The 115,343-nt window shown below is 45.1% G+C and carries 94 protein-coding genes and 4 pseudogenes (2 of these 98 cut by a window edge); 39 read left to right on the top strand and 59 right to left on the bottom strand.

Annotation, left to right across the window (positions count from 1 at the left end):
- Nucleotides 1-977, top strand: the 3' portion of a protein-coding gene (locus tag ACYX4M_RS08835; protein WP_476082709.1) for a DUF418 domain-containing protein. 202 nt of this gene lie to the left of the window's left edge; only the last 977 of its 1,179 coding nucleotides appear in the window; its start codon lies beyond the left edge, outside the window; it ends in the stop codon at nt 975-977.
- Nucleotides 978-1,115: 138 nt separating this feature from the next.
- A complete protein-coding gene (locus tag ACYX4M_RS08830) occupies nt 1,116-1,916 on the top strand; it encodes a hypothetical protein (protein ID WP_476082708.1) in 801 nt (266 codons plus the stop codon).
- Between the two features lie 252 nt (nt 1,917-2,168).
- Here the strand turns inward: ACYX4M_RS08830 and ACYX4M_RS08825 are convergent, their stop codons facing one another.
- Nucleotides 2,169-2,984 carry a putative porin gene (locus tag ACYX4M_RS08825; RefSeq protein WP_476082707.1) on the bottom strand — a complete coding sequence of 272 codons (816 nt, stop codon included), beginning with the start codon at nt 2,982-2,984 and terminating at the stop codon, nt 2,169-2,171.
- A gap of 242 nt (nt 2,985-3,226) precedes the next feature.
- Here ACYX4M_RS08825 and ACYX4M_RS08820 point away from each other — a divergent pair, with 242 nt between their 5' ends.
- From ACYX4M_RS08820 to efpL, 4 genes are all read left to right on the top strand, one after another.
- Nucleotides 3,227-4,243 (top strand): ligase-associated DNA damage response exonuclease, encoded by a 1,017-nt coding sequence (locus ACYX4M_RS08820; protein WP_474872361.1) that lies wholly within the window; start codon nt 3,227-3,229, stop codon nt 4,241-4,243.
- Nucleotides 4,243-5,739 (top strand): cisplatin damage response ATP-dependent DNA ligase, encoded by a 1,497-nt coding sequence (locus ACYX4M_RS08815; RefSeq protein WP_476082706.1) that lies wholly within the window; start codon nt 4,243-4,245, stop codon nt 5,737-5,739. The genes ACYX4M_RS08820 and ACYX4M_RS08815 overlap by 1 nt, the downstream gene beginning before the upstream one ends.
- Nucleotides 5,624-5,974 carry an ATP dependent DNA ligase gene (locus tag ACYX4M_RS08810; protein ID WP_476082705.1) on the top strand — a complete coding sequence of 117 codons (351 nt, stop codon included), beginning with the start codon at nt 5,624-5,626 and terminating at the stop codon, nt 5,972-5,974. The genes ACYX4M_RS08815 and ACYX4M_RS08810 overlap by 116 nt, the downstream gene beginning before the upstream one ends.
- A 101-nt stretch (nt 5,975-6,075) precedes the next feature.
- Nucleotides 6,076-6,651, top strand: coding sequence for an elongation factor P-like protein EfpL (efpL, locus tag ACYX4M_RS08805; RefSeq protein ID WP_025257482.1), 576 nt, complete (start codon nt 6,076-6,078; stop codon nt 6,649-6,651).
- A gap of 116 nt (nt 6,652-6,767) precedes the next feature.
- Here the strand turns inward: efpL and ACYX4M_RS08800 are convergent, their stop codons facing one another.
- Entirely contained in the window at nt 6,768-7,736 is a 969-nt protein-coding gene (locus ACYX4M_RS08800; protein WP_476082704.1) for a carbohydrate kinase family protein, read from the bottom strand.
- A 277-nt stretch (nt 7,737-8,013) separates the two neighbouring features.
- Between ACYX4M_RS08800 and ACYX4M_RS08795 the strand changes: the two genes are divergently transcribed.
- Nucleotides 8,014-9,186 (top strand): ROK family transcriptional regulator, encoded by a 1,173-nt coding sequence (locus tag ACYX4M_RS08795; protein ID WP_476082703.1) that lies wholly within the window; start codon nt 8,014-8,016, stop codon nt 9,184-9,186.
- 27 nt (nt 9,187-9,213) lie between these two features.
- Nucleotides 9,214-10,119 carry a homocysteine S-methyltransferase family protein gene (locus ACYX4M_RS08790; RefSeq protein WP_476082702.1) on the top strand — a complete coding sequence of 302 codons (906 nt, stop codon included), beginning with the start codon at nt 9,214-9,216 and terminating at the stop codon, nt 10,117-10,119.
- Nucleotides 10,120-10,151: 32 nt separating this feature from the next.
- Here ACYX4M_RS08790 and ACYX4M_RS08785 read toward each other — a convergent pair whose 3' ends face one another.
- Nucleotides 10,152-10,913, bottom strand: coding sequence for a hypothetical protein (locus tag ACYX4M_RS08785; RefSeq protein ID WP_476082701.1), 762 nt, complete (start codon nt 10,911-10,913; stop codon nt 10,152-10,154).
- 119 nt (nt 10,914-11,032) lie between these two features.
- Here ACYX4M_RS08785 and ACYX4M_RS08780 point away from each other — a divergent pair, with 119 nt between their 5' ends.
- On the top strand, nt 11,033-11,932 hold the full coding sequence (locus tag ACYX4M_RS08780) for a LysR family transcriptional regulator (protein ID WP_474834582.1): 900 nt from the start codon (nt 11,033-11,035) through the stop codon (nt 11,930-11,932).
- On the opposite strand, the gene ACYX4M_RS08775 is transcribed toward ACYX4M_RS08780, so the two are convergent.
- From ACYX4M_RS08775 to ubiG, 5 genes are all read right to left on the bottom strand, one after another.
- Nucleotides 11,925-12,584 (bottom strand): glutathione S-transferase family protein, encoded by a 660-nt coding sequence (locus ACYX4M_RS08775; protein WP_476082700.1) that lies wholly within the window; start codon nt 12,582-12,584, stop codon nt 11,925-11,927. The genes ACYX4M_RS08780 and ACYX4M_RS08775 overlap by 8 nt on opposite strands.
- Entirely contained in the window at nt 12,584-13,192 is a 609-nt protein-coding gene (locus ACYX4M_RS08770) for a glutathione S-transferase family protein (RefSeq protein ID WP_476082699.1), read from the bottom strand. The genes ACYX4M_RS08775 and ACYX4M_RS08770 overlap by 1 nt, the downstream gene beginning before the upstream one ends.
- Nucleotides 13,193-13,383: 191 nt before the next feature.
- Complete coding sequence (locus ACYX4M_RS08765) at nt 13,384-14,379, bottom strand: lipase secretion chaperone (protein WP_476082698.1); 996 nt, start codon at nt 14,377-14,379, stop codon at nt 13,384-13,386.
- Nucleotides 14,379-15,353 carry a lipase family alpha/beta hydrolase gene (locus ACYX4M_RS08760; protein WP_476082697.1) on the bottom strand — a complete coding sequence of 325 codons (975 nt, stop codon included), beginning with the start codon at nt 15,351-15,353 and terminating at the stop codon, nt 14,379-14,381. Before ACYX4M_RS08760 ends, ACYX4M_RS08765 begins: the two co-directional genes overlap by 1 nt.
- A 252-nt stretch (nt 15,354-15,605) precedes the next feature.
- Complete coding sequence (ubiG, locus tag ACYX4M_RS08755; RefSeq protein ID WP_476082696.1) at nt 15,606-16,355, bottom strand: bifunctional 2-polyprenyl-6-hydroxyphenol methylase/3-demethylubiquinol 3-O-methyltransferase UbiG; 750 nt, start codon at nt 16,353-16,355, stop codon at nt 15,606-15,608.
- A gap of 176 nt (nt 16,356-16,531) precedes the next feature.
- Here ubiG and ACYX4M_RS08750 point away from each other — a divergent pair, with 176 nt between their 5' ends.
- Nucleotides 16,532-16,897, top strand: a complete 366-nt coding sequence (locus tag ACYX4M_RS08750) for a DUF2237 family protein (RefSeq protein ID WP_476082695.1) — start codon at nt 16,532-16,534, stop codon at nt 16,895-16,897.
- A gap of 141 nt (nt 16,898-17,038) precedes the next feature.
- On the opposite strand, the gene ACYX4M_RS08745 is transcribed toward ACYX4M_RS08750, so the two are convergent.
- From ACYX4M_RS08745 to ACYX4M_RS08675, 15 genes and pseudogenes are all read right to left on the bottom strand, one after another.
- On the bottom strand, nt 17,039-18,469 hold the full coding sequence (locus ACYX4M_RS08745; protein ID WP_476082694.1) for an aldehyde dehydrogenase family protein: 1,431 nt from the start codon (nt 18,467-18,469) through the stop codon (nt 17,039-17,041).
- 32 nt (nt 18,470-18,501) lie between these two features.
- Nucleotides 18,502-20,143: pseudogene (locus ACYX4M_RS08740) on the bottom strand (acetolactate synthase large subunit).
- Between the two features lie 151 nt (nt 20,144-20,294).
- On the bottom strand, nt 20,295-21,179 hold the full coding sequence (locus tag ACYX4M_RS08735; RefSeq protein ID WP_476082693.1) for a dioxygenase family protein: 885 nt from the start codon (nt 21,177-21,179) through the stop codon (nt 20,295-20,297).
- Between the two features lie 142 nt (nt 21,180-21,321).
- Nucleotides 21,322-21,723 carry a DUF4112 domain-containing protein gene (locus ACYX4M_RS08730; RefSeq protein ID WP_476082692.1) on the bottom strand — a complete coding sequence of 134 codons (402 nt, stop codon included), beginning with the start codon at nt 21,721-21,723 and terminating at the stop codon, nt 21,322-21,324.
- A gap of 93 nt (nt 21,724-21,816) precedes the next feature.
- Complete coding sequence (gene hemH / locus ACYX4M_RS08725; protein ID WP_476082691.1) at nt 21,817-22,896, bottom strand: ferrochelatase; 1,080 nt, start codon at nt 22,894-22,896, stop codon at nt 21,817-21,819.
- 212 nt (nt 22,897-23,108) lie between these two features.
- Nucleotides 23,109-24,710, bottom strand: a complete 1,602-nt coding sequence (locus ACYX4M_RS08720; RefSeq protein WP_476082690.1) for an AbgT family transporter — start codon at nt 24,708-24,710, stop codon at nt 23,109-23,111.
- A 293-nt stretch (nt 24,711-25,003) separates the two neighbouring features.
- Nucleotides 25,004-25,885 carry a protease modulator HflC gene (gene hflC, locus ACYX4M_RS08715; protein WP_476082689.1) on the bottom strand — a complete coding sequence of 294 codons (882 nt, stop codon included), beginning with the start codon at nt 25,883-25,885 and terminating at the stop codon, nt 25,004-25,006.
- Between the two features lie 5 nt (nt 25,886-25,890).
- Nucleotides 25,891-27,042 carry an FtsH protease activity modulator HflK gene (gene hflK, locus ACYX4M_RS08710; RefSeq protein ID WP_474834562.1) on the bottom strand — a complete coding sequence of 384 codons (1,152 nt, stop codon included), beginning with the start codon at nt 27,040-27,042 and terminating at the stop codon, nt 25,891-25,893.
- A 67-nt stretch (nt 27,043-27,109) separates the two neighbouring features.
- Nucleotides 27,110-28,399: a ribosome rescue GTPase HflX gene (gene hflX / locus ACYX4M_RS08705; RefSeq protein WP_474829398.1), complete on the bottom strand. Its 1,290-nt coding sequence runs from the start codon at nt 28,397-28,399 to the stop codon at nt 27,110-27,112.
- 17 nt (nt 28,400-28,416) lie between these two features.
- Nucleotides 28,417-28,665, bottom strand: a complete 249-nt coding sequence (gene hfq, locus ACYX4M_RS08700; protein ID WP_014951092.1) for an RNA chaperone Hfq — start codon at nt 28,663-28,665, stop codon at nt 28,417-28,419.
- Nucleotides 28,666-28,743: 78 nt separating this feature from the next.
- Entirely contained in the window at nt 28,744-29,697 is a 954-nt protein-coding gene (gene miaA, locus ACYX4M_RS08695) for a tRNA (adenosine(37)-N6)-dimethylallyltransferase MiaA (protein ID WP_476082688.1), read from the bottom strand.
- Nucleotides 29,681-31,540, bottom strand: coding sequence for a DNA mismatch repair endonuclease MutL (gene mutL, locus ACYX4M_RS08690; protein ID WP_476082687.1), 1,860 nt, complete (start codon nt 31,538-31,540; stop codon nt 29,681-29,683). The genes miaA and mutL overlap by 17 nt, the downstream gene beginning before the upstream one ends.
- A gap of 110 nt (nt 31,541-31,650) precedes the next feature.
- Nucleotides 31,651-33,000, bottom strand: coding sequence for an N-acetylmuramoyl-L-alanine amidase (locus ACYX4M_RS08685; protein ID WP_476082686.1), 1,350 nt, complete (start codon nt 32,998-33,000; stop codon nt 31,651-31,653).
- 85 nt (nt 33,001-33,085) lie between these two features.
- Complete coding sequence (gene tsaE, locus ACYX4M_RS08680) at nt 33,086-33,568, bottom strand: tRNA (adenosine(37)-N6)-threonylcarbamoyltransferase complex ATPase subunit type 1 TsaE (RefSeq protein ID WP_476082685.1); 483 nt, start codon at nt 33,566-33,568, stop codon at nt 33,086-33,088.
- A gap of 69 nt (nt 33,569-33,637) precedes the next feature.
- Nucleotides 33,638-35,137, bottom strand: coding sequence for an NAD(P)H-hydrate dehydratase (locus tag ACYX4M_RS08675; RefSeq protein WP_476082684.1), 1,500 nt, complete (start codon nt 35,135-35,137; stop codon nt 33,638-33,640).
- Between the two features lie 6 nt (nt 35,138-35,143).
- Here ACYX4M_RS08675 and queG point away from each other — a divergent pair, with 6 nt between their 5' ends.
- Nucleotides 35,144-36,286, top strand: a complete 1,143-nt coding sequence (gene queG, locus ACYX4M_RS08670) for a tRNA epoxyqueuosine(34) reductase QueG (RefSeq protein WP_476082683.1) — start codon at nt 35,144-35,146, stop codon at nt 36,284-36,286.
- 40 nt (nt 36,287-36,326) lie between these two features.
- On the opposite strand, the gene ACYX4M_RS08665 is transcribed toward queG, so the two are convergent.
- The 3 genes from ACYX4M_RS08665 to nudC all read right to left on the bottom strand — a co-directional run bounded on the left by ACYX4M_RS08665 (nt 36,327) and on the right by nudC (nt 39,198).
- Nucleotides 36,327-36,983 carry a hypothetical protein gene (locus ACYX4M_RS08665; protein WP_476082682.1) on the bottom strand — a complete coding sequence of 219 codons (657 nt, stop codon included), beginning with the start codon at nt 36,981-36,983 and terminating at the stop codon, nt 36,327-36,329.
- Nucleotides 36,984-37,006: 23 nt separating this feature from the next.
- A complete protein-coding gene (gene hemE / locus ACYX4M_RS08660) occupies nt 37,007-38,098 on the bottom strand; it encodes a uroporphyrinogen decarboxylase (protein WP_476082681.1) in 1,092 nt (363 codons plus the stop codon).
- A gap of 266 nt (nt 38,099-38,364) precedes the next feature.
- Nucleotides 38,365-39,198: an NAD(+) diphosphatase gene (gene nudC / locus ACYX4M_RS08655; protein WP_476082680.1), complete on the bottom strand. Its 834-nt coding sequence runs from the start codon at nt 39,196-39,198 to the stop codon at nt 38,365-38,367.
- A 222-nt stretch (nt 39,199-39,420) separates the two neighbouring features.
- On the opposite strand from nudC, the gene rsd reads away from it, so the two are divergent.
- From rsd to ACYX4M_RS08630, 5 genes are all read left to right on the top strand, one after another.
- Nucleotides 39,421-39,885 (top strand): sigma D regulator, encoded by a 465-nt coding sequence (gene rsd, locus ACYX4M_RS08650; RefSeq protein WP_476082679.1) that lies wholly within the window; start codon nt 39,421-39,423, stop codon nt 39,883-39,885.
- Nucleotides 39,886-39,920: 35 nt separating this feature from the next.
- Nucleotides 39,921-40,394, top strand: a complete 474-nt coding sequence (locus ACYX4M_RS08645) for a transcriptional repressor (RefSeq protein ID WP_334059597.1) — start codon at nt 39,921-39,923, stop codon at nt 40,392-40,394.
- The gene (locus ACYX4M_RS08640; protein ID WP_334059596.1) at nt 40,384-40,848 is read left to right on the top strand and encodes a chemotaxis protein CheX; all 465 of its coding nucleotides are present in this window, start codon (nt 40,384-40,386) and stop codon (nt 40,846-40,848) included. Before ACYX4M_RS08645 ends, ACYX4M_RS08640 begins: the two co-directional genes overlap by 11 nt.
- Nucleotides 40,838-41,275 carry a secondary thiamine-phosphate synthase enzyme YjbQ gene (locus ACYX4M_RS08635; RefSeq protein WP_476082678.1) on the top strand — a complete coding sequence of 146 codons (438 nt, stop codon included), beginning with the start codon at nt 40,838-40,840 and terminating at the stop codon, nt 41,273-41,275. Before ACYX4M_RS08640 ends, ACYX4M_RS08635 begins: the two co-directional genes overlap by 11 nt.
- Nucleotides 41,276-41,376: 101 nt before the next feature.
- Nucleotides 41,377-42,579 carry an OmpA family protein gene (locus tag ACYX4M_RS08630; RefSeq protein WP_476082677.1) on the top strand — a complete coding sequence of 401 codons (1,203 nt, stop codon included), beginning with the start codon at nt 41,377-41,379 and terminating at the stop codon, nt 42,577-42,579.
- A gap of 153 nt (nt 42,580-42,732) precedes the next feature.
- Here ACYX4M_RS08630 and dnaB read toward each other — a convergent pair whose 3' ends face one another.
- The 5 genes and pseudogenes from dnaB to ACYX4M_RS08605 form a co-directional block, all read right to left on the bottom strand.
- Nucleotides 42,733-44,118, bottom strand: coding sequence for a replicative DNA helicase (gene dnaB / locus ACYX4M_RS08625; RefSeq protein WP_179984856.1), 1,386 nt, complete (start codon nt 44,116-44,118; stop codon nt 42,733-42,735).
- Nucleotides 44,119-44,233: 115 nt separating this feature from the next.
- Complete coding sequence (locus ACYX4M_RS08620; protein WP_476082676.1) at nt 44,234-44,704, bottom strand: hypothetical protein; 471 nt, start codon at nt 44,702-44,704, stop codon at nt 44,234-44,236.
- A gap of 266 nt (nt 44,705-44,970) precedes the next feature.
- Nucleotides 44,971-45,984, bottom strand: coding sequence for a DUF4097 family beta strand repeat-containing protein (locus ACYX4M_RS08615; RefSeq protein WP_476082675.1), 1,014 nt, complete (start codon nt 45,982-45,984; stop codon nt 44,971-44,973).
- 13 nt (nt 45,985-45,997) lie between these two features.
- Nucleotides 45,998-46,511, bottom strand: a pseudogene (locus ACYX4M_RS08610) (hypothetical protein).
- On the bottom strand, nt 46,504-47,079 hold the full coding sequence (locus tag ACYX4M_RS08605) for an RNA polymerase sigma factor (protein ID WP_476082674.1): 576 nt from the start codon (nt 47,077-47,079) through the stop codon (nt 46,504-46,506). Before ACYX4M_RS08605 ends, ACYX4M_RS08610 begins: the two are co-directional and overlap by 8 nt.
- A 110-nt stretch (nt 47,080-47,189) precedes the next feature.
- Here ACYX4M_RS08605 and ACYX4M_RS08600 point away from each other — a divergent pair, with 110 nt between their 5' ends.
- On the top strand, nt 47,190-47,840 hold the full coding sequence (locus ACYX4M_RS08600; protein ID WP_476082673.1) for an MOSC domain-containing protein: 651 nt from the start codon (nt 47,190-47,192) through the stop codon (nt 47,838-47,840).
- Nucleotides 47,841-48,357: 517 nt separating this feature from the next.
- On the opposite strand, the gene ACYX4M_RS08595 is transcribed toward ACYX4M_RS08600, so the two are convergent.
- Nucleotides 48,358-49,482 (bottom strand): MBL fold metallo-hydrolase, encoded by a 1,125-nt coding sequence (locus ACYX4M_RS08595; protein ID WP_476082672.1) that lies wholly within the window; start codon nt 49,480-49,482, stop codon nt 48,358-48,360.
- 271 nt (nt 49,483-49,753) lie between these two features.
- Here ACYX4M_RS08595 and ACYX4M_RS08590 point away from each other — a divergent pair, with 271 nt between their 5' ends.
- Entirely contained in the window at nt 49,754-50,443 is a 690-nt protein-coding gene (locus tag ACYX4M_RS08590; protein WP_476082671.1) for a response regulator transcription factor, read from the top strand.
- Nucleotides 50,440-51,879, top strand: coding sequence for a sensor histidine kinase (locus tag ACYX4M_RS08585; RefSeq protein ID WP_476082670.1), 1,440 nt, complete (start codon nt 50,440-50,442; stop codon nt 51,877-51,879). The genes ACYX4M_RS08590 and ACYX4M_RS08585 overlap by 4 nt, the downstream gene beginning before the upstream one ends.
- Here ACYX4M_RS08585 and ACYX4M_RS08580 read toward each other — a convergent pair.
- The 7 genes from ACYX4M_RS08580 to rpsF form a co-directional block, all read right to left on the bottom strand.
- Nucleotides 51,854-52,984, bottom strand: a complete 1,131-nt coding sequence (locus ACYX4M_RS08580; RefSeq protein ID WP_476082669.1) for a PepSY-associated TM helix domain-containing protein — start codon at nt 52,982-52,984, stop codon at nt 51,854-51,856. The two genes, ACYX4M_RS08585 and ACYX4M_RS08580, sit on opposite strands and share 26 nt — an antisense overlap.
- A 13-nt stretch (nt 52,985-52,997) precedes the next feature.
- Nucleotides 52,998-55,043, bottom strand: a complete 2,046-nt coding sequence (locus tag ACYX4M_RS08575; protein ID WP_476082668.1) for a TonB-dependent receptor — start codon at nt 55,041-55,043, stop codon at nt 52,998-53,000.
- 95 nt (nt 55,044-55,138) lie between these two features.
- A complete protein-coding gene (locus tag ACYX4M_RS08570) occupies nt 55,139-56,227 on the bottom strand; it encodes an efflux RND transporter periplasmic adaptor subunit (RefSeq protein WP_476082667.1) in 1,089 nt (362 codons plus the stop codon).
- Complete coding sequence (locus ACYX4M_RS08565; RefSeq protein ID WP_476082666.1) at nt 56,224-59,424, bottom strand: efflux RND transporter permease subunit; 3,201 nt, start codon at nt 59,422-59,424, stop codon at nt 56,224-56,226. Before ACYX4M_RS08565 ends, ACYX4M_RS08570 begins: the two co-directional genes overlap by 4 nt.
- Before the next feature lie 459 nt (nt 59,425-59,883).
- Nucleotides 59,884-60,336, bottom strand: a complete 453-nt coding sequence (rplI, locus tag ACYX4M_RS08560; protein ID WP_202262762.1) for a 50S ribosomal protein L9 — start codon at nt 60,334-60,336, stop codon at nt 59,884-59,886.
- Nucleotides 60,337-60,362: 26 nt separating this feature from the next.
- Complete coding sequence (gene rpsR, locus ACYX4M_RS08555) at nt 60,363-60,590, bottom strand: 30S ribosomal protein S18 (RefSeq protein ID WP_012519954.1); 228 nt, start codon at nt 60,588-60,590, stop codon at nt 60,363-60,365.
- Nucleotides 60,591-60,601: 11 nt separating this feature from the next.
- The gene (gene rpsF, locus ACYX4M_RS08550) at nt 60,602-61,003 is read right to left on the bottom strand and encodes a 30S ribosomal protein S6 (RefSeq protein WP_014951120.1); all 402 of its coding nucleotides are present in this window, start codon (nt 61,001-61,003) and stop codon (nt 60,602-60,604) included.
- Nucleotides 61,004-61,249: 246 nt separating this feature from the next.
- Between rpsF and ACYX4M_RS08545 the strand changes: the two genes are divergently transcribed.
- The 3 genes and pseudogenes from ACYX4M_RS08545 (at nt 61,250) to ACYX4M_RS08535 (ending at nt 63,889) form a co-directional block, all read left to right on the top strand.
- Complete coding sequence (locus ACYX4M_RS08545; RefSeq protein ID WP_014951121.1) at nt 61,250-61,537, top strand: YebG family protein; 288 nt, start codon at nt 61,250-61,252, stop codon at nt 61,535-61,537.
- Between the two features lie 222 nt (nt 61,538-61,759).
- Nucleotides 61,760-62,543, top strand: a pseudogene (locus ACYX4M_RS08540) (ABC transporter ATP-binding protein).
- Complete coding sequence (locus ACYX4M_RS08535; protein ID WP_476082665.1) at nt 62,543-63,889, top strand: ABC transporter permease; 1,347 nt, start codon at nt 62,543-62,545, stop codon at nt 63,887-63,889. Before ACYX4M_RS08540 ends, ACYX4M_RS08535 begins: the two are co-directional and overlap by 1 nt.
- A gap of 24 nt (nt 63,890-63,913) precedes the next feature.
- Here ACYX4M_RS08535 and ACYX4M_RS08530 read toward each other — a convergent pair whose 3' ends face one another.
- The 9 genes from ACYX4M_RS08530 to ACYX4M_RS08490 form a co-directional block, all read right to left on the bottom strand.
- Entirely contained in the window at nt 63,914-65,497 is a 1,584-nt protein-coding gene (locus ACYX4M_RS08530) for a methyl-accepting chemotaxis protein (protein WP_476082866.1), read from the bottom strand.
- 154 nt (nt 65,498-65,651) lie between these two features.
- Complete coding sequence (locus ACYX4M_RS08525; RefSeq protein WP_476082664.1) at nt 65,652-67,157, bottom strand: sensor histidine kinase; 1,506 nt, start codon at nt 67,155-67,157, stop codon at nt 65,652-65,654.
- Nucleotides 67,158-67,230: 73 nt separating this feature from the next.
- The gene (locus ACYX4M_RS08520; protein WP_476082663.1) at nt 67,231-68,313 is read right to left on the bottom strand and encodes a methyl-accepting chemotaxis protein; all 1,083 of its coding nucleotides are present in this window, start codon (nt 68,311-68,313) and stop codon (nt 67,231-67,233) included.
- 150 nt (nt 68,314-68,463) lie between these two features.
- Nucleotides 68,464-68,862 carry a hypothetical protein gene (locus tag ACYX4M_RS08515; RefSeq protein WP_476082662.1) on the bottom strand — a complete coding sequence of 133 codons (399 nt, stop codon included), beginning with the start codon at nt 68,860-68,862 and terminating at the stop codon, nt 68,464-68,466.
- A gap of 51 nt (nt 68,863-68,913) precedes the next feature.
- A complete protein-coding gene (locus ACYX4M_RS08510) occupies nt 68,914-70,239 on the bottom strand; it encodes a sulfite oxidase (RefSeq protein WP_476082865.1) in 1,326 nt (441 codons plus the stop codon).
- Between the two features lie 40 nt (nt 70,240-70,279).
- Entirely contained in the window at nt 70,280-71,284 is a 1,005-nt protein-coding gene (locus ACYX4M_RS08505) for a YeiH family protein (RefSeq protein ID WP_476082661.1), read from the bottom strand.
- Between the two features lie 4 nt (nt 71,285-71,288).
- Entirely contained in the window at nt 71,289-72,296 is a 1,008-nt protein-coding gene (locus ACYX4M_RS08500) for a TauD/TfdA family dioxygenase (protein ID WP_476082660.1), read from the bottom strand.
- 9 nt (nt 72,297-72,305) lie between these two features.
- Complete coding sequence (locus ACYX4M_RS08495) at nt 72,306-73,259, bottom strand: aldo/keto reductase (protein ID WP_476082659.1); 954 nt, start codon at nt 73,257-73,259, stop codon at nt 72,306-72,308.
- 427 nt (nt 73,260-73,686) lie between these two features.
- Nucleotides 73,687-74,436 carry a GntR family transcriptional regulator gene (locus tag ACYX4M_RS08490; protein WP_476082658.1) on the bottom strand — a complete coding sequence of 250 codons (750 nt, stop codon included), beginning with the start codon at nt 74,434-74,436 and terminating at the stop codon, nt 73,687-73,689.
- A 98-nt stretch (nt 74,437-74,534) separates the two neighbouring features.
- On the opposite strand from ACYX4M_RS08490, the gene ACYX4M_RS08485 reads away from it, so the two are divergent.
- The 4 genes from ACYX4M_RS08485 (at nt 74,535) to ACYX4M_RS08470 (ending at nt 81,966) form a co-directional block, all read left to right on the top strand.
- Nucleotides 74,535-75,287 carry a TSUP family transporter gene (locus ACYX4M_RS08485; RefSeq protein ID WP_476082657.1) on the top strand — a complete coding sequence of 251 codons (753 nt, stop codon included), beginning with the start codon at nt 74,535-74,537 and terminating at the stop codon, nt 75,285-75,287.
- Between the two features lie 187 nt (nt 75,288-75,474).
- Nucleotides 75,475-77,541 carry a glycoside hydrolase family 31 protein gene (locus ACYX4M_RS08480; RefSeq protein WP_476082656.1) on the top strand — a complete coding sequence of 689 codons (2,067 nt, stop codon included), beginning with the start codon at nt 75,475-75,477 and terminating at the stop codon, nt 77,539-77,541.
- 16 nt (nt 77,542-77,557) lie between these two features.
- Nucleotides 77,558-79,285, top strand: coding sequence for a solute:sodium symporter family transporter (locus tag ACYX4M_RS08475; protein WP_476082655.1), 1,728 nt, complete (start codon nt 77,558-77,560; stop codon nt 79,283-79,285).
- A gap of 272 nt (nt 79,286-79,557) precedes the next feature.
- Nucleotides 79,558-81,966, top strand: a complete 2,409-nt coding sequence (locus ACYX4M_RS08470; RefSeq protein WP_476082654.1) for a TonB-dependent receptor — start codon at nt 79,558-79,560, stop codon at nt 81,964-81,966.
- A gap of 108 nt (nt 81,967-82,074) precedes the next feature.
- Here ACYX4M_RS08470 and ACYX4M_RS08465 read toward each other — a convergent pair whose 3' ends face one another.
- Complete coding sequence (locus ACYX4M_RS08465; protein ID WP_476082653.1) at nt 82,075-83,016, bottom strand: cation diffusion facilitator family transporter; 942 nt, start codon at nt 83,014-83,016, stop codon at nt 82,075-82,077.
- A gap of 394 nt (nt 83,017-83,410) precedes the next feature.
- Between ACYX4M_RS08465 and ACYX4M_RS08460 the strand changes: the two genes are divergently transcribed.
- From ACYX4M_RS08460 to ACYX4M_RS08450, 3 genes are all read left to right on the top strand, one after another.
- Complete coding sequence (locus tag ACYX4M_RS08460) at nt 83,411-86,095, top strand: family 16 glycosylhydrolase (RefSeq protein ID WP_476082652.1); 2,685 nt, start codon at nt 83,411-83,413, stop codon at nt 86,093-86,095.
- 67 nt (nt 86,096-86,162) lie between these two features.
- Nucleotides 86,163-89,114, top strand: coding sequence for a TonB-dependent receptor (locus ACYX4M_RS08455; protein WP_476082651.1), 2,952 nt, complete (start codon nt 86,163-86,165; stop codon nt 89,112-89,114).
- A gap of 138 nt (nt 89,115-89,252) precedes the next feature.
- A complete protein-coding gene (locus ACYX4M_RS08450) occupies nt 89,253-91,136 on the top strand; it encodes a GGDEF domain-containing protein (RefSeq protein ID WP_476082650.1) in 1,884 nt (627 codons plus the stop codon).
- Between the two features lie 121 nt (nt 91,137-91,257).
- Here the strand turns inward: ACYX4M_RS08450 and nhaC are convergent, their stop codons facing one another.
- The 3 genes from nhaC to ACYX4M_RS08435 all read right to left on the bottom strand — a co-directional run bounded on the left by nhaC (nt 91,258) and on the right by ACYX4M_RS08435 (nt 96,805).
- A complete protein-coding gene (nhaC, locus tag ACYX4M_RS08445; RefSeq protein WP_476082649.1) occupies nt 91,258-92,745 on the bottom strand; it encodes a Na+/H+ antiporter NhaC in 1,488 nt (495 codons plus the stop codon).
- Nucleotides 92,746-92,977: 232 nt separating this feature from the next.
- On the bottom strand, nt 92,978-95,530 hold the full coding sequence (locus ACYX4M_RS08440; RefSeq protein WP_476082648.1) for a glycoside hydrolase family 3 protein: 2,553 nt from the start codon (nt 95,528-95,530) through the stop codon (nt 92,978-92,980).
- Between the two features lie 12 nt (nt 95,531-95,542).
- On the bottom strand, nt 95,543-96,805 hold the full coding sequence (locus tag ACYX4M_RS08435) for a sugar MFS transporter (protein WP_476082647.1): 1,263 nt from the start codon (nt 96,803-96,805) through the stop codon (nt 95,543-95,545).
- Nucleotides 96,806-97,010: 205 nt separating this feature from the next.
- Between ACYX4M_RS08435 and ACYX4M_RS08430 the strand changes: the two genes are divergently transcribed.
- From ACYX4M_RS08430 to ACYX4M_RS08420, 3 genes are read left to right on the top strand one after another with little or no spacing between them, the layout of a single operon-like run.
- Complete coding sequence (locus ACYX4M_RS08430; RefSeq protein ID WP_476082646.1) at nt 97,011-98,369, top strand: GH1 family beta-glucosidase; 1,359 nt, start codon at nt 97,011-97,013, stop codon at nt 98,367-98,369.
- A 20-nt stretch (nt 98,370-98,389) separates the two neighbouring features.
- Nucleotides 98,390-99,391, top strand: coding sequence for a LacI family DNA-binding transcriptional regulator (locus ACYX4M_RS08425; RefSeq protein WP_476082645.1), 1,002 nt, complete (start codon nt 98,390-98,392; stop codon nt 99,389-99,391).
- 1 nt (nt 99,392) lies between these two features.
- A complete protein-coding gene (locus ACYX4M_RS08420; protein ID WP_476082644.1) occupies nt 99,393-100,967 on the top strand; it encodes a sugar porter family MFS transporter in 1,575 nt (524 codons plus the stop codon).
- Here ACYX4M_RS08420 and ACYX4M_RS08415 read toward each other — a convergent pair.
- The 6 genes and pseudogenes from ACYX4M_RS08415 to ACYX4M_RS08390 all read right to left on the bottom strand — a co-directional run bounded on the left by ACYX4M_RS08415 (nt 100,957) and on the right by ACYX4M_RS08390 (nt 108,393).
- Entirely contained in the window at nt 100,957-102,609 is a 1,653-nt protein-coding gene (locus tag ACYX4M_RS08415) for an ATP-binding cassette domain-containing protein (protein WP_476082643.1), read from the bottom strand. The two genes, ACYX4M_RS08420 and ACYX4M_RS08415, sit on opposite strands and share 11 nt — an antisense overlap.
- The gene (locus ACYX4M_RS08410; RefSeq protein ID WP_476082642.1) at nt 102,602-104,359 is read right to left on the bottom strand and encodes an ABC transporter transmembrane domain-containing protein; all 1,758 of its coding nucleotides are present in this window, start codon (nt 104,357-104,359) and stop codon (nt 102,602-102,604) included. The genes ACYX4M_RS08415 and ACYX4M_RS08410 overlap by 8 nt, the downstream gene beginning before the upstream one ends.
- 224 nt (nt 104,360-104,583) lie before the next feature.
- On the bottom strand, nt 104,584-104,697 hold the full coding sequence (gene cydX, locus ACYX4M_RS08405) for a cytochrome bd-I oxidase subunit CydX (RefSeq protein WP_012519975.1): 114 nt from the start codon (nt 104,695-104,697) through the stop codon (nt 104,584-104,586).
- 10 nt (nt 104,698-104,707) lie between these two features.
- Nucleotides 104,708-105,846: pseudogene (cydB, locus tag ACYX4M_RS08400) on the bottom strand (cytochrome d ubiquinol oxidase subunit II).
- Entirely contained in the window at nt 105,843-107,423 is a 1,581-nt protein-coding gene (locus ACYX4M_RS08395) for a cytochrome ubiquinol oxidase subunit I (protein ID WP_014980598.1), read from the bottom strand. Before ACYX4M_RS08395 ends, cydB begins: the two are co-directional and overlap by 4 nt.
- Before the next feature lie 367 nt (nt 107,424-107,790).
- A complete protein-coding gene (locus ACYX4M_RS08390; RefSeq protein ID WP_476082641.1) occupies nt 107,791-108,393 on the bottom strand; it encodes a Tll0287-like domain-containing protein in 603 nt (200 codons plus the stop codon).
- Nucleotides 108,394-108,544: 151 nt separating this feature from the next.
- Here ACYX4M_RS08390 and ACYX4M_RS08385 point away from each other — a divergent pair, with 151 nt between their 5' ends.
- From ACYX4M_RS08385 to ACYX4M_RS08375, 3 genes are all read left to right on the top strand, one after another.
- Entirely contained in the window at nt 108,545-109,867 is a 1,323-nt protein-coding gene (locus tag ACYX4M_RS08385) for a sigma-54 interaction domain-containing protein (protein ID WP_476082640.1), read from the top strand.
- A 62-nt stretch (nt 109,868-109,929) separates the two neighbouring features.
- Nucleotides 109,930-110,340, top strand: coding sequence for a hypothetical protein (locus tag ACYX4M_RS08380; protein ID WP_476082639.1), 411 nt, complete (start codon nt 109,930-109,932; stop codon nt 110,338-110,340).
- A gap of 69 nt (nt 110,341-110,409) precedes the next feature.
- The gene (locus ACYX4M_RS08375) at nt 110,410-112,524 is read left to right on the top strand and encodes a TonB-dependent receptor plug domain-containing protein (protein ID WP_476082638.1); all 2,115 of its coding nucleotides are present in this window, start codon (nt 110,410-110,412) and stop codon (nt 112,522-112,524) included.
- A gap of 82 nt (nt 112,525-112,606) precedes the next feature.
- Here the strand turns inward: ACYX4M_RS08375 and ACYX4M_RS08370 are convergent, their stop codons facing one another.
- The gene (locus ACYX4M_RS08370; protein ID WP_476082637.1) at nt 112,607-113,377 is read right to left on the bottom strand and encodes a sulfite exporter TauE/SafE family protein; all 771 of its coding nucleotides are present in this window, start codon (nt 113,375-113,377) and stop codon (nt 112,607-112,609) included.
- Between the two features lie 115 nt (nt 113,378-113,492).
- Here ACYX4M_RS08370 and ACYX4M_RS08365 point away from each other — a divergent pair, with 115 nt between their 5' ends.
- The 4 genes from ACYX4M_RS08365 to ACYX4M_RS08350 all read left to right on the top strand — a co-directional run.
- Entirely contained in the window at nt 113,493-113,669 is a 177-nt protein-coding gene (locus tag ACYX4M_RS08365; protein ID WP_201282662.1) for a hypothetical protein, read from the top strand.
- Nucleotides 113,670-113,989: 320 nt separating this feature from the next.
- Entirely contained in the window at nt 113,990-114,412 is a 423-nt protein-coding gene (locus ACYX4M_RS08360) for a YybH family protein (RefSeq protein WP_476082636.1), read from the top strand.
- A 143-nt stretch (nt 114,413-114,555) separates the two neighbouring features.
- Entirely contained in the window at nt 114,556-115,266 is a 711-nt protein-coding gene (locus ACYX4M_RS08355; protein ID WP_476082635.1) for a hydrolase, read from the top strand.
- A 64-nt stretch (nt 115,267-115,330) separates the two neighbouring features.
- Nucleotides 115,331-115,343, top strand: the start of a protein-coding gene (locus ACYX4M_RS08350; protein ID WP_476082634.1) for a c-type cytochrome. The gene runs 356 nt beyond the window's last position; 13 of the gene's 369 nt are visible here — the first part of the coding sequence; it begins with the start codon at nt 115,331-115,333; its stop codon lies off the right edge, out of view.

Below are 115,343 nucleotides of genomic sequence, written 5' to 3'. Positions count from 1 at the left end.
GTTTAGCGATTCAATTTGATATTTGCCAAAAGCGTGGGCACAACTTTCTAGACTTTTCTAAATCTCGGCTTAAATGGCTATTTTTATTTGGGTTAATACATGGCGTGTTCGTATTTGGCGGAGACATACTGCTTTATTACAGCCTTTGCGCCTACTTTGTACTAAAACACCTAACGCTAGACCAAGAAGCGCTTCGTGCAAAAAGCGTTAAATATCTTATTGTGGGCAGCATTATTATGCTTGTTTTTGGCATAGTACTTACGCTTGGATACGACTACGGTGGCGCACCGCCCCTTAGGCCTAGTGAGGCCTACGCCGAAGAGGTTACAAAATGGCAAAGTAGTTATTTGTTCCAAATTGGCGTTCAAGCTGCTTTTGTTCTTGCTACCGTTATTGCAGCCCCTTTTTCCATGCTGTGGCAGTCGATGGGGCTTATGATGTTTGGCGCCTACCTTTATAGAAGTGGTTTCTTCAGCGTTGGGTTTTCATCTACTGTATTTACAAAAGTGGCTTCAATTGCCATAGCAACCTCTGTTGTTACTGTTATTCCTCAATTAATGTTTGAACAGGTAACCTCAGATGTTATTCCCATGTTTACCAGTATCCCCGCTATTTTCTGTGCTTTTGCCTACGCCCATCTGTTAATCAAAGTGAAAAATACAACCACCTGGTGGTATCAGTCACTTATTAACTGCGGCAAGGTGGCGTTTACCCTCTATCTAACACAATCCATTGTTCTGGCTGTGCTGTTTCGTGTGATTATGCCCGCTTACTACCCCGAATTTGCCTATACCGTGACGCTGCTCGATTTGATGTTAATTACCCTTGCGCTTACAGCAATTCAAATTTTGCTGGCGAATTTTATTACTAAGCATTTTGATCAGGGACCATTTGAAGCACTATGGCGAGGACTGTATTTGCGCAGTTTTCACATAAAGCAAAAATTGAAACCAGATGAGATAGAACAGCTCACCTAACACTATGTCACTTGCATCTCGGAAATAGTGTCTATACTGAATGGTAAACGTAACCTAAATAACGAGGCCTGCTTATCTTTTCTGTACTAAAGGTTAGCGGGCCCAATGGCTTTTTCTGAGCCATTGAGGTAAATAGGCATGATAAAAAATCGAGGTCGACTAGGGCTATTTTCAATAGTAGCGGTGATGATTATTTGGCACCTTTTCTGCCAACGTGCTTTTGGAAGTGTGGTGGACGGTGCGCAAACATCACAGGGCCCCCCTAGCAGTTACAAAGTTAAGATAGTTGAAAGTAGTGAGCTCGACTATGCCTCTCATGCTTATTACTCTGCATTACTTAAATTAGCGCTCAGCAAAACAGAAGACCCTAATAAATCGACATATCTTGTAGAGAGTAGCGGCAATTTGGTTCAAGAACGCGTTCTGCGCGAGCTAAACCAAGAAGGAGGAATTGACGTGTTTTGGACAGTGACGTCTAAACTACGTGAACAGCAAGCCATTCCGGTGCGGGTCCCTCTATTAAACGGAATCATGGGCTATCGCGTCTCTTTGATTCGCCAAAGCACGCTACGTGAGTTCAACAATGTTCGCAGCGCGCGTGACCTAAAGCGATTTGTTGCAGGTCAAGGTCACGACTGGCCCGATTTTCAAATTCTAGAACATAACGGTTTTACTGTGTTAGGAACCAGTAATTACGACATTATCATTGAACTTTTAAAGGCTGGTAGAGTCGATTATTTTCCTCGTGCAGTCCATGAGGCGGTGGTAGAGGCTCAATCGCTAAGCGATCCAGACATTATCATAGACCCTTCAGTTTTATTGTATTACCCGTCTTACATGTTTTTTTTCGTTTCAAAATCGAAACCTGAATTAGCGCAGCGCATAGAACGAGGGTTAACCATTGCTCGACAAGACGGAAAGCTTCTCAGCGTTATTTGAGGAGTACATTAAATTTAAGAATATTGAGAAAGCGTTAAAGCTTTCAGAGAGAACCGTACTCAAACTTGGTAATCCAAACCTCCCCGAAGCGACACTCGACGTAATGCCGAAAAATTCACTATCGATACTCCTCCAATAGAAAACCAGCACCATTCAAGCCTTCAAGTTATTACTTTAAGCTGTCTCACCTGTATAAATGAATATAAAAAAGGGCCTATAAAAAATAAGGCCCTCGTTCACTTAAATGGCGTATTAGAATCTAAATGTTCCTAACAACGTAGCCGAACCCAACTGATTCTCGTCAGTATCATAGCCTAACCCAAATTCGATAGATGAATACGGGTTAAACCAGTAGTGAGTACCTAATTCAATAACATTGTCAGAGCCTATTACTTCATTGCTTTCGTGAATGTAGGTTACGCCCACGCTCCAATCAGGGCGGAAGTAATAATCTGCATCTAGCTCGACGGAGAACTCGCCATCAAACTGCGTAGCTTTTAACTTGGTATCCCAGCCTGGAAGAAACTTGCCAGCGCGTTGTCCAAAGCTCGTATATCTTGCAAATGCACTGTAGCTAAATTCAGAATCTGAACGCTCTTCACTGCTGCCAGAGTCATCTAAACTGAAAAGCTCTTCATTTAGATGAAAGTACTCTATGCCAATGCCATATTCCCAATTTTGGTTCGCAAAAGTAGACACCTCTACCGCATAGCGATTTAATGTTTCGTCAAAAAATCTATTGTCGTTGGTTACACGTCCGTAACGACCTCGAATTACCAGTGCATTCGAGTAAAACCATTCTCCTCGAACATTTACGCTGTCGATGTTATCTATGCCAAAATAATCCACAGAAACATTGTTCGTTCTTTGAAGATAGGGGCTAATCGACCAAGGTTGCTGGTCTATATTGACTGATTCAAAATAGTAGCGGTAACTTGCACCAATAAAGTTGTCATCGGCATCACGGACATCAGAGAAACCTAATGCGATTTCATGCTGAATATCAGTTGATTGGGCAAAGACGGGAAGAGTTAAAGAAGCAAGCATGACTGTGCTTAAACGTAACACGTGACAATATCCTTATTCAAAATGAGCATCCCTGCGACGCTCTCACTAACTAGACGCCAAATCTAGAGAAAAAGTTCATTTCTTTCAATACCTCAATACATAATGACATATCTTGTGACAGTTTACCGAAGCTAGCTTGTCCACACTGAGTTGAGTTATTTACCTTGTACATATCAAGTGGTCGATTACCGGGGTTGATTACGTAGTAACAAGCATTCTCTGATTTGGCAGGACTATAAGTAGTGCACCCATCAACCTGGTTAAAAACTGACGATACTGGCCTTTATTGCGAGCCGGGTGAGTTTTACATCGACCCAATGAACGAAGTCGCCACCGCGCTTGTCACACACGGTCACGCTGACCATGCACGGGCAGGTCATTACAGCGTGTTCGCAAGCCCAGAAACACTGGCTATTATGCAAACCCGCTACGGTGAAGATATGGCTACTCATCAACACGCTGTAGCTATGGGTGAAAGTATTAATTTTAACGATGTAAAAGCCACTTTTTATCCTGCAGGGCACATTTTAGGATCTAGCCAAGTTCTCATTGAATATGCAGGCTACCGCGTTGTGGTTTCCGGCGATTATAAACGCCGTCACGATCCTACCTGCCCGCCTTTTAAAGTTGTACCTTGCGATGTATTGATTACCGAAGCTACCTTTGGGCTTCCTGTCTTTAAGCACCCACCCATTGAGCATGAAATTGAAAAACTCCTTCATTCGTTGCGGGTGTTCCCCGAAAGATGTCATTTAGTAGGCGCATATGCATTAGGTAAGTGCCAGCGGGTTATTTTAGCGCTGCGCGAGGCGGGCTACACCAAGCCAATTTACTTACACGGTGCGCAGCTAAAGCTGTGTGACCTCTATAAGCACTTAGGAATAGACTTAGGCGAGTTAATTCCGGTGTCTGAGGTCGCGGATAAAAAAACGTTAGCCGGTGAGATAGTCATTGCGCCGCCTTCTGCACTTGCCGATAGGTGGTCACGAAGCTTGCCTAACGTGCGCCCTGTGGTGGCCTCTGGGTGGATGCAAATCCGCGCTCGCGCTAAGCAAAAAAATGCCGAGCTACCGCTTATTATCTCTGATCATTGCGACTGGCCAGAATTACTTCAAACCATTGAAGAAGTTAACCCGAAAGAAGTGTGGGTAACCCATGGCAGAGAAGATGCGCTGATGTATCAGGCAGAAAAAATGGGGTTTAAAGCCAGAGCGCTATCACTAGTCGGTTATGATGAAGCAGAACAAGGAGGCGATTAGTGGAAGCATTCAGTCACTTACTTGAACAGCTGTATTTCACGACTGGAAACAAAGCCAAAGCGCAGCTTATCGCCGACTACATTGCTAGTACACCAGACCCTGACCGAGGCTGGGCAATTGCTGCTATGGCAGGGACATTGCGGTTCGACTTTTTTAAACGAAACACGGTAAAAAAGCTTATTACCGAACATACCGACCCCGAGCTTTTTGCCATGAGCTATGACTATGTCGGTGAGGTTAGTGAAACCGTAGCCCACTTATGGCCTTACAGCGAGCCATCAGAGTCACTACCCACGCTTACCGAAGTGGTAGAAACGTTCGCTTCAGTCAGTAAGCAGAAAGTTTCTGAGACGCTAGCCCATTACCTAACAATAATGACACCTGCCCAACGCTGGGCATTACTAAAATTAGGCACGCGGGGATTACGTATAGGTGTGTCGGCTCGCTCTATAAAACAGATATTGGCCGACTACGGCAATAAGGACATCAAAGAAATTGAGACGCTGTGGCATGCGGTTACCCCACCTTATGTAGAGATGCTGAGTTGGCTAGAAGGAAAAGCCGACAAGCCAGACGTTGAAAACGCCGTCACTTTTCACCCGGTCATGCTGTCTCACCCCATTGAAGATAGCGACATCGACGCTTTCACCAAAGACACTTGGCAAATTGAAAACAAATACGACGGAATTCGAGTGCAGCTTGTTGTTAAGTCGAATAAAACTGTTGATGATAAGACTCAGAAAGATAGTCAGGCCGATGATGATAAGCCTGAAAAAGCCCTTTTTTCCCGTACTGGCGATGATATTAGCCACTCATTCCCTGATCTGCTTGAGTCTGTAAGCGGCAATATGGTGCTAGATGGAGAACTGCTGGTTATCCACAATGCAGAACATGGCTTACATCAATCTGAAGAATCGATTGCCCAAAGTGCGGCTAGTCAACGCACGAGTTGTGATAAAAGCGGTAAACAGGCTTCATCCGCCACACAGCCAGACGTGGATACCTTTAATGCCCTTCAGCAGCGTCTTAATAAAAAGAAACCGAGTAAAGCACTACAGTCTTCCGCCCCCGTGGGACTTATAGTTTACGATGCTTTGGTCCTTAATGGAGAAGATCTAACAGATAAAACACTAAAAGCGCGACGCCACGCCCTTGAAGAATGGTTTAGCAAAACGGATAACAGACGTTTGTTTCTTTCTGAAACACTCAATGCAACTTCACCTGAAACTTTGCGCCAGCTTCACACCCAAGTATGCCAAAATCGTGCGGTAGAAGGGCTGATGATAAAGCGTTTAGATAGTAAGTATGTACCTGGCAGACCCAAAGGCCAATGGTTTAAGTGGAAGCGCGATCCGCTAGTTGTGGATGCGGTAATGATGTATGCACAGCGCGGGCACGGCAAGCGCTCCAGCTTTTATTCTGACTACACGTTCGGCGCTTGGGAGGACAGTCAGACTTCTGCCTATCGGAAAAGCCTATTCGGGCTTCACCGATGAAGAACTCAAAAAACTGGATAATTGGGTAAGACGCAACGCCGTAGGTCGATTTGGCCCGGTGAGAGAAGTGAAAAAAGCGCTGGTACTTGAAGTGGCTTTTGACGCTGTACACCCTTCGTCAAGGCACAAATCAGGGGTCGCGCTGCGCTTTCCCCGTATTCATAGAATTCGTTGGGACAAGCCCGCGAGTGAAGCTGATACCTTAGCGAATGTAAAGGCGCTAATCGAAGGGTAAGCCCAATAAAAACACTTTCTTAGTATTGTAAAATCGCAGAGAATAAGGCGAGATAGAAACAAGGCTTGCACCTTAAGAAAATAAAACAATAGGAAATCGCCATGCCTAAGGCTAGTGAAATTAAAAAGAATAACACTGTGGTATTTGACGGAAAAACTTGCATAGTGCGAGACATTGAACGCTCTGTCCCTCAAGGTCGTGCTGGTGGCAGCATCTATCGCATGCGTATGTACGATGTAGTAACCGGCGCCAAATACGATGAAACCTTTAAAGACTCAGATACCCTAGATATGGCTGACTTAATTCGTCGTCCTGCTATGTTTTCGTATATTGATGGCGAAGAATATGTGTTCATGGATAAAGAAGATTACACCCCTTACCATTTGAATAAAGAAAGTATTGAAAACGAAGCTCTGTTTATTAACGAAGAAACCGATGGCATTCAAGTTGTTATTGTTAGCGAAGTACCCGTTGCCTTGGACTTGCCAATGAGCGTGGAGCTTGAAGTAGTTGAGACCGACCCGTCCATTAAAGGTGCGTCTGCTACTTCTCGCACTAAACCGGCTACGCTTTCGACCGGCTTAGTCGTACAAGTGCCAGAATATATTAGCACCGGTGAATGGATTAAGGTTAATACCGAAGAACGTAAGTTCCAAAGCAGAGCCGATAAGCACTAGGCCGACTTGACGTATTAGCTTACGCTGCTCGTATAGCTTTAAATGACAAAAAAGGGTTCTATCGAACCCTTTTTTATTGCCTGCTGCACAGCTTTGAAAGCGTTTTTTTAACGCTTCTACTTAGCGATATTTTCCTGTGTAGGCAGTGCACTAAATGCACCATACTGGGTTACCGTGTAAGCCCCACAGCGAATAGCAAACTCAGTGGCTTCGCTTACATTTTCAAAATTTTCGGCCCATGCATCGAACTCATCGGCATTCTTAACCTTGGTAGAAAGGAAATACAGGAACCCACCGATAAATGAATCACCGGCTGCAGTAGTGTCTTTCACATCCATTTTTGGCGATGCCAAGGTGCCGCTGAACGATTTAGTAATATAGTGAATTGGCTCACCGCCGTCTGTTACCAATACGACCTTAACGCCGCTATCAAGCCACTGCTGTACTTTTGCATCGGCATTTTCTTCGCCGTAAAGCTCTGCAAGTTCCTCACGGCTTGCCTTTAACACAGAAACTTTTTTAGCAGCCTCATCAATACGTGCTGGGGCATTGGCTGTTTCATCCCAAAATGCTGGGCGATAGTTGATGTCTAAACACACCATCATGCCGTTTTCCTTTGCCTTGTTTAAAATAAACTCGGTGCCGGGAATAAGTTCAGGGCCAGAAATTGAACCCGAGCAAAAATGAAGTACCGTATTCTTGTCGCAATCGATCGTAGATAAGTCTTGTTCTGAAATGTGCTTGTGCGCGGCATTATCAACGTAGAAGTCGAACGAACGTTCGCCGTCTTCATCTAAGTTTACAAACGCCAGTGCCGTGTTCCCTTCTTCGGTCGTCCACACAAAGTCGGTATTTACTTTGTAGTGCTCGAGCATTTCTTTAAGAAACGTTCCAAAAGTATCGTCACCGACTTTAGAGACCATTGCACTCTGACCTCCTAGTTGAGCTACAGCAACCGCCACGTTAGCAGGCGCGCCACCAGCATAGGGCTGGAAGGGCTTCATGGCTGGTATGTTGCCATCTTTGGGCGCTGCACCTTGGCTTAACATATCAATAAGCACTTCACCTAAACACAAAATCTTCATACCAGCCTCGCTCAAAAAATGCCTAAAAGAGACGTTTACCTTTTGCGCACAATACGTAAGGTTAACGAATCGTTAATTAATTGGGGCATAGTATTGACGAAGAAACCCATTAAATCAACCTGCTTGATTTATTTTTTTCAAAGAATTATAGGATAGGTAGGTATTGCATTAAAAACTGTAGGCTTTTTTTAAAAAAAATTAGGCATTGTCGCTTTAATTTGAAGCTAAGCTTTGTTATTAAACTCTCTTCACTTTTAAGGGGTAGATAGTAATTACTTTGAATATTGAATCAGCGTTTCACTTGCCTTCACAGAATGCACCCGTGTTAGTCGATAATCGCTCAGCGAACGAGCGTGCTATCTTAACTTTAATTCGGCAACGCATTGCATTACCTAAAGCTGAGATTGCGCAGCTGACCGGGCTGTCGGCGCAGTCTGCGACGGTTATTATCAAGAAATTAGAAACCGATGGATTAGTTAAACGCTTAACACCTATTAAAGGTGGCGTCGGCCAGCCTAAAGTGCCGTTCGGTTTGAATGCTAACGGGGCATTCAGCATTGGCCTTAAAGTAGGTCGCCGCAGTTTTGATATGACTTTACTCGACTTAAAAGGCAATGTTAAAGCAACCCTCCATGAAAAATTCGCGTACCCGTCAGTGAGCAATCTACTTAATTTCGCCAAACGTGCATTCAGTGTTTTAATCAAAAACCTAGATGCAGCGCAGCAAAATAGAGTTAGAGGGTTGGGCGTAGCCATGCCTTTTGAAATTTGGAGCTGGGCAGAAGAAGCAGGCGCGCCGAGAAAAGAGCTAGAAGAGTGGAAAGAGTTTGACCCACAAACCGAACTTGAAAGCTTATTAAGCCTACCTGTTTTCATTAAAAATGATGCAGGAGCAGCATGTAGTGCGGAAATGTCTTTCGGCAATCCGAAACAATACGATAGCTTTTTATATATTTTTGTTGGTACGTTTTTAGGGGGCGGCCTAGTACTTAACAATCAGCTTATCAATGGCAAAGCGGGTAATGCGGGCGCTATTGGCTCACTACCTTTTTTTAACCAGAATGAGCAGCGCCAGTTAATAACACAGTCTTCACTCTATTTATTGGAAAGAGAACTGGAAAAAGCGGGGGAAGAAGCCAAGCACATTTATGAGTCACCCTCTTACTGGCAGTGCAATGAAGTAATTGTAAAAAATTGGGTGGGTGAGACGGCCAAAGGGCTGGCGTTCGCTTCACAGTGTGCTATGAGCATTTTGGACTTAGACGGCGTAATTATTGACGGCGCCATACCCAGCAACATAAAAGAATTATTAGTTGAAGCAACTCAAAGTGCGCTGAAAGACTTAGATATGCGAGGTATTAAACCTGCGCAAGTTAGTCCCGGTCACGTGGGCGTAAAAGCCCAATCGATTGGGAGCGCAAACTTGGCGCTTCAGGCTAACTATTTTTAACTAGTAAGATGTGCAGTTAAGGTTTTCATGACAGTAAGTAGTAAAGTGATTCATATTCTAGATGGTGGAATGGGCCGTGAACTTGAAAAGATCGGCGCACCTTTTAGGCAGCCGGAATGGTCCGCACTGGCATTAATGCAAACCCCTGAACTAGTGCGTGAGGTTCATACCCACTTTCTAAATGCTGGTGCCACTGTCATTACTACAAATGCCTATGCCCTCGTTCCATTTCATATTGGCGAAACCGCGTTTAACGAGCAAGCATTTTCGCTGGCCGAGTCAGCGGCTAAGCTAGCGAGAGAAGCCGTTACTTTTCAGCAGTATAAAAGTGATAAGTTGTCAGTCGCGGGCTGTGTCCCACCAGCCTTTGGCTCGTACCGCCCAGACTTATTCGATGCGGAACGCGTTGCAGAGATTCTAACCCCCCTTATTAAAGCGCAAGCGCCTTTTGTGGATGTTTGGCTTATTGAAACTGCTTGCTCTATTGAAGAAGCTGATGCCGTAGTTTCACTAATAAAAACATTGTCTTCCCATCCCATTTGGCTGTCGTTTTCTTTGAAAAATAGAGCGTCGTCAGACGAGCCTGTGACCCTTCGCTCAGGCGAGCCGCTAGAAAAAATTAAACCTTTGCTGGAGCGTGTTGAAAGCGTACTTTTTAATTGTTCACAGCCAGAAGAAATGGAAAGTGCACTGACAATTACGCGAAAAATAAATGAGAACATCGTTACCGGTGCGTACGCCAATAGCTTTTCAGAAAGGAAGCGTCAGCATGAAGCTAACGCGCTTTTGTCAGAGTTACGTAACGATATAACGCCACAGCGCTATGCGGATTATGCTCAGTCATGGTTAGCAGCGGATGCCAGTATTATCGGTGGCTGCTGCGGCATAGGCCCTGAGCATATCAAAGCTATAAGTGATAGCGTAAAACCTTAGAATTGAAATCATGCTAGCGCAAATCAGCGGCGTTAGAGCGCAAAATCCTGTGTTTCAAAGTACACTAGCATAGGCGAGCCGCAGTGAGAAAAAACCTCTTTAATTTGAGCCTTGCTCGGCACACTTTCGCCCAGCTTGTTTTCTAAGGTTACTTGACAATCGTCAACGATAATTACTGCATCAAAGGATGGGCGTTCGCCAATAAGGTGAATGTATAAATACTTGTCGCCGAGCCTGATGCGTGTCCACTTTTCATTTAGCGCATCTTTAGCACTATCTTCGTCAGAATGCGGCGGTTTGTATTGTTTTACCAAGCGACGTTTAAACATCAGCTTTTCAAATGTCAGTTCCGATTTACCCAACCACTTAGTGCCGCCTCGCTCTAAATGACCTTTATAAAACTGTGCTGAGATAGAAAACCTTTCACCATCAACAAGTTTATTTAAATCAAAATTTTCTGGTAACAGGGTCACCATGTTGCTGTGAGAGGTTGAGCCTGCTTGTAGGTACGCAATTAGCACAGCTTTATGCGGACTTCCTACAGCATAAATAAGTTGGTAATCATGTGGCGAATAATAAAGGGGTAAGTGACTCGCATAGAGTTCAGCGCCATCTGTAAATAGCACCATACCGTGAGAACCAACTCTTTTGTGGTTTTTATGACCGGCGTGTATAGAAGAACTCGCATTGGATGCTTTACTAATGCCATCTGCACTTAGTTCTTTTGTGGTTGTCGCCGTTGCTCCCGTGCACACCATATATGAACACAAGACAGTCAAATAAAGACGCTTCATAAACCTTTTACGCTTAATAACAATTTTATTATGGCGATACTGGCACAGGAACCACCTACAATTAAGCTACAATAAATATATGTATAATTCCCAACCGGAAACGATGAGGCGGCAAACCCGTGGATATTGAAGACTTAAGAAAATTTATTGTTGTTGCCCAACATGAGAACTTGAATAAAGCGTCTGTGCACTTATCGGTTACCACAGGCGCATTGTCTAAAGTGGTGAAACGCATAGAACAACAGTTAGAAAGCCAACTGTTTGACCGCGTAGGTAAACATATTCGACTCAACCAACGGGGAAACAAATTCCTTATTTATGCCACTCATCTTGTGCACGAAGCCGATCAGGCACTCAGTGAGTTTAGGGGTAATACTGCTTTATACAACATTACCGTTTCTGGCCCATCACTCTTGCTTCAATATTACTTGCCAACTTTGCTTGCTAAACCTTCCTCTTCACAAGATCGCTTTCACGTCAATATCCACGCTTGCTGGGAAGGGAAAGCGCTGGATAGCGTTTCTAAAGGGGGTAGCGACGTGGCTATCGCCACCTCTTTTGCAATGGAAGAACGAGAGAAAGACCCGTCTCTGCATAGCATATTATTAGGGTCGTCTACCTATGTGGTTGCGGCCGCAAAAAATCACCCTGCGGTAGCTGAAGCAAAGAACGGTATATTAACAAGCCAAAGTTTGTTCGCTTTCGCTTTTGCATGCCCTGACGTTTCACCTTTTTGTGGAATAAAACGGGGCATAGGCTCTGATGGGTGGAGAGACGACAAAGTCCCCCGCTCTATACACTATCGATGTAATGATTTTGGCACACTGCTGTCTATTGTTCGACAAGGACTGGCTTTGGCCTACGTACCTGACTTCATAGCGAAAAGTCATGATCTTACTTGCGTGTCCGTATCAGATTATGACTTTTGCCATGAAGAGCATTTTGAGTTGATTTACAAACCGAGTATGGCATCAGGCTGGCTCAATCGGTTTGTCGATTCAGTTAAAAGCGTTATTTAGTAACCACATTTTTGGCGCCTTTAAGAAGCGCCTCTTTATCAATTTTATTGGGCACTTCTACGCCGCGCCTTGCTGCTGGTCTCGCTTCAATACTGTTCTTCCAGCGTATTAGGTTGTCCAAGCCTTCAATGCTAACACCAGACCATTCGTAAGTGCGCACCCAGCACCAGTTAGCCATGTCAGCAATACTATAGTCGTCTACCAGATATTCACGATTTTCTAGCCTATTATCCAGTACGGTGAATAAACGTCGCACTTCGTTTTGGTAACGCGCTATTGCTACGGGGATTTTTTCTTCTAGATAACGATGGAACACGTTGGCTTGCCCCATCATAGGGCCTATTCCACCCATCTGAAACATTAACCACTGGATAACTTGGCTCTTTCCCTTAGCATCGTTCGGCAAGAACATTCCGGTCTTTTCAGCGAGATAAATCATAATGGCGCCGGATTCGAAAACAACGTGGCCATCGGCTTCTCTATCTACGATAACCGGTATACGTCCGTTCGGGTTCATGGCTAAAAACTCAGGGGTTTTCTGCTCGCCTTTCATTAAGTTTACAGCATGAGCTGTATATTCAAGTCCCATTTCTTCAAGCGCTACTGACGCTTTCCAACCATTAGGGGTGGCTGCGGTATATAAATCTATCATTAGGCTTTTGCACTCGCTCGGTTGCTTACGGCCTCATACCAGCGCGCTAAATTAACGTGGTCGTCAGTCATACGAATTTTTACCACTCGGGCGAAATCCATAGCGCATAACGCGGTTATGTCGGCGATAGAAAAGGTATCGCCAGCGATGTATTCTTTTACACCAAGTCGACGCTCTAGAATGTTAAGATATTTAGACGCATTGATACCCGCTTCTTTGCCATATTCAGGCACCGGAGTCATACGATCTTTAAAGTAACCTGTGGTATGTTGAAAGCACATGCCAATTTGCATCATGAAGGCTAACTCTACTTGGCGCTGCCACATGGAGATTGTGGCTTTTTCAACGGGCGTTGTTCCCATTAAAGGGGGCTCTGGTTGCAATGCTTCAAAGTAAGTACAGATCGCATCGGTTTCTGCAATACAGGTACCGTCATCTAACTCTAGGATGGGTATTTTCCCTAATGGGTTTTTAGCGCGCATTTCTGCACTTAGGTTTTCACCTTTTTGAATATCGACTTGCACGTAATCAACATCAATGCCTTTTTCGGCTAAAAACATGCGTACTCGACGCGGGTTAGGTGCCGTTTTCGTTTCGTAGATTTTCATAATGATTGCCACAGACCTTATGACAGAATGTTAAATATAGGGTTGGTTCTAGATTAGTAATTGCACATACCGCTTTCAAATCACTCTGTCTATGCACAGAACTATTCAGTTCTTTTATGGTTATACCTCTTGGGTATTTTTAAATACTGAAAAACAATGAAAAGCCAGTATTGGGGTCCGATCATTAGTTATTAGCCCGTAATCACCTTAAGACGTTTTATTTCATTATCAGTAAAGCGTGCAGACAGGTATTCGCGCTGGGCATCCTCTGCCTCGCTCGGCGAAAGTGCCTGCTGCGATAGGCTTTCGCGAAACGCCTGATAATCTGCAATTTTGCTTTCCCATTGTGCCTGCTTTTCCCAGGTTTTCGCGAAGCGGTCTGCCACTGCACTACCAAACTCGGCCGCCACAGCGTTATAGCGGTCGCTAATATCGCTATAGCCGCGTTTTATCTCGTTGATGCGATGCATATTAAGCGTTGGCTGAAAGGCTTCCCGTTCGGCTTCATTCCCTGCTTTGATAGAAGCAACGATTAACGCTTTTCTTTCCTTTCTGGGTAGCGCATTTTCTTGGGCGATACGCAAGCGCTCCAGTGCTGCTTCGTCAGCTTGCGCTTCTTGGCTAAATAAATAGCCGTATTCGGTGTCGTTGAAGTAAGTGCGTCTTATCTTTTCGCGCTCATCAAGCTTATAAGACACGTCCTGCAAACTATGAGTAGCCAAGTCGACTTCTGTTTCGATGGAAGAAAGCGCCACTTTATAATCCACATAACGGGTAAATAAGTCAGACGCCACCGCCTGGGTAGTTGGTGTAAATACAGTCCTAACGTAGTTGGTATAAGCAAACTTAACGATTTGCGGGTCGTCTGTTGTACGCGTAAATATAAAGCGATCGAAAGCGTCTTTGGTTGAATAGTTAAGCTCAAAGGAAATAAGGCTTTTATTTGCCCTTGCTGCTTCGTTTTGAATATTGGCGCTTTCATCTGCCTCTTTGTGCGTCGTTCCGTTCTCGCCAAGCATTTCACTGGTTTCTTTTTGCTTGCTAACTTCCAGCCGTTCGGAGTAAGACACTGCACTAAATTCTTTGGTGTCAGATGTAAATTGAAAATAAAAAATAATACCCAATACCAACAGAGCAAATAGCCCTGTGAGTATTGGGTACCCATGGTGTACTTTACCTTTCGCCACTACAAGCCCAGTCTCTTAAGACGATTAGCCTGACGGACAAACACATCTACCGGGTCGGTTTCAAACCAATGAGTTATACCAAAACTTTGGTTCACCTCATCTAGGTGGTTCATTTTATAATTGTCTTTAAGCACTTTACCTAAGTGGGAACTACAAGTTGATACTAGACCGTCGTTTGGCTCTTTAAACGCAGTGCCAGTAATAGCTAGGAAAGGGTCAACAACGTCTAGAGCATTGGTATAGGTTCTTCCGCCGCTCCATGAGAAATAGTACACGCCATTTTCAGCCAACATTTTACCGTCGTTGCGACAGTAAGCGGTTGGCATGCCTTCAGGATATTTTTTGTTAAAAGCCACCGAGCCTTCTGTTGAGAGTGAGTTCAACGCTGCAACTGAATCAGTTGGCTTATCTCTAGGGTCAGAACCAGACGCTATTTCAATAAGGTTAGCGAACGCATTTACCACCGTACCCGTTGCCTTTTCTCCCAGTGAGTCCTCAGCTAGAGCATCCCGCAGTTCATCTGCGACTTTGCTGCCCCAATTAACACCCGCAACAGAACTAACCGAAGCGACTTTTTCTGGTGCCACACTTGCGGCGTAACGTGCCGTTGGGCCGCCATGACTATGCCCAATAAGATTCACTTTGTCTGCGCCTGATAGGGCGAGTACTTCGTCAATATACTCAAGCAACTGCTCGCCGCGCACTTCCGTGGAATTTGCTGGTGAGACTTCAGCAATGTATACCACAGCGCCGTTACGGCTAAGTTTATGTGGAACCTTGTAGAAGTAATCAACAAAGAGTATGTCTTCAAAACCGAACAGACCGTGGACTAATACTATGGGGTGCTCAGTTTTTGCGTATGTTCCTGCGAAGGCTTGTCCTGCCCCTCCAACTAATGAACTGACAGCGCCTGTTATGGCAAGCAGAGTAACAATGAGAGCATTCCTTGCTCTATTATTTTTGGATTTTCTCATCGTGTGTGTGCCTCATAATTATGATATTCTGGTCTGTGGTCAGACCTTTGTTATAATTATGTAAACACACTGTAAAGATCAACCTTTGTGTTGAAAATTTAACAAGGAATATCAGCACAAATATATAACTTTCGTCGTCAGCTGATCGCCAATAACCATTAAATTCAGCTAGATAGCGCTCACAAAAAAGTATGCTCGCCCATACCATTTTCACTCGACATACAAACCATAAACACAACTAATAAATCTCTATCAACTTCTGCAATAGGCCTGAATATAGTTTACAGCAAGGCTTGAAGTGGTTAGCCACTTTCCTTTGACTGGGTTGAGTTTCATACCTACCTGATGCTTCAGCGTAAAGTCTTCACCAACCCATTTTTCTAATTCACCAGGTTTTACAAACTTTCGCCAATCATGAGTTCCCACGGGTAAATAGCGCATGACATATTCGGCGCCTACAATAGCAATCACGTAGCTCTTAATAGTTCGGTTTAAAGTAGCAAGAATAAGCAACCCGCCAGGTTTGACTAAGCTAGCGCATTCATCAATTAACTGCTGCTGATCAGGCACATGCTCTACCACTTCAGCGTTTATAACAATGTCATATTGTTGTGCTTCTTTAACTAGTTCACTGGACAACATGTGCTTATAGGTTACCGATACACCACTTTTTTCAGCATGGCGTTTTGCCACTTCCACACTTACTGCACTTGCATCAATGCCCGTTACCTTCGCGCCAAGCTTGGCCAAGGGCTCGCTAATAAGCCCGCCGCCGCTACCTATATCCACAATAGACAAAGATGAATAATCCGGTGGGAGGTTACCTTTGCCGAAATGATTTTCTATTTGCGCTTTAATGACATTCAGGCGCGCTCGATTAAACTCAAGGGCTGTTTTATATTTGCCGTTGGGGTCCCACCATGACTCTGCCAGTGAGTCAAAGCGCGAAATTTCTTCTTCAGAAAAGTTTGTGTCCCCGGTTTTTTTACTTTTATCGAGCACGATTTTTTACCTTTAAACGTAAGTACACTAGTGCTTTTCTATTGACCCCTATCATTCAGGGTCATAAGGTGAATACATTAGGGTGAGCATTTAAAACGTACACCTTTATATTTCTAAATAGGCACCTAGATAAAAACACATTATAAGAATATACGTTGTGAAAGAGGGTTCTGATTTTGGCAAACGCAAAAAATGTATATGGTCGACCGCTGCAGCTGTGCTGTGGAAATACGGGGTTTACCCGTGAAGGTTTTTGCTATGTACCCGATGCTGATGTGGGCAATCACAGTGTATGCGCTGTGGTTAGCGATGAATTTCTACAGTTTTCCTTGCGACAGGGTAACGATTTGATAACACCATGGGCTAGTATGTCTTTCCCCGGTCTACTCGACGGTGATAGGTGGTGCCTGTGCGCTGCTCGTTGGTTAGAGGCTTACGAAGCCGGTGTGGCGCCCAAGGTGCGACTGGAAGCTACCCATGAAAAAGCCCTAGATATTATTCCGCTTTCTTTATTGGAAGAATATGCAGCTGACAAAAACTAAGGGGTTGAACAAAATACCTTCCATTGACGTGCTTCAACGAGAGCATTTCAAACCAAATATTGGTTGATGAAACTAATCATAAAAAAGAGCATGTTTGCCTAAACATGCTCTTTTTATTTATTAATAAAAAGCTTTCTTAGCTTACTGGGGCGTTCGAATAACCATAAGTCGGGTCTCAGACATATCCTCTATCGCGTAGCGAATACCCTCACGACCTAGCCCTGAATCTTTAACACCACCGTAAGGCATGTTATCCACACGCCAGCTAGGCACATCGCCAATAACAACGCCGCCCACTTCCAGCTTATCCCAAGCTTTATGTGCTTTATAAATATCGCGAGTAAATACACCAGCTTGAAGTCCGTAACGACTGTTATTTACTTCTTTAAGCGCGTCGTCGTAGTTGTCGAAAGGCTCTAGGATAGATAGCGGGCCAAACGCCTCTTCGGCACTGGCATCACAGTCTTTGGGCACGTTTTCCATAATCGTAGCTTCAAGCATTGCCCCTTCGCGAGTACCGCCACACAGGATAGTTGCGCCCTTTTCTTTGGCCTCTGTAATCCAACCGTGTAAGCGTTCAGCTTCGCCTTCAGAAATCATGGGGCCTATGAAAGTATCTTCGTTTGAAGGGTCACCAGACACCAATGCTTTTACTTTTTCTACATAGCGTGATTTAAATTCATCATATATTTTACTATGCACTAAGAGGCGCTGAACACTGATACAGCTTTGACCAGACTGATAGTAAGCCCCAACAATCACGCGGTCGATAGCGTCTTCAATGTCTGCATCTTCATCAATTACGCAGGCTGCATTACCGCCAAGCTCCAATACCACAGGCTTCTTTCCTGCTTTTGCTTTCAGCGCCCAGCCCACATCAGGTGAACCTGTGAAGCTAAGCAGCTTTAGTCTTTCGTCTGTGGTAAACAAATCAGCACCATCACGGCTACACGGCAGAATTGAAAACGCCCCTTTGGGCAGATCGGTTTCTGCCAATACTTCGCCGATAATGAGCGCACCAATAGGAGTTCGCGAGGCAGGCTTAAGTACAAAGGTACAGCCTGCTGCGATTGCAGGCGCCACCTTGTGCGCAGCCAAATTCAGAGGAAAGTTAAACGGCGATATAAATGAACATGGACCTATAGGGACTTTCTTGGTCATGCCCTGATAACCTTTGGCGCGCGCCGAGATTTCTAAATTCACCACCTCGCCGTTAATACGCACTGATTCTTCTGCCGCTATTTTGAAGGTATCGATAAGGCGGCTGACTTCGCCCTTAGCGTCTTTAATTGGCTTACCAGCCTCTATACAAAGCGCTTGTGCCAACTCATTGGCTCTTTCGGTAAAGCGCTTCACACAGTGCTCTAGCACCGCTTGTCTTTCGAAAGGAGCCATGGCGGCCATCGCAGGCTGCGCTTCTTCTGCTGCAGCAATGGCCTTATCGATGGTATCCGCATCGGCCATCGCCACCTTGGTTGCTACCTCTCCGGTGTATTTATTGGTTACGTCCAAGTCGGTATTGGCATAATGTGGTTCACTCGCTAAATAATAGGGATAGCTTTCCTTCAACATTTTTTACTCCTTACCTTTCTGTTACGTTTGGCTTAAAGCTTGGCGCTAAGCTCTTTAATCGTATGATTTAGTGTTTTGTCATTCATACTGTAATCAACTGGACAATCGATAATATGTACGCCTTTTGTGTTCAAACACTTATCAACTAAGTGAATAAGTACATCCGCGTCGTCAACTCTCCAGCCCTGTGCACCGTAACTTTGTGCGTACTTAACAAAGTTGGGGTTGCCATAATCTAAACCAAACTCATCGAACTGCATGTTTGCTTGTTTCCACTTAATCATTCCGTACGCGTCATCACGCAAGATGATCACCACAAGGTCTAGCTTAAGCCTGACGGCGGTCTCAATTTCTTGGCTATTCATCATAAAGCCGCCGTCACCACATACACTTAACACGGGCGCATCTGGGTTAACGAGTTTTGCAGCGATCGCTGAGGGCAAACCGGCTCCCATTGAAGCCAGTGCGTTATCTAAAAGCAGGGTATTCGGATGATATGCGGGGTAATTTCGGGCAAACCATATTTTATATACGCCGTTGTCTAACGTAACAATGCCGTTATCAGGCATAACTTTACGAATATCGCGTACAAGACGTTCTGGTAAGATAGGGAATCGATTATCGTCTTCTGCTTCAGCACGGTGGTCTACATAGGCTTGATGCACATCTTTGTAGAAGTCGAGTTTCCAACTGTCTTGGGGAGTAATGCCTTCCTTTATTTGCCAGATGCTGTTAGCAATATCTCCAACTACTTCGAGTTGCGGGAAGTAAACAGGGTCTACGGCAGCCGAATCAAAGTTGACATGAATCACTTTTTTATCGTTGTGGTGCATGAAGAACGGTGGCTTTTCTACCACATCGTGGCCTACGTTGATAATAAGGTCAGCCCGTTCTATCGCACGATGCACAAAGTCACCATCAGATAATGCCGTATTCCCAGCAAAGCGGGGATCGCTTTCATTAAGCACGCCCTTACCCATTTGTGTAGTAACAAAGGGTATACAGGTTTTATCAACAAACTCCCTTAGCATTTTTGCTGTAAGCTTGCGATTTGCCCCTGCGCCTATAAGCAAGAGCGGAAACTGCGCTTCTTCTATCATCGTGACTGCAGAAGCAATCGCTTTATATTCAGCTATCGGTCTTCGCGTACTGCTTGGCGTTAATATCTGTGCGTTGGTTTGCTCTGCTGCTATATCTTCGGGTAACTCGATATGTACCGCTCCAGGTCGCTCTTCAGAAGCAAGACGGAAAAGCTTCTCGAACCGTTGAAGGAATTCTATCTCCACTAACAACTTGATTGGTAAATTTGGTGATGGGTCGCATCATGTCGACGATGTCGATAACTTGAAAGCGACCTTGTTTGCTGGTTTTGATCGGCTTTTGCCCAGTAATCATCAACATTGGCATAGCGCCAAGTTGAGCATAAGCCGCGGGAGTAACTAGATTAGTGGCCCCAGGCCCTAAGGTCGAAAGGCACACTCCCACTTTTCCGGTGAGCCTGCCGTAAGTAGCAGCCATAAAGCCAGCGCCTTGCTCATGACGAGTCAGCACCAGTTTAATAGAGGACTCGCGCAACGACTCAAGTAAGTCGAGGTTTTCTTCACCTGGGATACCAAAGACGTATTCCACGCCTTCTGCTTCTAACGCTTTAACAAATAAATCGGACGCTTTCATGTGCTGCACGCTCCTTGTAATTTGAGCAGAAAATAAAGTTCTTATTAGTTGTGCTACGAAACAATGCTGCGAATGGGTTTACTGTGCGTAATAAAATGCCCGTTGCTAACGGGCATGTTAAAAAATAAAGTATAGGAGAGAAAAAGGAAGTCTAATCACTGATTATTATGCGCTTGTATGCGAGCAAAGACCCATCTTCGTTTTGTGACACACTAAATGTATATTCATTATAGTCACTGCCAAACACTGTATCTTGCCCCAGCAACGTGTCTGGCTCACCCCGGTGACTGTAGTCGGGATGATTGGTACAAATGTCTTGGCAAAAGCTATCGGAAAAGCCAAATTGAGAAACCAATTGATCAGTATTGTTGCGACGTATACGAAAATGGATGTGGATAGCTCGGCTGCTGTACCAGCCGGGAAAACAGCTTTTTAGGTTTATTCTTCCGCTAGCATCTGTCACCGCAATACCTCTGAACCACTTCGCACTTAATGCATCCACTTCATTTCCCGTGCAAAATGCCGAATTAAATCCGCTGGCATCGGCACTATCACTGGTATCTCCTGAATAAATGCCATCTACATCGCAATGCCATACTTCAATTTCATAACCCGATAGGGGATTACACGCTTCATCAATTAACTGAAGACACAACATCATCGGCAAACCTGTTTGCTCATATGATATGTCGTCAAGATAGTCGCTTTGAAAATAGCACGGGCCTTCCGTTTGAGAACCTGTGAGAGCCACACTGCATACAGAAGCAGTGTCAAATAAACTATCGTCTGGAAAATCTGATGTCATAGTTGACGTGCCACCGCTTGCCCAACCGTCAAAATCTTCTTCTGATTCTGTATTTGAATCGGTGTTGTTATTGGAAGATGAGGAGTTAGATGTTGTGGAACTGTCAGAGGCGGAATTGGAACCTCCACACCCCCACAATCCGATAGCAATAGGAGCCAATGTAAGTCCCACCGCTGTTTTCATAAAGCTGCGTCGCTTTAGCGGCTCTTCCGTTAATTTGTTTGATGTCATCGTACGTTGCCCTTGGTTGTCTTTGCAAAAAAGACATTTAGCTAAAGGACAAGGTTCTCTTATTTACTCAAGCTTTACGTAGCTTTACACAGTAAATAAGCAAAGTGAAAAAAGCGCAGGTATTTGGGTAATTAAACCTAGGTTATTCAGCACTCCATTCGGATAGCGCCTTCTGTGTTACTTTATCTACCTCATGTTTATTTTCGCTTACCCACCAGCGCTCCATAATACGAACATTTTTTTGGTTGGCTTTATAGAATATATCCACGATGTCGCCAACAAATGGAATAAAACCTAAGCCAAAGTCGATTGCTGAATTTTTTACCATTTGAGCTATTAACGCTTTGGGCATACCCAATGATTTTCCCAGCCAAACTATTCGAAGTGAAACGAAGAGCATCAGCGCGTCACCGGCTCCTGGGATAAGGCCCACGATTGAATCCAAGCCTATTCTTATTGGGATAAAAGGGAGTTTTACAGCAGTATCCAGCAAGTTCGCCAGTTTTTGCGCTTTAAGTAATGCCTTTGGTGCTTTTCCTTCCACGAACTTATCTCCCTTTTAATCTAATAAATGCGCCACCAAGGGTGATTTCCCTATTGGTTTTCCTCGAAACGTTTACTGTCAGCTTTTCAAACGCTACTTTTCAGCGCCTAACGCTCTTGCTAATCCTGCGCGCAAACCATTGTCAGATTCTACGGCCCAGCCATGAAGGTTTTCTTGCACTATGTCAAACAACACATCAATGTGTTCTTCATCACTGTTTAATGCAGCTATGTATTCATAACGCTCGCCCCCTGCTTCCATGAAGTATTCGCGATTCTCTTCGCCAATTTCTTCAATAGTTTCTAAGCAGTCGGCTGAAAAACCGGGGCACATAACCTGAATCGATTTAACCCCTTTTTCAGGTAATGATTTCAATGTTTCATCTGTATACGGTGTTAACCACTCTTCACGACCAAAACGAGACTGAAAAGTTGTCATATACTCGTCGTGTGAAAGCCCCAGCTTTTCGGCAAGCAAGCGTGATGTTTTATGGCATTCACAGTGATAAGGGTCGCCGTTCATTAAGTAGCGCTTTGGAATACCGTGATAAGACAAAATAAGTCTGTCTGCGCGGCCATGTACTTCCCAATGTGCTTTTACTTTATTGGCTAGTGCGGTAATAAAATTGTCGCGGTCGTGGTAGTGATTAACAAAACGAAACTCGGGAAGCCATCGGCGAGACATAAAGTCTTTTGCAATAGCATCAAAGGTAGAGCCAGTTGTTGATGCGCTGTATTGGGGATAGAGCGGAAGCACTACAAGCTTGCGTACGCCTTTTGCCAACATAGCATCGACGGTGTTGCTTATAGCAGGTTTACCGTAGCGCATTGCAAAGTCAACAATCACATCATCGCCGTATTGCGCTTTACAACGTTCTGCAATCGCTGATGCTTGTGCTTTCGTAATAGCCATTAGCGGCGAACCTTCTTCGGTCCACACAGTAGAGTAAGCCTCTGCCGAACGCTTAGGGCGAATATTCAAAATGATGCCATTTAATACAAACCACCAGATCGCTTTAGGCACTTCCACCACGCGAGGGTCTGACAAAAACTCTTTTAAATAGGGACGTAGTGCCTGTTTAGTTGGCGCTTCTGGTGTTCCCAGATTCGTAACTAGTACACCAATTTTATCTGATTGCCCGTGGGTAAAGCCTTTGTTTGATTTGTATTTCATGTATTCATAGTCCGAGAAGTACTGCGCTATATCCGTATTATACTGAATTACCTTAGATTATGATCTGCGATAACGCCAAAAAAGTGCGATTGTACTAATAGATTTTAGGCATTAAAAAAGCGGCACATGTTCGAAAATACTTTTCAAAAACACATGCCGCTTGTTTAGTTTACTGCCGCATTAAGCGCGTGGCAGCGCGTAAAGCTATCTATTTAAGGCTGATAGTAAGTCGCTGCGCCCGGGCCTACCGGCATACCGAGTAGGAACACCCAAATGTAGAACAAAATTGTCCAACCTACGATAAACACCATTGAGTAAGGCAGCATCATGGCAATGAGCGTGCCCATTCCCAAGTCTTTCTTGTACCTTGCAGCCATGGCCAAGATTAGTCCGAAATAACTCATCATAGGTGCGATAACGTTTGTGACTGAATCACCAATACGGTATGCAGCTTGAATCACTTCAGGCGCGTAGCCTATGAGCATAAGCATTGGCACAAAAATAGGTGCTGTTACCGCCCATTGTGCTGATGCACTTCCTAGCGACAGGTTCACTACACCACACATCAAAATGAACAGAATAAACACCGCTGGGCCATCTAACCCTGCCGCTTGTAACAACGCAGCACCTTTAACGGCTAATACTGTGCCTAGGTTTGTCCATTTGAAAAACGCAACAAATTGTGCAGCAAAGAATACTAACGTAATATAAAGACCCATTGCCCCCATGCTTTTAGACATGGCATCAATAACATCTTTGTCGTTTTTCATCGACTTGGTCACTTTACCGTAAACAAAGCCTGGAATAGCAAAGGTAATGAAGATGAAAGCAACAATCCCCTTAAGGAACGGAGAGCCCGCTACTTCACCTGTCTCTGGGTGACGTAAAATACCATTTTCAGGTACTACCGTTAACGCAAGGATTGCACAAACTAGGGCAAAAGATATTCCCGCCCAACGCAAGCCCTTCTTTTCCAAATCTGTGGGCGCATCCATAGATTGCTTGCCTAGTTCTATTGACGCCTCAGATGGATCAAACTTGCCCAGTCTTGGCTCTACCACTTTTTCAGTAACTAGTGCCCCCATAGTGGCAACTACAAAAGTACTGATAAACATAAAGTACCAGTTAACTTCTGGGCCAACCGCGTAGTCAGGGTCTATCATGTGAGCAGCGGCTTCTGTGATACCCGACAACAGTGGGTCAACCGTACCTAACAATAGATTTGCACTATAACCTGCAGAGACACCAGCAAAAGCCGCAGCAAGGCCGGCTAGCGGGTGACGTCCTAGAGAGTGGAAAATCATTGCTGCGAGCGGAATAAGTACCACGTAACCAAGTTCAGAGGCCGTATTTGATATAATGCCCGCAAAGACAATAGCAAAGGTTACAGCGCGTTTTGAGGCGTTCATAACTAACGCGCGCATTGCTGCCGACAAAAGGCCCGAATGTTCTGCTACCGATACACCAAGAAGGGCAACGAGCACGGTGCCTAGTGGTGCGAACCCGGTAAAGTTAGTGACCAACCCCGTAACTATCCGCTGCAAACCTTCTGCGCTCATCAAGGATATTACTTCAATCATGCCGTCTTCTTCACGGCCCTTCGCACCAACAGGGCGAGGATCGGCAACAGCAAGGTCGAAATAACCTAATATGCCGCTTAATACCACGATGAAAAGTGAAAGCAGCGCAAATAACGTTACCGGGTGCGGAAGTAGGTTTCCTAACCATTCAACCGTAGCGAGAAATCGCGAGAATAACCCACTCTGTCCGCCGTTATTATCGGCAGACGCTGTATTTTTGTTTTCCGTTGTCAAAATTTTCCCTCTGTCGTTTATTTACGCCTACTACATCAAAGTTAACGCTGGGAAGGCGATAACTTTGTACTTAATGGTGACGTGTTTTAATAATATTCGGGCGGTATTTTACCCGATATAGTGAAAATTTGGCAGTGGATAGGGAAAATGAGGGGTTAACTTACTGTACACTTTACTAACTTGGCCTTGTGCAATCACAAATAACCACTTTGTATCAGTAAGTTACTTTTTGAGAGGGTGTAAAAAAGCCAGTCTAAAAGACTGGCCTTCATATTCATAAAAACATTTGGTTTTTAGTTGCCGCTAGACTGATTCATATACTTAAAGAAGTCACTGTCCGGCGCTATTACCATAACGTCTTGTTTGCTGTTAAAGCTTTCTTTATATGCATCCATACTACGCAAGAAGCTGTAGAAATCTGCATTTTTTGAGTAAGCGTCAGCGTAAATTTGTGCCGCAATCGCATCACCCTCACCACGCAACTGGCGGGCATTACGCTCGGCATCTGCCAGCATTACTGTCACTTTCGCGTCAATGTTAGCTTTGATTACCTCAGCTTGTTCCTGACCTTCTGAGCGGTGCTCACGAGCAACAGCAGCACGCTCTGCGCGCATACGTTGGAAGATAGAGTTGCTCACTTCAGTAGGTAGGTTAATTTGCTTAACGCGTACGTCAACAATTTCAATACCTAGCTCGTCTGATGACGTAGACGCCTGTTCCATTGCCTGGTTCATTAATGCAGAACGCTCGCCAGAAACAATCTGCGCAATGGTACGTGTACCAAACTCTGAACGTAGACCGTTGTTCACTTTTTGCTTAAGTAGTGCTTCGGCTTGAAGCTTGTTACCGCCTGTTGACAGGTAGTAACGCGCAAAATCGTCAATACGCCACTTAACGTAAGAGTCAACGATAAGATCTTTCTTCTCGCTTGTTACGAAGCGATCTGGTGAGCCATCTAGCGTTTGAATACGCGCATCAAGTACACGTACTGAATCGATAAACGGTAGTTTAAAGTGAAGACCCGGTTCGAACACTTTCGTGTCGCCAGTGGCGTCGTCTCTTTGCACTTTACCAAACTGAATAACGATGGCGCGTTCGCCTTCTTTAACTGCAAACAGTGAGCCTGATGCAAGCATTACAAGAAGAACAAATACTGCAATTAACAAATTCTTCATTGTGCTTATCTCCCCTCTCTGTAGCTGTCGCCGCGCAAGCCTGAACTTGGCGAACTGTTGCGGCTGCGGCCATTAGCGTCGGTTACTGGTGCTTGTAAGCCTTCCAGCGTATTACGCGTATTTTTGTTATTCGTAGATTGCTGACGTTCCATGATTTTATCTAGCGGGAGATACATCATGTTGTTGCCACCTTTGCTATCAACCATGATTTTGCTAGTACTGCTAAGTACCTCTTCCATAGTTTCAAGGTAAATACGCTCTCGAGTAACTTGAGGTGCACGCTCGTATTGCGGGAGTAGCTCTTCAAATCGAGCCACTTCACCTTGTGCCTCTAACGTCACGCGCTCTTTATAGGCTTGTGCTTCTTCGTTCATGCGGTTTACTTGACCACGTGCACGAGGCTCAATTTCTCTTGCATAAGCTTCTGCTTCACGAATGAAGCGCTGTTCGTCTTCCTGCGCAGCGATGGCATCATCAAATGCATCTTTAACTTGCTCAGGAGGGCGAGCATCACGGAAGTTCATATCAATGATAGATACCCCCATGTTGTATGGTTCGATAATCGATTGAAGTTCTTCCCACACCCGTTGACGGGTTACTTCACGTCCGTCGGTTAATACGTCATCCATTGTAGAATGTCCAACTACATAACGGATAGCGCTATCAAGAGACTGACTTAAGCTTTGCTCAGGGCTTTCAACGGCAAACGTCCAACGGTATGGGTCAACAACGCGGAACTGCATTTCCATTTGAACGCTCACTACGTTCTCATCTTCAGTAAGCATAGAGCCTGATGAAGATTGATCGCGTATTGACTGAACATCGACAGGTATAACAGAGTCGATGAACGTAGGAGCCCAGCGAAGACCTGGTTCTACCTGCTGATGATACTCGCCGAAACGAAGTACTACACCGCGTTCAGCCTCACGAATGGTATAAAAACCACTAATAAACCAGATCACGACAAGTAAACCTACTAGAATACCAGCACCGATGCCGCCTAGGCTTTTGCCCGAGCCACCACCGTTGCCACCTGACTTTCCAAACTTACCAAATAAGTTTTTAAAAACATCGTCCAAATCTGGGGGACCTTGCTCTTTCCCACCGCGATTCTTCCACGGGTCGTTATTATTGCCACCCGGCTCATTCCAAGCCATGCTGATACTCCATAGATTACTGTTATATTTTTGAATTTTGCATGCTCAATGCAGTATTTAACACTGCTTAATGTCGCACAACATACTCTGATATTCCGTTTTCCAGACGTTTTTCAAGCCTGTTCCAGTCGGCAGAGGGCATTCTTACATCAACTACCCAGTCTCCCTGACTGTCGTATTCTTCACTTGCAATACAGTTTAGCTCGTACAACACGCCGCGCAATTGACTTTGTGCAGGTGGAATCTTCAACGTATAGTTCACCATGCTTTTTGCTAAACATTCAGTTAAAGCTTGGCTCAACAATTCCGTCCCTTCGCCCGTTTGTGCAGACAACCACACTCTAACGGGTACGCCTTCGTCATTTCTTTCTATACGCGGCTGAACGTCGTCTAGTTTATCAATCTTATTACAGATTAGTAATTGTTGAATGTCACCCGCTTCAATTTCTTCAAGTACGTCGTTCACTTCGTCCATGGTTTCACGATATTTAGCATCGGCAATGTCGACAACATGAAGCAGTAAGTCTGCCTCTTGTGTCTCTTGAAGCGTTGCTTTAAATGCGGCAACTAGGTCGTGGGGAAGGTGACGAATAAAACCAACCGTATCGGCCAATATTGCGGGGCCAACATCTTTTAACTCGATTTTACGTAACGTAGGATCTAGCGTTGCGAACAACTGGTCGGCAGCGTAAACGTGAGAGTCGGTAATGGTGTTAAATAGCGTCGATTTTCCCGCATTCGTATAGCCAACTAAGGATACCGTTGGTATTTCAGCGCGTTTGCGAGAGCGACGACCCTGCTCACGCTGCTTTTGCACTTTTTCCAAACGACGAAGAATGGCTTTAATACGACCACGAAGTAATCGACGGTCAGTTTCTAGCTGTGTCTCACCTGGACCGCGAAGACCAATACCACCTTTTTGACGCTCAAGGTGAGTCCATCCTCTGATAAGACGCGTTGAGATATGTCTCAACTGGGCTAGTTCAACCTGTAACTTACCTTCGTGAGTTCGCGCGCGCTGCGCGAAAATATCGAGAATAAGCCCAGTTCTATCTAACACCCGGCATTTACACACCGCTTCTAAATTACGCTCCTGAGAAGGAGAAAGCGCGTGGTTGAAAATAACAACGTTAGCATCGTGTGCTTTTACTGCTGCTGCTATTTCCTCTGCCTTACCTGAACCAACAAAAAACTTAGCATGAGGCGCACTGCGTGACGTCGTGATGACCTCGACCGCATTTACCCCTGCTGAAGACACAAGTAATTCAAGCTCACTTAAGTCTTCTTTACTGTTCTCGTCGGAAAAATTAACATGAACAAGTACAGCCTGTTCACCGGCTTCATAACGGTCAAACAAGCGCGTTACCTTTTAAATTATTCACCTTTAGTATTTTCAGAATCTCCGGCGCTAGGCATAGTGATAGCGCGTGCTGGAACAACAGTAGAAATCGCGTGCTTATACACCATTTGGCTTACTGTGTTCTTCAGTAAAATAACGAACTGGTCGAATGATTCAACCTGCCCCTGAAGTTTAATACCGTTTACCAGATAAATTGATACTGGAATACGTTCCTTACGCAAAGCGTTCAAGAATGGGTCTTGTAAAGATTGCCCTTTAGCCATTTGATATCCTTAGTTTTTATTATTCATGATAGAAATTGAACTATCACTGCACGTCTAATATATACCACACTAAAATACTTAAAGTGTGAATTTCGCTGTAATTTTAATCAAATTATCGTTAGCAAATGTGTCAAGCCATGTAACCTGCTCCCACCCCCGTAACCACGTGAGCTGGCGCTTGGCAAGCTGCCTTGTAGCGATAATACCTCTTTCACGCATTTCTGCGTAACTCAACTCGCCGTCTAGGTACTGCCACATTTGTCTGTACCCTACTGAACGTATAGAAGGTAATTCTTCATGTAGATCACTACGCTCATAGAGTTTCAATACCTCTTTTTCGAACCCTTGCTCTAACATCGTGTCGAATCTGGTCGCGATTCGTTCGTGCAACACTGCCCTGTCTGTGGGCGCTATGGCAAATTGTGCAATGTTATAAGGGCACTTTTCACCCTTTTGTTGTTGCCAATATGTCAACGTCTTGCCGGTACTTCTGTACACTTCCAGAGCACGAGTAATACGCTGTGGGTCGTTGGGGTGGATTCTCTCACCACTGATTGGGTCTACACCACGTAATTCATCGTGTAATTTAGACCAACCCAAGCGTTGTGCCTGTTGTGTTATATCATCTCGTATCTTTTCATTTGACTTAGGTAGTGGCGAAATTCCATTTATCAAGGCATTAAAGTACATCATTGTACCTCCAGCCAAAATTGGCACCTTGCCTCTCGCTAAAATATCGCCAATAAGCCCGTTCGTATCGTTTACAAACTGCGACACCGAATAGCTATCTGCTGGGTCGATAATATCAATTAAGTGGTGCACTACTCCCGCTTGCTCTTCCTGCGTCGGTTTTGCTGTGCCTATATCCATGCCTTTGTATACAAGGGCTGAATCCACACTAATGATTTCACTATCTATCTGAGCTGCTATGTCTAGCGCCAAACCCGTCTTACCTGACGCTGTGGGGCCCATAATTGCTATTACGGGCAATGCAGAATTTATGCCATTGGACACGTTATTCTCCCCACACATCTAGCACCAAATCTAAGGGGCGCACTTTAGCAAATTGCTCAATAATTTCCCATTGTTTCGCTTCTTTTTGCTGATCCAACCAGTACCAAAGGGTATTAAGTACATCCTCGTCTAATACTTGTTCACTTAAAACGAGCAATTTCATAGCTTCTTCAAGAGAACCGGCTTCACCGGCACCCTTTATGGATAAGAAAAATTCAAACCACTTTAGCCAAGGTAAGTGCCTTGTTCCAGCAGGCACCTGCTGCAGGCGGTATTTGCTGGCGACTTTGTTGATCTCAAAATGTGATGCGTTTAATAACTCAACTAACTTTTCATCAACGTTGTCTAATGAAACAGCGACTGGCATCAAAAGGGGTTGCCCATGCTCTGCCTTTAAAAATAGTTCGCTTAACCAGATACTTGCAACTTTAGTTGCAGAAAGAAGGTAAATTTTTTCTAATTTTGGATAAATTCTACATGAAGGAGAAAGGTTAACATGCTCATTAATACGCTTCTCGTCTTCACCACCATCAGCAATGTCACCATTTGGCGTCATCAGGGCGTTATAACTAGATTGATACGCGGCGCTTGGCCCTCGACTTTGTCCTCTTCCTTGCAAAGACGTCGCGCCACCTCTCCGCCCTCCGCTAAAGCCAGCCGCTGAAGACGCTTTTGTATTATTAGGAAGTTGGCTGTAATCCTGCGCTGTTTCTTGAGAATGCGCCCCTGAAGGGTAATGTGTGGCTTCATTAAAAGCGCGTGCGTTGTTAGGCATTTGTTCTTGCAGGGGGCGAATGTAGTCGTGCTCTACTTTGGAAGACATGAAGTCAGAACCCGTGTCTATTCCAGTCAGAGGCTGTTCTTCGGTCATGGCATGCAGCGCATCACTTACCGTTTTACAGATAAAGTCATGTACCAATCTGCCTTGTTGAAACCTAACTTCATGCTTGGCAGGGTGCACATTCACATCAACATCTCTAGGGTTAACATCTAAATACACCACAAAGCTTGGCTGCTCGATAACTCCCCAGACACTCTCATAGGCTTGCCGAATAGCATGCATAATAAGCTTGTCACGCATGCCCCTACCGTTCACAAAGCTAAACTGGCAATCGTTGCTGCTACGCAACATAGCTTCGTTGCCTAGCCACGCGTCTATGTGAAGACCTTCATACTCGGTATTTATATGCACCGCATTTTGAACAAACTTCTGCCCAACTACGGCGCCGATCCGCGTTGATAAGCTACCTTCTTTATCGGCGATAAAGCGTCTTACTACTTTGTCATTGTGCTTTAAAACGAAAGAAACCCTTGGATAACTCAACGCAATACGCTTAATAACGTCTTCGATATGTTGAAATTCGGTTTTTTCGGTGCGTAAAAACTTACGCCTTGCTGGCGTATTATAAAAGAGGTCTGCCACATCAATTGTGGTCCCAACAGGGTGGGCAGCTGGCTGAACATTTACTGCCATTTCCCTACCCTCGCAATACGCCTGCCACGCTTCGGTTTGACACTCTGTACGTGATGTCAAAGTCAACCGGCTCACGGAACTAATACTAGCGAGTGCTTCCCCGCGAAACCCAAGGGATAGAATTTGTTCCAAATCATTGAGTGTAGAAATTTTACTTGTCGCGTGGCGACTCAAGGCCAACTGCAGTTCACTTTTCACAATGCCTGAACCATTGTCTTTTATACGAATGCGCTTGTGGCCACCTTTTTCAATATCAATCTCTATTTTGGTGGCGCCGGCATCAAGACTATTTTCTAGCAGTTCTTTAACGACAGATGCTGGACGTTCAACCACTTCACCTGCGGCAATTTGGTTAGCGAGTTGGGGAGATAAAAGCTGTATAGGCAAAGGGCTACCCTATGGTATTCAATGTATAGTATTCACTATATGAATTCGTAATGAGGTTTTATGTAAGCGCATGGAAGCACTGGTAATGTCCGGTAAAACTGAACCTTGGTTTATGTTCTCGGAATATTTAATACCTGTCCTACGCGAACAACATCACTCGAAAGATCGTTAGCAGCTTTAATACTGCTCACTTTCACATTGTAGCGCTGTGCCAATAGTGAAAGCGATTCACCGCTTCTGACTCTGTGCGTCCTGCTGTTCGCTTTTTCTTGAGCCCACAGTGTACCATCAGGCGGTATTTGCTTGAAGTAGCGCTTGGTTGCCTTGAACATAGCATTCGCCAAGCGCTCGCGATATTTCGACCAGTTTAGGTTTTTCTCTTCTTGCGGGTTCGATATAAAACCAACTTCAACTAATATTGACGGGATATCTGGCGCAGTCAACACAGCAAAGCTAGCAGCTTGTGGCTTTCTTTTATGAAGGCTGGTCACTTGCTTCAACTCTTCTACCACTTTATTACCTAAATCATGGCTGGTCGCCATGCTGTGATCCATAGATAAGCCCAGTATGGTTTCAGTAAGGTATCGTTCGCTGGACTTATCATTAATCACTTCAGCGGCACCGCCTAACAGCTCAGAATGGCGCTCTGATTTTTCTAACCAGCGACCTAGTTCAGTGTCGGCCCTGCGTGTTGAGAGCACCCATACCGAGCCACCTCGCGGCTGTGGTTGACTAAACGCATCGGCGTGAATAGAGATAAGTAAGTCAGCTTTTTTCTCTCTGGCAATCTCAGGACGACGATTGGGAGAAATATAATAGTCACCGCCGCGTGTCATTATGGCACGCATACCGGGTTCTCGATTGATTTTGTTTTCAAGCTTTTTGGCTATGCTCAGCGTGATGTGCTTTTCATACGTCCCTGCAGGTCCAACTGAGCCTGGGTCGTGTCCACCGTGTCCGGCATCAATGGCAACGATAATATCTCTATCACGGGCGCTACTTTTATCGTCAATTACCACTGAGCCTATTGATGTCGATGCCGACAATGTAGTGGACTTTTTAGGCGAACTGTCAGGTAGGTCAACCACAAGCCTGTGACCAAGAGAGCCGCTAGGCGTCACAGCAAACAATGAGGGCTTTGTACTTCTGTTAAGTTCAACAACTATCCTAGCCGATGACTTATTTTTAGGGGTCGAGTATCGCAGTTTTTTAATTAAGTTACCGCTATTTTCAACGCCTGAAAGGTTTGCAGAATCACTAGTATTTTTAAGATCGATAACCAAGCGAACTGGGTTTTTCAAAGTAAAGTAAGTGAAATCTGGCGCAGACTTCATATCGAAAACGACACGTGTATTGTCCGGCGACGGCCATATTCTTACTCCGTCGATGTTATTTTGTGCGCCGTATGCAAACTGCACCACGAAACACAAGAATAATACCGAAACTATACTGCGCACCATAATTAGCCTTTATGTTATTGTCATGCCACTCTCGTAAACATCGGAGCCGCTAATTGTTCAATGTTTCTTTCAACTCAAATGTTCGCTACACGCGTTTACATTGTTGAAGCAACTTAGCACCATGGGCACTTTTTGCTTCCAAATTAAACTGTCTACCCGATGGCGTAATATTTATACTAATCACTAAGTCTGGGGATGCCAAGTATTCGCCGCCTTTTTCCGACCATTCAATAAGCGCTATTGCGCCCGAGCCGAAGTAATCGCGAATTCCCATGAACTCTAGTTCTTCTGGGTCGGCCAAGCGATACAGGTCGAAGTGATAAATATTGACGCTATTTAACTCATAAGGTTCAACCAGTGTATAAGTTGGACTTTTAACGCTACCTGAATGGCCTAAAGACTGAATAAAATAACGGCTAAATGTCGTTTTTCCTGCCCCTAAATCACCGTTGAGGTAAATAACAGCATCGGTAGGGAGTTGACTAGAAACAGCTTGCGCTAAGTCTTTGGCAAGCTGCGCGGTATCATCTACTTCATTAGCAAAAAAAGAGGTATGCGGGTAAGACATCAACAATATTCCACAGTAATAGAAGATAACACAGTAGATGCCTGCCCGTTTAAGACAAAACCAACCTATTTAGTGGTTGATAAGCGCACGCACTGCGTCGAACAAATCACTCGCTATCATACCACGTTGACCGTACAGTTGGGCAATATCATCACCTGCCTTCGCATGAAGCACCACGCCATACTTTGCTGCAATATCCGTTTCTACACCTTGTGCAAGCAATGCGCCTAGAATTCCGCTTAGCACATCACCGCTTCCTGCCGTGGCCATACCGGGGTTACCGTGGCGGCAAACCCAGGTTTTCTTTTCGTTATCGATAAGCGTGCCCGCCCCTTTGAGTACACAGACGGAGTGGTATCGCTGTGAACATTGTCTTGCATAGTTAAAGCGGTCACTTTCTACATCGTCAATAGAAACACCCAGTAGGCGCGCTGCTTCACCCGCGTGAGGGGTTAAAATACTGTCCGACAAGGTGTACGCGGTGGATTGCTGACACAAAAGGTTAAGCGCGTCAGCGTCGATAACCACAGGCTTGTTTTGACTTTGACAATGCTTCATTGTGACTTCAAATGTTTCTTCAGCCCAGTCATCTTGCCCAAGACCTGGTCCAATAACCACGCAGGTCGCCCAAGCAAGTGCGTCTTCCAAATTAAAGTCGGTTACCATAAGTTCAGGCCTGCCGGCACTTACCTGAACTACTGAAGATTCATGGGTATACACACGCACCATACCCGCACCGCTTCGAAGTGCCGCTTCGCTGGCGAGTCGGATAGCTCCTGCAGTTCCTCGGTTTCCGCCAATACATAGCAACCGTCCGTAAGTGCCTTTGTGACTGTTGATCTCCCTAGGACCCATCCCTCTAAAGTGGTCGATATTCAGCATAGTGGCGCTGGCTTTGGCTAATGCTTGAAAAGCTTTACCTATACCCAAATCAGCGTAGACCAGTTTGCCGCATGATTGCTTGCCTGCACCAGTGACTAGCCCAGGCTTTATACCCACAAATGTCACTGTAATATCGGCTTGAACACAGCGGCCCAAGCTCTGTCCTGTATTTGCATCAAGTCCAGATGGCACATCTACACTTACAACAGGTGTTGTTGAAGCATTTACAGCGTCGATAACATCGGCAAACTCGTTGCGAATGTAACTATTTATACCTGTACCTAGAAGGGCGTCAATAACAACATCAGATTTTTCTAATAACCCTGCATCGAAGCCGTTTATGCTACCACCTGCATCAAGCCAGCGCTGCTGTGCTTTACCCGCGTCCCCTTCGAGGGTACGTTCGGGCTCAACCGCACAGAGGTGAACTTGTTTACCTGCGAGTTTTGCGTTGATAGCAGCAATATAGCCGTCGCCTGCATTGTTACCTTGGCCTACTAACACCAAATAAATATCTGAATTAGGCATTAGCTCTAAGCATTGCTTAAATACCACATCGCCGGCTCTTTGCATTAAGGTGAACATGTCACAGCCAGAGTCGGCAGCAGCTTGCCCTTCATTTTCTCTAACCTGATCGGCCCGAAATAGTTTGTATGATAAACTTGACGTTAATTGAGTATCTAGCATAAGCACATGTCCGAAATTAGTTCTATCGACCTTGTTGAATTGACCAACAATATCAAGGCTTGGGGTACAGCGCTAGGCTTTCAACAGGTTGGCATCAGCGATATTGATCTACATCAGCACGAGTCACATCTACAGGAATGGTTAGACAAGGGCTACCACGGTGATATGGCCTTTATGGAAAGCCATGGGATGAAGCGTGCTCGGCCAGATGAACTGGTCCCGGGCACATTGCGTGTAATCAGTGTTCGCATGAATTACTTACCTCCTGATGCCTCGTTCGCTAAGCATTTAAAAGAGCCAGAAATAGGCTATATAAGCCGCTATGCGTTGGGCCGTGACTACCACAAAGTGTTACGTAAGCGCTTAAAACAGCTTGGTGAAAAAATTACCGCATCCCTTGCGCATACCCAATACCGCCCGTTTGTAGATTCAGCCCCCGTTCTGGAACATGCCATTGCAGAGAAAGCAGGGGTCGGTTGGACAGGAAAGCACAGCTTGACGCTTAATAGAGAAGCGGGCTCTTGGTTTTTCTTAGGGGAGCTTTTTATTAATTTACCGCTGCCGGTGGATACACCTATCGAAGAAGGCTGTGGAAGCTGCACGGCGTGCTTAACCATCTGCCCGACGAACGCGATTGTAGCGCCGTATAAAGTAGACGCTCGCCGCTGTATTTCCTACCTCACCATTGAGTCGGATAAAGACATACCCGAAGAACTACGACCCAAGATGGGCAATCGCATTTACGGCTGTGATGATTGTCAGCTTGTCTGTCCTTGGAATCGTTTCGCCGATATCACTAGTGAAGAAGACTTTCATCCTAGGCGGGTATTGCATGGTCAAAGTCTTAATGATTTGTTTAGTTGGTCTGAAGAAACCTTTTTACGCAATACCGAAGGCTCGCCTATCAGGCGTATCGGATTTGAAAAGTGGCAGAGAAATATCGCCGTTGCGCTAGGCAATGCTCCTTATAATGAAAAAAGCATTAAGCTTTTAGAAGAAAGGCGGGGGTGTGTAAGCGACTTAGTAGACAGGCACATTGATTGGGCTATTGCGCAACAGCAAGACAAACAACAAACTGCAAGTGGTGACAGCAGGCAACAAGCTCGGCTGATACGGGTTGTTGAAAAAGGCTTACCCAGAGACGCTTAAGATTTACTCGTAACAGCAGCATTAAACGTGAATTATAACGTTATCCTGCTGATGCTATGTGGTCCGCTCCAATTTGATTATTCGAGTCGGGCTGAGCACCATTTGTATTTTGTACTCGGGCACTTGTACCGTTTTGTACTTTAGCGCTTGGCAAATATGAGGCAACAAAAGACACATTTAATCTCAAACCGCGCTGAATTTCCTTTGTAGTAATGGTTGGTGAACCAAACTGCCACCATGGCTCTTTTTCTAAAGCTGCAATCACCAAAGATAACTCAGTTTCAGAACCATCGTACTCACCTGTTATTTCACAGAGCCCATTTCCACACGTTACCGACTCCAACATGAAGCGTTCTTTATTGGGAGATAAGGCAAAAAAGTTATTAAGTGAACCTACTGTTTTCTTATAAAACGAGTCGGGTAGTATTGAATGAGTGCTTTGTGCAAATTGCGCGCTGGCCAATTCAGTATCGTCGACGTCAACAAGGCGCGGTGCTTTGCTTTCGCTTTTTGCTAGCTTAGCGGCAGGCTTAATGACTTTAAGTTCGCTGGCTTCCGTGGCGCGAGAGCGCTCTAACACCGTTGTTAGTCGCTCTTTCTCTGCATTAGATTCACTTAGCTGATGTTGATAACCAGAGAATTTATATCCCGCTATCAACGTAAACGCTATTAGTAGCACCACAAGCCACGCTTTCATTCCAGTCCTTTTTGTCGAAACGCTTACTTGTGGTACTGCTTACTAAGTTCATGCACTGCGTTTACAAACACGCCAGCGTTCTCTGGTGGCACGTCTAAATGAATTCCGTGCCCTAAATTAAATACGTGACCGCTTCCTTCACCATAGCCTTCTAGAATAGACGCCACTTCCTGTTCGATTCGTTGCGGCTGAGCGTAAAGCATAGAAGGATCCATATTGCCTTGAAGCGCAACTTTATCGCCAATACGTGCACGCGCTTCTTTAATATCGATAGTCCAATCTAAACCGACCGCGTCACAACCCGTTGCTGCAATTGATTCTAACCACATACCACCGTTTTTCGTGAACAAAGTAACAGGCACTTTACGGCCTTCATTTTCACGAGTTAAACCACTTACAATACGCTCCATGTACTGAAGCGAGAACTGTTTGTAATCACGAGGAGACAACACACCGCCCCATGTATCAAATACCATGACAGATTGGGCGCCCGCTGCAATCTGCGCATTAAGGTATTCAGTTACCGAGTCGGCTAGTTTGGCTAACAATGCGTGTAGCGTGGCTGGCTCAGCAAACGCCATTTTTTTGATTTTGGTAAAGGCCTTACTCGACCCACCTTCGATCATATAGGTGGCTAGTGTCCAAGGACTTCCAGAAAAGCCAATTAATGGTACTTCACCTTTCAACTCTCGGCGAATGGTGCGAACCGCATTCATTACATACTGCAGCTCGCCTTCTGGATCCGGCAGACCGATTTTATCCACATCCGCTTTGCACGTAATTGGATTCTTAAAACGTGGACCCTCGCCTGTTTCAAAGTAAAGACCAAGCCCCATTGCATCTGGGATAGTCAAAATATCAGAGAAAAGAATAGCGGCATCAAGAGGAAAACGGCGTAAAGGCTGCAACGTTACTTCACAGGCAAGCTCAGCATTTTTGCATAACGACATAAAGTCGCCTGCTACTGCACGTGTCGCTTTATATTCTGGCAGGTAACGTCCCGCTTGTCGCATCATCCATACAGGTGTCACATCAACCGGCTGTTTAAGTAACGCACGTAAATAACGATCGTTCTTCAACGCGGGCTTATCAACACTGGGGAAATTTTGCGACATATAACTCACCTAAATAACTGTACATAATCGAGCCGCGAAGTATACCAGCATTCTGAACAAGGTGTGCTAAAACCTGTGTTAAAAAATCGACGTTTTTACGATAAATCGACATAGTGTCGATAAATGACGACGAACATTGCTTGCACGGTGATTAAAAAGTAACTTGCACTAAGAGTAAGTGTTTGCTATTACTATAACCGTTAAAGAAAAGAAGCCCTCCACGGGACCGTGCTAAACTTATTGAAACCCTGCCTCGGCAGGGTTTTTTATTTGTTGCTAATTAGAGACATTGTTTTAGCGATGAGTTGTCCCGCGATAGAGACCTTCGGTGGAGTAGTCGGCAATGCATCTATGTCAAACCACTGTGCGTCATCTATCTCGTTTTCCTGGCAACGAATTTCCCCACCGTCATACTCAGCAATAAATCCGACCATGAGAGAGTGAGGAAACGGCCAAGGTTGACTATTGTAGTAACGAAGGTTTTTAACTTTTACGCCAACCTCTTCAAATACTTCTCGATGAACAGCTTGTTCCAGACTTTCACCACTTTCTACAAAGCCGGCAAGGGTTGAGTACATATTGGATTCTTTGTGGCGAACCCCTTTTGCTAATAGTATTTTTTCATTGTTGTGAATAGAGACGATTATACAAGGTGAAACCCTTGGATAAGTTCGATGCTGACAGCGGTGACACTGCATTGCCATTTCCCAATCAACGCGCTCCGTTTTAGCACCACACTGACCACAAAACTGATGGGTACGCAAAAAATGAATATATTGCCATGCTCTGCCTATTACAGAAAAAGCAATGTCATACTCAGCAAAAAGAAGCTGCCTAAGTGAAACTGTTTCCCAGCCGGGTTCGTCTACATATTCAGCTCCTAAATCCACAACAAAAACAGGCAAGTCTCTGTGCGCAGTGTCATTTAGGGGGGGAAGTTGATGTATTTCATCAACATATGACGCCAAAAACGGAATTTCACTTAAGTAAGCGACGGGGATAGACTCAGATGATTCATGTATTAGAATTTTACTGCGGCTAAATACCACCCACATTGCCTGCTGGGTAATCAATTTTCCCTCATCTAATTTCATCATCATCTTGTGTTACTCCTGTGCTCCTGAATTCATCATACACTAGGGACAAATAAAGGTTACCGTTCATTCAGACCAAAAGTTGTAAATTCAAGGTCAGCGAAACGCTAATTGCTTTTCAGTCTATCTTAGTACCATGTTTTTACTGTAATCTTTTTCGTGCAAAATTTGTGTCGCTAGTGCACGGTGTTATACTGAAACTTATTGTCGCTAAACGGGTAGCATACAATGTTGCAACAGTTGGAAAGCGTTAAATCTAAATGGGGTGGTAAAAGCCAGGTCATAGACCGCTGGCTTTTAGACAGACAAGCTTTACTAGTCTCGTACTGTGAACTTGCCGGCGTTAACAGTCAGAGCGAGTGTTTACCCGATGCCGATGAAATCGCAAACTTTTGTGGTGCTTTACTCGATTATCTCTCTGCTGGTCACTTCGAAGTTTTCGATATTTTAGTTGAGGGTGACAGTGAGGGTTCGGCACTGCGGGACAAGCTTTACCCTGAATTGACAAAAACTACTGACGCTGCACTGGAATTCAACGATACGTTTGCACAAGCCGTGACCCCAGAGCAAGCGTCGCGCTTCGATTGCGCCCTAGCCCAGTTAGGAGAAACACTAGAAGAGCGTTTTGCCTTGGAGGATGAGTTAATTGCTCACGTCCACACAAACAAACGTGATCCAGAAGTGACGCTTTAATATAACAATGACAGTCGAGTTTACGGTTATCATCAATGAACAAAACCACACTTATTCATAAAGCGCGCGCTTATTGCGAACAGCGCGGCGCCAGATTTACACCGCTTAGAGAAAAGGTGTACGAGATTCTTGTATCGAAGCACGGCCCCATGGGTGCTTATGAACTACTCGACTCATTAAAAGAAACAGAATCCAGCGCAAAGCCTGCAACTGTGTATCGCGCCTTGGATTTTCTTCTCGACTTTGGCTTTATTCATCGCTTAGAGTCTACCAATGCGTTCGTTGCCTGTTACCATTTTGGATGTAACCACCCCGTTCAGTTTTTAATTTGTGACAGCTGCGGTGATGTTGCCGAGATTCAGTCTGAAGGCCTTCAAGATACTCTCGATAATCAGGCAAAACAACACGGCTTTAAAGTGTCGAAACAAACCATCGAGGCCCATGGATTATGTGCCGACTGTCAACAAACCGAAGCGCCCACTGCCCAGGAGAGTGCACATGAATGCTGATTTTGTGAACCCTTTTATTGCCGGCCTGCTAAACGTGCTAGAAACGATGGCACAGACCAAGTTGACGCCGGGCAAGCCTAAACGCAAGCAAAGCGATATCGCTAAAGGTGATGTTTCTGGCTTGATAGGCATGGTGGGTCCAGATGTTCGCGGTTCTATGTCTATCACGTTCGATGAAACACTTGCCCTTACTATTATGGAGCGAATGGTGGGAGAGCGTCCTGAAAAACTTGATGCTGAAGTGGGTGATATGGTCGGTGAGGTCACTAATATGATTTGCGGGAATGCAAAGCGAGATCTAGCAGAACGCGGATTCGAGTTCGGAATGGCAACACCTATCGTTGTATCGGGAAAGCAACACACTATTAGCCATCAGGTTGACGGTGCTAAAATTATTCTCCCTTTCATGTGCGATGAAGGATTAGCGCATTTGGAAATCTGTTTTGACAAATAATTTCTGGCACTCTGAAAAAATTACACTCAATAGCTACCCCAGAGGATTTCACCTGATCACCGAACAGGTGGAGTCTTCACTCCCAAGTATTCGGCATGTTGAAATCGGGCTTCTACATCTGTGGCTTCAGCACACCAGTGCAAGTTTAACAATAAACGAAAATGCCGACCCCACAGTGAGGCATGATATGGAGGCTTTTTTCAACAATAGTGTAAAAGAAGAGCTTCCTTTTTTCAGGCATACTTATGAAGGTAAAGATGATATGCCTGCTCACTTAAAATCGAGTATACTAGGCTGTCAACTTACCATTCCTGTCCAACAAGGCAAACTTGCACTTGGTACGTGGCAGGGTATCATGCTCGGTGAACACCGAGATCATGGTGGAAGACGAACAATTATTGCCACATTACAAGGGATTGCAGCCTAACCCATATTATAAATGGCACAATTTGTGCTTGCTTATGACGACAAGCACAACACAAAATTATCTAAAATCGATAATCACTCAACGTTAAACAGGATGTGACTATGAAACAACACTTTAAAATGGCAGCGCTATCTCTTGCTGTACTTTCATCTACCAATGCATTTGCTCAAGACTCTTCTGAACCAGCGTATAAAAGTTGGTTTGGTGGCTCCGCGATGTACTACAACACTGATGAGTCTAGACCTTTCAATGAGGGCGTTGCGGACGATAACGGTATCGGCCTAACTGTTGAGTACGGTTTCCGTTTCACTCAAAGCTGGGCTGCAAGAGTTGAATTTACTGCATTAGAGCTAGAATATACTGATAATGCGGGGAATTCGGCTGAAGACGACGGTGAAATGACCGGCGTTGATGTAATGTACTTCATGCCAAATGACCAGTGGTTCCTATTCGGTGGTGTAAAGCGCCAAGCTGTTCTTGACTCTACAACTCTTGGTAACATCGGTATTGGTAAGCACTGGGATGTTCATGAGAATATTAAATTAATTACTGAAGTTGCCGCTTACCATGACTTCGGCGAAGATTATAACGATTACAGCATCAAGCTAGGTTTAGCCGTACCGTTTGGTAAAGCGACACCTTCAGCACCTAAAGACAGCGACAACGACGGCGTTGTAGATGGCAAAGACCAGTGCCCAATGACTCCAGCAGGCGTTCGCGTCGATGCGACTGGCTGTAGCGTTGATAACGACAACGACGGCGTTCTAAACAGTGTTGACCAGTGTCCTAACACTCCAGCGGGCACTAAAGTAGATGCTACTGGCTGTGCGCTTAAAGATGCTGACAACGATGGCGTTGTAGACAGCAAAGACATGTGTCCAGATACACCGGCTGGCGTAAAAGTTGATGCTAAAGGTTGTACAGTATTTGACGAAGAGACAGTAGAAATCACGCTACGCGTTCTATTCGACAACGAAAGCGCTGTTGTTAAAATGCCTAAGGATCCAGAGATCTCTGAATTCGCTGAGTTCATGAAGCAATACCCTTCAACAACTGCTGTAGTAGAAGGTCACACTTCTGCACCAGGTACTGAAGCTTACAACATGGACCTTTCAAAGCGTCGTGCTGCTAACTTTAAAGAAGTAATGGTAGACATGTACGGTATCGACGGTTCTCGTCTAGAGACTATCGGTTACGGCGAATCTCAGCTTCTAGATACTGATAACGATTCTGAAGCACACCGTGTTAACCGTCGCATTTCAGTGACAGTTAAAGACACAGTGAAAGTAGCTGAAGAAAAATAATTCATACTATATGAATTGAAGAAGGCGCCGAAAGGCGCCTTTTTTGTATCTGTTGATCCGTCCTAAATAGCGTTTTACAAAAACGAGTGTCTCACGCTATTCAATTACAGCTTGCTAGTTTGATAGACAATTAACTCAAACCAATAAAGTGCCTTAGTACTCATCTGCGATGGCAGGGCCTGCATAGTTATCAAAGCGAGAAAACTGGCCTTGGAAGGTAAGACGGCAGGTACCGATTGGGCCGTTACGCTGTTTACCAATAATAATCTCTGCAATGCCTTTATATTCGCTGTTTTCGTGATAAACCTCATCGCGATAGATAAACATAATAAGGTCGGCATCCTGCTCGATTGAACCAGATTCACGAAGGTCAGAGTTAACTGGGCGTTTATCGGCACGTTGTTCTAGCGTACGGTTAAGCTGCGACAACGCAACTACGGGTACTTCAAGTTCTTTAGCAAGCGCCTTCAATGACCGTGATATTTCGGCAATTTCCAACGTACGGTTATCGCTTAGCGACGGTACACGCATAAGCTGAAGGTAATCCACCATGATGAGGCTGATTCCACCGCGCTCTCGCGCGAGTTTACGGGCTCGACTTCGCACATCCATAGGTGTTAGACCCGAAGAATCATCAACGAACAAGCTGTCTTTATCTTTAAGCATAGCCATAGTATTGGATATACGCGCCCAGTCTTCATCGTCTAGCTGAGCGGTACGAATCTTCGTTTGATCAACACGGCTTAATGACGCCAACATACGCATCATGATTTGTTCAGAAGGCATCTCAAGACTGAAAACAAGCACCGGCTTTTCTTCCGCCATCATGGCGTTTTCAATCAAGTTCATTGCAAAGGTGGTTTTACCCATTGATGGACGCGCCGCCACAATGATAAGGTCAGAAGGCTGCATACCACTGGTCATTTTGTCTAAGTCAGTAAAGCCAGTTGTAACCCCCGTCACTTCTTTGTTGGTTTTTACCAGCTCTTCAAGACGGTCGATGGTCTTGCCTAGAATAGATTCGACATCACGAGGCCCCTCGTTCTCACCGGTTCTTCGTTCTGCTATTTCAAAAACTTTACTTTCCGCAAGATCAAGAATGTCTGCGCTGTCTCGGCCCTCAGGGTTGTAACCTACTTCAGCTATTTCATGGGCTACACCGATAAGCTCACGGGTAATAGCACGCTCGCTGATAATTTGTGCATAAGAGACTACGTTTGCAGAACTTGGAGTATTTTTCGCTAGCTCGCCGAGATACGCAAAACCACCCGCATCTTCCAGTTCATCGTGCTTTTCGAGCTCTTCTGAAACCGTTATAAGATCGATAGGCTGACTGCTATTAAGCAATCGCGTAATAGCACGAAAGATTATTTGATGTGAACGATTGTAAAAGTCGTTATCGGTAACGAGTTCCGCGACTTTATCCCAGCTTTCAGGGTCGATAAGCATGCTGCCTAAAACAGACTGCTCAGCCTCAATGCTATGAGGGGGAACCTTCAATTTATCAACATTTTTATCGTTGTTAGACGCAGACGCCACAAGTAAAGCCTATTCCAATGCACAAAAACCAGTTGGATATTATGCGCTTTTAACGCACATGTCTCAACAAAGGAAGCAGGTCTTTTATCACGAGAGCCTAAAAAGGCAGCTTGAGCTATAGCGTTTTTTCTAGCTTCAGAAAAGTGCCATCTACTAAGGTATAAGTGTTGATGTTCTCTTGAAAAATCAGTGTCGACCCCATGATTGCCTCGTTATCTGAACAAGCCAAACTTACTTGGGTGATTGTGTCATCACTGAAATCTAGTGACGACGGTGATGCGCCAAAAGTAGCGTGAAAGTCGCTTCCACTCATCTCTTCGGAGGTATAAACAGGTGACTCGCAAACGGCTTGGTCAAGTTTCGCGGTCTCTTTTTCGTAGGTTACAGAGCGCCCGAGAAACTGCTCTGATTCAGCTGTTGAGTGAGCGGTAATGCCAACGTTATAAGCTTTAGTAACAACCCAAGTTCCTTCATAATAAGCGGGCTCTTGAACAGCACAACCTAAGGTTAGCGCACATATCCCAAACGCACCGATAATTAGGCTATGAAATCGCCAAAACCTTTTGACGTGTCCAATAATACTCAATTTACTCTCCATATATAAAATTCATTAAAATCAGATGGTTTAACGTACAAGCCAACTAAAAAGTTTACTTGTAATGGCATGATTATAGAGTTTTAAACTTTCCCTATAGTTCTAACTAAACGCTCAAATATCAACATTTAGCGACCAAACAAAAAAAGCTGCGTACAAACGCAGCTTTTTTAACGTCACCACATACACTAATTAATAAATGTGGTCTAAATTGCTTTTTTCAAGCTAGAGTCTCAATCAAGCTTACTATAGCTTATTCACTTTTGGTCTATTTCAACCCGACCGTGTACCGTAGAGATATCTACATTTGCAGCGCCACCGTTGTGGATAAAGCGTAGCCAGCTTCCAGGCCCATACTTTGGCTTTTGTGCTTTTTCACCACTAATATTATTCACAATATTTCCACCTGCATGTGTCTCTATATCAAACTGGGCTGACACATCATCTTGAAAAATAAACTCCATTGCACCACCAACCGAATTAGCTTTAATACTGCCATTCGCATTTAGCCCCAATTTTGCAAAAGTACGACCGTTTACGGTATTTATTTGCAGGCTATCAATATTTTGCAACGATAGATCAATACGTCCATTCACCGTCTCTACTGATAAGTCAGGGCTGCTCGATGCGATATCAAGCTTTCCATTGACCGCTGTAAAACTTACAGGCGTATTGCCGTCGTGAGTAGCTTCTATATCGCCGTTAACCGTGCCTGCTTCTAAACGGCCTCTGACGTTCTTTAATAAGATATCGCCATTCACAGATTCAACCTCAACGCGCTCTCCAATATTTTCCAGTGTGACATTGCCGTTGACGACTTCTACATCTACCGCTTTTGTTATTCCTTCAGCTTTCACATCTGCGTTGACTGCGGTGTAATGAAGATCGCTTGCCGATGGCACGTAAATTATCAAGTCATCACCATCTCGACTCTTCTGATACCAGCTCTTTGAGCGGTGCTCCACCTCTACGTGAATAACAACAACATCTCCGCGCTTTTCAAAAATAAATTCTTCGGTTTGATCACCAAGCTCCCCTGTTACCCGTACCTGAGCTTTATCCCATACTCGGATGTCAGCCTTTCCATCGATATGTTCAATATCAACTTTAGGAGAGGATGAGGTATCAATGGTTTTATCAACTTTTTCACCCGCAAAGGCGGCAGTAGCAATGCTTAATAATGCCGTAGTTAGCACAGCTTTAGCCCTGTTAGATGTGCTGAACATGTGCGTTAACTTATCCGATATTGTGTTTTTCATATTTTTAGTCATTTTAAAGCCCTTATTAAATTTGCTGCCACTTGGGCGCGTGCACTCGCTCAATTAAGGCAATTTGCTGTTGATATACATGATGCAGCATCTTTATTAATGCTGAGTTGTCTGGATCGTCTTTTAACGCCGCTTTAATAACATCCGCGGCATCATCTAATTCTTTCAGCTGCTCCTGCCAGTCTTGTGTTAGTGCAGGTGTACTTTCATAACTTGCTAGCAGGCTGTTAACTTGCTGCTGCTGTTGGCTGCTCATTGCGTCAATTAACGCGTATCCACTGCTTCGACTTTCATCGCTTTTGAACGCAAAGGGAGCAGCAAACCACAAGACAGTGACCAAACAAACACTGGCAGCTATAGCCATCCATTGTCTTGAAGTTACCGTAGAACGTGAGCTCTCTTCATTTGAAGCATCGCTCCGTTGAGACGCTATGCCTAGCTCAATTCCACGCCATAGGTCCCTTTCTGGCTGCCTTCTCTTTCGATAACCCAGACACATGCTGAGCAAGCTTGTCATCAAAATCACTCATCATCGACTCCCATAAAATCTTTCAATAATTGCTTAGCACGGAAAAATTGCGCTTTGCTTGAGCCCACTGCCATATTCAACATGTTGGCAATGTCTTCGTGGCGGTATCCTTCAAGTGCGTGGAGTACAAAAACCATTCTGGCACGCTCTGGTAGGCGAATAATCAATGCTTCCAAATCCACATCGGTGCTGTTTTCTTGCGCTGGCATTTCGTTAATGCCGCTATTCTCTAAGTTAAACATGCGCTGCACCCAGCCTTTCTGCTTACGCATATAAGAGATGGTAATGTTTGCCGTAACGCTGTGTAACCACGTGGAAAATTGGCTTTGCCCATCGAAATTACCCAATTTTTTCCACAGCTGAATAAAAACTTCCTGAGACGCATCTTCTGCCATTCCTTTTTCACCAGTAAGCCGATAACACAGTGCGTAAACTCGGCCAATATGTTCGTCGTAGAGAGATCTAAACGCCTGTTTGTCGCCCTCTTTCGCTTTAGATATAAGCTCGTGTTCGCCTTTGTTACCAAACACCACATTGGCGTGTACAACACGTTGTTGTGTGTGTTTCATTCTTTTCTCTTTGTTATTTGTGATGCTGATTAGCATTATTAGTGTTATAAGGTTAGTCGTACCCTATAGTAGAAAGGTTTAAATACACAAAAAAATTTTTTGGAGTTGCCATGTCTGCCACCTTTACTGTTGACGCTTTGTTTGCTGGAAAACCTCAACCACTTGGCCCTCGTGGGGCACCAAGTAGCATTGTTAAAGCCTCCGTCGATGCGTTAACCGTGCACATGGACAGAACCGATGAGGACGAACAAGCCAACAAACGTCTTCACGGTGGGCCTGAAAAAGTGCTACATCAGTTCAACCCGACCAACTATCTGACGTTAAGAAAACACTTTCCAGAAGGTGACTTTTCGCTAGGCAGTATTGGCGAAAACATCAGTGTTGAAGGCATGGACGATGCCACCGTTTATATCGGAGACATTTGGAAGTTCGGAGAGGTAGAGTTGCAAGTAAGTGCTCCGCGCGCGCCTTGCAATAAAATATCTCACCGCTTTGGCATCCCCAACTTAGATAGATTTGTTGGAGAGCGAGGTATTACTGGCTGGTACTACCGAGTTATTAAAACCGGCACCATTAACGTTGGCGACGAAGTGACACTACTGCACCGTGAAGACGATACAGTCAATGTTCACACCCTAATGCAGTGCGCACACACGAAAGCCGACAAAGCATTGGCTGAAAAGCTAGCTAAGCTGGAACCGCTTGATGATGAGTGGCGCGGAAAATGCCAAAAGATTGCTGGTAAGATTGCGAATAAATAGAATGATTTGAGTAGATAGTCTTGTCATTTCCGTCTTGAAAAAGAGGTGATCCATTGTAAAAAAACGGAGAAACTTCATTTTCTAGGCGGCGAAGTATGGGAGGCAATTTTGATGGCGTATTTACATAAACCCAAAGTGCACACCGTTTTGAATTACAGGAAATGTAATAACCCACCTCTTCTTTAGCGTACGGCTTGAAAATCAGATTGAGGGCGTTATACATTAAAGCGTACTGATAATTCTCGGAATCAGAAAGCAGGTACTCCACATTAACCCTGCAGTTGTCTATGCAGCTTTTATAAGGCGCTGAGAGTTGAACTGGCCGTTCATTTATCAAATATGCCCAAATACCGATATAGCCGCAAAGAACAATAGATAAAGCAATAAAAGCACTATTTCTTAATTTAGACACCTTCAATCCTTGAAAATAACACTAGTTCCTATTTGATTAAAGAGTAACCATAATGGTGAGTTTGGGCAAGTTTATTAGTGATAAGACCTGAATGATAGACAACTGTTAAAATGACACTTTTTCACCTTCATTTAAAATTACCCAAGGCATAGCGGGTTCTAGTTGCTTTTTCATTTTCATCAGTCGAAATAGCGCAGAATGTGAGGTTTTGTCACCCATCATCCAGCTCGCATTTCCATAGCCCCAGGGCACTACGGCTTTACAGCCTAGGTCTTGGGCCGCAACGATGGCATCTTCTGGCGTTGTATGTACCTTGCGATACCATTTAGGTGAGGTTTCGCTGAAATAAGACGCGATAGGTAATAGGCAGACATCTATATCACCAAAGCGGGCTTTAATATCTTTGAAGTGGGGTGAATATCCCGTATCTCCCGCAAAGAACAAGGTGTTGCCTTCATGCTCAAAGACCCAACCACCCCACAATGTTGCATTGTCGTCCTCGTATAAATACGGCACCCAAATTCGGTTACTGAAATGATGGGCAGGCACGAAGTGAATAGCGGTGTTGCCTACGTTTTTGCTGGTATACCACGCCATCTCGCTAATGCTATAGCCTCTGTTAGGGAAGTGCTCTGCGAAACCTAACGGAACAAGATATTCGGGATTTGTGCCTAATTCGGAAATATCGGCTTTATTAAAATGATCATAGTGAATATGGGAATAAACCACAGCATCGGTTTGTGTGAGTTTGTCTTCACCTACCTCAGCGGGTTCGTTGCGGCTGAACCCCTCCGCCAATCGAAACGCCCAATTAACGGGCCAATCAAACTGCCCAAACACGGGGTCGATAAGTATTTGCTCGCCACCTGCGGTATTGAGCAAAAAACTTGCGTGCCCTAACCAGGTAACGGTAAAGCCGGTGTTTAAGTTCACCGTCGGGTTGTCGCCAACGAACTGACAATTTTGCATGTCACTTTCACATTCAATATCGGCAGACGCTGGGTAGCAATCATTAGTACAAGTGACGGGGTATGCTTTAAAACCGTTGTAAATATTGCTAAATCTGTCCTCGAAGCCAGGTTCATTGGAGTACTTAATTACCGCATCGTCAATATCAACTTGGGTAACCTTATTAGGTGTAGCACACCCTGACACAATTATTGAAAACGTAGCTACGATAGGCGTTAAAAACGTCCACTGCTTTGGTTGCTTCTTTGTACAACTTGTCATTTTTATTATCCCGTCCTTGTAATTCCAGTCTTGCAGTTAAAGCTTAATTTTGTGCCTATGTACGTATGCTATTAACACGCTTTTATTAAAGGTGTGTTTGAAACAACTCACGATAGTACACAGCAAGACGATGACCATCATTGTAAGGTGAGAAAGTATTCGCTTAACAGTAAATTTGTAACAAAATGAACGTGAGCAAAGAACAAGAACGACATTTGCAAATGATAATGATTATTAATAATATAAACTAAAATTTATTTCTTAAGCCGTTATGTGTAAAACCCGAATACTCATTGTTGAAGACGACGCAACGTTAAGTGAACAAATTACGCAGCTGCTGCAGGCTCGGGGGTTTGTTACTCGCCACGAGAGCAACGGTCATGCGGGTTTACATGCTTCGCTTGAAGAAGACTTTGACCTAATATTGCTCGACATACGCATCCCTTCGCTAAATGGTCTTTCATTACTACATCAACTAAGACAAATAAAGCAAACACCTGTGATGATGATTACGGCTTCGGGTGCTGAGCAAGAGCGGATTGAAGGCTATCGCAAGGGCGCTGATGACTATTTGCCTAAGCCCTTCAATTTTACTGAAATGATGCTTCGCATCGACGCAATACTACGGCGTAGCAAAGCGATGAATAGTTCGGGTACGCAAAAATCGGAAATATTGGTTGATGTGCTTTATCTAAACCGCATTCAACAGGTGACGAAATACCACGCTAAGTTACTCGAATTTACACCTATACAATTTAAACTTCTTTGGATGCTGGTAGAAAACAAAGGCGAAACCTTGAGCAAAGCATTTCTCTACCACAGTGTGCTCAACAAACCCTTTTCTCGATATGACAGAAGCCTAGATATGCATCTTTCTAGAGTGCGTAAAAAGTTGGTTGAAACAGGTATGCCTCCTGAGCGGCTTGCCACAGTTCACGGTCAAGGGTACCGCTTTTCGTGAAGAATAAACTGCTTTGGCGTCTATGCACATTTATTGCTGTTGGTACTGTCTTACTATTCTGGGCTATCGCGTGGCTCACTAATCACACTGAAACCAGTATGAGCTTTTTAGATAAGGCTCATCAAGAAACCCTGTACGCCTATGGTGAGAAAGCAGAAACAATTTATCTGGAAAAGGGAGAAAAAGCATTAGCCGCTTTTTTAAAAGAGATAAGGACGAAGGAGAACACCTGGCTTGCTGTAGTCAATTCAGAAATGACCACATTCGCTGACACCGAGATGTTAGATGAATTTGTTGACAGGTTTCAGATGGGGCGCAGCCCAGAATGGAAAATACATTTGTATTTCTCTGAAAACCCTGTGATGGAAGTGCCTTTTGTAGACGATAACACGCACTTTTTGATTCAGCTTCCACAGCGAATGCGCCCAGGATCCCTATTACTCGCTACCCGTCTAGCATTACAAATTGCACTACCCTTAGTCATACTAAGTCTATTGAGTTTTATGCTCTATCGACATGTTATGACACCACTAAAGCAATTAGAAAATGCCACAAAAGACTTCGCAAACGGCAATTTAGAAGCCCGTGCAATGGCTGCAATGCCCAAGCGAAATGACGAGCTTACTAGGCTTGCCCATACATTTGACAAGATGGCCCTAAGAACGAGCAGTCTCATTTATAACCAAAGAAGTTTGCTTGCAGATCTTTCTCATGAGCTTCGCACACCTCTTGCTCGCATTGATATGGCGATAGACTTTGTAGAACAAGATATTAATCGTGAACAAGCTCTTTCCCGTTTGCGCTATGAAGCCAGTACAATGAGAGAGCTTGTAGAAGATACACTCACTTTTGCGTGGCTAAATACAGAGTCACCTCAATTAAACAGCGATGATTTTGACTTAGTTGAGCTTATAAATGTTATTTGTGAAGATGCGCGCTTTGAATACTCTGATAGAACCTTATGTGTAAGCACGCCGGAATGTGCGAGTATAGAAAAAAGTAGTCAGCTTGCCTTGGGGCAGGCATTAGAGAATATTATACGCAATGCTTTACGCCATACCCCGCAGTCAAGCGGGGTAAGCGTGACCTTGGTCAGCGATATCCAAAACTACATTATTACTGTAGCTGACGAAGGTGTGGGCGTACCCGATTCAATGTTAGACGCCATATTTGAACCTTTTTTTAGGGTTGATAAAGCGCGTGCAAACAAAGCCTACCTACATTCTTCAAAACGTTCTGGCTTTGGTCTTGGCCTTGCGCTGGCGAAGCGTCAGGTCGCAGCCGTCGGAGGCGAAATTTCAGCGACAAACCGCGTTGACAGCAACAATACTGCGACTAGAGTTCATGCAAAAGGTATTAGTGAAAAGAAACACACTGGACTAATAGTTACCATAACACTACCTACGCTTTCTAATGCTTCTTTCGCAAGTTCATAAGCCTTCGAACACTTAGCAAAGTGCCAGTATAAACCAAAATACAGCAAAGCAAGCTGACTAATCCTGCGATTGTCTGACCTACAAAGCCATAGAATTCTCCGGTATGTAAGAATCGAGAAGTGCCCCAAGCCTGACTTCCTCTAGGCCAATCTGTTTTATGCAAGACTCTAGCGATCTCACCAGTGCCCATGTCGAAATACAGTGAATACGCTAACTCTTGTCGGTGACCTATGCTTTTATCAATGTAAAATCGCGCTACACTTTCCATCTTTCCAATTTCTAACCACATCGAATACCAGTCCTGATACCCATTATCGTCGGCATGTTGCTGGGCACGGGCGAATAGCGTATCGTAGCTGACAACGTCTGCGTCTAGCGTCTGTGGCATCTCTTTTTTCTCGCGCGCCGGTACTTCCTCACCATATAGCCCATACAGTGCTTTATTAGCCCATTGAAAATAAAAAAGCGTTGCCGTCATTGAAATAACGAGTAAAAAGGGCAGTGACCATGCACCAAAAACAAAGTGCCAATGACGATGGCGATGCTGTTTATTGGTGTATTGCTGCCGCAATAGTGTTTGCTGTTTTAAAGACTTAATCGATATGTGTTTTGGCAACCAAATAACAACGCCAGATACAAGTAAAAAGACAAAGATAAGATTACTGTAAGCGGTTATGGTTTTACCTATTAATTTATAGTCTCCTTCCAACAATAAATAGCGATGCAGGTCAGTAATGACATGGAAAGCCTCTTCAACGATCCCTTCACCTTCTCTTAGTATGTCTCCGGTATAGGGGTGAATAAGATAACTATGCTCGCCAGCCCATGCTGGAATTGCAGCCCCCTCACGGTTAACCCATCGAACGAAAATATGCGCTTCATTCGGATGCTTTTCGCGAAGTATTGAAACCACTTCATCCGTTGAGATTACAGATTTCCCAGTATCAATGGTTTGTGTATAAGCCATTTCACTTAGCTCTTTAAACTGGCGCTCGTAAGTTAGCAATACTCCAGTAAAAGCCATAATAAAAACAACTACGCTCGCCAGTAAGCCAGCAAAGAGGTGGGCCCAAAAGACCCACCTTTTAAATGGAAGAATTTTCATTAGCGTTGGCTACTTAGAAATCGTAGGTCACTGACAAGCGAATATCGCGCCCTGCTTCTTGAGGGCCAACAACGCTAGGGAACACTTCGCTGTAGTCACCCACACTTGAATGGTCGATATAAGCCTCGTCAAACAGGTTTGTTACCGCTACATTTACGCGCAGGTCATTGGTAACTTCCCACTCGCCGTAAATATCCACTAGGGTATAGTCTGCTTTGTTAAGTGAATAAAGCGAGTCGGTCCAACCGTTTTCCAAGGCCTGATGTAGTGTATCTATGTTGATGTCGTCAACCATAGTGATGTTAAAGCCAACGCTAATGTCTGCAGTAACGGTGTAATCTGCACCAAGTACCCAGGTATCGCCGCGGCTATTACCTAGGCCAACAAACTCGTACCCGTTAATATCGATGCTGTTATACGGTACGCTGTACAGATCTTCGCGAGGCATCAACTCAACGTCTACGCTAGAGAAACCGAAGTACAGGTCAACAGAATCCCAGCGATACGCAAGGTTAAACTCTACGCCAGATGATTCTAAGTCGCCGATATTATTAAATACCGAGTTACCTTGATAACCGCTAAATAGCACATCATCAATAGTAGATTCATAGGCGCTAAGGCGCGCATTAAGGTTATTCGCGCTGTATTCGATTGACGCTTCAATATTGGTGACAGTTTCAGGCACCACGTCACTGGCTACAACGGGAACGTCCTCACCATCATATAAGTATTCGTCAAGCGTGAAACCATCACCAATTTGCTTACCGCGCGCCGCTTCTGCGTAACCAAGGCCAAGGGTCCAAGCTTCGGTAAGCTGATATTCAAGACCGACGTTAAAGCTAAGTTCATTGTCGTCTAGTCCAGATGGCTCATCGGTAACGGGGGTGCCGTAATAATCATCGATCAAGATTTGTTGCTGAAAATCAAAGTCGTCGTAACGAACACCGTAGCTTAACAACAACTCTGGTGTGATATTGCTATGAGCTTGCGCGTAAATACCCATTACGCTGCCTTCTTCTGCGTTCTGCACAGGACCTACGCCAGGACCACTTTCTACCTCATCTTTACGATAATCGATACCGTAGGTGAATACGTGGTTTGAAATGTCGGTGATGTTTCTAATATCAAAACCATAGGTATCGATATCAGACAAGAAATCGAAACGGCCCCCGCGGAACGATGATGAAGTTTGGTATGCAGTGGCTTCTAAGAAAACCAATGCGCTGTGGTCAAAGCGGTAGTTCGCTACGTAGGTATCACGCTCTGCTTCACTAGGATAAAGTGGAGCACCTTCTAGTACTACCCAGTTAGGTCTTGCCGAAAACTCCCCCTCTTCATCGCGCTGCTCTGCACTTATTGAAAGGTATTGATTATCCGCAATGTAACCACTGGCTTTAAGGAACAGGAGATCTTGATCTGCGGCAGTACCCAGCACTTCGTTGCCGTCGCCGTCTTCAAAGTTATCTCTGTCAACCGTGCTGTAATAACCTAGCAAGCCCCATGAATCACTTAGCTTTCCATAAAGGCTGCCGCTATATCGGGTGCCTTCGTTTGAGAAATAACTCGCTTTTACTCGACCGCCAAATTGTTCGTCGCCTCTCAATAAATCTTGCGCGTCTTTGGTCTTAAAGCGAATTGAACCGCCTATAGCACCTGGGCCACTGGTTGCTTCACCTGCACCAGCCTGCACATCGATTTGCTTCAAAAGATCGGGATCTAGCGTCACGCGGCCTATGTGGTGAAATAGGGTTGAGGTTTGTTGCGCGCCATCTACGGTTACATTCAGGTATGCATCTTCTAGTCCACGGATAAAGATTTTCTGTGCTACACCTACCGAACCGCCAACGCTGACCGACGGCGACTCTCTAAAAACGTCAGCTAGGTCGTTTGCCTGAAACTGCTCAATATCTTCAGCAGTAATGCTTAAATTAGTTGCTGCGCCTACCACAGCAACTCGCTCTATAGACTCTGTTTTTTCATTCTGGTTTTCTAAAGATTGCGCGAATACTACTGGACTGGATAGCGTGCACACTGCACTGGCTAAAACTAACTTTTTCAAGGATGTCTCCATTTGATAATCAACAATTACAAATAAGAAACATTCTCATTAACTTTAGTCTAAATGGATAGCACTTTTACATTTGTTACACTTCCTCAATTTTTCGCAGTCAAAGACTTCCGCTCATCGTCGTAGCGCACTTTCTGGCCCGCACGTAAACGTTCTGCACCTCTTACCACAACCGAGCGCTTCGGGTTCACATCGCCAAACACTTCAATTCTATCGCCCATGCCCACTCCGGTTGTCACCTTAACCTGCTCCGCTTCATTATTTTCATTGAGCTGATAAATAAAAGTGCCCGACTTTCTTAGTACCAGTGCATCGCGGGGTATGGTGACACCATCATGAGTATCGCTGCTAGGCAGCGCCACGCGCACTGCACTGCCTATAGGAAAGTCACCGGGGTTGATGGCAATTCGTAGCTCCATCATGCGCGATGCACTGTTGCCTACCGGTACAATGGCACGAATAGATTCTTCTACATAGTTCACGTTATTGTGAACGCTAACGCTCATGCCGTTAGCAATATAGGGTAATACGTTGAGCGGTGCGCGCACCTGAACTTCAACGCTATCAGGGTTTACCACGCGAAGTAGGGTTTGCCCTACTCCTGTGTATTCACCCGGCGACTGCAGCCTTTCAACCACCAAAGCCGTAAAGGGAGCACGAATACTGCTTTGTGCTATCTGATATTCGGTGAATTCTAAATCTAATTTGGCTTGCGCTAACTCCTGCTTAGCATTCTCTAAGTCTGCTTCCACTTCCTCTAACTCGCCTCTGGACGTGTTTTGACTGGCCTGAAGGTTTTTGTACCTCGCCAGACGTTTGGTAAACAGTTCAACCTGCGACTGCCATCTGGCAATATTTGAGGCATTTTGATTGCGGGTAATGCTTAAGCGAGTATCGTCGACTTTAACTAAAGGCTCCCCCGCATTTACCACATCACCTACATCTGCCATCCAAGTGATGCGACCGTCTACCTCAGAAGCAAGGTTTGCATCGATAACGCTTAGTACCGTTCCAGGAACCCAGGTTAGTTGTGAAATCACTTGCTCTCTGGCTTCATCTATTTGTACCAGCACCGGCGGTGGTTGATTGCTATCCTGTGCTTGTGCGCTCAACGATACACTGCTTGCAAATAAGGTAAACAAACTAAGGGCGAGAGTAGAAGTCATAGCTTTCATGGTTGTCTTTTCCTTAAACATGATCGTTGTATTTGTTTTGTTTTACGGTGGATGAGGTAGTCGGCGAAGCGCCAGTGTTCTATGCGCTCGGCCAGGGGTTTGAGTATATTTACAGATGACGTCGAAGCCGTCATACGCAGCAAGGTAGGCAGTAATAGCAAGGTAAATATGGTACTCACCGTCATTCCTCCCACAATAACAGCCGCAAGACCTCGATAAATAACGCTGCCTGCACCAGGTAGTAACAGCAGGGGCAGCATGCCAAAGATTGAAGTCAGCGTGCTCATAAAGATAGGCCGTAAACGTAGTTTGATGGCTTGTTCTACCGCGTCATCACGGGTCAGCCCTTCTTGCTGTCCTAGGCGAGTCTGATGCACGAGTAAAATGGCATTGTTCACCACAAGCCCTAGCAAAATAATGAAGCCAATCATGGTTAACAGGTCCATTGGCTGGAAGGTAAAGATGTTCATGATACGAATAGCAATCACCCCGCCCACCGTGGCTAGCGGAATAGAAAGTACTACCAGCACGCTGTCTTTTAACGATTTAAACAACCCCGCCATTAACAGCAGTAGCAACACCATGGCAAAAAGAAAGTTATCAGCCATCGAGGCAATAGCGCCTTTTAAGCTATCCGCGCTACCACCATAATTAATAGCGCCATCGGTAGGCATCATGGCCATAATGGCGGGCTCAACCTCAGAGGTAATCACTTTCATGGCTTCTTCTAAACTCATACCCTCTGGCGGATTTACGTTTAGCGTAAGGGTTCTTCGACCATCAATGCGCTGAATACGACTGGGACCTACGGCTCTTTCAATACCTACCAGTTCGCCTAATTGCACCACCTCGCCTGATGGCGTCATGACTGGCGTACTGTTCAAGTCTTCGGGTGTAAACCAGGGAGCTGAGCGGAAGATAATATTCATGCGTTTGGTGCCATCGAAGTACTCCCCCACATACATACCATCACCCATGGCACGTACCAGGTTCCCCATACTGCCCCGATTTAACCCGACTTCCATCATTCGGCTGTCATTAGGGTAAAAGCGAAGCTCTGGTTCGGCTTGCTCTAGGGGAGGATTAGAACGCGCATTAGCGTTAGGGAAAACTTCTCTCAATTTGTCTAAACCTGCTTGCGCAGCAATGCCGAGCATGGCCTGATCGGTGCCTTGAAGATGAATGTCGATTGACCGACCGTTTCCAAAACCACCGAACAAATTGCCTTGTTGTGAAAAGGTCTGTGTATCCGGCAAATCCTTTAAAATTTCATCGCGAACAATGGCTTCTAACTCTTTGACCTTAGACTGATCTTTAGCGCGCACACCCAAATTTCCGCCATTTGGCCATGTGATAATGTAGTAGTTTTTAAGCGCTGGCTGCTTTTCTCCGTCCATATAGGGCTGCAGTCGCTCAACGATAATCGGCATCACTTCTTCACTAATAAAGTTTTCACTGGCACCTGCAGGCAAACTTAAGAAAGCGTCAACGGCATCGCGTTTTACGGGCGGCAAATAATCCATGGAAGGCATAAGCAAAACACTACCTGTAATAGGCACGCCCATGAGTGTTATGACTAATACAAGGCGGCGAAGCGGCGTACTTGATAGCGACATAATAGCGCGGGTTATCTTAACCCATACCCGCTGTAAGCTATCAGCTGGCATGTTGCCATTAAGGTATCTAGCGGCAACGACAGGCAATACCGTTACCGCAACCACTAGCGACATACACACTGCAATGGCAATGGTAAGAGCGAGGTCAGCAAACAATTGCCCTTCAACATCTTCCAAAAACATGACGGGAATAAAAATAGCAACGGTGGTGGCTGTTGACGCCATGAGGGCACCAAACACTTCTTTCGTTCCCCGATGGGCACAACCCTCCATGTGCGTTTGTGAACTTGGGTCTTTATTTTCGATTTCGGCTTCGGCGCTCTTGCGTGTTCTTACAATGTTTTCCAGCACGACAATAGCGGCATCTAGCACCATACCTACCGCGAAGGCGAGTCCTGCCAGTGAAATGATATTGAGCGAGCGACCGGTAAGTTGAAGCACCACAAAAGTGCTAAGTAGTGAGATAGGAATGGCCAATGCCACAATGAGCGTAGCTCGCAGCTGGCGCATAAAGAGCCAAAGCACGGCAATGGCAAGCAGCACGCCTATAAATAAATTGCTGGTAACTAGCTGCACCGCTCTATAGATAAATACTGAGGCATCGAAGCTTTGCGCCATTACTAACTGTTCAGGGGCCAAGTCCTGTTCGTTTATTTGTGCAACTTTTGCTTTTACGGCTTCTAAGGTAGCTAAAACATTGGCGTTGTTTTGTCTGTCTACGCGAATAGAGATAGCCGGATTGCCGTTTTGCACACTGTAGTTTGCACCGTCAGCGCGGGTGATTTTAATTTCGGCAATGTCATTTAGAGTGATAGGGCTGCCGTCTCGCCATTCAAGGATCATTTCACCCATTTGCGTAGGCTCGTAGCGACCTTCAAAACGCAGGGTATACCGTCTTCTGCCCACATCGACAAAGCCGCCTGAAATATCATTCGCACGCCCCAACTCGTTGGCAACTGCCGTTAGGTCAATGCCTAACTGCGCCGCTTTAAACGGGTTGAAAACAATTTGAAACTCCTCAACGCCGCCAACCCCACTTTCCATACGCGCCCTTGCAACGCCCGGGATAGACTCAAGCTGAGGTTTAATGACATCAGTAAAAAAGGTTACATAGGTATTAATTTCGTTTGGATTGCCCGGTAGGCGCTGAAGAAAAAAGTAGGTCAAAGCGGGGGCGTCTCCCCCACTTCCAGCAAGCATAATATTAGGGGACAAGGCATCGCGAGGTAGTGGCGGTACGCGATTCATGCGGCTAATCACTTCAATGAGCGTTTTCTGCATGTCCGTATCTAAACCAAACTCTAGATTAATCCACGCATTACCTTGGTTTGCCCATGCATTCATCGACTCAAGGCCAGGGATGCCTTGCAGCACTTCCTCTTGAGGTTCAATGATCTCCGACTCAATTTCTTGGGGCGACGCAGCGCGCCACGAGGTCTGGATGTTAATATTCGGTCTTTCAATGTCAGGAAACAGCTGTACCGGTAAATTAAACAGGCTATATAGACCTAAAAATACCAGCAGTGTTATTCCTATACCTACCCCAGTCGCGTTTTTTATTGCTTGCTTAGTGGTGTCCATAATATGGCACTTATGCTTTTTATTGTTTGGTTTACTATAGGTCGCGGGAATGACAGAAAAAGTTTAAAGCCATGACACTAAGAATTTCAGCGATTATTAACATTTTGTTTAAATACCGTTTAAAAAACGTTATTTATCGCAGATGAGTGGACCTCAAAAATACGCCATTTGTCGGCCCTGGACATATTTACTTACACCCATCGTTAATTAGGCGTCGCGACGTCAAGTGAGGGTACGGATATTTTAAACTCGCCCTTCGGGAAGGTCTGGCAAGCTTCACTCTGGGAATTTAAAAAGCAACGGTCATTCCTGCATTCCCATGCTTTGCTAGGAAACTTACCAGCGCCTTCTGGGTGGGAAATCATCTATGCGGATTGGTATTGATCTTTAAGTATCGAACAAAAATTTAGAGCAAAAAAAAGCCGCTCTAGGAGCGGCTTTCTTCAAATACGTCAGCGATTACGCTTCAGCAATGATGATCACTTTGATTGAAGTGATAACGTCAGAGTGAAGTTGTAAGTCGATGTCATACTCACCAGTCTCACGAAGAGTACCAGTAGGTAGTTTAACTTCTGCTTTTTGTACTTCAACGCCAGCTGCAGTGATTGCATCAGCGATGTCACGAGTACCAACAGAACCAAACAGTTTACCTTCGTCACCAGCAGGAGCTGCGATTGTAACTTCAGCAAGCTCAGCAATTTTCTCACCGCGTGCGTTAGCAGCAGCTAGTTGCTCAGCAATTTTCGCTTCAAGTTCAGCACGACGTGCTTCGAACTTTTCAACGTTGTCTTTAGTTGCAGGAACCGCTTTACCCTGTGGGAAAAGGAAGTTACGAGCGTAACCAGACTTAACAGTCACTTGGTCGCCCAGGCCGCCAAGGTTGGCGATTTTATCTAGTAGGATGATATTCATCTTAGCTAACCCTTATATTCGCCAAATTACTTGTGTGAATCAGTGTACGGAAGCAACGCAAGGAAACGTGCGCGCTTGATCGCAGAAGACAGCTGACGCTGATATTTTGCGCTTGTACCAGTAATACGGCTAGGGACAATTTTACCGCTCTCAGTGATGTAGTTCTTAAGAGTAGCGATATCTTTGTAATCAATCTCAGTCACACCTTCTGCAGTGAAACGGCAGAACTTACGACGTCTGAAAAAACGAGCCATGGGTGATCTCCTTAAGCGTTGTCTTCAGTGGTTTCAGTTTTCTTTTCCGCGCGATCTTGGCGAGGAGCAGAATCGTCACGACGCTCACGACGAGGCTCTTCTTTCATCATTGGAGAAGGCTCAGTCACAGCAGTCTTAGTGCGCATAACCATGTTACGTAGGATCACGTCGTTGAAACGGAAAGCATTTTCCAATTCATCAACAGCTTCTGCAGACGCTTCAGCATTGATTAGTACGTAGTGGGCTTTGTGCAGCTTTTCAATTGGGTAAGCCAGTTGACGACGGCCCCAATCTTCTAAACGATGAATCTGACCACCGTCTTGCTTTAGGATTGTGGTATAACGCTCGATCATACCAGGTACTTGTTCACTCTGATCAGGGTGAACCATAAATACGATTTCGTAATGACGCATTATAGCTCCTTACGGTTGTAGCCTCGACAGTACAGCCGACTGTATGGAGACAAGGAACGAATTGGGGTGGCTGTAAGGGCGCGCATTATACGCAGCAGTTGCTAATTGCACAAGCATTAATCATCTTTAAAACGGCTTACTACTCTTCTCTCGCCGACCAAATTCAAACATTTAATCAAAAGACTGTTTATTTATACAGTAAATTATTGTACAGTTTTTGTGTCTTTAATAAACAGGGGACCTACCATGGCCATTACCACACAGTATGTTGTTACGCACAAAGGGGTAGAAAAATTGGTAACTACCGACAAAAAAGAAGCTGATCAGTATGACAAAATGCTTGATGCGGCAGATAACCTTGCTGACTACATTCATGCGAAGGGCATTAAGCTAGACGATAGCGTAGTGGAAGAGCTCACCATTATGTTGTCTAAAAACAAAGATAAAATCAGTAAGATTTTCAAAGGCGCTACCGCAGAAAGCGTATTAGAAGATGAAAGCGCAGAAGTGGTAAAGCTACAAGCTAACGGCTGATAATTTAGGCGCGCTTCTTCTTTGCGTCGTTATGATGAACAATTAATAAGAGCAATTGCCGCTTTAGGCTGATGAGATCTGATAGCATAGCTATACGCAAAAATGTTATTTGATAACATTACCTCAACGCGGCAATGTGTTTTCTCTGGTTTTTAACTGGGTGAACAGACGTGTCGCTTTTGCTAATGTGAACATAAGACGTAAATACAGGTCGGGCTTAGCGTGAATACCATCAATAAAAACAATAGCACTTCCCCCCAGCGCAACGCAGTGATTGAAGAGTGCAACACAGCGATTGAAGTTAGCAATTTACAGTTTTCGTACACCAAAGAAAGTGCCCCCATCATTGACATTAAAGCGTGGCAAGTTTCGCAGGGTGAACACGTTTTTCTTTCAGGGCCTTCGGGTAGCGGAAAGAGCACATTACTCAATTTGCTCTGCGGAACGTTGGTACCCACCCAAGGTGACATAACTTTGTTATCGCAGCCATTCTCTTCCTTATCAAACCGCCAGCGAGATAAGTTTAGAGCACGCAATATCGGCGTTGTTTTTCAACAGTTTAATCTAATTCCCTACCTTTCTGTGGCACAGAACATTAACGCCGCAGTATATTTTGCGAATAAAAAAATAAGCAAAACGGCTGAAGATGCGAAAGCTTCTTCATTTACTCGACAAGCTACAGCTTTCTTCTCACGTACTGCATGCTAAAGCTGATGCCTTGAGTATTGGTCAACAGCAGCGTGTAGCAATAGCCCGAGCACTCATTAATGACCCAGAGTTATTGATTGTCGATGAGCCAACTTCGGCGTTAGATAGCGACGCGCGAGATAGCTTTATGTCGCTGTTAAAAGATGTAGCAGGTGAGAGCACCATGATTTTCGTTAGTCATGATAAAGCAATGGAGAGCTACTTTGACCGTCATTGTAGTATGAGTGAATTGAGCCCAAGTACAAACCATGCAGTGTCTTCACTCGGTGGCATCGAACAAGCACAGGAGCGTGCGTAATGCTAAGTACCATTGCTATTGAAAGCTTAAAGCGCAGGAAAACAACGGCAATCCTCACACTTTTAAGCATTACCATCAGCATTAGTTTACTTTTGTGCGTGGACATTATTCGCACCCAAGTCAAAACCAGTTTTACGCGCACCGTTTCCGGTGTTGATCTTATTGTTGGCGCACCAAGTGGACAGCTTAATTTACTCCTGTCGTCAGTGTTTAATATAGGCACTCCCACTAAAGGTATTGAATATAAAAGTATTGCGGCGCTTCAATCTAACAAGCAGGTATCGTGGCTTATCCCACTATCTTTGGGTGATACCCACAGGGGTTTTAGAGTAGTAGGTACGACCAACAGCTTTTTCGACCACTTTAAATACGGGGACATGCAGTCACTACAGCTATCTGATGGAGCGACATTTACACAGCCGCTATCTACGGTAATTGGTGCTGATATAGCCGAATCATTGGGATATAAAGTAGGCGATAAGATTATTATTTCTCACGGCTTAGGCAGTGTTTCATTCAATAATCATGACGATCACCCTTTTACTATTTCCGGAATCTTAGATAAAACAGGCACCCCCGTGGATAAGGCTGTTTATGTCACTCTGCAGGGCCTTGAAGAGGCCCACACAGGGCCCAAGCATTCACCCACCTCGATGTTAGGCCGTAAATCGAGTAATAAAACCATCGAAGACGAGCATGAGCACGAGCACGAGCACGAGCACGAGCACGAGCACGAGCACGAGCACGGTGAGCATACCGGTAAGCATGAGACTTACAACAGCGAAGCCTTTACGCCTGAGTCAGTATCTGTTGTGATGCTTGGGCTAAAACATCGCGTTACAGCGCTACAGCTGCAGTATCAAATCAACCAAAGTAAAAAAGAGCCGCTTATGGCGATACTACCGGGCATGGCGCTCGCTGAGCTTTGGCAAATTATGGGAAATGTTGAGTCTCTATTACTTGGTCTATCTGGCCTTATTGTTATATGCGCTCTAATTGGACTGGCCACCATGCTGCTTGCAACTATGCGTGAGCGTTACCAAGAAATAGCTGTTTTACGCACTATTGGTGCCGGGCCATTTACTCTACTACTGCTAATTCAAATTGAAGCTATGCTGCTTTCCATTTTGAGTGCCGCGCTAAGTTTAGGCTTAGTTGCCGGATTAATGAGTGTACTAAAGCCTTGGTTAAGCAGCACTTATGGACTGTTTTTAAGTAGCGCTCTGTTTGGGCAAAGCAGCGTTATTATCATTTTACTTATATTAGGGTGCACCTATTTAGTGTCGCTGTTCCCGGCTGTTGCAGCCTATAAACGCGGTCTGCATGCTGGACTGAATACAAACTAGACAAAACCAACGCGTAGGAGAGTGTTACTCTCCTACACGCTTGTTTGTGCTAAAACGCAAAATAAGTTCATGTACCTGATTCACCGTGGCGCGCAAATCGTTGCTGGCCGCGAGCGATGCCTCAGAGGAACGCTGGGTTTCAGATGCGCCATCAGCCACTTCTACTAACTGTTGATTAATATGTTCCGCAACCGTGCTTTGTTCTTCTACAGCTGAAGACATTTCCACAGTAGCATCCGCGATACCTTTCACCGCATTATTAATTTCAAACAAGGCTCCTCGGGTTTCTTCTACTATCGCGCTGCCGTGCTCTGCTGAGGCTAACCCTTCTGTTGAAACTCGCACCGCGCGGTCAGAGCGCTCAGCCAGTTCTGTAATAATGTTGTGGATTTTGTCGGTCGATTCGCGAGTTTTCGAAGCTAAGGTACGCACCTCATCAGCAACAACCGCAAAACCTCTTCCTTGCTCACCCGCCCTTGCAGCCTCAATCGCGGCGTTAAGTGCCAGCAGGTTTGTTTGCTCGGCAATAGTAGAAATAATGTTGGCCGCTTCACCAATATCACTAGTTGACTGAGCTAATTCAGTTACTGTTGTCGAAATTGACTCAACAGCTTCGCGTAAAGCAACAATGGCCTGCATGGCTTCTTCTGCTTTTTGGTTACCTGTTTCTACGTTGGACGCTGCTGTTTTTGCACTTTTGGCATTACCTTCAACCCGCTCAGCAACTTCTTGGATAGCTTGGCTCATTTGTGTAACCGCGGAGGCGATTTGCTGAGTAGCCTGGTTTTGTTGAACGACGGCAGCACTTGTGCTTTCAGCCTGATGATGCGTTGCATGAGCTATAGACTCAAGACCCGCTGACGCGTCTTGTATTCGAGTTAATGCTGTGCGGTTTCTAGCAAGTTCACAGCCTAACACGAGTTTGGCTTGGCTAATATGAGGTGGGTCTGGGAAGTAAGTTTGCGCCACCGTTTCATCGGCATAGCTTTCAGGGCTGAGTGTAATCAGCTCCTGCCAATCTTTTTTGGCTTTTGCTTGTTGAGCCACCATTAAAATAATGGCACCTAGAAGAGCGATGCCAGCCGCAGCTACGCCATGTGTTAAACCAAGAGCCAACACCATTAAAAAGCTTAACATTAATGACGGAGCTAAATGCGAAAGTGTCTGCACTATTCTAGATACTGGCGATACCGGCGACTTACCTTCTTGCATTCTTGCATAAACGCTCGCCGCTCTGGCAATTTCATCACTTAAGGCGGGGACGCGGACAGATTCATAACCCACGATTGTTTTGCCATCATACACCGGCGTTACGAATGCTGACACCCAGTAGTGATCGCCATTTTTTCTTCGGTTTTTAACTAACCCCAGCCAGCTTTGCCCAGACTCTAAAGTACGCCACATTTCCTTAAATACGGGTGCAGGCATATCGGGGTGACGGATCAAGTTATGGTTTTTTCCTATTAATTCTTCACGGGTAAAACCACTCGCTTCCACAAATTCACTATTGCAGTGTTGGATGACCCCACGCTTATCTGTTGATGAAATAAGGCGATGGTGAGATGGAAACTTATACTCTTTTTGGGTAACAGGCTGGTTATTTCTCATTAAATACTCTCTCCATTTTGCAAAGTACTCATCCATAGAGCATAAAACCTTTGCTTTCTCATAAGACTAGAACATAAACAGCCGCTGTCTAGTTTGAGAAAAAACTTTGAGAAATTTTATATTTTATCAATCAGTTAGAAAAGAACTTTATACTTTAGACCAATGGCAATATGACAGATACTGTCGTGCCTTTTCCCTCAGTACTGACGATATCAATCCTGCCATTGTGCTCCTCAACAATAGTCATAGAAATAGACATCCCTAGCCCCGTGCCCTCGCCTGGCGGTTTGGTGGTAAAAAAAGGCGTAAAAACTTTACTCAGTGTTTCTTTAGACATGCCTACGCCCTCGTCCTCAACGATTAAACGGACATTGTCCGCCTCCTTCTCTACTTTGAGCGTTATTTCTTTCCCTTCAGGAGTGGCGTATATCGCATTGGTTAAGAAGTTTACAAGCACTTGCTGAATTTGCCCTGAGTTACCGTTGAAGAAAGCGTCTTCTTCAGGCATTTCAAAGCGCACCACATTGCGATAACGATGCAAATTATTGGTGAGCTTAATCGCTATATTCATGGCTTCGATAGCACTAATTTCAGAGTGCTTGCCTGAGCCTGGATAAGAAAAACTTCTTAACGCTTTCACGATTTCAATTATACGTTCAATACCTTCATGAGACTCATCAAACATTTCCGCAATTTCGGTCGCGCTGTCTTTGAGCGAAAAGCGCTTTTCTAATGCCACGAACTGCGATTCAATTTCACCACCAGCTTCTTTACAGAGGCTACCAATTTCCTCGAGAGCGCGTTGATAATCATTAAAGATATCTTTTGCTACGACAGTGTTACTTCGCACATAACCGATTGGGTTGTTAATTTCATGGGCGATACCAGCAGCTAACTGACCTAGCATGGCCATTTTGTCAGCACTGACTAACCTTTCTTCAAGGAAGTCCCGATCCTTTTTCATGTTACTCAGTTCTAGTTGCCTAGTATTTAGTTCACTTTTCTTATTTTGGTATCGAGAGGTGATATTGAGGTAGTGCTTTGTGGTATCTAAAACGTAAAGCGTCTCTTCTTCTAGGTCATCGTCTTTGGTCAACAATACTAACCACGTATATTCCCCCTTTGACATTTCATGCATAAAGTGGATTAGGCGAGATTCTATATCTGTTTCAGGCTGTACTACCGCACTAACACACCAGTGGGAATAGCTTTCTCGCAAATCTAGTGGCGTTTCCTGTTGAATAAATTGCGCTAACGTGGGGGACGTTGTCCAGCCTTGGCCCTGAACCAGCACACTATCATCATTGCCAATAATGAGTTCGCCATCTTTGACAGTAAAGGCTTTGCCACAAAACGCTCCGCTAAATTCTACGGCAGATTCGAGTGCCGAAAATATGTAACTTTCTCCGGATACTGCTTGGGTAAGTTGGGACGCTGTTCTGTTAATGTAAAGCAGCTCTCTCTCCCTCTGTTTAGAGTCTTTGAGCGCTTTGCGTAATGCTTGATTGGCAAGATAGGCGTCTTGGGAGTAGGTTTCTAGAAAAGATTCAGCGTTTTTACGTGCAATTTTTTGACGTTTAAGCTGCCGCTCTAGCGAATTAACACGGGCTTCAAGCGCTCGAATGCGTTCGTTTTCGGTGGAATACGAATTCTCACTCACCTAAAAGCCCTCCAATGTGCGTACCCATTTAAAATAAGGGCACGCTTTTTATGTGTGCTTCACCACTTGATAGTCAACCGGCTAAGCGATCCAGAAGCATCATTACACGCTCGCTCGCCTGTTCCATTTCTATCAGTCTAGCATCTGCTTCTGCATTGTTACCCGCTTGCTTTGCTTTGATAGCTTCAACACCACTACTATGCACTTTTGCATGGGGTGCTTCAATTTCTCTAAAAGCCGTGGTTTGGCCAATTGGGTTGTTTGCATTTTGATTAAACCATTGCCCTAAACGACAACTTACATGATCACTGAAGTCAGCAGGCGATTTATTGCTAAATCCGCACAACACTTCATAAATTCCAGATTTCCACACTACGTGATCCAGCTTGACCGTTTGGATAAACGTAGACATTGCGCCTTCACTAATTGTAGCTTTCATGCTGTCGCAATGTTGCACCATAGTTTCGTAACTACTATTAAGCTGGTTAATGCCTGTTTCTAGTTCTTCGTTATTACCACGCAGTTCATTCACGCCTGACACCGCTTTTGATGTGGATTGAATGATCCCGTTTACAAGCTCTGATACTTCTGTTGCAGACTTATTGGTCTCTGTTGCAAGTGCTCGTACTTCATCAGCCACAACACTAAAGCCTCGTCCAGCATCACCAGCGCGGGCAGCTTCAATCGCTGCATTCAAGGCAAGTAAGTTGGTTTGGTCAGAAATGCTAGTAATGGTTGTCACAAACTTATTGATATTGTCAGCCGTTGTGGAAAGGCCTGAGATGCGTTCGCTCATGCTGCTCATCTGAACATTTAGGCCGCTCATATCCGATACGATTTTGCTCAATGTAGAGGCCGATTCGCTAAACAATTCGTTTATATCAACAATAGACTTACTTTCCTCATTAATACGCTCGTAAGCACGTAAAACGGTCTCACGAACGCCCTCAACCTGTGACAGTGAATCAACTAAACATTTGACCACAGTGGCATTGGCAGATGTAGCATCTTTATGATTGGCAGTCTCTAAAGCCGCAGTTAACTCTGCATTTTCAGCTTCAAGTAATGAAATCTTGTCTAACGTCTCTTGAAGTCGCTTTTCTAATAGCTGAACTTGCGCTTCTTTTTCTTCGAATTTGCTGCGTGATACAAACATGTTTAATTACCAACGGTTTTTATAGATTTGTTTTGCTCAGACTAACAGAATTTTAATCATTTTAGCCATTAGTCTGAAGTAGCGTTATGGATTGATTATCGGCAGAAATTTCTAAAACTGTGGGGATTAATAAAACTATTAAGCCCATTTTTAGTTGGCGGGCAGCAAATGAGGTGGTAGCGGCGCGCGACGGGCGCTTTTCTTAGGGCCATACCAGGTGGATAGATAATCTAAAATTAAAGGCTCTGCTTCACCCAATGGCCACAACTTCTGCGTATCTTGCATCCATCGAATAGTCTCAAGCCACCGTTCACGGTTCATGGCATTTTGAGTAATAAGGGAGGGTGAGTGACAGGCACTGCAATGGGCGAGCACTAAATTAAAACCGTCTGCTTTTACAAGGCCAGATTGATCGTCGAGAGCGGGTTGCTCATGTATTGTTGATTCGCTTCCATTTTTCTCTACGACTTTATTACCACTCCCAATAGCTAAATGTGGCAAATAAAGGAACACTATTAGTATTATAAGACGAACTGTTAAGCCATCCATCTTAACGGCCCCTTTTTCCTAAGAAGTAAATCAAATATGGCGTCATTTAGCTCACACCACACGCACTGCGACACGATGACAGGCATTGTTTAAATAGCCTTTTGGATTCCAGCCCGGTAACACCATAGGCTGTGACTTTCCATGCTCATCTTGTGCTTTAGCCCATACTTCGTAATAGCCTTGCTGAGGAAAGTTTATCTGCGTGCTGAACTGCTGCCATGCGTGTCTGTTTGCCGGTGCGTTCAGCTGAGCAAGCTGCCAGGTTTGGCCAAAATCAATAGAGGTAAACACCTTGGCAATTTTGCCTTCACCACTCCATGCATGTCCCCGAACGGTTAGCTTTTCTCTAAGAGAGTGGTCGCTGCCAGACGTTGGAAAGGTAATAAGCGACTTAACTGGCATAGCTTCAATAATACACATGTCTTCGTCGGCAACTTTCGCGCCAGGCGCAACAGGTTTACACGGCATCCTATAGGCTTTACCCAGCATTTTCGCACCGTCGTGCACGCGATCTCGAATTACTATTTTCTTAAGCCATTTGCCTGACGTTGAAGCAGGCCAGCCACCAAATACCAGTCGCAGCGGATAGCCATTCATTAAGGGAAGGGGTTCATCATTCATTGCCCACGCGATTAAGGATTCATCTTCCATTGCTTTTTCGATGGGCACGCCTCGCGAAATAGCCGCTTTGCCCGGCGTTCGGCTTAAGTGCTGATCGTTACCATAATAACCAATATAAACCGCGTCTTTCTTGACGCCCACCGCTTTAAGCACGTCTTTTAGCCTCACTCCAGTCCAGCGTGGGCAGCCTACCGCTCCCGTTGTCCACTGGTTACCTGTAGCGGCCGGTGAGAACTCGGCACGCCCATTTCCACCACACTCAAGCGTTAGCTGATAGGTGTAATGCTTAAATTGAGCTTTTAGTTCTTCAAGGGTAAAGGTTTTTGACTGTGCTGCAGACTCCCCTTCAATAGTAAGGGTCCAGCTATTTGCGTCTGGTGCTTGCGGAGGGATACCGTTATTTCTTACGAAAAAACGCGAAGCGGGAGTAACTGCATCATCTAATAGGTGTGCTGGCGTTTCTGCGTTTAATGGTCTGTCATTAAGTATGGTTAACCCATCTTTACCTTTTATTGAAAAAGGTGTGTCAGCTTGGGCAAATGCTGCAGGAATGAGGCCCGCTGGCATAAATTGCCCGTAGACCACTTCCGCACCGAGTAGCAAAGACAGTGATTTCAAACCTTTGATAAAGCCTCGGCGGGTTAACTTATCACTGGTTCTTTGAAAGACCTGCTCATCGGCTTTTACAGGGTCTTTGGCATAAAGTTCGTGAAGACCGTGTTTTTTCACTTTGACTACCTCATCAGTACAAACGATTTATATCTAAAACATGCTACTGCCAAATGATGAACAGCCTTTACATGGTGTAGAGAAAACCGAGAATAAGCAGTGCAATCCACAGGGTTTCAACCACTATCATGACTATGGGGAGCATGCCGACTTCGGCAAGTTTTCCTAAGTTTGATTTCATACCGATTGCAGTAATGGAAACAACTAGAAAGAAACGAGAAACTTGCGTGCCTGCTTCGACCACAAATTCAGGTAATGCTACAAAGCTATTGAGCAGCATCAATGCAATAAAGCCGATGAGAAACAGAGGCATTTTAGGTACTTCACCGCCTTCTTCTTGAGTACTTGCTTTATAGAATCTTTTGATGACAAGCATCATAATCAGTACCACCGGCATGAGCATGGCTACGCGGACCAATTTGGTAAGGGTCGCCATATCCCCCGCGCTTTCTGACACTGAGTAACCTGCACCTACTACCTGTGCTACATCGTGAATTGTGCCGCCAAGAAAGATACCAGCTTCAGTATCTGTCATACCCAATTGCCCCGCAATTATAGGGTAAAGCACCATAGCGATAGTAGACATGGCTGTTACGCCTATAACGGTAAGCAGGGTATCTCGCTCATGGTTTTCACCTTTTGGCAGTATGGTAGAGATGGCTAGCGCAGCAGAGGCGCCGCAAATAGCAACCGAGCCGCCGGTAAGTGCACCAAAGCGCTTTTGAAGCCCCAGCGCTTTTGCCAATCCTACGCCCAAAACAATGGTCGTAAAAATGGCGCCAGCAAGCATGAGCGCTGTTTGCCAACCTAGCACTGCCAAGTCACCTAGCGCTATTCTTAAGCCCAGTAAAACCACACCCGCGCGAAGCAAGGTACTTGCGGTAAAATCGATTCCGCAAGCGCATGGCGTATCGTTTTGGTATAAAAACGAAACCGCCATGCCTAACAGTAAAGCAAACAACATAGCAGGGGCATTGTAGTGCTCACTTAAAAACAAGGCCGCCATGCCTGTAATGGTGGCAATACCCAGCCCCGGCCAAACATTTTTACATTTTACTGCTATGTCATTCATTGCATTAACGCTCTGAAGCAACCAATGCCACAAGCACTACACGCTTGCGATCGCCAGAGTAAGGGCGACGACCGTGCATCGCACGATAGTTATCGACAATAGCCACGTCACCGTCTTGCCACTCTAAGTCAAACGTGAAGTCTTCAGAAAGCTCAGCAATACGCTCAAGTCCCTTTTTCGGGATAGCGCTGCCGTCACCGAACGTGATGGCTGAAGATGGGTTCTCGCGAACGCCTTTCCAGCCCATGTAGGCTGCAATAAGCTGGTTGTAGAACACCTCAGAACCGTCATCCAACTCGATTACCGCGGGAAGCACAGGCGTAATCGCTTTTAAGCTACCATCTTCCAACCATTCCCAGCTGTAACCTAGTTCTTTAAGTTTAGCTTCACCTTCTTCTACTGTTTCAACACTTAACGTGCTTTTCCAGCTACGGCCCTGACCAGAGTTAGCGTCATCAGCCGCTGGCATGGTGGTGGTGTACTTCAGACCTTTCTCTTTGAAATCACTTGCCAATTCAGGGTTCTCTGCCTTCAATGCTTCAAACAATTTATCTGAACGACACAGCGGCGTAGCACCGCCCTCATCTGCTGCAGTTTTGCAAAAGAAGAAAAGCTTACTTGGAGAAATAGGCGTCTGAGCCATTTCGTGATGGAGGAAAATTTCCACATCTTTGGGGGCTTCGTTAGCGGTAAATACGCGCTCGGTATAGTTAATACGCACCGCGTTAGACAGAGACTCTTGATAAGTAAAGTTAGGATAGCCGAAACCAGCTGAAAAAACGTCAAAGGTCTCTGCTGAATCTAGAGGAAATCCTCTGAACAGTAGTGCACCAGATTTCGCAAGTTTTGCTTCAAGTTCTGCCTGGTTCGCTTTAACAAAGGCAACCGTTTCTTCTACAGTGGAACAGCTTTCATTGTTCACGACTATTTCAGGGAACACGCCGCCGTTGTAGTTGTGCTGAGTAGGTACGCTTGCATACGCTACCGCAGAGCTGTCATTGACGTTTTTCATAGTAAACTCCTAGTCGTAAATGGGATGAAAACGATTAAAGGCTGCTTCGCAGAAGTGACCCGGATCGTTAAATCGACGATTCATGTTTAATGCTGAAATAGCCTGCATTTCGCTGTCGCTTAGCGCGAAATCGAAAAGCGCTAAGTTTTCTTTCATACGTTCTACTTTCGACGTTTTTGGAATAATCGCGTTGCCGCGCTGAATGCCCCAACGCAAAACAATTTGCGCTGGCGTTTTACCGTGGGCTTTTGCAGCAGCTTTCACTACGTCCTGCTGAAGTACTGATTCAGTCTGGTCAGCCATTTCAAGCTCTAAGTATGAAAGCGCACCTAAAGGAGAGAACGCGGTAACATTTAAGCCATAGTCTTTTGCTAAACGAATTAAACGCTCTTGGGTAAGGTACGGATGAGATTCTATTTGCAGCATTGCTGGCTTAATGCGCGCGTAGCTCATTAGGTCGTTAAGCAACCCTGTGTTGTAATTGCACACACCAATTTGTTTAACCTTGCCGCTATACGCTAGCGCTTCCATGGCTTCCCATGTTTTATGAAGCGGTACAGGAGCAAGCTCCATTTTAGGCTCGGCTGCATCGGGTTCATAAAACCATTCAGGCGGATATCGCGTTTCGATTGGCACGAACTTTTGCGCGATAGGGAAGTGAATAAGGTATAAATCCAGGTAGTCTAGCTGTAAATCAGATAATGTTTTTTCTAGCGCTAGCTCTACATGCTCAGGGGCGTGGAAGGTATTCCAAAGTTTCGATGTTACCCACAACTCTTCTCTGGTACACAGGCCTTCATCAATAGCGCGCTTTATGCCTTCGCCCACTTCTTTTTCGTTACCGTAATCTGCTGCGCAATCTAAATGGCGATAGCCAGCTTTGATTGCTTGGTATGTTGTTTCAGCGCAAATGGCAGTATCTACTTTCCAGAAGCCAAAACCTACCTCGGGTATCTTATTCATCGTTTCACTCACCTTAGAATTTGTTGCATTAAGCTAATTAGTTTTACTTTAACAGTATGCTCTCGTATAACTTCAGCTTCAAACTTTAGTCTTGTATAAGACATAAGTTATTACACAGATATCTCGATGTCAACAAAGTGTTAACAAACTAAGTGCAAAGATAGTGCTCAGGCTTTCAGTCAGTAGATTGAGAAGCCGCTATACCTGCCTAGCTTAAGAGGAGGCAAAACGGGCAAGAATTTAAGTTTGGGCGTTAGTGACGTGCTATTTTTACAGAAAAACCAACAACGCAGGCGACAGGCACAAGTTGAAGCGGCTAAAGTATAGACACAAAAAAGTTAGTCGAGGCAGAGCCGAGCATATAACGTAGCCTGGCTAGCATTACGTAGTAGCGGTTAATAGAGTCGCTAGTCAGCGATGAAGTTCATTAATCAAGCTCTACTTGATAATGGTAGTGATCGGTTCTGCATTTACTTTCACGATACTCTATTAGCTTGCCATCGATGGACTCAGTGACGCGAGTGACCAAAAGCAAGGGGGTGCCCTTCTCAACGCCTAAGCTTTTTGCATCACCTTTTGTTGCGAGCACGGCTTTGATGCTGTCACGGGTTTTAAACACGGTTTGGTTATAATCAGTTTGATAAAAGTGATACAGGGTATGCGGAATATCTTCGCGCTGATGGATATCAGGAAACATTTTGAAAGGCAAGAATATGGTTTCTAGCATACAAAATTCGTTTTCGAGTATGCGTCTGCGTTTAAGCTTAATCGTTTTGTCTTTTGCCGTTAAAGCAAGTGCAGCTTGGACTGTTTCACTTGGTTCAACCAGCTCTTTACTGATGAGCTCTGCTTTAGGTAAATCAGCGCCCTTGCCGTCAGCTTGCAACGGAAAGAAACGAAATAACGCATCTTGAGCGGTATGTTCAGAAACGAATGTACCCACCCCTTGTCTGCGGGTTACAATTTTGGTGTCAGTAAGCAGTGTCAACGCTTTGCGAACGGTTCCCTGACTCACTTTAAACTCATCTGCAAGTTTAAACTCACTTGGCAGCATCTCACCAGGTTGCCATCGACGCTCGACAATAAGTTGTTTAATGTATTCAGCTACCTGTTGATACAGAGGCTGAAAAGCAAGACTTGGACCGCTGAGTTTGTGATCGAATTGAGATGAAGACATGAACCCTAACCTAAACGCTTAATTATTGTTTTTATATCATACACAAGAGTTATAGCGCATTTTTGACTTAAATCACATACATCGTAGGAATAACATACATGCTCTTGGAAACACTGCTCCCCATGTTCGCACTTTTAGGTCTTGCAACACTCCTGCAGACGTTAAGCGGGTTCGGCTTTGGGCTTATGGTGGTGTCTAGCTTTACCTTGTTTGGTATTTTACCCCTCACTGCGACCACATTTATGGTGAGCTTTTTGAGCCTTTTTAACTCCGTGAGCCTAGTGGCAAGAAATATCGAACAAATCAATAAACGTGCTTTTACCATTCTGCTTCTTAGCGGCATTCCGTTTATGGGCATAGGGTATGCGCTGTTAGAGTATTTATCTGTTGGCATGGCAACATGGCTTAATCTGTTGCTTGGGATCGCTATTTTAAGTTGCTGTGGACTTTTACTAGTTAAAAGAAAACGTGGGCAGCCCTCTGGTAGTGCATTCGGTTTTGCTGTTGCGGGCGGCCTAGGCGGAATGTTAGGTGGGCTTTTCTCTACTTTCGGTCCGCCGGTAGTTTTTCAGTGTTACAGACAAGCCTGGCCAATTAACGAAATTAGAATTACGCTTCTCGCCGTGTTCAGCATAACCTCATTATTACGCTTGGCTATAATACCCTTTGGAACTTTGCCATCTAGCGAGGTTTTTGTTTCCGCAGTCTTTGCCATCCCGGTAATTCTCATTTTCACTAGAATAGGGCGAATGCTTGCAGCGCGCGTACCCGCCGCCTCTGTAAGGCTATTAGCGTTGACGATGCTCGCGTTAAGCGGCATAACACTTATTATTAAAAATATCAGTGTTTAATACTTAGTCTCGTACATAATACAAGCCTACAGCGGCACGATTGCGTGCCGCTAATAAATTAAACCTTATCTTAAATTAAGCGACACAGTATCGCTCTAAATCTTTATAATTTGCTAATTGCAGATTGACACCCAAGTTACATTTCATTAACTTATGTCTTATATAAGACATCTAGGGTAATGTAGAAATGGGTAACGCTTTTTGTGTAACTGAACCAGATTGGAATGATATTGAAGCTGCTGACATCGCCGAGCAGCCCTTTTTGTCTGACGATAAAACACTTATCGTCCCTACGCAGTACGGTGAATTGAGCTTAAGTATCAGCCAGTTTGGCTTACGCATTCAAAGTGACGCTAACGCCACTGACGACTTTGATATGCTTGCACAGTCGCCCGATAAGCAAACGTTAGTATATTCAGGTGACAAGTCTCACAGCACGCTTGTCGCTGGCAATTATCGTTTAGAAATTTTTGCTTCTCCTCTACATTTTAAGTTGTATAAAGATGATGTGCTGGTTCAACAAAGCGCTACCGACGGGCACTTTGTGCGCCAGCATCGTTTACCGCCCTTTGCTAAAACAGACAGCGGATGGTTAGTGAGCCTAGAGCTTGGTTATGATGAGGCGGTTTACGGTCTTGGCGAGAAATGGGGCAAGCTTGATAAACGCGGTCAGCTTATCCGTTCATACAATCACGACGCCCTTGGCGTAAACGCGGAGAAGTCGTACAAAAATACCCCGTATGCCTGGAGCCCTGAAGGCTGGAACCTTTTTGTACATACACCTGCACCTGTCACCCATGGCGTAGGATATGCACTTTGGTCACAGCGAGCGTATGTATGTTTAGTAGAAGATAGTCTACTCGACGTATTTTTGTTCCACCAAGACTCACCGGCCCAAAGCATTAAAACCTACAGTGAATTAACCGGTTTTGCCCCTACGCCACCTACGTGGAGTTTAGGCGTGATTCTTTCTAAAGCGTATTACAAAGATGCGGTTGAGCTGCTCGCGGTTGCCCGTGAAGTACGCGAAAAGAATATGCCATGTGATGTAATTACTCTTGACGGTCGTGCATGGCAAGACACGGATACTCGCTTTGCTTTTGAGTGGGACCCGAAGCGCTACGAAGATCCACAGCCGGTTATTGATGAGCTCAAAGCGTTAGGTTTTAAGATCTGTGTATGGGAATACCCCATGATCTCAGTGAAAAACCCTCTTTATAAAAAAGCTGCAGAAAAAGGCTGGCTGATAAAAGATAAGCGCACTGGCGAAGCGTATCGCTATGAATGGGACTTGAGCCCATTTGGGGAAGTGCTTACGCCACTGCCAGACTCAGGTATCTTAGACTTTACCAATCCAGAAGCTTATGAGTTTTGGAAAACCTCGCACAAACCTTTATTTGACCTTGGTGTTGACATGATCAAGGCCGACTTTGGTGAGCAGCTAGAAGACGACAATATGCTGTCGTATAGCGGTGATTCCGGCAATCGCCTGCACAATGTTTACAGTATGCTTTATAACCGCTGCGTTTATGAGGCAGCTGCTGCTTACTGCAAAACTGGCCCATTCTTATTTAGCCGTTCTGCTTGGACGGGAAGCCAGCGCTATCCATCGCAGTGGGGCGGAGACCCGCAAGCCGATTGGCACGGCCTCGCGGCAAGTATACGTGGCAGCTTATCGTGGGGCATGTCAGGCGGACCCTTCTTTGCTACAGATATCGGCGGTTTTTACAAAGATACCCGAGATGCAGAGCTCTATGTACGTTGGGCGCAAGCATCAGTATTTAGCGCCCACATGCGATTACATGGTATTGGCCCTCGTGAGCCCTGGTCATATGGCGATGAAGCTTCAGATGCCGTTTTTAGCGCATTAAAACTGCGCTACAAGCTTATTCCTTATTTAAAAGAAACCGCAGAAAAAGCATCTCTAACGGGCCTGCCGGTTCAGCGAGCAATGGCGTTAGCCTTTCCTGACCAGCCGCTTTCTCACGCTTTTGAACAACAGTTTATGTGTGGTGATGACTTGCTGGTTGTGCCTTGTGTCGCGCCTGGCGGCAAAATTAAATACTACTTACCTAAGGGCGAGTGGGTGCGCTTTGGTACCGATGAAGTCGTGCAGGGTGAGCAATACAGGGAAGAAATACTTGCGCTAAATGAAGTGGCGGTGTTCATTCAAAAAGGCAGTCGCATAGTAATGGGACCAGACGTTCAGCATACCGATATGGATATGTCGAATATCTCGCACTGGCCAGCATAGCGCTTAGGAGTTGTTCATGGATATTACCCTTACTCTACTGTCATGTATGGCATTTATGGCGATCGTTGCCGCTATCTCTTACATGAAAACCAAAGGGGAAGTTAACACACAAGATGGTTACTTCCTCGCAGGAAGAGGGCTGACCGGTACCTTTATAGCCGGGTCCATGATCCTTACCAACCTCTCCGCTGAGCAGCTTATTGGCTTAAACGGCTCTGCCTTTGGGTATAACTTAAGCGCGATGGCGTGGGAAGTAACCGCAGGTATCTCTACCATAATTATGGCGCTTATTTTCTTGCCACGTTATTTAGCGGGGGCATTTTCCACTTTACCTGAGTTTTTGCGAGACCGCTTCGACGACAGCGTGCGTAGAATGACGGTAGTACTGTTTATGGTGGGTTACTCGTTAGTAACTATTCCATCGGTACTTTATTCAGGCTCCATTGCAGTTTTGCGACTGTTCGATGTACCGGGTCTTTTTAACGTAAGCTATGAGGTGGGTCTGGTACTTACCATCGTCATAGTCGGTACGATTGGCGCTCTCTATGCCATTTTTGGTGGCTTAAAGGCAGTAGCCGTATCAGATACCATTAACGGTGTAGGCCTTTTAATTGTTGGGTTGCTAGTCCCTATACTTGGTTTAATTGCTTTAGGCGACGGAAACTTTAGTGACGGCCTTTCAACTATAGCGACAACAGAAACAGAAAAGCTCAATGCCATAGGCGGCGCTGACGATCCTGTCCCTTTCGGTACTATTTTTACAGGTATGATATTGGCTAACCTGTTTTACTGGGGTACAAACCAATACGTTATTCAGCGAACCTTGGGGGCTAAAAACCTGGTTGAAGGTCAAAAAGGCGTGCTGTTCTCTGGCTACTTTAAAGTGCTTGTGCCCTTTATGATGATGCTACCTGGCGTTATTGCTTATCATTTATACCAAGATGAAAACCTTCAAACTATCGACCTCGCCTACCCTCATTTGGTTAAAGACGTACTGCCACAGTATTTGTCAGGTTTTTTCTTAGCTGTATTACTTGGTGCGGTGTTTAGCTCTTTCAATTCACTGCTTAACAGTGCTGCCACACTATTTTGCTTAGACGTTTATAAGCCCTTCAAAAAAGATAAAGTGAGTGACGAAAAGCTAATACGCGTTGCGAAGATCACCAGTATTGTTATCGCTGTTTTGTCTTTTATCACTGCGCCACTGCTTATGTTTGCACCTGAAGGCTTATGGCAAATTATTCGCATATTCACTGGGTTCTACAACATCCCTGTCATCACCATTGTGCTTGTGGGCTTGTTTACTAAGAGAGTGCCAGCCTTAGCCGCTAAAGTAGCTATTATTTTCCACGTAATCGCTTACGGGCTGCTAAAGTTCGTATGGGAAGTGGATATCAATTTCATTCATATTTATGCCATTCTATTCGCTATAGAACTGACCATTATGTTAACCATAGGTAAGCTCTATCCAATGGCTACACCATGGCACTTTACGCCGAAGGCCGAAGTTAATATGACCCCATGGCGCTACGCGATACCTTGCGCCATTGTGCTAGTTGGCCTTATTGCCACGCTTTACCTGATGTTCTCTCCTGTAGGCTTTGTGGATGGTGTTAGTAGCGTATTTATTCCGGCTCTAATTGGCTTATGGGCGACCTGTTTCGCTGCCATAGGCATTAGCCTTAAATGGTGGCGGGTAAAATACGAGCAAGGCCTAAAGCGCCTTGCTTCCCAACCGGCTTAAACCAAACGCTTCGCTTCTGTATAGAAAAAACACAAAAAAATTAACATAACGTTTGCAAACGACTTAACAATTGTTTAACTTAATTACTCTTATATAAGACACTAGATAAAAGATATCTTTTATCTAGTTCTCGAATAAAAATTCGCGTAGCGCTGTACCCTACGTACTAAAAATAAAAACCAAACACCGTCTACGTACAACGGTTGATATATACAAAAAATGTTGGCCATTGTTAGTTAGAGCGAGATAAGCGAAATACCCTGGAGAACAACATGAATACAAAAAGATCGATCATTAGTAAGGCGGTAACCCTTGCTATGACATCTGGATTGCTGCTTAACGCAAATGCCTATGCGCAAGATGCAGAGGCTGAACAAACCGAAGCTGCAAAAGACGATAAGTCATTCGAGCAGATTGTCGTAACCTCACAGAAACGTGTGCAAAGTATTAGCGATGTTCCTGTAGCAGTATCAGTATTACGCGGCGATCAGATAGAATCGGCTTTCGCAAACAATGTTGAAAATCTTCAAGCGCTTGTTCCATCGGTAAGCTTTCGCAAAGGTACAACAACTCGTAACTCTGCGCTAACCGTTCGTGGTATTGGCACAATATCCTTTAGTATCGCTGCCGAGCCAAGTGTGGCGACTGTGGTAGATGGCGTTGTATTAGGCCGCTCCGGACAGGCTTTTGCCGATCTATATGACGTTGACCGTATAGAAGTTCTGCGCGGCCCACAAGGTACACTTTTTGGTAAAAACGCGTCAGCCGGCGTGGTAAACATCACTACAAAAGATCCGTCACAGGACTTAACCGGGAGCCTTTCTACTGAATTTTATCAAGACAACGAATATCGTTTAAAAGGCACGGTGAGTGGTGGTTTAACAGACGACCTTTCAGCTAGCCTGACCGTGTTCCAAGGTAAATTCGACGGCTACATCGATAATGTTTATAACAACGAGACGGTAAACGGCTATGATCGCGAAGGTGCGCGTGCGGTAGTCCTCTACGAACCAACCAACGACTTAAAAGTTAAATTTATCAGCGAATTTTACAGTGCTGATGACGACTGCTGTGCCGACCTAGAAGGCGTATCAAGCGGTCGTAATCCAGACTCAGAAGCAGCACCTAGCAGTGCAACTATTGCTGACGGCATTGATTTAGAACAGCGTCAAATTGACCATGATTTTGAGTCTCGTACCATCGACGACCATTCAGCCTTCTCTGTGCAAGTAGATAAAACTGTTGGTGATTATACTTTCACCTCAATTACTGCGCAGCGTTCGTGGGAAAATACTGAATTCCGCGAAGGTGACTTCACCTCAATTGCTGGCGACAGCGACCAGCCTGTATTCGGCGTACCTTTCCAACTACACGATGTGGGTGAACAGGAATGGAGTCAGTTTTCTCAAGAATTCCGTGTTGCTTCAAACCTAGCAGGCCCGTTTAACTTCCTAGCGGGTATGTTCTATTGGAACATGGATTCTGAGCGTAACTTTACACGTGATGCTAGCTGCCAAAACAATAATGGTCAGCTTGATCAGGCACTCTCTTTTTATGCAGAAAACAATTTATCAGGAGACGACCTAACCAACGCGCTATCAGACTTAGACGCTTATGCTGATTCGCTTGGCGTATCATGTAATGCAAACGATATCGTCTCTGCCACTGCATTTATGAGCACCGAATTTAATAACTGGGCGGTCTATGGCGATGGTACTTACGATTTAAGCGATGATATGCGCCTTATCTTCGGCCTTCGCTATACCGATGATGAAGTGTCCTATAAGCATCGCCGTATTAGCAACGATGAATATGGACGTCGTGGTGTTGGTGTACGCCCAGCTACCGAAAATACAGATGCCGAAGGTGTGGTAGATGAAACCAATCTGTCTGGTCGTGTAGGTCTTCAATACGATCTTGACCAAAATCAGATGGTTTATGCTACTTACTCGCAAGGCTACAAAGGCCCAGGTTTTAATGTTTACTATAACTTTAACCCAGACAACGACGGTCGACCGATTGGCGCTGAAGAATCTGACGCTTTCGAGATAGGCTATAAGTACGCAAGCCGCGACCTATTGTTAAACGTTGCCTTGTTTAGCACCGACATTGAAGGTTTCCAAGCGAATAACTTCGACTGTTCAGACGGTGCATGTATTACCCGTCTTACTAATGCCGGGGATGTTACCACGCAAGGTATCGAGCTTGATATGATGTGGAATGCAACCGACAACCTAACTCTTATAGGTGGCGCTGCATATACCAAAGCAGAAATCGATGAGTTTAATTGTCCTGAAGAAGCGACATGTACTGACCGTTCAGGCCTTGATGTACCTTTCTCTCCTGACTTGAAATACTCGCTAACAGCAGAGTACTTCATGGAAACAGAGCACGGTTTCGATGTTTACTATAACGCATCGTATATTTATACCGATGAACAGTACTCTGACTTACCAGGCAACACGGGTGAATTTAATCCACACTCATTGTTACCTGACTACAACATGCTTAACGCAAGCGTAAGTTTCTCATTCAAAGACGATGCATTCCGCGTATCTTTGATTGCTAAAAACTTACTTGATGAAAGCTATGCAACGACGTATAGCGGCGATAACTTCCGTTATCAAATCCCTCGCGACGCTGACCGTTACTACGGTGTAGCCTTCAAGGCACAATTCTAAACCTTCAAAGCGTGTGTGTTTAAAGGGGCGTATATACGCCCCTCTCTTTTGGTTGGGATAGCGCTTAGGCGGTAGTAAGCATAATTAACTACCTGCATTTTTCGCGCGCTAATTTATCTCGTCGTGTTCATGATGATGAGAGTGGGAATGTAAATGATCATTCTCATCACGGCATGGCTCTCCTGGTAGTTCAAACTCTACGGTTGTATGTGCAAGTGCAAATGGCGAAAGTCGTTCATGCACCTGTGCTTTTAACTGGCGTAACTTGTCATTGTCGATAGCACAATTAATGACGACATGAGCGGTGAGTACATGTTGTTCACCATCTAAAGACCAAAAGTGCAAATGGTGAACTTCTTCAACATGCTCCATAGACAGCAACGCTTGGCTAATAGCCTTTCGCGTAGATTCATCAGGCACACCTTGTAAGAATAAAGACATAGTCTGCACAAGGTATCTCACTACGTTTATTAAAATAAAGAGGGTAAAACAAATAGACAATATTGGGTCGAGAATTGGCCAATCTGCAAAATGAAGAACAATGGCAACGACTAACACTGCCACCCAACCCAGCGCATCTTCAATTAAATGCCAGTTAAGCACTTTCTCATTCATTGAATGGCCACCATGAAGCTTATAGGCTGCGAAACCATTTACCAGAATACCCAATATCGCGAGCCCTATCATGCCTTCCGTTACAGGCATCTCTGGGCTGTATAGACGAGGAATTGCCTCGGACATTACCCAAATTGAGCCAAGTACTAAAATGAGACCGTTAATCATGGCTCCCATTAAACTTAGCCTTTTAAAGCCATAGGTATACTTTTCGGTGGAGGCTTTGTGACCTAGTTTACTCAAATACCAGGCTAATCCAATTGAGAGGGAATCGCCTAGGTCATGAACAGCGTCTGCCATTATAGCCACACTGTTAGTGAGCCAACCGCCGATAAACTCAATAATGGTAAAGGTAAAGTTCAGCCAAAATGCCCATCCGATACGAGTGGAGTCTTCCTTAGAAGAAGTAGTGTCGACATGATGATGATTATGCATGGGCTATACTCTTTTTGAGCTATAGAGAAAGCTTATCGTGAAGCACTATTTGTTGCGAGTGAAATACTCAAAACACCTTATTAACAACAGTGCCTTTTTATTTGTAAATGACGAGTGAAACGCCAAATCAAACTTTTTCAAAGAAATATCAAAAATATTATAAATTGTTGATATTAAAAGCATTTTCATGTTTATTGACGATGTATACTCATTCTACTAAATGTTAATTTTTTGAGAACAGTATTGATCTTTACGTGTCAGTGGCTTAATGTAATGTAAGCGCTTTCAAACAGCCATTTTTATTTGACCCATTTTGTAAGCGCTTACACAAGCTTTTTACGTGGCATTTGCCACAACATAAAAACCCAATTTCTTTTGATCAGGGCTGAAAACAATGACGAAAAAAGCATCTCAACTCTCGCGGATAGCAGCCGCGATCTCAGTCACAACCCTATTTGGCTGTGGAGGTGGAGCAACAACCTCTACGGATATCGATGTTGTTGACGCAACGGTTCCCGTTACTGACTGGGAGCTTGTTTGGAGCGACGAGTTCGATGGAACCAGTATTAACGATGATAACTGGACCCATGAAGTAAACTGCGACGGTGGCGGTAACAATGAAGCCCAATGCTACACAGACAGTGAAGACAATTCATTTGTGTCTGATGGTAGTCTAAAAATTGTTGCGCTTCCTGCAGAAGAAGGTGCACCAAAGCCCTACACGTCAGCCCGATTAATTACTCAATACAAAGCCGATTTTAAATATGGCCGTTTTGAAATGCGCGCGAAACTACCGGAAGGGCAAGGTAGTTGGCCAGCGTTTTGGATGATGCCTACTGATTCTGTATATGGCGGCTGGCCTCGCTCTGGTGAAATCGACATTATTGAAGCGGTAAACCTGAAAGCAGCAGACGCAGAAGGTAACCCTGAAAGCCATATTTACGGCACACTTCACTATGGTCAAGAATGGCCGAACAATGATAGCTCTGGTCAAGCATATTCTCTTCCTGATGGCGCTAACCCAGCTGATGACTTCCACACCTACGCAATAGAATGGCAGGAAGGTGAAATTCGTTGGTACATGGACGGATATTTGTACGCTACTCAACGTCGCTCTGAAGTGCGCTATAACGCAAATGGTGATGCCACAGGTCTTTCTCATCGCGGTTGGTACACTGAGTACTTCGACCAAATTAATGGTGAACTAGAGACTCAGTGGAATAACGCCCCATACGATCAAGAATTTTTCATGATCCTCAACTTCGCTGTGGGCGGAAGCTGGCCAGAAGCAGTTAACGAAACGGGCATAGATGCAGATGCATTCGTAGACGGTCAAACGTTCGAAATTGACTACGTGCGCGTTTATGAGTGTGCCTCAGACCCTGAAACTGGTAAAGGTTGTGAGACTGTGCGCCCTGGTTACGACAGTGTAGATGATGCTTTGGTTGAGGGCGCTGCCCCCATCCCTTCTCCACCTTCTACCGGCATTCCACAAGACTTAACTATTTTTGATGGTACACCTAATCCAAACTGGGCAGCGTGGGATTGCTGTGGTGGCTCTACCCCTCAACTTGTTGAAGATACTGAGCTAGGTCAAGTTTACGAATTTACCTTTGGCGCAGAACCTACGGTAGTTGGCTTTATCAGTCGCGATGCGTTTCTTACTGACCCAGAAGGTGAAGCCTCTCCATTTGATGCATCTCCCCTTGAAGGCATTGGTAGCTTAAAATTTGATTTAAAACTTGTTTCTGCACCTAATAACGCTGAAGCAAACTGGAACCTGAAAGTTGAAAGTACTGAAGCAACCACAGACGCCTCTTTTTCACTGATGAGTGGCTATGTTGGACCTTCAGATACTGCCCCTGCTACACCGCAAGTGGGCGTATGGGAAAGCTACCAATTTCCTATCAGTATGTTTGCTGAAGCAGAGTTAGATACCAGCGCCATTGATACCATCATGATTTTCCCTGACTGGGGTGCAGGTGAAGGTGCCGTCTATCAAATTACTAATGTAGAAATTTCGCAAGACGGTGCGGTTGCATACCCTGAACTCACTATCTTCGAAGATGGCCAAAACCCTGATTGGCCTATGTGGGACTGCTGTGGTGGCTCTACCCCAACTGAAGAAATGGATGACGAAGAGCACGGCCTAACGGCAGAGTTCCGCATTGGCGCAGAACCTACTGTAATGGGCTTTATTACTCGCTCTGCCGCTGGTGGTGGTGATACTCCGTTTGATGCAACAGCACTAACAGACGGTGGACAACTACAATTCGACATGAGAGTGGTAAGTGCACCTAACAATGCCGAAGCACAATGGCTATTCAAAATAGAGTCAAGCGATGGCTCAACTGCTGTAGAGCTACCTCTTTCAGACAGTGTTGAGGGGCAAGAGCCTGCAGAAGGTGAATGGCAGACATATACTTTCTCTGTTTCTGACCTTCAGGCTCGCGGCTTAGACGTTAGCGCCATTGACGTAATCATGGTGTTCCCAGCTTGGGGTTCTGGCGAAGGTGCAGTATACCGCTTAGATAACGTAAAAATATACCACCCTGACAGTGGTCAAGAAGCGCCTTCAGCGTCTGGCATTACCTTGTTTGCAGACACTGCGGCAGACCAATGGCGTATTTGGGATTGCTGCGGTGGCTCAACACCTACAGAAGAAGTTGATGATGCAGAGCACGGTACAGTAGCTGAGTTCCGTATTGGAGCAACGCCAACTGTTATGGGCATCATTGCTGATGACGGTCACTCTTACGATGCGTCAGCACTACTAACTGATGGTGCTGTGCGATTTGAAATGAAAGTAAGCTCTATGCCTAACGATGCCTCTGCGCCTTGGTTATTCAAAATTGAATCTATCAACGTGTCATCAGCAGTGGAACTCCCTATTTCAGCGAGCCTTGAAGGTGTAGACCCGGTTGAGGGAGAATGGCAAACCTATACCTTCCCTCTTCAAACGCTGTACGACTTAGGTCTGGATATCAGTGCAATCAACGTCATCATGATGTTCCCTGCATGGGGCTCTGGTGAAGGCGCAGTATACCGCGTCGATAATGTTGAAATTGCAGCGCAATAGCAAAGCATGTGTTGCCTAAGCGGAGCTTGGGCAACATACGAAATTGATAAGAATTAGTAGGGCAATTATGAAAAACACATCTTTTAAAAAGACCCAACTTGCCACATCAATGGCTTTGTTGATGGGCTCTTCTCTTGTGCTACCCGCATATGCTCAAGAAGCGGAAGCAGAAGCTGCAACACCTTCAGAAGGTGAAGTAGAAGTTATTCAAGTTAGTGGTATTCGCGGCAGCATGATCCGTTCAATGGATTTAAAGCGCAGCTCAAGTGGTGTAGTAGACGCCATATCAGCTGAAGAGCTAGGTAAATTTCCTGATACGAACCTAGCTGAAGCATTGCAACGCATTACCGGTGTCACCATTAGCCGAAATAACGGCGAAGGTAGCCAAATTACTGTTCGTGGTTTCGGCCCAGAATTCAATCTGGTAACCCTAAATGGCCGCCAAATGCCTGGTACCGGTTTTACCCGCTCTTTCGACCTTGCCAACCTTTCATCTGAAGGCGTAAGCACGCTAGAGCTTCAAAAAACTGCCCGCGCTGAAAACCCGAGTGGTGGCTTAGGTGCTACGGTAAATATCATTACTATGAAGCCGCTTTCCCAGTCAGGGCAAAACGCGACTATTTCAGTAAAAGGTATTTACGATACGTCTAATGAAGCTGGTGACGATGTAACCCCTGAGATCGCAGGTGTTTACACTAATACTTTCGCTGATGATATGTTCGGCTTCGGCGTATCTTTTTCACACCAAGAGCGTGATTTCCAGCAGCAGTCGGCAAATATTCAAGGTTGGGTACTTCAAGAGAATGATGCACTGCCGGAGCTAGATCCAAGCGACGTTGTTGATAACCGTACTAATATTACAAATGCGGCTTTCTTCCCGAAAGACATGAACTACAGCATTAATGACGTACAGCGCGAACGCTCAAATGGGCAGGTTACTTTCCAGTTTCGTCCTATTGACGAGTTTACCGCGACCATCGACTACACAGCGTCTCGCGCAACCACCGGCACTAACAGTGTAGGTTGGGGTATTTGGAACAACTTTGGTGCTAACATCAATGCTTACGAGCTTGATGAAAATGGTACGGCTGTTTATGCAGACATCAGTGGCGATGATGGCTCGTTTACCGCAAGCCGCAACACTACCCGCGTTGATGCACGCTCACTAGGTGTAAACTTAGACTGGATGGTAAGTGACGATTGGCACTTCCGTTTGGATTATCATGATTCTTACAACAAAACCGACAATGGTTATGACGAAGGGCTGGGTAGCGCTGGACAGATCATTCTTGGTTCAAACCAGTTAGAATCTAAAATTTATGACTACCGTGAAGGTGAAATCCCTCAGGTCTTCGTTAACTGGAATAACGGCACTAATGAAATTTTGCCGGGTGAAATTGACTCTAACTTCAGTCAGTTCATCTATTCACCAGGACGCTCTGACATTGAACAGCTGCAGTTAGACGGTACTTGGTATAACTCAGCGTGGGATATCCCGCTTGTCAAAATCGATTTCGGTGTAGCTCGCACAGAACAGTCTTTGACTGGCTTTACCGCATGGAGCGGACTACGCGGCGGACCTGGCTTTAGCCCATCGTTCACTGAAATTTTCCCAGACAGCATGTTCGTTCGCAACGACACCTCAGGCTTCCTAGACGCTTTTGATGGTGGTGGTGCGAGTATGAACCCAGGCTATTACTACACATTTGACTTTGATGAAGCCATTGCGCGTCAGCTTCAATTCATCACTGCCGACGTTGTGGGCGAAAGCAACGCGTACTCTATCGACCCGTACTTCAGCGGCGCACCTTCAGTAAGCAACGTAGAAGAGACAACCGACTCAATTTACGTACAGACCGAGTGGGACTTTGACGTTAGCGATTACTACGTTCAAATTAACGCTGGTCTTCGCTACGAAGAAACGGAAGTACCTAGCACTGCTGAAGTTCGCGTACCTATTCAAGTAAACTGGGTTGCAGCTGGTGAGTGGATCACTGTTTTCCAAGACGGTGTTGAAGAGCAGGACTTTACCGGTAAGTACGATGTACTGCTTCCTATGTTCGACGTGAAAGTTGATGTTACTGACGACATTGTTGCCCGTTTCTCTTGGGGTAAATCAATTACTCGCGCTCCTATCGGCTTTTTACAAGGCGGACGTTCATTTAGCGGAAGCCCTAAAATCGGTTCAAGAACAGTGTCTGAAGGCAGTACCGATCTTAAGCCTTACGAGTCGACCAACTTAGACTTATCTTTCGAATGGTACTACGACGAAGCAAGCTATGCGTCTGTAGGGCTATTCAGAAAGTCGGTTAAGAACTACATCGATACGCAAGGTGCACTTGAAACTTTCGACGGTCTGAACGACACCTATCTAGGACCAAGATGGCAAGAAGCGGTATCAGCGCTTCAAGCAGACGGAATCCAGGCAACTGACAGCAACATTTACGACTACTTCTTGTCGGCCGGTTATGCGAATGAAGAAGGTGTAGTAGAGCCTAACTCTGATGACCCACTCATTGAGTGGAACGTGGTGAAGCCTCGTAACCTTAACGAATCAAAAACCGTTGAAGGTATCGAGCTTGCTGTTCAGCATACATTTGGTGAAACGGGCTTTGGTTTTGGCGCTAACGCAACGCTTGTTGACGGTGACGTAGAGTACGACCCGTACAACCTAGAACAGCAAAACCCGCTAGTAGGTATCAGTGATTCAGCTAACTTCCAAGTGTTTTACGAGAAGGAAGGTCTATCTGTTAAAGTTACTTACGCATGGCGTTCAGACTATGTTGTTGGCATTGGTCAAGCGCAAGGTTCATCTGATAACCCAGCTACCCAGTTCGACACATTTGGTCAAGTTGATGCCAGCATCAACTACGATGTAAATGAGCATCTAACGGTGTTCCTAGAAGGTGTAAACATCAACGACGAAACCGAGCGTGGTTACGGCCGCTTTGAAGAGCAATTCTTATTCGCTCGCCAGTATGGCCCTCGCTACACGCTTGGCGCTAGATACAGCTTCTAAAATTAATAAGCACTAACGACAAGGGCCTTTTTAAGGCCCTTTTTTAATTCTAACCCGCTAAAATCATCAAACATTTCTGCCATTTTTTGGTAACCTCACTTCATAAGCTCAGGTATGAGTAGTAGAAGAAGAAAACAAGTGAAGTATAAGAAGTATATTAGCGCGCTAGTGCTATTTTTGATGGGAATTAATTCTACTTTTGCGATTAGCGGTGATAAATATTTCCAAGCATATTCCCAAATTATAAGCAGCAAACCTAAAAGTAAAGAAGCGTTGATGTCATTAGTTTCTGACTCTGAAAGCTTATCTACACCGTCACCTGTTGCATCCGTTTATATCGCTTTGCTGCACTCAATCATTGACCATCCAACTGGGTTTGAAAAATACTACCTTGCTCCGTCACATCATCTTAAAGAAGTAAAAAATACCAATCCCTCTTTGTACTACCGGCATAAAATTCTGTCAGCCTATAACTTGGCTATACAAGAAAAGTGGCGTTTAGCTCACGGCGAAATTGACAAAATCATCGCGTTTGCTCGTAACAAAGACAAAGAACTTTATTTTGATGCCCTTGCCACAAAATCCATCTTTCTTGCTCGTATGGGCTTAATAAGAGCATCGCTAAATGACAACGCGAAAATTATAGAAGAACTCCCCTCACTATCTGAAAAACAATTTTTTGGAGATGGTGCAATCGAAACCATGGAGCTTGAGATAGGACTCAGTATGTCTTATCTAGGCGAGGATAAAGGCGCGTTGGAGTTGTGTTCACGAGCAGAAGCATTCTTTCGCAATAGACCCAAGGCAAGTCCCCACAGGTATTACCAAATTGCACTTGATTGCCAACGAAGAAGTTTTGAAAATTCAGGTCGCATAGACGAAGCATTGATTACGCTTGAACGGCTCATCGATTACGCAACATCTATTGAAGATTGGGATACTTATGCCTATGGTCTTGTTTCAAAAATTGAGTATTTTTATACCTTAGAAAAAGTTAACGCGGCGCATACATTAATTAAAAAAACCGAGGACTTTATATCCACATTACCTGACTCGTACGATATTAATACCTATCAAATCTTTCGATTTAAAGCGCTAGTAGAACAACGCGAATTAGAAACAGCTAAAGCACTGATGGATAATATTATCGACAGCCTAAGCGCCGATTACAGCTCATCAGATTTGCACTGGGCGCAGTTTAAATCTATTCAGTCTTCTTTCTTCGAGCAGTCAGGAAACAAAGAAGCGGCAATATCAGCATTGCGCGACAGCAAAGACTTTTATCAGTCTCTTTATTACCAGACAGACGTTCGAGAGGAAGTGTTTAGCGACTACTATGAAAGCGCACTTGCTGAGCGAAAACTGCAACTTTTAGAGAAACAGCATGAATTAGCAGGCGTGGAACTCGCAAACAGCAACAGAACAAATTTAATTCTGAGTGTTGGGGCGCTGGTCTTAGTGGTGCTTTTAGCCCTCGTAACTTATCTATACATTGTTCAAAGAAGGCTGAAAAGAGAACAAGAAACACTTGCAACCGTAGATACACTGACAGGCGTTCGCAACAGAAGAAGTTTACTCGGTGTTATACAGTTAGAGCTCAACGAGGCAAAGGCGTATCAAAATGACTTGTCATTGGTGTTAATCGATTTGGATAACTTCAAGGCAATTAACGACAACTACGGCCATGAATGTGGGGACAATTTACTCAAAGCCTTTTGTGAACATGTTTCTAAGTCTATTAGAAAAACAGATACTTTTGGACGCTATGGTGGAGAGGAGTTCATTCTTTGCCTACCTAAAACGTCAGCTTCCGAAGCTAAAAAAGTTGTAGATTCAATCCTTGATAGCTATAGGAAAGTGCGTATTTCTCCAGATATTGGTGCACAAACCTATTCTGCGGGCATTGCGCAGTATCAAAAAGGTATTGAAACGTCGAAACTCATCAAGCAGTGTGACGATGCACTTTATGTAGCTAAAAGATTCGGTAGAAATAGAGTTTGTATTTTTAGTCATGACGACTGACAAAAGCCTAAGAATTAAAAGCTAAACAAGCCGAACAAACCTCAGTGCCAGGGTTAATTAACCCTAACACTTTGGTAAGCGTCTCGCTTTAACTATGACTACTGTTTTTTCTAGGCCATCGTTACTCGGTAACGGGTGTGCCATCTTCGTTAAACTTCGCAATTGCCGCGTCCGACGCCTTCCATTGTTCACGTTCGGCGTCTGTAGCTTTTGGCGAGAACCAGCCAACATAGGCGTAGAATATCCCTATCAGCGGTGCCGTCCAACAGGCAAAAGCCAGGGGGATATACAGCAAGTTTTGCAAGTTAGCGCCAGAAATACCAAGACCAAGAGCAGATATCACAAAGGCGCCTCCGGCATTCCAAGGTATAAGCGGAGACATTAGCGTTCCTCCCTCTTCAATGCCACGTGACAGATTGAGGGTGGAGTAGCCCATGCCCCGATAAACAGGCGAATACATCCTTCCAGGTAAAGCCACTGATAAGTACGGGTCGCCAGCAACTAAGTTAGTGGAAAAGGCAGTGCCAACTGCCGCAACCTGTGTACCGGCAAAGGTTTTTGCTTTGCTTTTAATTGCGTTAATGATGCTTCGTAAGCAGCCCGTTGTCTCTAACGCCCCACCGAAACCAAGGGCAATAAGCACCAATGAGATAGTCCACATCATAGACTGAACACCACCGCGATTGAGCAGACTATCTATTTCAATGATATTGGTATTAATGGAGTAGCCGTTATTTGCATAGTCGAATACGGCCTGCAGGCTTTGCCCCTGCATAAACATAGCAAATACGCCTCCCACTACGGCACCAGCAAATAATGCAGGAAGTGGCGGAATTTTCTTTAGTGCCAGCCCCATTACAATAAGTGCAGGCAAAAGTGCCCAGCCAGATATGGTGAAATTGTCTTCAAGCGCTGTGGTGATACCCGCAATTTTGGCAAATGAAACGCTTTGGGCATCTATGACAAAGAAGCCTACACCCAGATAGATTAAAAATGCTATTACCATGGCGGGGATTGTTGTTGCCATCATATTTTTTATATGTGAAAACACATCTGTACCGGTTACTGCCGGAGCAAGGTTTGTGGTATCTGACAGCGGCGATACCTTGTCACCAAAGAAAGCCCCAGAAACCACCGCTCCTGCTGTCCAGTACATGGGTATATCGAAGCCCTCGCCAATACCCATTAATGCTAAACCAACGGTACCTACGCTGCCCCAACTTGTACCTAGCGAAACAGAAACGACTGCACAGATAACCATACCGGCAGCCAGAAAGATTTGGGGAGAAAGGGTCTTTAGCCCATAGTAAATAATCGTAGGTACAGTACCGCTAGCTATCCAAATACCTATGATCATTCCTACAACAATAAGAACACTTACCGACGGTAAGGCCACATGGATGACTTTAAAAATACCTGCCCGTACTTCTTCCCATGTCAGACCAAGATAAGTCCCTACAAAACTAGTCAATGCTATACCGATGGCAAGTGGTATATGAGGTTCGAACACGCCGAAGTAAAAGATCTGCATACCCAATATCAAAAGGGTTAAAACAACTGGCGTCAAAGCAAGATAAAGATGGGGTGTAGGCGTTTTTTCCTTTGTCATATTACTACCCTGTAAATAAACATGTGAAGTGAACGACGACTTAGCAAAATACCCTGCTTGAATCAGTTATCATCCAGCCACTGATTTGCAGATTTAATAAACATAGCTACGGGGTAACGTGGGGAAAAGATCGGTGACGCAAATGAGTGGGGGTTGAGCTTTTTACAAACAAAAACGTCGCCAAGGCTTTGCCCCGGCGACGCTTTTTAAGGTCTAGTAATAGAGCTTTAACTTACTCTTGGCAGCTTATACTCGCTGATTCTGCCGTACTTGGCGTAAACTGAATATCTGCTACGCTCAAACTTGCCTTACCTGAGCTGCCTAGCTCAAACGGTACGACAAGACCGGTGAAGTCAATGCCCTCGTCAACATAGCACTGCAGGTCAATGCTCACGTTTGTCCATGTATCAGCAGGCATCGCTTTAAGCTGCTCGCTAATATCAATCTGCGTTGAACAGCTGCCCGCAGCATCCCCTTCGCCCTCACAGTTCATACCTACGGTGACAGGCGCATTAATATCGGAGTGACGGCTAACGTTAAAGCTTAACGCCCCGCTAGTGAGTAACTGTGCACTTAAGTCTTCGCGGAAAAAGCTCTTGCTAGCAAAGCGCATAGCCGCAAATTCAGAGCCATCAAAGGTAACTTTTCGCGCATCTTCTTGCACTACTTTGTCCACAGTACGGTAGGTCAGCGCGCCAACAGTGTGAGTGCTTGCGTTCACAGGTAGCGTTTCATCACCTGAATACAGCCATAGTACCCACGGTGACTGCACGGCACCATTAAGGATTTCCATCGGCTTGTTGCTGTCAGTGCTGACTTTTATTTCAGTATTTAACGCATCGCTTAATACATTTTCATCGCTGAAAGTAAGACCAAAACCATAAGGTAAGAGCGGCTCGTAAGCCTCATCGCCTTTATTAACTATCTGCTGAGGCTCTGATGGCCAAGAGAAAGATAGCTTTCCTTTAAAGTCTTGTTCGCCAAACAGCACATCAGCTACCGCAGCACCTTCAGAGCCAGGTAACCAAGCGGCGACAAAAGCGTCAGATGCATTAAGCTCGGCATTTACCCACATTGGGCGGCCGCTGATAAACACAGATACCACAGGAATACCTTGAGACTTCAGCTTTTCAAGTAGCGCTAAGTCTTTCTTACTGCCATATTGGTAGATAAGCGTTTCTCTATCGCCGTGGCCTTCTGCGTAAGGCTCTTCCCCGAATACCACAATGGCGACATCTGGCTTAGTTTCAAAATCGCCCTCAACAGAAAGCTCTACGTTACCACCTGCACTTTCGACATGCTCTTGTATACCGTCGTAAATAGAACTACCGCCTGGGAAGTCGGCATTAGTATTGTTGGTGCCTTGCCACGTAATGCTCCAGCCACCAGACTGCTTACCAATATTGTCGGCACCATCGCCCGCTACTAATATGTTTTTATTCGCAGAAAGAGGCAGTGTTTTATCTTTGTTTTTCAAAAGCACAAGTGACTCACGTACCGCTTGCGCAGCTACTTCACGATGCTCTGCTTTACCTATAAGTGAACGGTCGCCAGATAACGGGCGATTTGCTGGGCTTGGCTTATTAAAAAGGCCCGCTCGTACTTTCACGCGAAGAATGCGGCGCACTGCATCATCGATGCGGGCCATAGATATAGTGCCATCTTTTACTTGAGCGAGGGTGTTGTCGTACAGAACCTTCCAATCGTTAGGTACCATGAAAATATCCAGACCCGCGTTGATAGCTTGCGCGCAGTCTTCGTTATTACAGCCTTTAACTTGGCCGTGACCGTTCCAATCGCCTACTACGAAGCCGTCAAAGCCCATTTGGTCTTTAAGTACATCATTTAATAGGTACTTATGACCGTGAAGTTTGTCGCCGTTCCAGCTGTTGAACGATGCCATAACAGACTGCGCACCAACGGTTAATCCGCCAACATAACCTTGGGCATGTATATTGAACAGGTCTTGCTCGCTAGCTAGGTTGTTACCTTGATCGTCCCCGCCTACGGTACCGCCATCACCGACAAAGTGTTTTACCGTGCTGATTACACGCTGATCGCTTAAAAAGTCTTTGTCAGCAGCACCTTGTAGACCTTTAACCACAGATGCTGCATATTCTCTTACAATCGCTGGGTCTTCAGAGTAGCTTTCATAGGTTCTGCCCCAACGGTCGTCACGTACAACAGCAACCGTTGGTGCAAATACCCAATCAATGCCTGTCGCCATCACTTCTTTTGCTGTGATATGGGCAATTTCCTCTACTAGTTCAGGGTTATTTGCTGCTCCTAAACCTATGTTATGAGGAAATAAAGTGGCGCCAATAACATTGTTATGACCGTGGACAGCATCGGTTCCCCACATCGTTGGGATTGTCGAACCATCTAGGCTGTCGTCAATGGAAGCTTGATATAGCTTTTCGGCAAGCGCCACCCAGTCTTCAGGTGTTGCATGCTTGTCGTTATTCGGAAATGCGCCACCACCATTGAGGTAAGAGCCAAACCCATACTTACGCATGTCTTCAACAGTGATATTGCGAATTTCTGGCTGTATCATCTGCGCAATTTTCTGTTCAAGCGTCATGGTAGATAAAATATCGTCTACCTTTTTCTCTACCGCAGGGGCTGACTTTACTTCGATATCTAGCTTAGGCCATATCTCACTGGCTTTATTCGTTTTTTCTACGGCACTGTTAACTGAAGAAGCGTCTTCATCGGATGCACAAGCGCTAACTAAGACACTGACCAATACACCTGCAACAACCTTCGCGATTAGACTTTTTCGCATTATTAATCCTCGTTACTTTTCAGTGGTTTGAAATTTAGATACGCGACTTCCTACAAGGCCATAATAAGCAATGTAGAGATAGCACGAAGCGGGTAATAGGAATGAAAGCGTAACCCCAATCGAGTCGGCCAGCATACCTTGAAAAAGTGGAACGATAGCTCCGCCCACAATAGCTAGGCATAAAATACCTGAACCTTGCGGTGTGTCCTTACCTAGTTGCTGTAGTGCAAGACTGAAAATGGTAGGGAACATAATTGAGTTAAATAAACCTACGCCTAATATACTCCACAGCGCAAGGTCACCCGTACTTGAAAGCGATAGCAAAATAAGGCCAATTGCTACACAAGCATTAAAGGCAAGTACATAGCCGCCAGAGATTTTTTGCATAACGACAGCGCCGATAAAGCGCCCTACCATGGCTCCACCCCAGTAATATGCCAGCAGTTTCGCCGCGCCAGCTTCAGTTAGGCCGCCCACCGCAGGGCTAGCTAAGTAGTTAACTAGCATACTACCTATAGCAACTTCAGCACCTACGTACATAAAGATACCAACCGCACCTAATACAAGGTGTTTGTGATGCCATGCGCCGCCTTTAAATACACCTGCATTTGCGCCTGTGTGGTTAAGCTTAGGTAACTTCAAGTACATGAATACAAGAGCTAGGAGCAGTAGCGATGCCGCCAGTATAAGATAAGGAACCTGTACATCTGACGGGCTTGGCGTGCCCCCACCGTGCTCGCCTGTGGCACCGTAGATAAGATAAGAGCCGAAGAATGGCGCCACTGTGGTACCAAACGCGTTGAATGCCTGTGTCATGGTAAGTCGTGACGATGCCGTTTTAGGGTCACCAAGTGCTGTAACAAAGGGGTTAGCAGACACTTGAAGTATGGTTATACCTGACGCCAACACAAAGAGCGCCAACAAGAAAACACCATAAATTTGACTAGACGCAGCGGGGAAAAATAGCAAGCACCCTACACAGGCTATAGCTAAACCAAGCACAATGCCTTTTTGGTAACCAATGCGCGACACAACCATTCCCGCGGGGAGCGATACGATGAAATAAGCGCTAAAGAAACAAAATTGAATTAACATTGCTTGCGTAAAGCTAAGGTTAAAAGCTCCTTTTAGATAGGGAATAAGAATGTCGTTCAAACATGTAATAAATCCCCACATGAAAAACAACGTGGTAAGTGAGATTAGCGCAAAGCGGTAGCTACCGTTTGCCCCTTGCTCCTGAGCGGATGAAATATTCGGCTGAACTGGTGTGTCCACAAGTAACCTCTGTTGCTATTTTTCTAATTAATGATAAATTTACATTTGAAAGCGCTTACATATTTATCCAAACCATTTTGTAAGCGCTTACATTGAGTAGATAATTACATGAAGCGTTATCGAATTCAATGTAAATATGATGTTATTTGCTTAGCGATTAGCAAAGCAAATATGACGAAATTGTTATTGCTAGGACATTTCTACGATGAAAGACATTAACCTTCCATCCAATTCTATGATGCTTTCTAAAGACTTCCTGTTTGGTGTAGCTACATCAAGCTTTCAAATAGAAGGCGACAGAAAAGGAAGGTTGGACTGCATTTGGGACACCTTCTGTGAAAAGAGCGGGACAATTTCAGATGCAACTAACGGTGATGTAGCTTGCGATCACGTAGCGCTTTGGAAGGAAGATGTAGCGCTTATCGATGCCTTGGGTGTCGATGCCTATCGACTATCTATTTCTTGGCCCCGCGTTATGAAACAAGACGGCACCGTTAATGAAGTAGGTATGCAATTTTACGTCAACCTAGTTAACGAAGTCGTAAAACGCGGTATGAAAGTGTTCGTTACGCTTTATCACTGGGATTTACCGCAGCACCTTGAAGACAATGGCGGCTGGCTAAACCGCGACACCGCCTACGCATTTGAAAAATACGCAGAGGCCGTTGCAAAGACATTGGGCGAGAAAGTCTATTCTTACGCCACCTTAAACGAGCCATTTTGCTCTGCTTATTTAGGCTATGAAGCCGGTATTCATGCTCCTGGTAAAACAGGGATGGGCAACGGGCGTAAAGCAGCGCACCACCTGTTGCTTGCACATGGGTTAGCTTTGAAAGTACTTAATAGCCATTGCCCGAACAGTCAAAACGGTATTGTGCTTAACTTTAGTAACTGCCATACAACGACGAATTCTAACGAAGATAAGCACGCAGCTAAACTGGCCGACGACTACCATAACCAGTGGTATTTAAAGCCGATAATAGAAGGTACATACCCTGACGTTATCAACATGCTCGATACTGATAGCAAACCAGAAATACTTGAAGGTGATATGGATATCATTTCTCAACCTATCGATTATTTGGGTATTAATTTCTACACACGCACCCTCTATCAAAATGATGGAAATGGTTGGTTTGAAATTGTTCCACCAGCAACAAACGAGCTAACCGCAATGGGCTGGGAAGTTACCCCTGACGCATTTACCGAACTGCTCGTTGATCTCAATGAGCGCTATGACTTACCGCCCATTTATATTACAGAAAACGGTGCGGCAATGGATGATGTCCTTAATGACGGTGAAGTTATAGATGATACGCGTACCGCTTATTTTCACACTCACTTAAATGCCGTAAATCAAGCAATGGAAAAGGGTGTGGACATTCGCGGGTATTTTGCATGGAGCCTGATGGACAACTTTGAGTGGGCGCTGGGTTATTCCAAGCGTTTTGGCATTGTATATGTTGACTACGAAACCCAAAAACGCACCTTAAAACAAAGTGCTTTAGCCTATTCAAAACTGGTGAAGAGTCGCATAAATGGGTACATTAGCGGTATTAAATAAGGACAATTACTAGAAACCGTATGGCAACAATTTACCAAGTATCAGAAGCAGCTGGGGTATCGCTGGCTACCGTCTCTCGCGTTATGAATGGAAACGCGAAAGTAAGCGAACGCACGCGTAAAAAAGTGGAAGACGCTATGGCATCGCTGGGCTATCAGCCCAACGCCATTGCGCAATCTCTGGCATCTAACCGTACCAATAGTGTAGGTTTACTTGTTTCCGAACTGCATGGCTCATACTTTGGTGACTTGATGAGCACGGTTGAACACGTGCTAAAGAAAAGTGGTAAGCATGTAATCATAACCGCGGGACACGTCGATGAAAAGCGTGAACACGAAGCCATAGAGTTCTTAAAAAGCCGCCGGTGTGACGCGCTTATCTTGCACGCTGAGGCAGTCTCTGACGAATACTTGAAAAAGCTGGTCGACAGCAAAGTCCCGGTTGTAGTGATTAATCGAAAAGTAGACGAGCTTGAGCAAAATTGCTTTGTCGTAGACAACGTTCAAGGTGGCTACTTGGCAACGAAAGCGGCCATTGACGCGGGTCATACGAAAATAGCTTATATTAGCGGACCGCTATTTAAAAAAGATGCGAGCGATCGTCTTACTGGTCACAAAAAAGCTCTTGAAGAAGCAGGACTTACATTTGACAGCAACAGTTTGTTCGAAGGCGACTTCCATGAGTCAACAGGCCAGGAAGGGATGCAGCATCTTCAAGCGACCTTTCCAGACTTCACCGCCCTTGTGTGCGCAAACGATGAAATGGCCTCTGGCGCAATGACGGCGGCACGAGAAGCTGGGTTTGATATCCCAAGTCAGCTTTCTATCATCGGTTTCGATAACGTACTGTTTTCGCGCTACCTTTATCCAAAACTCACTACCATTAATAACCCTATTCACGCTATGGGAGAAATGGCCGCTTATTGGGTACTTGAACATGTTTATGACATTAAAAGTCCTATCCCAATTGAGCACTTATTTGTTCCAGAGGTTGTTGATAGGGACACATTAGGCAAATTATAAGATGAATAAAGCCCTGTCTCCCTCGCTATACTACACGCTCATTGTTTCCCTTGGTGGGTTCATATTTGGCTTTGATGCCAGTGTAATAGCGGGAGCCAATGGCTTTATTGACGCCGAATTTAACCTAAGCGACTGGCAGCAAGGCTTCGTCGTAAGCTCTCCCACACTAGGTGCGCTAATAGCCATGCTATTTGCCGGTGGCGTGAGCGACGCCTTTGGCAGACGTAAAGCACTCATCCTTGTCGCTTTCCTTTATCTACTTTCTTCTGTTGGCTCAGCCTTCGCCCCTAATTTCGAATTGTTAGTGCTCTCTCGCTTTATCGGCGGCATTGCCTTCTGTTCACTAATTATTGCCCCACTGTATATTTCAGAGATTAGCTCACCAGAAAACCGTGGAAAAATGGTATCGGTGAATCAACTCAACATTGTGTTTGGTTTCGCCTTGTCCTATTTCACTAACTATTACTTGCTACAACTTAGCGGCAGTGGAGCAGCTTTGGTTGCCCATTGGGGTTTAGATACGCATTTATGGCGCTACATGCTTGGTCTTGAAATCATTCCAGCGGCGCTGTGGTTCGGCTTACTCTTTACCATTCCTCGCAGCCCCCGTTGGCTCGTATTAAAGGGCCGTCAGCAAGAGGCAGAGCAGGTAATAAACCGTTTATTTGACCATGAACAAGCAAAAGAGCTGGTTGAAGACATTTCGTCATCGTTGAAAGAAAAATCTTGGTCACTAGGTGAGCGCCTAGGCTTTCTAAAAGCAAAAGCTATGCGCTTTCCTTTGATGGTGGGAATCATTATTGCCATTGCGCAGCAAATTACCGGCATCAACGTTATCTTTTTCTACGCCCCCACTATTTTTGAACAAAGTGGTGTGGGTACCAATGCAGCCTTTATGCAAGCGGTATTGATTGGCGTGGTAAACGTAGCGTTCACCATAGTCGCAATGTTAACCATTGATAAATGGGGTAGAAAACCTTTGTTGTTGATAGGTCTTACTGGCGTAGTGATCAGTATGGCTATCTGCACTTATGGATTTAAGCAGGCAACGTATCAAGTTCAACAAACTGCCGTTAGCGCTATACAGCAAGAGGCACCCAGCGCGACAAGCAAACTAGAACCTCTAACCAACGAGATCTATTATTCGGACGTGGAGTTTAAACGAGCGCTTAAAACTGTTTTATCAAGTGAAGAATTCGATACTTACCAGCAGCCACTACTTACTAGCAGTATCACTATGAATGCGCCGCTAGTACTTTTTGGCATCATCGCCTTTGTTGCTTCGTTCGCTATGTCATTGGGCCCTGTAATGTGGGCCATGCTGGCCGAAATTTTCCCTAACCAAACTCGGGCACTGGCAATTTCCTTGGTGGGTATGGTGAATTCACTCACAAGCTTCTTGGTTCAAATGGTATTCCCATGGGAGCTTGCCAATTTAGGGGCTGCCGCCACTTTTGCCATATACGGCGGTTTTGCTTTAGTAAGCTTGATACTGGTTGCCAAGCTCTTCCCTGAAACCAAAGGAAGAAGCCTGGAAGACATTACAAAGGATTTCGAGCAGTTCGCTACAAAGTAGCGCGATGCTCGCCATTAACGGTAACCATACTCGCTTCGTCTAACTGTACGTTTTTTTGCACCACGAGGGCTTTAGGGGTGACATGTGAAGCAATTATCACTAGCTTATCGGTAGCATAGCGGTTTAACATGTCACACACTCGTTGTTGTGTATGAATGTCTAAGCCTTCAAACGGCTCATCTACAAGTAATACTCGTGGATTAGCTAAAATAGCCCGAGTTAGCGCTACACGCTTTCTTTCACCACCAGACAATGGCCGTCCTGCTTTGCCTACCCAGGTAGTCAATAGTAAGCCCTTATCCAAACCTAGCTCTTGCAGCAGCGTCGTCATTTGATTGTGGGGTATTTCCTGTCCAGCAGGATCTAAATTTAAAGCAAGCGTGCCAGATAATATGATGGGCTCTTGCTCAACATAGCGCCAGTTAGAGACTAAACCAGGAGGTATATTAACGCCATCAATTTCTCGCTTTCCGTTGGCCGGAAGTAGCCCCGCAAGCCCCTGAAGCAAAGATGATTTACCACAACCAGAGGCACCTGACACACAAACCACACCTTTAGCTGGTATGTTTGTATTCACTTTGTTCGTATGACGGCCTTTTATCGAAAAATCCGTTAAGGTTATCGCGGTATTTATCTCTCTTTCACAGAGCATCTTGATGGGCGTTGTTTTCATTTGCCGAAGCGCTTTTACGCTTCGTTTGTATTGTGCAAACTTAGATATGCTTGAAAAAGCGTTCCCAGCCCAATCGGGCGCCGCTAGCAATACCATAGGCACTACGATAGCGATGGGAGCAAAAAGCAGCGTCTGCGCGATGGATAAAGCACCAGACATCATTAGCACAACCAGCAAAAACGCTATACCCTGAAACCACCACGCGGTGCGATTAGCTGTATTTTTTTGTGCAGCCTTTTCTTGCCATACTGCTTTAGCACTAACGTTTTTTCCGACTATGTTCGATGTCTTTTTCTCTTTAACATCTAGCGTGCAGGCATTAGAAGCGCTATGGCTATTGTATGCCCTAGTAACATTGTCTTCGCGCTGACCAACAAACCCGCTGTTTAAATGCCAGATTGCACTACTATTTAAAAAGTTGTTCGACGCTTGTCTAAACTCGGCATTCGCGCTCGTTGCGCGCTTAGCGATACGAAGGGCCCTTAGCCCTTGTAGTACTACCGCTATCGACCACGCCACAAAAAGGGCAATAAGCAATCCTGCACCAGGAAAATCAAACCACGTGGCTATCAAACAAAGACACGTGAAAATAAACATAGCGCTAGACAGCGGCGCTATCCACGCTATCCAACGACTAGCAAGCTCTTCGGTATGATGAGCTAGTGCTTCTGTAGTTAAGGCTTTTTCATTGATCTGACTGTTTTCAAGCTGGCTGAATACGCCTAATCTAATATTGGCTATCCGAGCGAGTAAATCGTTATGGCCAACCCACATACTGGCGTAGCCTGATGCAATGCGAAGTAGCGCAAGTGCGCGGATAACAACAGCAGGAATGACATAGTTAAAGCCAACAGGCGCAATTGCACTGACGGCAATAAACCAAGAAGAAATAACCAAGATACTGATGCCTGCTACACCATGAGCTAAGGCGAGCAATAACGTTAAATAGGCGGGTTTAGTACTATTCATTTGTCGACGCCTGCTCTTTGCTTTGGCCAGCAATTGATACTGTTTTCACCTCACCGTCTTTAATAGCCCAGAAGTGTGAGAACCAATTGGCAGGTAGTGCCTTGTGCGAAGCCCAAATCAAGGTTTTGTTGTCACCTAGGCGGTTGATAAGCTGAGCCAGTCTGTGATGTTGGGGATCTGGTAAATGCGCCGTTGGTTCATCCAATAGCCATATGCCTGCGTTTCGCAACAAAGCCCGAGCTAAAGATAGACGCTGCGCCTCGCCCCCAGAAAGTAATGGGTAATCTGTCATTAACGTGTCTAATCCATAGGGTAATAGTGCTAGCCACTGCCCTAATTCTACCGCATGAAGTACCTCCTTAAGCGCTTCATCCGTATAGCAGTCATCAAGGCATAGGTTCTCTCGTACCGAACCTGGTGTTACCACTGGGTGCTGCGTGATCCACACAACCGGCTCGTTAAATTTGTGAGATGCTGGGCGCTGCCCACCGAGTGCTTCTAACAACAGCGTTTTACCAGAGCCCGAAGCACCGCTGAGTAAAATTTTATCGCCTTTAAAAACATTAAGGCTATCTGCACTAAGCAATGCAGGCTGTGCGTTTGTAGAGGATGATAACGACGTAAATAGCGACGCGTTCATATCAAAAACGTTAAAGTGAGAGGCTGAAAGCAAAGATTCGCGTGATGTGTTCATACGCTCAGAATGGCTATCCTCTTTTGTATCTGAAAGCATTTTAACCTGAGCTTGAATATACACAGAGAACAAAGGAGCAAGTTCGTCTTGCGCGGCTTCTGCCTGTGCTTTTTGATGATAGATCTGACCCAATTTTTTCATTTCACTTAACAGCAAGGGTACAGTAAGCAGCACCCACAAACCTTGCTGTAGTGTTATTGCAGGCCCAATATCTAATTCACCCAACAATGAAAAACCGATAAATACCGCCACTAAGGCCACGGCAAGCGTGGCGAAAAAATCCAACACGCTGTTAGATAGAAACGCCACACTTACCACTTTCATAGTTCGCGTATTTAAATTATCACTGGCTTGCTTCAACAAATCAGTTTGTTTTTGATGAGCCTGAAAGCTAGCCAGCATAGGCAGTGCAGCCAAGCGATCAGTAAACAAGCTACCTAATCGTTCAAGCGCAATAAAGTGCTTGCGATGCAGTGCGGCCGCCCCTTTACCTACGATAATCATAAAAAGTGGCACAACAGGTAGTGTAAGCAGTAGACCAAAACCGATTATGGGGTTTACCAAGAAAATAACGGCTAAAGCCAGCAATGGCACTATTACCGCTATCATTTGCTGTACCCGATATTCTAGCGCCCAATCGATAAAAGCCTGCATATGCTGCAGCCAAAGGGTTTGCCAATAATAAACAGAGTGCTGGCGGATAAGCGCATGCTGACGGGCGACAAACACCTGCTTCAAATGCACTTCAAGTTTATCAAGTGCCTTCGCTTTGCCCACACTAGAAAGGGCGTTAAACGCGCCTTGGAATACCCAACACAATGCTAGGCAGCAAGAAAGCCCTACTATATCGCCACGGGTCGCAGGTGTTTTGTTCACTACCCAGTCTTGGGCAATATTAGAAAAGTAATAAAAGCCAATAATTAAAGAAAAAAGCGACAAACACTTAACTGCTACCTGTGACATAAGCGAACGGCGCAAGCCAAGCGATTGCGCGCTATCCACTTCCTTACACCACTTAGTAAGTGTTTGTCTGTTGGGAACCTTTTCTTTAGTCACTGTTCGTTTCTATCTTTTTTGTTGTTTCGTTTATTTTTAACTTTTTTTGAAGTGATAGGCTCGCTGCAAAAAAGCCCTCCTCCACCTCTCAATAATTCCGCGCTTCTTTTTCTCTTCGAAGTGGTGGTGGGCTGGCTGCAAGAACTTTCAGCGGCTGGGATGCCGCTGCAAAGCCCCCACGGATGGGTTCACGGCGTGTTCTTGCGGCCAGCCTACTTCCATTTCTACTCTTGATCTTCCGGTCTATCCATATTTTCTGTAGCTTCTAACCACATGGCGTTGATAATGCCGAAAGAGCACGCCAGTAAAACACCTAATATCCAAGCGAAATACCACATAAATATCTCCTTAATAGATAGTGTGAGATTGGTCGAGGTCATCATTTTTGATGCGACCGCGCATTACGTCAGAAGCTATAAGCCGTATAGCTCAGTACAATAGGTACAAAGATGCAGGCAACAATGAACATAACGTTCAGCGTCATGTGACTAGACGTTGCATCCCATACAGTAAGGCTAAGCTTCTGGCATTGTGATGCTAGGCATTAGGAACGGGAACATTGAAAAGCCCGCAGTTAAAATTACGCCAGTGATAAACAGTGCACTTGATACAAACGCCATACCCGGGTTGCCTTTCTTAGAGAAGAAAGCGCAGGCAAGACCAGCCACTATACCTAATACAGGGGCTATCACCATGAAAGGATATTTGCTGTAATTGCTCATCCAAGCGCCCGCTTCAATAGCGACCTCTTTCTTAAGCGGGTTCGATGTAGCAATGGTGTCTACCGCAGAGGTAATTACAAAGCCATCTAAGCCAAATGCTACCCAAAAACCGGCAATAACAAACAAGGCTACGCCTACAAGGCTCAATACCACTGACACAGCTCGGGCGCGAACTTCAATAAAGCCATCAGTTTTCATTTGTAACCAAGTTGCGCCATGGTTAAGTAAAATAGCCACCGACAGTAATCCACTCACTAAGGCAAAAGGTGTTAGCAGCCCGAAGAACGACCCTGTATAAGTAGATTTCAGAGTATTATCTAATTCGAAAGGCACCCCTAATAGCAGGTTACCGAACGCAACACCGAAGATGAGCGACGGAATAATGCCACCAGCAAATAGCGCCCAGTCCCAGGCTTTGCGCCACTGTGGGTTTGGTAGTTTACTGCGGTAATCAAAACCAATAGGACGCATCCATAGGGTAATCAAGGTTAATGCCAAAGCAAGGTAAAAGCCCGAAAACGCCGTAGCATAAATCATTGGCCACGCCGCAAAGATAGCGCCACCAGCGGTAATAAACCACACCTGATTTCCGTCCCAATGAGGTCCAACGGTGTTAATCATCACACGACGTTCTTTGTCATTTTTCCCGATAAGGGTAAGCAAAGCGCCCACCCCTAAGTCGAAGCCGTCAGTGACGGCGAACCCAATTAGCAGCACGCCAACTAAGCACCACCAAATGACGCGTAACAGTTCATAATCAATCATGCTTTTGCTCCTTGCTCATCAAGGTCAATAAGATCAAGCTCAGTTTCAGTCTTTGTATCTTCCGGAGGCACAGGACCTTTCTTCGCAAATTTTTTCATTAGGTAAAAACCAATGATGAACATTGCTGTGTAGAAAACGGTATAGGCAACAATAGTGGTTACCACGTCGCTAATCGCCAAGTTAGACACTGAGGTATGCACCGGTAATACTTCTGCAATAGACCATGGCTGACGACCATATTCAGCAACGAACCAGCCTGCTTCACAGGCCACCCAAGGAAGTGGTAAACCATAGAGAGCGCCTCTTAGTAGCCAGCGAGGCTTGGTGATTTTATGCTTTGTGCTGTAATAAAATGCACACAAGAACAGAGCTAGCATAATAAAGCCTGCGGCAACCATGATTCGGAAACTCCAAAATAGCGGGGCCACCGGAGGAATGCTGTAGTCAACGGCTTGTTGAATGGCTGTGTCTGATGGGTTTGACACATCGTCTGTATAGGGCTCAAGCAGCATGGCGTAGCCAAGACTGTCTTTATTGGCTTCAAAGGCCGCGCGCTGCTCTGCTGTTGCGGTTCCATTTCTTACATCATCAAGCACTTCATAAGCTTTGATGCCGCTTAAAATACGCTCGCGATTCTCTTCTTTAAGATCCTTAATACCCTTCACTTCTTCGGTTAACGAGCGAGTAGCAATGATGCCCATTGCCCACGGAATCTGAAGGGCGTATTCAGTTTCTTCTTTTTCATCGTTAGGTATACCAAAAACAGTGAAGGGTGCTGGCGCAGGGTGGGTCTCGTATTCAGCCTCAACAGCAGCTAATTTCACTTTTTGCACGTCACCCAGTTCATAGCCACTTTCGTCACCTAAAACAATAACTGACAAAGTTGAAGCTAAGCCAAAGCTGGCTGCAATCGCAAACGAACGTCGGGCAAACGCAATATGCTTGTGGTTTAGTAGATAGTAGCTAGAGATTGCCAACACAAACATGGCGCCGGTCACGTAACCTGCTGAAACCGTATGAACGAACTTAACCTGTGCTACAGGGTTAAAAATAACGTCAGCGAAGCTGGTCATTTCCATACGCATTGCTTCAAAGTTAAATTCAGCGCCTACAGGGTACTGCATCCAACCATTAGCGATTAGGATCCAAAGTGCTGAGAAGTTAGAACCAATGGCAACTAACCAAGTAGCCATAAGGTGCTTCACCTTAGACATTTTATCCCAGCCAAAGAAGAACAGGCCCACGAAGGTAGACTCCAAGAAGAAGGCCATAAGCCCTTCAATAGCCAAAGGCGCGCCAAAGATATCGCCGACATAGTGGGAATAGTATGACCAGTTCATGCCGAACTGGAATTCCATGGTTAAGCCTGTGGCTACCCCAATGGCAAAGTTAATACCAAACAGCTTTCCCCAAAACTGGGTCATTTGCTTGTATATCTCTTTACCTGTCATCACATAGACCGACTCCATGATGGCAAGTAAAAAGCTTAGCCCTAGTGTTAAGGGTACAAAAATAAAGTGGAACATCGCAGTTAATGCAAATTGCCACCGCGATAGTTCTATTAACGTATCGCTCATGGGTTATCTCCCTTGTCTCTTTTGCGCGATAAGCGCTTGACCTTAAATAAATTTATTGGTTATTCAGTGGTTATCACGTGAACATTCATCACAGCTAGAGCATGGTTTGTGCCATACATCACTTTTCTCGTTAATCTGAACTAACAACTGATGAATGACAGTCTATTCGTACTGTGCAGGACAATTATTCCATGGCGAAAAGTTGCGCACTTTGATCCATCGCAAGGATTCAATACGATTGCCGCGCCAATTTTGTCACTTTCAATGACAAAATTGACACAGACAAAAAGAAGAGGGGGGCGTCGTAGCCTTGTTTAATAGGTTGAGAAGAGAGCTTTTGCTTCAGCTAATACAAAATTAACTTAAATTACTGCGGCAAATAGGTCACTGTAAACGCGCCGCGCAATTCACCAAGTTCAAACCCAGTGGCCTCATCCTTAGGGTAATGTTTTAAAATGGTTTCTTTTACTGAAGGTGCAATTTGGGCACCGTGGCACGCCATGCAAACTTGACCTTGTTGAATAGCCATCATGTACCGGAATTCGCCACTGTCACTGTCATATTTATAGGTGTCTATAGGCGTAGACGGCGGCTCACCCTCTAGCTTAGTCTTTTTCAATAGAGAAGCGAAAAGGGCTAGCTGCTCGCGCTCCCATTCGTCTGGCGCGTTATTCGGGTTTCTTACTTTTAGCGCAGTACGCCCTACTTCCCACCCATTTTGGCTAAGCCCCTCGGCGATAGGCTCAGCGGCCAACTGACACTCTTCTACACCTGCTTCCAAACCGCCAGACTGAATTGCCTGTTTTAGTCTAGATTTAAGCGCTCCGCCAAGGGCTTTAGCGTGAACTTTTGCCTGCTTCACTTTTGTTTGTACTTCGCTTTCAGCTAGCTCGTTGGTTTGTGCATTAGCGAAAGAGCACCCGGCGCTTACGGCTACCCCCAACGCAGTTAAAAAGATGCGTACTTTCATTGTTTAACTCTCCTATTGACGGACGTATTTGCACTCAGGCATTGTGATTCAACTAAAACAATCAACAAGCTCTATGCCAATATGTTAAGTTGGCAAGATAAAAGTAGCATTAACTAATACGCTGACAGTGAACATATCAATTGTACAAGCAATGATAGATGCAATAGACAAACCCGCTATTTTCATCAATCAAAACTACATTATTGAGGCGGTCAATGCGCCTTACAGAGATACTTACCCTGTCGATATCAAGCTCGGTTATAGCACCTGTTATCAGGTATCTCATCGAAACAATAAGCCCTGTGACCAGTGCGGCGAGCAGTGCCCTATGCAGGAAAGTAAAAAGTCGGGCCGAGCAGCTAGTGTGGTGCATATCCATACTACCAGCGAGGGCCAAAGCTACTGTGACATTCTGATGCGACCTATCTTCGACGGTCACGGGGATTTAATAGGTTATCTAGAAATTCTAGATAAGCTTGCCTTCGCATCTAACCGCCCCTCTGCTGGAAAAATGATTGGCGAGTCAGAAGCATTTAAAACGATGCTAAATAAAATTAACCGCGCTGCGAACTCAGATATATCTGTTTTACTGTTTGGTGAAACCGGAACCGGAAAAGAACTGGTGTCTCAGGCTCTACACTCAAGTAGTCATCGCGCTGAAAAACCTTTTGTTGTAATTGAATGTACCGGGTTGTCTGATGCTTTGCTTGAAAGTGAGTTATTCGGCTATGAAAAAGGCGCGTTTACGGGCGCGACCACCAATAAAAAAGGACTGGTAGAGGCGGCAGAGGGTGGCACTCTATTTTTCGACGAAGTAGGCGATATTCCCCTCGCCATGCAGGTTAAACTACTCCGGCTTTTTGAAACCCAGACTTACCGCCCTGTGGGAAGCGTAGTTTCGAAGAAGGCCAACTTCCGATTGGTGTGTGCATCGCACAAAAATTTAAAGCAAATGGTAGAAAAGGGGGAATTCAGGCGTGATCTTTACTATCGAATTGCGGGTTTCCCTATCAACCTTCCCTCTTTACGAGAGAGAAAGTCAGATATTGCGCTGATTGCAGTGCATTTTTTAGCTCAGTCCCACGAGAAAAAGCGTTTTCATAAAAAAGCCCTCGAAAAATTAAGTAGCTACGCCTTTCCGGGTAATATTCGTGAGTTGCGCAACATTGTTGACCAAGCTGTATTACTTGCCGATGAGAGCGTGATCTACGAGTCGGATCTCCCCGTGTTAGACAAGTTCACCGACGAGAATAACGCTTCAATGGGGGGTAAAAATGATCAATACCTACTAACAACAAGCAGGGTTAATCTTAGCAAGGGTATTATGACTCTCGACGAGGTAGAAGATGCTTATCTTGCTCAGGTAGCAAGCTCCTTTAAAGGCGATATAAACAGCCTCGCGGACGCGCTAGGCGTAAGTACCCGCACGCTTTACCGAAAGCTTAAAAAGGCCGGTGTTAAAGAACTTAATTAAAATGTGGAAACATTCATCCATCGCACGCTATGATAAAGACGCGCAACGTAAAAAGATAAACAATGTCGATTAAACACCTGACAGCCTTAATACTCTGCCTCTGTATGCTTTTGCAAAATGCATTAGCACTGGGCCTTGCTTCGCGTACTATGCAGCATGCCCGTGGGTTGGTGGGTGATGACATTGAGCTTATCTGTACTGGCAAAACCATGCGCTATATATCGGTAAGCGCAACAGAGCTTGAAGGTGAGTTTGTATTTATAAGCCCAGAACTACTAAAAGCACCTGTTGAGCACATAGATTGTACCAACGGCACGTTGGCCGACCTTCCTCAAATGGACAACGTACCTGTAGATGTATTAGTAGTGATATCCCTTGTGCGCTATCGCGCCTTGGCGTCTCGCCTTGCAGCAGCACCCTACACATCTTTTGCCTTTGCGGCTCCGCTAGGTCGCGCTCCACCTCTCGCATAACAACGCCTAAAACACACTTAATACGCATGGTTTAACCGTGCACACGTTCGTTTATTTAATGGAATTGTTATGAAGTATTCTTTACTGGCATTCGCTGTTACAGCTGCCTGCACATCTGCACACGTTTATGCAAACACATCTGAGTTCATTGATAGCGCTTCAACAGAAGTGATTACAGTGATTGGTTCTTCGCTCACTAATGTAAAAGAAATAGAGCGAGAAGCAGTAACTGCCGCAACCAATATAGACGCGGACTTTGGCGATCAGTTAGCACTGCTACCCGGAGTCTCTATCTCGCGAAATGGCCCGGTTACAGGCCTCATTCAATATCGAGGCTTGTTTGGCGATAGAGTGGGTGTATCCGTTGACGGGGTCGACATCGCTGGCGCTGGCCCTAATTCAATGGACTCGCCATTATCTCACGTACTGCCAGAGCCTGGGCTTACCGCTACTTTATATCGCGGCATTGTACCTGTGAGTGCTGGCGTACAAACGCTAGGCGGCAAACTTCGTATTAACGCCGATGCGGTATCCCTTTTTGCTTTAGGAAACGGCATTACTGGCAGTGTAAACGCCAGTTTGATTGCCCCGGGTAGCGGGCACCAGTATCAGGGCAATGTACTTTACAAAACTGACCAAGCTTTCGTTAGCGGCGCGTTTATGCATCAGCAGCGTGATGAGCGAGAATCGGGTGATAACATCGTTATACCCAATAGCCACTATCAAAGAAATGGCGGTAAATTTAGACTTGGTTATGAATGGGGAAAACACCAACTCGACGCCAGCTACCAAAAGCTAAACACCAATGAAAGCGGTACGCCCGCCCTTGCAATGGATATTGGTTTTATCGATGCAGCATGGTACCGAGTCGGTTATCGCTATAACGCCGGTAAAGCTGAGTACTTTGCTATGAATTGGTTTGGCAACAGTAACCAACATGCCATGGATAACTTTTCCCAGCGCATGATAATGTCTGAGAGCATGGCGCGAGAAAACAACGCTGACGCTATCGCGCAAGGGCTAGATGCAAAATACGTTATGCCATTAGATACTGGCGAGCTTGAATTGGGCGCTTACCTACACCACGCCCGGAATAACTCCGTTATTACTAACCCTAACAACGGTATGTTCTTTGTAGATAATTTTACTAATGTACAAAGAGATACCGCGAGTGTTTATGCTCAGTGGACGATAAACAAAGATGCATATTCATCTACGCTAGGTACGCGATATACCCGTGTTAGCATGGATGCTGGAGAAGCGGGGTCTAATATGGTTATGATGAACCCAGCAATTGCAACGCTTGTAAACAGCTTCAACGCTGCTGACCGTGACAAAAACTACAGTATGTTAGATATCGCCGCGACTACCCGATACCATGCGAGCGACTCGCTTGATATTGTACTTGGCATTTCTCAGAAAAATCGTGCCCCTACCTATTTCGAGCGCTACACCTGGCTACCGCTTGGTATTTCCGGGGGTATGGCCGACGGATTTAATTACATTGGTAACCTTGAATTAGACAATGAAACCGCGCGCAAAATAGAGGTAGGAATTGATTACAACTATGAAAGTTGGACCATATCACCCCGCTTTTTCTATCAAGATATAGAGGATTACATCGCCGGCTCACCGAGTACGAATATGGCGGCGAACATGGTATCTACCATGATGGCTGGCACTGAGCCGTTTCAGTGGACGAATACCGATGCTGTTATCAAGGGTGCCGACATGACGGTGCAAGGTCAGCTTAGTGAAAACTTAAGTGTGCGTGCAGTAGCCACTATCCAGCATGGCAATTGTGATGACATTGACGATGCCTTATTCCGTATTGCGCCCGAGCATTTAACAACAACGCTTCAATGGAATACTCAGGTCTTTAATGCGCCGCTTCAAATGCAGTTTACGTCTGAATTAGCCGGCGCCCAAAACCACGTTTCAGCACTGCAGAATGAAGCGTCTACCGCTGGCTATGGGTTGGTTCACCTTACTGGGCTTGTAACGCTTCTTGATAGTGGGCATTCAAACCTACAGGTAACAGCGACTATTCATAATCTGTTTGATAAGCAGTACGCACCACATACTGCGGGAATTAATCGCGTAATGAACACTGATGTGGAAGTGGGTGAGCGAGTACCTAGTGCTGGGCGCGAGTGGCATTTGTCGTTAAGCTATCGCTTCTAAATAGTGGGAAAACGCGAGAAACTATTAGCAATATACTTATGGAGCTTAAGAGACATGTCTCTTAAGCTCCCATTTTTTTTAGCTAAAGTAAACTCACTAAAGCCTGCCATAACAAGCGCAGGGCCAACAAGGTCACTACAATTTTGAACGCCAGCATAAACTTATCGGCCGGCACACGCTTTAATACTTTGAGCCCGAAAAACGTACCCAGAGCACCACTGGCAATCATAATAATGATAAGCCCCGCCCACTGTGCAAAAGAAAACCCTACAAAGGTAAAAACAAACGCTTTAAGGCCGTGTTGCAGTGTCATACAGCTGGCAAGCGTGCCGGTTATCTGCATTTTGCTGTAATTATTTCGGTGTACAAACGCAGCCACCAAAGGCCCTGTGGCACCTACAAACATTGAAACCAAGGTGGTCACCAACCCCGCCAATGTTCTACCCGCGGGCCTTATTTCTTGTGCCTTGGGTTTACTCCCCCACACTAAAAATAAAATGAATGCGGCAACTGCAAACTGAATGATAACCAGCGGCAGCTGAATCACAATAAACGACGCTAAGAAAGCGCCGACGATTGCGCCTAGAGAAAAATATTTCAGCATATCCCAGTCGATATGCTTTGCCGTCATTAGCGCTCGGTTTCCGTTGGAACCAAGCTGCACTAAGCCATGAACTGGGATCAGCGCACTAACCGGCATAGTACCGGCCATTACTGCAAGCAATAACACCCCGCCGCCAATCCCCAGGGTTGCTGTCATCATAGACGTAAAGAACGATGTGAGAACAAGCACCGCTGACGTTGACATCGACAATGTATCGTTGGCCGTTAACCAGCTATAAAGTAAATTCAAGATTTAAACTCCACCATAATTTATGATGCCTTTACGACGTTTCAGTGATCACAACCCCACCTTCATTCGTTCAAATAATAAACAGCAATAAAGTGTGGCACATGAGGCTTTTATCATGTCTTCAGTTAACTACTTAAACAAAGCACTTCAAATATTAAGTGACAGAAATAGTACAAAAGATGCCAAGCTTGTTGCTAGACAAATTCTCCATAACAGTGGCTTTACTGATGAAGACATCTATGAATGTTTGAAACAGGGCTCGACTATTCGCATTACCATATTTGAAGCCTGAACTAGCATCGAACCCAATTCTAACCGCTTGCTCACCCACCCGCATGAGTCTAATTTGTTCACATAAAAAACCGTTGACTTTCTGTTTGCCGCACAGGATACTCGGGTCACTAAATACTCACTAGCAGCGCACTGTTTTTATATACTATGCCTAAAAACACGAATACACATACTGCTTACTCAGCGACTGCGCTGATTATTATTCTCGCTATTCTAAGGAATGGGCGGGTTAGCTAGTGCGTAAATAGAATTCACTAAACCCGCCGCAAAGGCGGGTTTTTTATTGGCTCGTCTTACGGTAAAAATAACGGAACGACAGCCATGAACAATCCAATATCTCACGTGTTACAACAGTTGCATGACGCAGTAAACCGCGGCGATCAAGACGCCTTATCCCAATGTTATGCGAGCGATGCAACTGTGGTCGCTACCCCCATGTCCAGTTCAACGCAAAACCAAGCCGCTGAAGAACATGCCACGCAGCGCGACTGCGTTGACGCACTGCTTAAATTTCAAAAGAAATTCATGCCCGAACATTTTGTTACCACCGGAGATGAACGGGTTATACAAGCCGGTGACGTAGCGCTAGTCGTCGCTAAGCTTTATCTTGTACCCAAAGCAACACCCAACGCCCTACCCTGCGAGGGTAAGCGCGCCGTCTACGTTCTGCAAAGGGATGCAAGTGGAGAATGGCGCTGTGTCATCGATAACTTTTTCGGTACTGACTTGTTAGATTTTGCGTGATTCTCTCAAACTCACACATTAATCCTAAAAATTAGAATAATTTGATGTATTTTTACGCATTTTAAACCAAGTAAAACGAACATAAGATTTATCTCGAGGTTTACGAAGTACTCACAACAAACTTAATCCAAGAGGAAATCACAATGTTTAATATTAAAAAATCAATGGCAGCACTTGTTACTGGCTTAACCTTTCTTGTTCCTTCTGTGCAAGCGGGAGAGCCAGCAAAGAGCCTTCTGACCCCCGACAACCACACGGTCATTCTTATCGACCACCAGCCTCAAATGGCGTTTTCAACACGCTCACATTCAATCGAAGATGTGCGCAACAACGTTACAGGTCTAGCAAAATCTGCAAAGGCATTTAATGTACCCACCATTCTTACAACCGTAGCTGAAAAGTCATTCAGCGGCCCGCTTTTCCCGGAATTAAAAGCAGTATTCCCCGACCAAACACCTATTGACCGCACAACGATGAACACCTGGGAAGATAAGCGAGTTACCGACAAGGTTAAGAAATTTAAAAAGAACAAAATTGTTATTGCAGCGCTTTGGACAGAAGTTTGCGGTGTAGGGCCAGTGCTGTCTGCCATTGAAGAAGGCTATGACGTGTATTTTGTAACCGATGCGTCTGGCGGTGTATCTAAAGAAGCTCACGACATGGCGGTTCAGCGTATGATTCAGGCAGGTGCTCAACCCATTACTTGGTTGCAGTACCTTCTAGAACTTCAACGTGATTGGGCTCGCACTGAAAGCTATGTGGACGTGACAAACATCGCAAAAGAACATGCTGGAGGATACGGTTTAGGCCTTATTTACGCAACCGAAATGTTTAACGCCAAAGAAGGCCAGTAGCCCTTAATGCGACAGGTCACCGTGACCTGTCGCTCTTGAATCGTTACTGCACGAGGAGTTTAACATGAGAGCTTTGC

It is taken from the genome of Alteromonas sp. ABV4_150, assembly GCF_056311745.1.
Note: the sequence above shows the minus strand (reverse complement) of the source record. Positions and strands in the feature narration are given on the sequence as shown.

Bases quoted from the DNA above. Each gene is read 5' to 3' on its own strand.
- ACYX4M_RS08830 (WP_476082708.1), top strand. From the start codon at position 1,116: ATGATAAAAAATCGAGGTCGACTAGGGCTATTTTCAATAGTAGCGGTG.
- ACYX4M_RS08595 (WP_476082672.1), bottom strand. From the start codon at position 49,482: ATGACAAGTTGTACAAAGAAGCAACCAAAGCAGTGGACGTTTTTAACG.
- ACYX4M_RS08475 (WP_476082655.1), top strand. From the start codon at position 77,558: ATGGATATTACCCTTACTCTACTGTCATGTATGGCATTTATGGCGATC.
- ACYX4M_RS08770 (WP_476082699.1), bottom strand. From the start codon at position 13,192: ATGAAAATCTACGAAACGAAAACGGCACCTAACCCGCGTCGAGTACGC.
- ACYX4M_RS08590 (WP_476082671.1), top strand. From the start codon at position 49,754: ATGTGTAAAACCCGAATACTCATTGTTGAAGACGACGCAACGTTAAGT.
- ACYX4M_RS08600 (WP_476082673.1), top strand. From the start codon at position 47,190: ATGTCTGCCACCTTTACTGTTGACGCTTTGTTTGCTGGAAAACCTCAA.
- ACYX4M_RS08785 (WP_476082701.1), bottom strand. From the start codon at position 10,913: ATGAAGCGTCTTTATTTGACTGTCTTGTGTTCATATATGGTGTGCACG.
- hemH (WP_476082691.1), bottom strand. From the start codon at position 22,896: ATGAAATACAAATCAAACAAAGGCTTTACCCACGGGCAATCAGATAAA.
- rplI (WP_202262762.1), bottom strand. From the start codon at position 60,336: ATGAATATCATCCTACTAGATAAAATCGCCAACCTTGGCGGCCTGGGC.
- ACYX4M_RS08505 (WP_476082661.1), bottom strand. From the start codon at position 71,284: ATGAATGACATAGCAGTAAAATGTAAAAATGTTTGGCCGGGGCTGGGT.
- hflK (WP_474834562.1), bottom strand. From the start codon at position 27,042: ATGGCTTGGAATGAGCCGGGTGGCAATAATAACGACCCGTGGAAGAAT.
- ACYX4M_RS08530 (WP_476082866.1), bottom strand. From the start codon at position 65,497: ATGAGAAATAACCAGCCTGTTACCCAAAAAGAGTATAAGTTTCCATCT.
- nudC (WP_476082680.1), bottom strand. From the start codon at position 39,198: ATGATGATGAAATTAGATGAGGGAAAATTGATTACCCAGCAGGCAATG.
- ACYX4M_RS08580 (WP_476082669.1), bottom strand. From the start codon at position 52,984: ATGAAAATTCTTCCATTTAAAAGGTGGGTCTTTTGGGCCCACCTCTTT.
- efpL (WP_025257482.1), top strand. From the start codon at position 6,076: ATGCCTAAGGCTAGTGAAATTAAAAAGAATAACACTGTGGTATTTGAC.
- ACYX4M_RS08355 (WP_476082635.1), top strand. From the start codon at position 114,556: ATGTTTAATATTAAAAAATCAATGGCAGCACTTGTTACTGGCTTAACC.
- ACYX4M_RS08465 (WP_476082653.1), bottom strand. From the start codon at position 83,016: ATGCATAATCATCATCATGTCGACACTACTTCTTCTAAGGAAGACTCC.
- ACYX4M_RS08735 (WP_476082693.1), bottom strand. From the start codon at position 21,179: ATGACATCAAACAAATTAACGGAAGAGCCGCTAAAGCGACGCAGCTTT.
- hfq (WP_014951092.1), bottom strand. From the start codon at position 28,665: ATGGCTAAAGGGCAATCTTTACAAGACCCATTCTTGAACGCTTTGCGT.
- ACYX4M_RS08520 (WP_476082663.1), bottom strand. From the start codon at position 68,313: ATGTTTGTATCACGCAGCAAATTCGAAGAAAAAGAAGCGCAAGTTCAG.
- ACYX4M_RS08745 (WP_476082694.1), bottom strand. From the start codon at position 18,469: ATGTTGAAGGAAAGCTATCCCTATTATTTAGCGAGTGAACCACATTAT.
- ACYX4M_RS08395 (WP_014980598.1), bottom strand. From the start codon at position 107,423: ATGAGCGATACGTTAATAGAACTATCGCGGTGGCAATTTGCATTAACT.
- ACYX4M_RS08460 (WP_476082652.1), top strand. From the start codon at position 83,411: ATGACGAAAAAAGCATCTCAACTCTCGCGGATAGCAGCCGCGATCTCA.
- ACYX4M_RS08545 (WP_014951121.1), top strand. From the start codon at position 61,250: ATGGCCATTACCACACAGTATGTTGTTACGCACAAAGGGGTAGAAAAA.
- ACYX4M_RS08645 (WP_334059597.1), top strand. From the start codon at position 39,921: ATGAACAAAACCACACTTATTCATAAAGCGCGCGCTTATTGCGAACAG.
- cydX (WP_012519975.1), bottom strand. From the start codon at position 104,697: ATGTGGTATTTCGCTTGGATATTAGGTGTTTTACTGGCGTGCTCTTTC.
- nhaC (WP_476082649.1), bottom strand. From the start codon at position 92,745: ATGACAAAGGAAAAAACGCCTACACCCCATCTTTATCTTGCTTTGACG.
- ACYX4M_RS08485 (WP_476082657.1), top strand. From the start codon at position 74,535: ATGCTCTTGGAAACACTGCTCCCCATGTTCGCACTTTTAGGTCTTGCA.
- ACYX4M_RS08565 (WP_476082666.1), bottom strand. From the start codon at position 59,424: ATGGACACCACTAAGCAAGCAATAAAAAACGCGACTGGGGTAGGTATA.
- ACYX4M_RS08605 (WP_476082674.1), bottom strand. From the start codon at position 47,079: ATGAAACACACACAACAACGTGTTGTACACGCCAATGTGGTGTTTGGT.
- ACYX4M_RS08495 (WP_476082659.1), bottom strand. From the start codon at position 73,259: ATGAATAAGATACCCGAGGTAGGTTTTGGCTTCTGGAAAGTAGATACT.
- ACYX4M_RS08415 (WP_476082643.1), bottom strand. From the start codon at position 102,609: ATGAATAGTACTAAACCCGCCTATTTAACGTTATTGCTCGCCTTAGCT.
- ACYX4M_RS08490 (WP_476082658.1), bottom strand. From the start codon at position 74,436: ATGTCTTCATCTCAATTCGATCACAAACTCAGCGGTCCAAGTCTTGCT.
- ACYX4M_RS08790 (WP_476082702.1), top strand. From the start codon at position 9,214: ATGACAGTAAGTAGTAAAGTGATTCATATTCTAGATGGTGGAATGGGC.
- ACYX4M_RS08430 (WP_476082646.1), top strand. From the start codon at position 97,011: ATGAAAGACATTAACCTTCCATCCAATTCTATGATGCTTTCTAAAGAC.
- rsd (WP_476082679.1), top strand. From the start codon at position 39,421: ATGTTGCAACAGTTGGAAAGCGTTAAATCTAAATGGGGTGGTAAAAGC.
- ACYX4M_RS08615 (WP_476082675.1), bottom strand. From the start codon at position 45,984: ATGACTAAAAATATGAAAAACACAATATCGGATAAGTTAACGCACATG.
- ACYX4M_RS08760 (WP_476082697.1), bottom strand. From the start codon at position 15,353: ATGAGAAAATCCAAAAATAATAGAGCAAGGAATGCTCTCATTGTTACT.
- ACYX4M_RS08480 (WP_476082656.1), top strand. From the start codon at position 75,475: ATGGGTAACGCTTTTTGTGTAACTGAACCAGATTGGAATGATATTGAA.
- rpsR (WP_012519954.1), bottom strand. From the start codon at position 60,590: ATGGCTCGTTTTTTCAGACGTCGTAAGTTCTGCCGTTTCACTGCAGAA.
- miaA (WP_476082688.1), bottom strand. From the start codon at position 29,697: ATGTGTGGGGAGAATAACGTGTCCAATGGCATAAATTCTGCATTGCCC.
- ACYX4M_RS08500 (WP_476082660.1), bottom strand. From the start codon at position 72,296: ATGAAAAACGTCAATGACAGCTCTGCGGTAGCGTATGCAAGCGTACCT.
- ACYX4M_RS08685 (WP_476082686.1), bottom strand. From the start codon at position 33,000: ATGGTGCGCAGTATAGTTTCGGTATTATTCTTGTGTTTCGTGGTGCAG.
- hflC (WP_476082689.1), bottom strand. From the start codon at position 25,885: ATGAAGAATTTGTTAATTGCAGTATTTGTTCTTCTTGTAATGCTTGCA.
- ACYX4M_RS08365 (WP_201282662.1), top strand. From the start codon at position 113,493: ATGTCTTCAGTTAACTACTTAAACAAAGCACTTCAAATATTAAGTGAC.
- ACYX4M_RS08570 (WP_476082667.1), bottom strand. From the start codon at position 56,227: ATGAAAGCTATGACTTCTACTCTCGCCCTTAGTTTGTTTACCTTATTT.
- ACYX4M_RS08360 (WP_476082636.1), top strand. From the start codon at position 113,990: ATGAACAATCCAATATCTCACGTGTTACAACAGTTGCATGACGCAGTA.
- ACYX4M_RS08455 (WP_476082651.1), top strand. From the start codon at position 86,163: ATGAAAAACACATCTTTTAAAAAGACCCAACTTGCCACATCAATGGCT.
- ACYX4M_RS08800 (WP_476082704.1), bottom strand. From the start codon at position 7,736: ATGAAGATTTTGTGTTTAGGTGAAGTGCTTATTGATATGTTAAGCCAA.
- ACYX4M_RS08380 (WP_476082639.1), top strand. From the start codon at position 109,930: ATGTCGATTAAACACCTGACAGCCTTAATACTCTGCCTCTGTATGCTT.
- ACYX4M_RS08630 (WP_476082677.1), top strand. From the start codon at position 41,377: ATGAAACAACACTTTAAAATGGCAGCGCTATCTCTTGCTGTACTTTCA.
- ACYX4M_RS08420 (WP_476082644.1), top strand. From the start codon at position 99,393: ATGAATAAAGCCCTGTCTCCCTCGCTATACTACACGCTCATTGTTTCC.
- ACYX4M_RS08390 (WP_476082641.1), bottom strand. From the start codon at position 108,393: ATGAAAGTACGCATCTTTTTAACTGCGTTGGGGGTAGCCGTAAGCGCC.
- ACYX4M_RS08385 (WP_476082640.1), top strand. From the start codon at position 108,545: ATGATAGATGCAATAGACAAACCCGCTATTTTCATCAATCAAAACTAC.
- ACYX4M_RS08440 (WP_476082648.1), bottom strand. From the start codon at position 95,530: ATGCGAAAAAGTCTAATCGCGAAGGTTGTTGCAGGTGTATTGGTCAGT.
- ACYX4M_RS08375 (WP_476082638.1), top strand. From the start codon at position 110,410: ATGAAGTATTCTTTACTGGCATTCGCTGTTACAGCTGCCTGCACATCT.
- ACYX4M_RS08675 (WP_476082684.1), bottom strand. From the start codon at position 35,137: ATGCTAGATACTCAATTAACGTCAAGTTTATCATACAAACTATTTCGG.
- ACYX4M_RS08515 (WP_476082662.1), bottom strand. From the start codon at position 68,862: ATGGATGGCTTAACAGTTCGTCTTATAATACTAATAGTGTTCCTTTAT.
- ACYX4M_RS08535 (WP_476082665.1), top strand. From the start codon at position 62,543: ATGCTAAGTACCATTGCTATTGAAAGCTTAAAGCGCAGGAAAACAACG.
- ACYX4M_RS08425 (WP_476082645.1), top strand. From the start codon at position 98,390: ATGGCAACAATTTACCAAGTATCAGAAGCAGCTGGGGTATCGCTGGCT.
- ACYX4M_RS08470 (WP_476082654.1), top strand. From the start codon at position 79,558: ATGAATACAAAAAGATCGATCATTAGTAAGGCGGTAACCCTTGCTATG.
- rpsF (WP_014951120.1), bottom strand. From the start codon at position 61,003: ATGCGTCATTACGAAATCGTATTTATGGTTCACCCTGATCAGAGTGAA.
- ACYX4M_RS08775 (WP_476082700.1), bottom strand. From the start codon at position 12,584: ATGATAGATTTATATACCGCAGCCACCCCTAATGGTTGGAAAGCGTCA.
- hemE (WP_476082681.1), bottom strand. From the start codon at position 38,098: ATGTCGCAAAATTTCCCCAGTGTTGATAAGCCCGCGTTGAAGAACGAT.
- tsaE (WP_476082685.1), bottom strand. From the start codon at position 33,568: ATGTCTTACCCGCATACCTCTTTTTTTGCTAATGAAGTAGATGATACC.
- queG (WP_476082683.1), top strand. From the start codon at position 35,144: ATGTCCGAAATTAGTTCTATCGACCTTGTTGAATTGACCAACAATATC.
- ACYX4M_RS08665 (WP_476082682.1), bottom strand. From the start codon at position 36,983: ATGAAAGCGTGGCTTGTGGTGCTACTAATAGCGTTTACGTTGATAGCG.
- ACYX4M_RS08810 (WP_476082705.1), top strand. From the start codon at position 5,624: ATGCACAGCGCGGGCACGGCAAGCGCTCCAGCTTTTATTCTGACTACA.
- ACYX4M_RS08640 (WP_334059596.1), top strand. From the start codon at position 40,384: ATGAATGCTGATTTTGTGAACCCTTTTATTGCCGGCCTGCTAAACGTG.